The sequence below is a fragment of the Pseudomonas sp. EU05-FHT14B02 genome (assembly GCF_058791055.1).
The window spans coordinates 1-93,770 of the sequence record NZ_JBYTDD010000033.1 but is presented as its reverse complement, the minus strand read 5'-3'; the positions used below and the strand labels follow the sequence as shown (position 1 = coordinate 93,770).

The following is a 93,770-nucleotide window of genomic DNA, read 5'->3' as shown; positions in this document are numbered from 1 at the left end:
ATTTTTTAAAAGTTAATCAAGGTATGTGATTGATTATTAGAGATAAATGATATTCTTTTTTTTGATCGGGCATCACATCTGAGCTGTTCAAGCCACTCGTGAACCGCGTACGCTCCTCTGAGGCCGCTTGCATTCCGCTAGCTGCTGAAATGGAGATCGAGAAGATGATGATTGATGGCGTTGAGAAACGAATTGAAGCCGGCGTGAATACGGCCCTGGACATGGTTGAGGTATTGGTTGCAGCTGGCCAGCCCCTCAAAGCTGCGATTGCCACCTCGCGAATACTCACGATGGAAGTTGTCCGCGAGTCTCTGGCAAAGAACCTGGCAAACAAAAGCGGCTCGGTGATTACTCACACCTTGGCCACTACGCCAGGCCATTCTGGTCCGGTACCGGCCCAGCACACTGCAAAAACGAAACAGCATCAGACCGTTGATTGATCATCGAGGCCGGCCGGGAGATCTTTACGATACCCGGCCAGGCACGCAATACGCGCTCCCTCACCTCACGCTTCCCGTCAGCACGGGCTGTAACGACTGCACAGCGCCCTGGAGGCTCAGGGAGGGTTAACCTGGCCCTGAGGCCCTGCGATCGGCTACAAAACCGCATATCCCCTCCGAACGGCCCTTATCGGCAGTTTCCGGCCCGTTTGAACCCCGCAGCTTCGGCGTCCGCAGCGCTCGCAAACTCTACCCGGTTGCGCATTCCGACCTTTCCATAGCTCGGGCAGCCGAATGGCAGGTGGTAAACATTGCTGTTGCGGTTGCCAATCACCGGCGAAAGCACGCTGGAGGAGTATCCACCGGACACCTGGTGTTCAACTGGTTCGCTCCGAATGGCCTGTGCCATTGTGCCCGCTCCATTCCCCCGCATACCGAGATTCCAGGTTCTTTCACCTGTTACGAATGGGTTGCTATGCCCCATTACTCTGGCGATCCGCCGGTCACGCTCCTGTTCCCACGCGCTCACCGGGTATTGACGATCCCAGGCCATCAGCAACTGCTGTTGTGCTCTGGACATCGATAGCCCGTAACGGTCGTGCATGTAGAAGTAGATTCGGGCAACCGCGCCCTTCACCTGGTCGCGAGGTTCTGTCACGCGTTGCTGAAAATCTGTTCTGGTCGGGCAAGCCCCGTATTGCATCGGTGTTGAGGGTAAAACGCCATAGCGAAAATTGCTCCGGTCAGCATTGACCTCGCCCACACTCACCGCGAGGTTGTGCATGTCCGCTTCCATTTTGCGAAATACCGGATCGGTGTCGATGCAGTTCTTGCGCCCCCCGTTCTGCCAACACTGCCGCTGGCTGCCGAAGGCGTATGCCGGCAAGACGTGCTCCCATTCGATGCGCTGGGCGCGATTTTCCTGGGCGCGCACTTCGTACCCGCACGAGGCGAAGTCCACCCGGCCTCCCGATCGCCCTACCCACTTCCAACTGCACCCACAGTAAAGATCGCCGGCTCCGCTGGTGTTGCGGTCGTAGTAGACCTTCTGACGTAGTTCTACCTTGGCCTGCTCGAAGGTCGTAGGGGCTGAGGCAAGAGCGAGGTGAGACGTGGCCATCAGCATGGCCGTAAACATCATGAGGGTCGATTTCACGGTCTTTTCCTTAAAACAAGGGTGGTTCCAGGCTATTCAGGGGAAAAAAAACCCAAGCAAGGCTTGGGTTTGAGCGCTGCTCGCAGGAGCTACCGCAGCGGGGTAAGAAGCTCGCCAATGCGACGAACCCTGCGAAAGATAATTTGCGCGATCGATTCATGGCCCGTGGCAATGACCCCAAACAACCCTGCCAGGAGAAGTGCCCAGAAGCTGTTGCGCTTCCAGTCGCTTGCCTCGGCCAAGGCACTCTGGCGATGCTGTTCGGCTCGATCAGAAAGAGACGGGCTTTCTGGGCCAAGCGCAGTTGCCTCGATGGCGTAGGCAATGCCGGCCGGCACGGAAAAATCGCCCTTGATTTTTCCCTCTCGCAGGTTTTTCGCTGTCAGCACGACCCATTTTGAAGAGCTGCCGCCGGCAACAGATGCTTGGGCCAGCACATACGCCCTGGCCACCTCGTCCAGATCCTCTCTGGAGCTGAGCAGGCGCTGAAGCGTCGGTAGGTTCTTCGACTCAACCGCGGAATAAAACTCGCTGGGCTTACTTGCGGTGCTCGTCGTACCCGGATCGAGTATCCCCAGAAACGCTCCCATGACGTGCGGCATCATGCCAATCATTACAGCTGGAACGATGTTGAAAATGCGTCCGGTAATGACCGCAAGGCCTATGCCCGCAATCATTGCAACCGCACTGATCATTTTGAGCGCTGTGCTATTGAGGATCGAGTCGATGGCTGATTCGACCCCCATCAACCCGCCAATACCGCCGCCCTCGTGGCCCGATGCTTGGAAGGCCTTGGCGATCGCATCAGGAACCAGGATCTGGTCAATAGCCGTTGTTGGCTCTGCGGCGATACCCAGCGCGTAAAATACGCCCCCGAATACCGCTAAACCAAGGGCGGTACCACCGTAGATGAGCGTGCCTTTGCGTAGCTTCTTCGCCCGCGAGATCAGTTCCTGGAGGGGCGCGTCAAAAGGCGTCGGCGCTTTTGCCGGCAAAGCTGGTTCGGGTTGGGCTCGATGTGTCTTCGGCGCTGTCGGCTCTGCTTTCGCTTCGTTTGAAGCTTGTTCGTGCTTGGCGGTGACATGTACCGTCTGCCCAACCGGCTGCCGTAATAGCTTCAGATCCTGACCGAGCACACGCTGTGTCTTGCCTGCAACGAGACCACGAGATATTTCCTTTCTACGAGCACCGTAATTAGCGAGGAGCTTGTCGAGCTCTGCATCAGGAACGTCCTTCGCGGCGACTTTTCCATCAACAAGCAGCGTGTACAACTGCGGGTCAACCTCTGGAGTCTGCCTGGACAGTTCCAGCTCTTGACCGAGAACGCGCTCGGTCTGGCCAGCCATCAGCCTATTCAAGGTACTGTCCTCCACGACGCCATAGTCATTCAAGAGACTCGATAGCTGCGCTAAGGGAATGTTTTCCTTCGCAACGAGGCCGTCGACCCGCAACCGGAAAAGTTGGACTGGTTCGGTCATCAGTGAAGCTCCTTCACTTCATCAGCCCTGCCCAGGCGCTTCTGGAGATCGAGACGCATGCCCTGGATCTCTTTCTCTGCGGCCTTGCGTTGAGCTACGCCCTCACGCTGGATTTTGATTACGTCTTCGACGGTCTGGATCAGCGTGGCCTGGACCTTCTGCAAGGTGTCCACGTCGATTACCAACCGCTGGTTAGCTTTGGCCGTCTCTACGGAGTTGCGGTGCAGCAGCTCGGCGTTGCGTTTGAGGAGATCGTTGGTGGTGTCGTCGATTTTGGTGGCCAGCTGGACGGCGTTCCGCTGCTCGTTCAGCGTCAAAGCCAGCATGAATTGGCGCTTCCAGGCCGGCACAGTGATTTCCCGGATGGTGTGGAACTTGTCCACCAGCATCTGGTTATTCGCTTGAATCATCCGAATCGTCGGGAGGCTCTGCATCGCAGACTGCTGGAGCGCCGTGAGGTCGCCAATACGCTTGTCGAGGTTGGAGATCAGTGCATCCAGATCCGCAACTTGCTGCAAGCGGGCCGGGTCGTTCCCGATGTTCGCCCGAAGCTGAGAAACCTGCATCTGTAGCTCCGCAAGGCGCTGCTTACCGGCGGCAATGTGGATGCCAAGCAGGCGATGCTCCTCGCGTACCGCAACGAACATGGACTCGAGGCCGGTATTCCGAGCAGAAATGCCCGCTTGTGTTTGGTCGACTTCAGCAACGAGCTTTTCAATTTGCTCTCGCGTGGTGTCGAACTGACCCATGACGGACTTGCCGCGCAGGGTTACTTTGTCGATCAGCGGGCCGATGACAGGGATGCGCGAACGGCGATTGGAAAGCGCGCTGACATTGAGCGACTGCGCGACGGCAACCACCTCGCTCAGCTTTGCGCCGGCATCGTCCAGGTCGCTGTTACGAACCTGGTCGAGCAAGCTGTCGGCGTAGGAGGACGTGTGTTCTGCCACTTCCCTGCCGAACTGAGAAACCGAGAGCGGGTTTTCTGCCTGGATCAGTGCCGCTACAGCCTTGATCTGGGGGATGTCCTGTTCCTGGAGACCAAGAGCCTGAAGCCCAGCTGGAGTAAGCTCGGTGTTGGTAGTGGCGAGATCTGTCACGGTAATTTCCTGCTGCATGTTTTGCTCCTCAGTGCTTCACGCCATTCAGGCTTTCAGACAGGCTGGCCATCAGCGCCTGATGCGCCTTGCTGGCAGCCTCGACCATCGCCGGGCTCATGTGTTTGGTAGTGATCAGGGTAAGGGTGTGTTGCCGCCATACTGGAACCAGTACGGTGACTGTCTCTCGGAAGCGATCGAGCATGTCGAGGGCTTGAGCGCGGCTCAGCTTCATCTGGCTAACGCTCAGTTCGTGTGAAGCCAGAAGTGTTGCCAAGTTGGCGAGCTTTCGCGCCAGCCGCTCTCGCGGCCGATCAAACTCGATCTCCCCCTCCGCTACCGTCCCGATGAGAGGGTTCTCTTCGAGGAATTCGCGCCCGGCCTGGATGAACACTTTCAGTGCTTCCGCCTCTTCGGCGTGGGCAACGATCATTCTGCTGATGGCACTGACCGTATCGCGTACACCTTGGGCATGCCCTTCAGCTTCGGCCAGTAGCTGTTCCAGTGTTGACCGGGCGACTTGATAGCGAACCTGCTTTTCCACGGCTCCGCCCAGAACCTTCTCGAACCAGGTCGGCTTCCGGGTAATCTGCTCCGGCGAGGCGTCGGCCATTTTCGAGAGGATTTCTGCGATTTTCGCCGCAAGCGCTGCCGCCGACCCGCTCTCCATGAGATCTGATAGTTGATCGATTTTGGCAGAGCTATCCGCTACGCCCCCGTACTCGCCGAGGCGAGCCGGGAAAGCAAACAACTCAGGGAGTACCTGCTGTTTGAGGTGGTCGATGTTGACCACTGAATGAGTCATGGCGGAAAATTTCTCCTTGGATTTGTTGGAGATCGTACCTGCCGTATTCCTTGGCGGGTTGTTATTTCAGACGCTTTTACCGACTGAAAGCGCAGCTCGAAGTCGTTGTATCGCGATCTCGAAATAACCCAAACCTCCCCGAGTCGCTTCAAAATGGCGCGAATAATCGCCACATTTCCCTAGCTATGCGAGTTTCGACCTGAAGTCATTCAGGGGGTAGGTAGAGCGCAACCAGTGGCACGCATAGGCGAACGGCTCCCCGCATGTGCAGAGTGGTCGGCGAATGGACAATCCGGTCAAGCAGCCACGTCCACGATTTGACGAGCCGTTCTTCAGGAGGTGTTGAATCCTCCAGGTGCTGCTTGAATTCGGCGAACTTTGCGTGGCTATGCTCGAAAACGCCGGTCTGCCGGCAGATTTCGGCCAGGGCCCGGATGTCGTCACCGTTCTGAATCAGCGTCGAGCGCATGTCTGAGTTGTCTTGATCCATCGCGGAAAGCAGGTCGGTCATCATGCGGTCGATCAATCGCGACTCGTCTTGCTGGGGATCGTTGGTGTCTGGCATAGCTGTCTCCTTTGACTTGTTCGAAATCGGTTTTACCGGAGACTTCAAGAATCCCAAGCATGCGAGAAGACGAGACATCCCCACAAATGCCCTGCCGCGCGAGCACCCGCAAGCAACTGGCTGCGACCTGCGAGTTTTGCGGACAGATGAGTTTTGGTTTTGCGGCAGCGGACTGTGGGTGTGTCCTGAGCCAGCTCTTCCTGGAAGGGAAGAAGTCTGCATACCCCGGACGAGGCAGGCCGCGGGCCTCGAAATCAAGGGCTGCATCGTCAAAACGGTGACTTTCTCATCGCGGCAAGACAGCAAAAAGCCCAGCACTTCTGCTGGGCTTTTTGCTGTTCAGGGCGCTTGCTAGAACAACCTCGAATCAGGGGTGAAAAGCTCAACCTGAATAGTCGCGCTCTGTGCTTCTGGGTGCCGAGGGTTGAACAGGTAGTTCACCGTGCTCGGTATGATAGCGCTGGGCACTGGCAGTAGCAGTGCGTTGCACTCATCAAGGAACTGGTTACCAATGCCTCTGGTGAGCTCGGTCTCTGCCGACCAACCAGCCGGCAAAGTGGGCATCTGGGCTTGTGATACAGAGTCAGGCACTTCGATACGGAGAAGCTGCATCGTCGCCGGAAAATCCTCTGGATCAATTTCCAGATGAACAAGCACCTCGAGCATTGCTCCCGGCGGGCTGGTCGCGGTGTAGACGACCGGTCTGCCGGCCTGGTGCCAACGGCCGCTCACCCGCAAGCCGCCTGTCCCGCTCAAGTCAGCATATGAGCTGATCCGCCACAGAATCACAGAGCGAAGCCTTCGGCGATTTGCAGCAGCATCTCTTCAACCTGGCTTGTGCCTTGCTGAGTTGTGAGCAGTTGCATGGGCGTCAACCCAGAGAATCGTTCCTTGGGCTTGGAGAGCCATCGCTTGGCCTTGTCGGCGTCCCCAAAAATAGCCTCAGCCATCGCGGTGATGTGCGCCGATCGGAAGAGCCGGTCGCTTTCCTCGACAGTGAGGGGCTGATCGCGCTCGATCCGGTTTTTCAGGGTGCGCAGCGGGATAATCTGGTCTCGCTCCAGCGGGGTAACCACCCCCTCTTCAGTGAGCCTCATTAACCGCGCTGCGGAAAAGCCATGGCTGATTCTGGTGTGAATCTCGAAGTCGCTGGCAGACTCTGGGATCTCCAGCAGTATTTGTAAGCGAGCACGGTAAGCTGAATACCCGTGGTCGCGTAGGACTTCAGCAAGCATGATGGTTCTCCTGTCCGGCGTTTCCCGGTTAGTATGCGGGAAACGCCGGAGGATGCAAGCTTACCGTTTGGGTGGCCCGGCTGGCGGTCGCCTGGCGGTAGAGATGTGGCGGTCACTTTCAACCCATCCAGGATGATGCTCGAGGAGCGCCTTTGATGGGTCAGCCTACTGGCTGCGTTGGCCAAACATGTCTGTTTGTTGGTTCGCTGGATCTGTTTTCGGCGTGTTGAGCGGGTGGCCTAGCTGCCGGCGCACCTCGGCGAGCCACGCCTTGTAGGGAGTGTTTTTTCGTTCTCCCCACGGGTATGCCTCGGCCAGCGCCTTTCGGAGGGCCTGCTGGTCGCTTCGCCCTATGCGGCGAATTACCTCCCCAACAATCGGTGCTGCTCGATCTGCCCAGGACATGCCCTTTCCCTCAGCTGTCACGGCTGATGCGCCTCAGGCTGAAATTGAGCGACGTAGCCGAGCACGGCAGCAACCCGCAGGCCCGTCGCACTGCCCTTGTCGGTGCACTCGCGGTAGGCTTGGCCGCTCTGGACGATTTCGCCCAGCAGCTCGGCCGCGTTGTCCAGGTACTTCTCGGTTTCGTTGGTGTGCTCAATGAGCCGTTGGTGAGCCTGTTGCGACTCAACATGGCGCCGGGCCATGGCCTGGACGATTTCGAGCAAGCGATCGGTGCCAATTTCATCGGTATCGCCCAGGCAGTAGCGGTCGCCCACCTCCTGAGTACATTGGCAATCGTCGGTAAGTGCTTCCGAACTACCGACCCACCCGCAGAGAGTGCACTCGGAGGCATAGTAGCTCCCCACTAGCGGCTTCTGTCCGATGCAGGATGGTATGCGTTCCTTCTTCTCAACGTTGCTCATGGCTGATTTCCTCGTTCAATCTGGCGATGGCCTCAGCATCTCACGAGGCCTCGGAAACCCAAGTACATCCCTGTTCAGCGATGCGTTGTGATCAGGACTTGGCAGGGAAAGGAGGGATATTTTTTCCTTTCGGGTCAGCCGCGGCATTCCACGACCACCACCCTGCCCCGCCGTACTCCCGATTGTACCAAGCCGTTTTGACGGCCTTCCGTTCCAGGTAGGCAGGTGTGCTCATGCCGAACACTTCCAGGGGGTAGTCCTTGCCCGTGTCCAAAAGCCAGAAGTCAGGGAAAACCTCACTTTCATCAGCGTCGTAGCGAAGAGGTTTATCGAAGCTGCGGCCAGCGGCGTGGAGCTTGGCCTCAATCACCCCTTCGTAATCTGAGTCGACAGGAATCCAACGCTCACTGACCTGCATCAGGGCCAGCTCAACGACATCTGCTTGCGAAAACGACTCGCCCTTCCGCGGCGTAACCTGAGCTATGGCGATAACTCGACTTCCGCGCTTCCAGGCGGAAAGTTCTCTCTCGAATCTGCGGGCGGCGGTTACCCAGACTGCCGGGGGCAAATTCAGCATGGGCATCCCGAAGGGCCCGGCCAGAGGCAATCTGCTGATGTCTCCAGAATGGCGCTCAGGGTTGTAGCGTGCCAGCGGCGATATCGCGACGAGTCGCAGATCCCGCGTGATTGCAGACTTGACGATCGCCTGATTGCGAACCGCTCCCTTGCTGTCCTTTTGAGCAGCCAGCAGCAGCACTTCGCTCAACTTCATTCGGCTTGCGGCGACACGTTCCGCAGCCTGTAGAAGCGCGTAGTTCACAATGCCGCTATTGCGCTTGCCCTCCATTGCTGGATACCAGGTAGAGAGTCGGGACTCAGACCAAAGCAGGTGCAGAAGCCCAAGCAACGTCATAGCCGGCTTGCTCTTTCCAGGCGATCTTGTCACCGAGGTGCTTTCGCTTTCCTCGGATCGAGGAGCCTGGACTCGAATGCCTCGAGCCAGGCGCACGCGAATGCTGCCATCTTCGCCCTCCTCGACTACGCCAACGGCATACCCTTGCATACCGGAACGCTCCGGGGCCGGCGCGTAGTACCGACAATCGTTTGAGTGTTCATGACCTGTACCGGCGAACCGCGCCAGGTGAAAACCATCGCTATCTTCACGTCGCTTGATCGAGAGTTTTCGGGAACCGGGGCTTGGGCACTGGCAAATTGCATGAGTGCCGTAGGCCTTCTCCAAAACGATTTTCCAGTTTTTTGCGTACTGCAGATCGGTCTGGAACTCCGGCGAGTAACGTTTCCCAGAGATCAGTACGGGATATCGACGGTTGAGCATGATCTTTTCTCTCCTGATTCGGGTCAGGCAATCGCCCGCTGCCGGCGGGCATAGGCTGCTTCAGCCCGGTTTGCTTCGATCTGTATATGCAGCTTCACCAGCAACTCGTATCCAGACTTGGGGCTCATGAGCGCAATACCGAACAATTCGTCTGCTGGAATGCTCCCGCCCTCCCCATGGAACCGTCCCTTTCGCTCGATCATGGAAAATATCCCTTCGAGGTATCCGGTCTCAACGGCCTCAGCAGAAAGACTGGGGTTTTTCAGGTCGAAGATCTCTCCGGTTGGCCACTCCAGCCCATCAAGTGGGGGGAGGTTTTCCAGCGCCCAGTGACCAGTACGCATGACTGCACGCGCTATCTCGTAATGTTCCTGGTCAGTCTGATACCAGCTATCGACGGAAAGGAGCTGGTGGCGGGCCTGGTCAAGGCATTCGAGCTGCTTGGCGCGTGTAGCGCGCTCATCATCAGAAAGGCTGTCGAAGCCATCGACCCATACAGGGAGGATACGCAGCGCCTCCCAGCGCAGCAGGCAGCGCATCAGGGATGAGCGGGTACCGCTCATGACGACCTCGCCCGGTTCCAGTAGCTGGTTGTGGCTGTTGTGCAGGCCGACGATGCAGTTTGCATGGAGCCAGCGGTTTCTCTGGATGAAGTCGTGGATCGCTTCAGGCTCGTGCTCAAGCGGATCTACGCCGGCGGGGATGCTGAATGCCTTGGGCGAGAGAGTGACCATTTGTCGGTCAGCGGAGTACGCCCTCATTTTGCCGAGGGCGCAGAGACTGCGGATTTTCATGAGAGCGAATCCTCCTGGTGTATTCGATCAGGAGGCTATCGCGGGATGAGGAGTAGAAATTTCGTTTTCAGGACACTGGAGCGTCGGAATTACTTTTGATGGGGCTCAGGCGGGTCAGAGCCAGCGCAGGGGGGCCGGAACCTCAACCGTTTCGTCAGCCACCTGAATAGCGGTTGCCAGTGAAGGAGTGCCAATTTTTTCGGCGCACTCGGAGATGGTCAGCAGGCGCACAGGGGCTTGATTGGGCGGGATCTCGGACGGACCGCGCAAGCACTCCCGGTAACGAACCACTGCGTCAGCCGCGTCTGGATTCGATTTAGCCCAGGCCGAGATTGCAGACTCACGCGCCAGCGCTACGTCCTTGGACGTCATGACAAACTGAGTGCCTACAAGCGCTATAAGTCCGAACAATCCCACCGCTACGGTTCGAGTGATGTACTTCAATTTCATGCGAGGCTTTCCTTGATTTGCTGTTGCGTGGTCGGTGACATGGCGTGTGGTACACATTACGCACCGCCCTTAGGAGGCAGGCCCTCGTTGTACTCGGCGAGGGCGTCTGTTGCTATTTGGGCAAGCTCGGAGTCGCGATCCATGATGCCTGTGGAGCCAGTTGCGATTTTCCCCAGGGCCTCGAGCAGCCCGGCAATCGCAGGGTTGGTGCGCAGCTTCTCCACCTCCTCCAACGCCATAGTCACATTCATGAATCCCAACGCCTTGGCTTTGCTCCATACCTCGTCGTACAGCTCGGCTTTGTAGCTCAGGCCAGAAATTACGCGCTCGGCGTCGGATTTGAACACCAGGGCGTCATCGTTGACTGCATTGTCGAAGTTGATCCGATCGCTGCGGGTTTCGATGTAGGTCGTTTCTTCGTCGTAGCTCATCACTTCGAGGGTGGCTACGACTTCCAGCTCCGGTTGGGCTTCGGTGGTTTGCTTGCTCATTACGCTTCACCTTGATCAGTTGATGTGGCCAGCATCCCATGGGTTGAAAAACTCCCAACCACGGACGGCTGGTGGATGAGCCAGAACGCCACGTCCGGCTCAACTGAGCAGGGTGATCAGCTCCGGAATTTCACCGGCTGTGTTCTGAGCTCGCGTACCACCACTGTTCCGGCGAGCTTGTCGTGCCACCCCTGCTTACGGCGATCGAATGCCGCCCAGAAGAAGCCAAGCCCCAGCGGTAGGGTCGACACTACATAGCCGAGGTACCGGCCGATGCACTGTCGAACGCTTGCGGTGTTGCCGCTTTCAGCGTCGAGAACCCGCAATTTCAGCGCCATCTTCCCCGGCGTGGCCTGGAGACGACGCCACAGAACTACCGTCAGGATCGCTGGCAGGACAAAGTTGATTGCTAAATCCGCTGGCCCTTGGATCAGCTTGTCGCTGCTGAAATAGCCCGTGCCATAGATCATCATCAGGAGCGGCAGGGAAACCAGGGTGAAAAGGATGCCGTCAACAATGCACGCCCCTGTTCTCGCCCAGAAACCCGCGTATTCAAGTTGTTCGTTCTGCATGAAAAATATTCCCTGTGATTGGTTAGCAAGCCACTTTGGCTTGGCCTGATGCTATCGGGCTGGGAACTAGGCCGGGCGCGTTTTCACGCTGGTTTTGTGCCTGAAATGGAGGTCGTCCAACAGCCTGTTGGACAAATACGGCCCGGTTATTGGAGTTGGGTTTTCTGGGGACGCATTCACCCTGAAGGCTATCCAGTTCAATCGAGTCATTTGCATGAGCCAGAAAAACTCCAAAGAGCCACTGACCTTCACCGCTCGCTTGGTGAACTCCCATCACGGTTTTCAGGATTTCGATATCGACGGGCATCCTGTGGTGCGGCGTGCCTGTGTTCCGAATTCGATCAAGAAGGGCGAGCACTTCAACGTCTATCACGGGGAAAGCTCGAAGTCGGGGGCTGTATGGACAGGGACGCTCGGTGACTCCCTCCGCAAATTTGCGCTTATCTGAGGGGTGCCTATGTGTTTCCCTCGTAAACCCAGTCTTGGCCGGTACAGCGCGACCAGGGCTGATTGGAGTCGGTGCTACCGGCAAGCTCGCATTGCTGCTGGCCGCGGCTTAGCTCCCGACCCGAAGTCATCTGGTATCGCCTGGAAGGCCCAGCTCATCGTAGCTTTTGAACGCCGAGGCCACGATCCTCTGGCGTATCCCGTCCAGTGTCGGCTCAATGCTCATCGGATCATCAATGAAATTCGAGCCGAAGAAATCTCCCTGGAACATGTGAAGGACTGACCTATGACCCTGTATTTCGAGTGGATCGGAAGCCTCTGTGGCGTCCTCGGCGCGCTGATGATCTCCACCAATACCCGTGTTTCTCCGTGGGGATGGTGGCTATTCCTCGTGTCGAGCTTGAGCCTCTGCTGCTACGCCGTTCTCGCGCAGGCCTGGGGATTGTTGCTGCTGAATGGTTGTTTCGTTGCTACGAGCATTACCGGGTTGATCCGCTGGTGGTACCCCGCTGTGTCGACCATGCGTGCAACTTGCCATGCAGGCGTCAAGGGGTAAGCCGCTTGCGCGACCTTCGGCAGAGTGCGTGCTTGACGGCTTGGGTTTTGCGGAATGTTCGGCATGCTGGGGGCATTCGTCACTGGGAGCCACCACATGCAACTATTCAACCCGATCCAAAAGGCAGAGCTGATCTCTATCGTCGAAGAAGCGTCAGCAAAAGCAGCGAAGAATGCTGGTGTTGTCCAGGAGTTGGTTTTCCCGCACATCTACTTCGTTCTCAGCAAACGCCTCAGCGTAGTAGACGGGGCATCGGCTAATGCGGAGGCCAAAGATTCTGCTCTGTTGGCTGCTCTCACTGAGGCAAAAAAAGCGCTTCAGGATTGCGTGTCGGTGATGAGCAACGATCTGGGGGGCTTAAAGCTGATACAGCCAGAGCTTGAGGGGGCGCGCCAGGCCTTGGCGGCAGTTGAAGCGGTATTTGTTGGTCAGTGATTCTCTGTTTCTATGAAACCTAAAAGCCCAGCGATGACCTGGGCTTTTATCTAAACGTAATGGTCGATGGGCATTGGCTAGATTTCCAAGAACAACATCGCTAGCGGCTGCATCATCTGGAGTCCCCAGGCGAAAAGCTCGAATCGAAGCAAGCCCAGCAGGCAGGTGATAAAGAATCCCACCACGATCCCTACCAGGAAGACCGAGTACAAAGTTCCAACGCCTGGGCTACTGGATTCGCCCCCCTCTCTTTCCCCTCCCCAGTTCGGAACTTTGATGCGAAGCCGCTCGCGACGGAAATCTTTTGGGTTGTAGTAGGCATCCTTTACCGGATCGTTCTCTGAGCGGTCTGTCTGATTCCCTTCGCGGGCGCGTTGCCTCGCTCGCTCCTGCATGTACTCCCTATCGTCCAGTCCCACATACGTCTCCTACAGTTTTCCGAGAAACGAAAGCAACCCAACCACGGAGCCAGCCAACGTCGATACAGAAAAGGTCAAATCCCGCATTGCCCTGCGTTTCTTATCGATCCTTCGCGCCAGCAATGCTCCGAACAATGCGCCAGCGAGCGAGCACCCAACGAACATGAAGATTTTCGCGTGGAATTCGGCTATTGCTGCGGCCACATAGGGTGGGAGCGAAGATTGAGCCAGCGCTGACGCCGGTGCAGCCAGTATCAGCAAAACGGCAGAGAAAAATTTCATTGGCTTGAGCGTCCACCTGTCTCTGAATGTGGGGCCAATTTTCGCTCGGAGCGTGCGCTTATTTTGCTGTTTTCACGCAACGTTTTCGTCGGATTTAATGGGCCGCTACTACTTGGGTTTTCCAGAAAGTGGGGGAAGCTGAATTCATAGCAAACACGGAGTTTAGCCAAGTGAATCAGCAAGTAGCCCAAGTCCTCCCCCTAGACCGTATCCGCCGCAACCCGCAAATCGACCCGCGTAAAGGCCGGAAGAAGTCCGCTTATGAGCAACTGGTGCGTTCGATCAGTGCCAAGGGCATCATCCAGCCGATTCTGGTCAGGCCAGTAAGCGATGACCCGAACTACGACCATGAGGTGGTCGCAGGCAACCGGCGCTGGACAGCGGCCCACGATGCGGGCTTGATCGAGGTTCCCGCCCTGATCCGCGCTATGAGCGATCAGGAGGCGCGGTTGATCGCTGCGCTGGAGAACCAGGTGCGGGCTGACCTGACGCCAATCGAAGAAGCCCAGCATGCCGTAATTTTGCTGGAGGACATGGCCAACGACCACTTGGCGGTGATGAAGGCCTTGGATTGGTCTAGAACCAAGCTCGACAGCCGCCTGCTGCTCGCCCATGCCTGTGATGCGGTGGCCGATGCCCTGCTGGAGGAGCAGATCAAGATTGGCCACGCTGAATTGCTGTGTCGTCTCCCCGCCCCCGATCAGGCGGGCATTCTGTCGAAGATCATCGAGAAGAACTATTCCGTCGAGCAGACCAGGGCGCGCCTGCTGGAGTTGACTCGGGACGTCTCGACTGCACGTTTTGACACCACGGAATGCCGGAGCTGCATCCACAACTCGGGTGCGAATGCCGATTTGTTCGAGGCAAGCCTTGGGGCGTCTCGCTGCCAGAACTCTGTCTGCTGGAACCGGAAAACCGAGCAGCTAATTTCTGTTCGGTTGATCGAGGCGCAGGAGGAGCACGCGGTGGTTCATAGCGAGCTGAATCTCGCGAAGGACTCATACGTGAAGCTCGTCGCACGGGGCGAGGATGGTGTGGGAGAGCAACAGGCAGCGGCGTGCGCTACCTGTGCAAGCTTCGGCGCAGTGGTCATGGTGTCGAGGGGGCGCGAAGGCGACGTGATCGGCGGTATGTGCTTCAACAAGCCTTGCCACAAGGAGAAAACCGCCGCCTACAAAACAGCCCTGGCCACCGTAACGAACACAGCACCAGCCACCGTTGCCGGGGGCGCTGTTGGAGCAGCCCCGGCCAAGCCGAAGGCCGCAAGCGCAAAGCCCACCCAGGTGAAGAAGTCGCTACGCCGTGAAGCCTTCGACCTTTACGCCCGCATGAGCAAGCAAGTCGTGCTCAATGACCGCTCGCTAGCGTTGGCTGTGGCCATCGTCAGCATGTATTTCGAGATGCGCAGCGACCTCAAGAGCGAGCTGCGGGCACAGATGGAAAAGGCCATGGGTGTCACAAGCGCCCTGATGACCACGGCTCGCGCCGATGCCGAGATTCGGCTTGCGCAACTCGGGGAGGAAAAGCTCCTCACGTTCATGGGCAGCATGGCTGCTGCCTCGCTATTCCGCACGGATAGCGCTGACGCATTCGAGAAATCCGTGTCGGGTGCTCAGTCGCTCAAGTTCATGGAGTACGCGAACGTCGATCCGGCCAAAGGGTTCGTGATGAACGAGAGCTACCTCAAGGCCCAGGTTAAGGCGGGCATCATCGAAGATTGCAAGCGTTCAGGCTTTGCCGCCGCCTACAACGAGGCGAAGGGCGAAAAGGCTTTTGAAGGGCTGACCACCGGCAAGGCAAGCGCTCTTATCGACGCCATCTTGGCTTTCAAAGAGTTCAGCTGGTTGGGTTATTTGCCGCCTGCGTTACAACTATCGGCACAGGGCGGGAAGAACCCCGCTCCCCAGCAATCCGAATCGACCCAAGCCTGACAGGGAACATCATCATGCAATCCACGTTTTTTTCCGTAATGGCTGCTGCACTGGCGGGCACTCAACACCGCGTCAATGTGGCAATCGAAACCGCCTCCGCCGACGCGCTGAAAGTGATGATTACCGCTGACCTCGGCCCTACACCTGAGAAGGCATCCGAGCACGAAGTGCAGCTTCGCGCCGCCATGTGCCGCCCGCTGATCCTGGTAGGGAGTGCTGTTGAGATCGAGGAAGCGCTGATGAAGCGCCTGACACAGCACGTCCAGGCGCTGAATGAGGGGGTGAGCCTGCTGGATGAAATCCGCTCGATTGGTGCGACTGTGCAGGCGAAAGCCGCCACGCCAGCTACTGAGCAGGCTGCAACGTCTGACCTCGATGCCGATGCCGATGCCGATGCCGATGCCGAGGATGGCGACGCTGCGCAGGTAGGTGGCGGTTCTGGCGTGGACAGCCGCTCGGATGAACCCAATCTGAACCTCGCGGCCTCTTTCTAGGAATTGCACTCATGGCACTTGTTGAAATCTCTCTTGCCCGCGTTTTTCGCTACGCCGGTCGCGACCTCCCCGACCCGCAGCCCGAAATGTCCGTGACTGACGTGCTGAAACACTATGCCCGTCAGTTCCCAAAGCTCAACGGAGCGAAAATTATCGACCCCATTGTGGAGAATGACAGCTATGTCTACGAGTTCCGAGACGGCGGATTCGGCGCAAAAGGTTGACCCGCTTGAAGTCCTGAAAGCGTGGGAGCGTGGCGAACTGGATCGCCACCTCCCATCCGGTACCGAACCTGATTGTTTAGACCACCAGCAGAGACAAAGGCTATGGAAGTTGCTCTCCTCCCCCGCCAATCCCGGCACTATCGACTTCCAACTGCCGCGCTGACACCTCTTAGCTTGCCGAATGTTGGGCCTGTGATGCGTGAAGCACAGGCCCAACTGTTCAGCCGGGACTATGCAGGGGTGGTCGACCACCAAGCTCATAGCATGCTGTGCCGGGAGGCCTTGGAAGCTGGCCTGGTAGCTGAAAGCTCAATCGAATGGCTTCGGCAGTACCCAAATAGCTACGGGCTGCATCGCCTTACGGGCGAAGTGGTACAGCGCCTTGGTGCGTCCTTTGCCATCAGTGATGAAGGCCTTTTTCCACAGCGCACCAGCCTGCTGAATCGGCTGAATACCCCATACGTCGATCCAGTTGAGACGGCATCCTATGCAATAGCCGCTGTAGAGGCTGGGCTGGTCGGACTTGATGCGCTCGCCCCCCACATCGAGGCAGGCCCTGATGGGGCAGGCAGGATAATGGCGGAGCTGGAGCGCTCGTTGATTGGCCGGGTCAAGCTGCCCACATCCGTCGAGGACGCCTACGCCTTCGGAATCCAGGACGGTCATTTCATCCTGGAGTCGAGCTGCTTCGCTACTTTCACAGTTCAAGCGCCAGCGAGCCTGGAACTGCGGGTGCTTCTTTTCAAGACACTCGACGCGATGACACGCCATCTGCTGCCGTTCCATACGCCAATGACCTTCCTGGGGCCGCATAGCTACCACAACCACGGGCTTTCGGAAGCTTTCGAGGAGCTGTCTCCGCGCTTGGCCACGCACTCTAGAGAGGAACTGTGCGCCTTCCTGCTGGACGATTCGGTCGAGCATGATGATTACATCGCCGAATATCTCTACTGCCACGGCCAAGACGAGGATTCTGTAAACAGCTTGCTTGACGCCATCTATGAGATGGATGAACTAAAACAGATAGCTGGAGCCACCCTTGGCCAGGGAGATCGGTGCGAGATCGAGGAGCTGTCCGATCAGGCGCGGCAAATCTGTGAGCGTGATGATGCACACGCCCCGTTGGTTCAAGTGCTGGCGGAAGCCTTGCAGCACTGCCTGGAGCATGAGGCCAGTGGATCGCTCAAAGAGTTCAACCCCCATGATTTCCCAGGCACAGCCGGTGATGGGGTTTCTCTTTTCGAGAGCATTCTGGTGTGCCTGACTAGGGATTTTCCAAATCTAGAGCAGAGTAGCTATGACGGTTTTGACGGCATTGTCAGCGGCTCTGGCTTCCCTGCAATTGGGTTACCGCTGAGTCCTGATCAACTGCGCACCGTCACCCTGCCAGTTCTAGATGCGCTATCGCTGACGCTAGGTCTGTTGCAGCGAATCGCCGACGCTTTAGAGGAATGCGGTAATGCTGAGTGAAAAAGTTTCGAGCAAGGCCATGCTGATACATCACCACAGCCAGACCGGCGTGGTCACCGTCACCAGTCACAGCGTCATCGCGCTGGAAGATGGTAAGGCTGGCTTCACGCTGGGCGCTGGGAGGGCATTCAGTCCCTACGACAAATCCGAACTGGCTGCTCTGCTGTTGAATGAGGATGCCGGAGCAGAATTTCTCCCTGAGAGTTATTTGTTCAGCTCACGCACCGTCTTGGCATGGTACCGCCGCCCTGGTGTGCACGATATTCCGATCCTTGGCGAGCGCATACGCGCCCCGCTGCCGGGCTTGATCTTCATCGCTGCGGCCAACCAATCCTTCCGTTGCTTTGCGTTCAAGGGCAATCAGCGCCCGACGCCAGAGACAGAACTCTTCTATGCCCCGTTGGGGAACGTGTACCAAGGCGGAACCTTCTGTACTGGCAGCGGCAATGTTCCCCGCGATGTTCGACGTGAGAACATCCCGGCCTGGGAGAACTTCGTGCTGGAGAGCGACAACACCCACAGCGGCACGGTTGAGCCGGTGGCGGGTTGCCGCTCGTTTGAGGCCTTGAAGGAGTTCTATCGAGCACTGAGCGAGAAAGGATCGAAGCGGTTCCCAGCCTCGAAACTGGTTTCAGCAGGGTCATACAGTGGCCCGCTAACGCTAGCGCAAGCTATCAAAGGGGGTGCGCGATGAGCGTTCATCCGATCACAGCTCACCAATCGCCGATCTACAAGACGCCAGCCTCGTGGGTTGAACGCGCACCACGCATTGTGGTTATCGGGGCCGGTGGCAATGGCAGTGAGGTGGTTGATGCGCTGGCCAGCTTCCACCATGCGCTTCGCTCCCTCGGCCATCCAGAGGGTCTGGAGGTCACGGTCATTGACGATGCCATCGTGCGCGAGCCGAACCTCGTACGTCAGCGTTTCTGGCCGTGTGACTTGGGCCAATTCAAAGCAATCAGTTTGGTGAATCGTTACAATCTCATGCTGGGTACGTCCTGGGAGGCCCTGCCCTTCCGATTTCCAAGCCAAGAGACGATAGAGGCGATGCGCGCCGCCGACTTGATCATTTCCGCTGTTGACCTTTCTTCGGCCCGTCGCGCAATCGCCAGCAGCGCGCTGCTATCCCGACACTGCATGTGGCTTGACCTCGGCAACGAGGCCCGCCATGGACAGGTTGTGTTCGGCGCTGCGCATGTAGACAAGAGGGGCATCTACCCCAACGTGATGGACGCTTACCCTGAAATCGAAACGCTCGAAGATGACACCAAAAAATCCTGCTCGGTTGCGGAAGCCATTCGTTCGCAGGACTGCTTGGTCAACCGGGCAGTTACAACTGCCGGAATGAGCATTGTGTGGGAGTTGCTGCGGACGGGGGAAACCGATAAGCACTGGATCACAGTGGATCTGGCGTCCGGCTCTCAAAACGCTTTTCCGTTCCCTGCTGTTCCGCAATCCGCCTAACTCAACCGCTTCCGTCTTCGCATTGATCCAGCCGCTGCTCCATCTGCGATATCAGGTCAGCGGCTTTAACTTCGAGGGCTTTAGATAATCTCATAATCAAGGGAAGTGTGGGCAGACTCTCGCCCCGCTCGATTTTCCCCAGGTGCGCCCGCTCAACCCCAGCCAGGAGAGCAAGTTTCTCCTGAGCTAGGCCCGATTTTAGGCGTTCTTCGCGTACGACATTGCCAAAAGCTCCTGCCACCTGAGGGTCAAAGCTTGATGTTCCTGCCGGTCGCCCGCGTGTAGGTGGTCGCTTCTCCATAGACAGAAGCGTTATCGGCAGGAACAATTAAAACCACGTTTAAGAATACCCGTTTCGCTATTTACGCTATGCCCAGAGGGCCAGCGGAGCGGTTTTATGTGCACACTCCCCTGGTTAGGACTAGCAAATATGACTCACGTTGACCCCTCCGTACCTCAGCACTTGGCAGAGCTTTACCAGGAACTGAACGCATCGAGAGCGACCCTGCTGGCATTGATTGAGGCCGAGGGTTCCGGCATCCATCGGCGGACACTGGATCAGCTTGATCGCATGATTGCAGAGATATTTTTTCCACTGGAGTTCGTTGTTTACAGCGAAGAAGAGACGGTGCCCTCGGATGATCCGGCGTCTGCTCCCCCGACCGGGTATGCGTGGCGAGTGACTGGCCGTGAGGGCGAGATCAGGACGCTCCGGTGTGACGAAACCGGCCAGGAAATATCCATCTCGATTGGAAGAGCCATCACAGACTTCGCTTTGGTGCCCAATCACCTACCGGAAGCCTACTTTCCCGATCTCGATCTCACCCCGGCGCAACTGGAGGGGAAATATGCACAGCGTGGCAACGATCACCCTTTCTTGACCAATTACCAGTGGCTTCAAGCAGTGCGCAACAACCAGACCCAGTTTGGATACTGGCAGTGGGTTCTGGCTCAACTGCTGGCCCTGCACCGACGCTCGCTCCCCTAAAGCCCCGCACGAATACCGCGCCAGCCACTGATGCACCTCGGGGCTTGGCGCAGGCCACTCGAAAGCTTCCGCCCGCCCTGTACCTCTTACCCAGATAAATTCCTCTTCAATCGGTGTGGGAAAATGCCTGCCCCGACTTGGGATATCTGCGCCGGCCTTTATCCTAGTCGCAGGCAAATAGAGGAGACCGCGATGCGCACTTTCACCGGCACAATTAAGACTGATGTACAAGGATCTGAGGTGGACTTTGAATTCGAGGTCGATGACAACGCTACTGCTGAACAAATCGAAGCCGAGGCAAAGCAGGCGGCGTTTGAGCTTGTCCAGTGGCATTACGAAGAAGTGAAGTAGGAAAGTGCCCATGAGCGAGCAAGTAACGATGCAGTTCGGCCCCCTGGAGCTGCGCAAGACAGAGGAAGGCTGGCAGTACCTGAGCGAAGGCGTTGGCCATGAGCCTGATACCTGGTGCGATGCTACCAGTGTGCTTGGGCCGTTTGGCGGTTCAGGTGTGAACGATCTGCTTGATGAGTTGGCTGCAACAAAAGCCAACGCAGAAGCACGCGAATCCGAGCTTGTAGATGTTCTCCAGCACATTCGAGGAAAAAGTTGCTGCTCGGACGCTTGGGATGCCATTGACGAGGTTGTGCCGTATAACGACGCGCTATACAGCTGATACAAGAAAATCCCGCAGCAGACCACAGCCCCTTAATTGGGGCTAAGTCCGTGAGATGGTGCCAATTTTCGGTTACGCAACGATGTCTTGGTCATCAAAGGTATGACGCGCTGAAGGAGTGCTGAACATGTTGGGAGCTGCATTTATCGCCGATATAGCTGGTCTCTTCTACTGGCTGTTGATCCTACTGGCAATTGGCGCAGCCCTCACTTGGTTGTGGACGTTCGTCGATCACCTGGACATCCGCAAGGGTTGGCAAGCTCTGGTGGTGTGCGCCGTGACGATAGTTCTTGTGCGGGTCGTTGGGGCACAGGCCGACCACTATCGGGCGATGGCGACCGCTGCTGGCACCGGGCTACAGCCGGGCGATGGCCTGGGCATCTTCTTCATGTTCTTCATGGGGGTCGGGCTACTTGTAACCCCATTCGTGCTGCTTTTCTCGGGTAACGGCAGCAAGAAGGAAGGCAGTGGATAACCGAGTACGCACCCCTCGCATAAATCTCGATCTCTACCAACTCGGCGGTAAATCCACCGAAAAGCGCTAAAGGCGTCAATCATAATGCTCTACATCCTCCTATGCTCCGTTGTTCTGCTGATCGTGGTCATTGGTACCGTCGCTCGCGCTACGTTGGCCTTGGTTTCCCCCGGCCCTGGGCAGCGGCTACGTCAAATGGTTCTCGTGCTGGCTTCCTATGCTGTAGGCATGGCCTACTGCGCACCACTGCTTTACCTCTTCTTTGGCCCAGATGGTGCTCCGGGGGAAACTCTTGGCGTCGATACTGCGCGGCTAACCGTCTATCTGCTTTTGGCTGCCTCAGTGGCCCTACTCTTCTACATCCCCTCGTTGTGGAAAAGAGCTGCTGACTCCAAAGGCTTTTGGCCGATGGGCCAGCTGACACTCGTTGCTTTGGCATGCTTCGTAGGTGGTAAGTCCGCATATGACCACCTGACGTTCTTCAACAACGATCAAGCTGGCTGGGCAGATGTTGCTCTCATGAAGGAAATCGGAGAAATAACCGATATGCCGGGATGCACCAGCCCGGTTGCCTTTGTCCGGTTCCAATCCACTGGCCCATTTGAATACCGCTGCCCTGGTTTGATCGTTTTCAACCGGCTTTCATCGCAGCCTTTCGGCCCATGGCCACACAACGATAACGGCTCAAGCCAGCAGCTCGCAGATGTCATCCTGAAAATCAAAAGCGAAGCGAAAGTGGCGAAAGACTCTGAAGAGGAGTCCGCCCCGCTATGAGTGCGAAAGCCCGCAAGTCAAAGCCAGCACAGCCACCGGCTGAAATGCCTATTGAGTGGCCGCGCGCCGACCCGGCCGAGCTGGCCAAGTTCGACCCGGCGTCGAAGGTTTGCAACATGAATTGCGGCCCTCACAAGAACGACCCACGCAGCCATGCCGAGCGGCTGTTTCTGTGTGACGACTGCTAACCCAAGGAACCAGAAGCCCGACAGGAGCTGACCCAATGGAGAACGAAAAATGACTGATATGCCTACAGGAACATTCACTATCGGCGACCCGTTGCGCTCCAGTGGGAAGGGCAAAACGCCCATTGCTGACGCATGCGCTGAAGCAGAAAAGATGTTGGCCGAGTATCGCCACGCCCTCAGAGATGGTGTCGACGCGGACAGTGATCGCTATGAGTTGGTGTGCATGCATTCGCTCATCGGACACAAGAATGTCGGCCTCGCATATAGCGTCGAGCTTCAGCGGGCATACCTGCTGTTTGCTGATGCTGACCGCCCCCAGCCCGACTACGAGCCGCTGTGGCTGTTGGATGCAGCCAAAGAACTCACCCTGCTTATGCGAACGCTCGTGGTACCAGATAAGTCATCAACTGCAACGACGTACTGGGGTGGCGTCAAGCGAGGGCCGATCATTGCGTACCGCTTCAAACTCGCCTATGCGCCCACAAGCATCAAGTTCTAGGAACCCATCCATGGAAATGAAATTTCGCACCCAGTCCGGTGCCATCGTCACCGCCGATCCTATGGCTGAGAGGCAGACACCCCTGGAGCTTGCAGATCCTGCTGCTGAGCGTGGCGTAGGCCAAGTCGAGCCTGCACACCTGCTGCGCAAACAGATCGAGGGTGTGATTCGTGAATACGGTGCAGATCCTGCGGAAGCCGCTCTGGCGGTCTGCGTCATCCTCGACGGGAACTTGGGCCTGGCTGAAGACGGCTGGTTTGACGATGACGAAACCGTGCTGAACGCGATCATTGCCGGCAACCAGGCTGACGACTGATCTGTTTGACGAAAAGCGGAGGCGAAAACATTGGTCTGGATCAAGACAAAAGACCTCATGCCTGCTCCAGGGGTGCCCGTGCAGTGCAAACTCAGGCATTGCAGCAGTGGGACTGTCCAGCAGCATCGCCTAGTCCGCGTGGTCGAGGACGATTGTACCTGGCGAACTGCCGGCGACCTTTGCGAAGTGAGTTATGACTGGGACGTGATCGAGTGGGAGTCCGCCTAGGACAACGGAGAGGGAACAAAAATGATGAACGTACCTATCGGGTTGTTAATTCTGGCAGTGTCATTTTCTGTCAAGGCGGCAGGTCAAGGCGAACCGATGGAACCGTTCCTGGGCATCCTAAAACTGGTAATAGCTCTCGGTTGCTTAGTTGTGGTTTTGACTGCGGCACGTTGGCTGTATAGCTGGTACCAATGTCGAAAAGTAACCCGTGCCGCCACTGAATCTGTCAAAGAGCGTGTCGCTCGTGGTCAGAAGCCCTATTGCTAACTCCCATTCTTCAGTGGAGTTTTGCAGGGCGAACCCCGTTAATGCCCACGCCCCGCTTAGCGGGGCTGGGGTCATAGGAGAGGGCCACTTTCGGGCCTCACAATGAAGAAGGACACATCATGGCAACTGAATCTCCGTTTCTGAAGCACCGAGAGATCTTGCTCCACCAATCCTACAGTGCCGCTGGCGCGCTCCAAGATTTTGCCCTGAGCTGCTACAACGGCCAGCTAGGGCAGTTCCGGGGTGACACCCTGGCCAACTTCGACCAGCAGCACTTCGCAATTTTTGTCGAGATGGCCACCTACTACTACCAGCACCGCGAGAATGATCCACACTTGCTCGAGGTCGGCGCGGCCATCTGGGCGGATCGTCGTGATCGCGGGCGAAAGCACTTGGCCGAGCTAGCCGAGCACCGTGCGATCAACCCGAAAGAGTACCCGGACGGCTCGGAGCGAGATTATTTCGACCAGTTGGATTGGCTGAACCGGCAAACTGAACGCATGAAGGCGAAGGGCTGGATCGACGAATAAAACTGAATGGAGACCACGATGGCAAACGCACCCAGCGAGTTGATGCAGCAACAAGATGACCCTGTGTGGTTCGTGGAGGAGCGCCAGCTGAACGGCGACTGGATCGCCATCGACCGCGCGGACGATCAGGCCGAAGCCGAAGCGAAGTTGAGCCATGCCGAGAACTGCCTTCCAGGCACGTACCGTCTGAATCGGTCGGATTGGTGAGCCCGGCCACGCAAGAGCCATCCCAACCAGGAGAAGCGCTGTCAAGTAGCAGCCGATCGTGCTCTGTTTCCTGTAGATGATTTCTCCTCGGCTTCCTCCTGGCGCAGGGAGGAGCCGCCTCCACCGCCCATCAGTTGGGATTTCCCGTTGCCGCCGTAGGCTGAGTCTGTAGGCACCAGGTAGGTGCTCAGAGGACAGCCAATGCACCCGTCAATCTCCCGCGCACACCAGTTCGACGACCAGGTAGTTATCCCGGCACTGGGCCAGCAGCTCACCCTGCTTGGGTTCGAGCCTGAGCCTGCTGTGCTGGCAGAGGGAACCTATTTCGATGCGCCGACAGTGGATCTGGACAGCTATGACCACGTTGTAGTCTGTGTGTCTGGCAAGGACAGCATCGCTTGTCTGCTGGCACTGATCGAACAGGGTGTGGATCTGCGTCGTGTTGAGCTCTGGCACCATCGGGTGGACGGTGCAGAGGGGAGCACCCTCATGGACTGGGCTTTCAATGACAGTTTCATCGAGAAGTTCGCAGCTGCATTCAATCTGCCGCTCTATTTCTCCTGGTTGCAGGGTGGCATCGAGGGCGAAATGCTCAAGATGGACGCCTACTCCAAGCCTCACATGGTCGAAACTCCAGGCGGAATTATCTGCTTGGATCGTGATACCAGTCGGACTTCACCAGCGACCCGCCGCCGGTTCCCTCAGCAAAGCGCCAACTTGGCAACGCGCTGGTGTAGTTCCGCGGCCAAGATCGACGTGGGCCGCCGGGCCATCACCAACCAGGAGCGCTTCCTCGGTAGCAAGACCTTGTTCGTTACTGGCGAGCGCCGTGCTGAGTCGAGCAACCGCAGCAAATACAACCAGTTGGAGCCTCATGCAGTTGACCGACGCAAGGGTCGTCTCGGCCGGCACGTAGATGCTTGGCGACCGGTGCTGCACTACAGCGAAGAACAGGTGTGGGAGCTGCTTGCTCGCCACCGGGTAGAGGCACCTGTCCCCTACCGTTTGGGATGGGGGCGCTTCAGCTGCATGACGTGCATCTACAACTCACCGAAGGTATGGGCCACCATCCGAAAATACTTCCCTGAACGAGTCACCCCGATAGCAGGTTACGAGGACGAGTTCGGCTGCACCATCAGTCGGCAGAAAATCAACGTGGTGGATCTGTCGGCCACGGCCGAAGCGTTTGATATCACCGATCTGGACGCACTTGCCCAGGCGCGCCAGCGCGAGTACGTGCTGCCGATCTTCACGCCCGAGGGCAAAGCCTGGCAGTTGCCAGCAGGAGCATTCGTAACCGAAGGCTGCGGATCGGTTTAGAAAACTCCTCCGCGGACTCCTCCTGAACCGAGGCCGTCCTCATTCCCTTGGGATTTCCGATGCCTGCCGTACCTTGAACCCATCAGCTCCAGTGAGGAGCCGGATTCAAGCACGGAGCTTGTCATGCAGCTGTTCGATGTCGATCTGTTCTCTTCCGCTGGCGTCCAGGAGATGCCTGCCAATGTTGTTCGTGGGCCTGAGAAGACTCTGACCGAGAAGATTGCCGGTGCGGTCGAAGCTGTGAAGCGCGTCGTGCGGGCCGGCAAGCAGCCTGTTGTGGCGTGGAGTGGCGGCAAGGACTCAAGCGTTACGCTGAACATCGCGTTCACTGCAATTCGCGAGCTGGCCACCGAAGGTTTCGCGGTGCCAACCTTGAACGTCATGCACTCCGACACCCGCATGGAAAACCCGGTGATCCACTGCTACAACCAGAGCCAGATGCAGCAAATGCAGGCCTACGCGAAGGCTGCGGGCATCGAGTTGAAGGTGTGGGTAGCGAAGCCGGGTCTGAGCAATGACTACCTTGTTAGCCTGGTCGGTGGGCGCATCATCGCCAGCGTTGGCTCCAACGCCAAATGCCAGCAAATGACCAAAGCAGATCCACTGAAGCGAGTGAAGAAGGCAATCCTCAGGGATGTCGCGGCTCGCCTCGGCCGCAAGTGTGCTGATGACGATATCGTTTCGCTGATCGGTACCCGGTTCGATGAGTCCGTGCAGCGCGAGCGGAAAATGTCTGAGCGCGGCGAGAGCGCCTTTGAAGCTGTGAACCTCGCCGCCGGCGCTGGCGGGCACGACTGGGTACTCAGCCCAATCGCTGAAATGACCACCATGGACGTGTTCAGCTACATCGGCCAGGTGATAGCCGGCCGGATTGAGTGCTACGACCGCTTCAACCAGCTGGTTGAGATCTACCGCGACATGAATGGCGGTGACTGCATGGTGAACGTCTACCTGGCCGGGAAACAATCCGAGCGCCCAGCGTGTGGCCATCGGACAGGCTGCTGGTCATGTACCCGCGTCTCTCGAGACTCGTCGGCCGAGAGCATGATTGCCAAAGAAGGCGGCGAGTACGACTGGCTCAAGCCCCTGAACGACTTGCGGAACTACATCAAGGCCCGCCACTTCGATCCAAGCGCTCGATGCTGGCTGGCACGGACGGTTGATAAGGAAACGGGGACGATAAAAATCGCTCCGAATTCCTACTCGCCGACATTCACCAAAGAGCTGCTGGGAATCATGCTCACGATCCAGCTCGACGAGTTTGACGCCGCCGAGCAAGCCGGTATCAAGCCGCGCTTCACGCTCCTGGATATCCAGCAACTGCTGGCGGTCGAGGCGCTTTGGGGCCGGTATGGATACCAGAAGCCGTTTACCGCAATGAGGGTGTTCCTGGAGGTCTACGAGCAAGGTGTTCGCTATGAGATCCCAGATATCGCGGCGCTGCCAAAGTACACCGAGGCAGACCTGCGCTACCCCGAGGTCGAGGTGCCGTTCTGTGATGATCAGTACCAGGGAATGTTCAACGGCCTGCGCAGTATTTCCCATGCTGCTGCCGATGCTGAGTTCCTGACCACAACACGCAGTGGCATGGTGGTCATGGACGTGGTGACCAGCAGCGGATTCGAGATCGATCGCGAAGGTGCAGAGCTGTTCGTGAACTTCGAGCTGGATAACGCCCTGTCCCGCGTGACCTTCGACCAGTCTCCGACTGCGGGGCTGCATTACCTGATGGGGTTGGGAACCATCGCGATCTACAAGGGCGACCATGGCGACTGGGATCGGATGATGCGGATGTCCAACCAGATTTTCAGAAGCGATCTTCAGCCCATCCTGCATGACCGTGCTGCGCTGATAGCCCGGCTGGGTGGTAACTCACTGGGTCAGATCGATCTGTTCTGATTCGGTCCGTGTAAGCAACGACCATAATCCTGTGCGACTATACTGTCTTTACATACAGTGAGGCGTACTATGCCCTCTTCGGAACTGCCGCCATTCGAGCCGGTGACGCTCGACGAGCTGCGTCGCATTTGGTCAGCGCATGACGATCCTGACATACGCCGCCTGGCTCTCGAAGTAGCTCGATATCGGCGTGTGCTGGCAGAGGTCGACAAGCTCTATAAGACCGTCCACCAGTCTTGGCGCGCCCAGGTGGGCGGTGATCTAGTGGCCCTGCACCTCTTGAAACAGATCATGTATCACGAACGGATGCGCCTGCCATGATGACCGGCCCTGCCGTTTCTGAGCTATACCCAGTATCAAGAAGGGGTTGGAAACAGGGATCTGAGGATTTTCCAAACACCAACGCAGGCCGCCGCCCCCACAACAATCCCCAAAACTGCTCGTATGAGCATGGTGATGTCCTCTGGCCCATTCAGCCTCTCGCCCTCACGAAGGAGCCCTTGGATACCGAGCATCCTGTTGATCTCGGTCGGATAACCGAAGACGCACAGCCCAAAGACAGCGAGCAGCGTAGCCGTGCCGAGTGACTTCTTTACAGATTTCAAAAGCATGCGGTTACTTCCCTATTTCGATTGAGATGATTCTAACTGACCATTCAAGACTGCATCGCACCGCCGAGTCAGCAGGTCGTGCAGCAGCTCGGCGTCATTGGCCGCATCCACGCAATCGCGGTGGAGCGCATTCTCCAAACTGCTCTTCAGCCAGTAGCTGGTTTCAGGGCTGCTGAGTACCGCTTGAATTTCTTCGTTGATGGCCACTGTTCGATTCCTCTGTCCGGAAGGCGTTGTGTGCTCAGCGATTCACTGCCGGAGCACTGGGGAGGTTGCGGTTTTCCTGCGGAGCCATCGGTTGCCCCATCAGCTCAAACGCCGGCGAAATGAACTCGGCTGTCATGGCCTCGGAAAGCGCCTCCAGCTCGAAGTCGGTCACCTGAAAGCTCCCTGGCCAGATCCTAATGAGTGCCGATTTTCGTGCGACAAGGAATTTCTCCTGTTTGAGCATGGCCTCGTTGACGGCGATACCAACAGCCTCGACAAGAGCATCGCGGCTCCTGAAGAAATGAGTCATGGAGGAAAACGGGCAGTCGATCGGCACTCCGTCGACGATCACTTGATTCGGCTTCAGGTCGATGACGACGCGATTCGCCACCACTTTCCGCTCCGTCCACTCAAGAAACCAAGCCCCGAGAGCGCCAGCAGCAGCGACGATGCCGGCGACTACCCAGGTTCCTTGGCTGGGTGCGTCTACGTCAGGTAACGCAGCAAGCGAGCCCAGTAACGGGAGGGGCAGTATCGCCATCCCCAGTAGGGCTTTCGACAGATCATTCATTATGCGTCCTCGCTATAAATTGCATGTCGTCGTGTGCGCTTCAACTGCATAACCGCGGCTTGCAGTAATCAGTTGCACCTTACTTTCCAATAACTCGGCGATGATCTTGATCGCTGCCTGACCTCCCAAGCTGTACAGGTGTGCGTCTGCTTCTAGCTCGAACAGGCGTGTCGTACGATCCGGCGTTGTCATGATCAGCAGCAGTACCTGCTGCATGACATGCTCAAACGCCACCTCACAGAGTCGGCGACACAGACCAGTCTTACGGTGAACCGGCGCAAGATAAATGGCCTTGAGCATCAGATGAAAGCTGGTCTCGCCTTTGCTCTGGAGTGCTGTCAACTCAAGGGAACACAGCCCAGCCAAATTGTTGCCAACCCAGATCTCGTGGCACCCTTCGGCCGGGAAATTTGTAGGCGATAGAAGATCACCTTGTGGGCGATCTGATTCGTCGAAAATCCGCGCCCTTTGCGGTGGTGTTGAGAGGCGGTAAGTAACCATCACTGCTCTGCTCATAGGCTCCCCACCAGGATGGTCGTCGAGGTGCAGTACCGCTGGTTGGAGTTCCGGCAGTAGCTTGATCAGGTCAATATCTTTCATAAGGGAAACCGTTGGATCGCTGATGTCGGCCGATTATTCCACGCCGTCAGCGCCAGCAAGGCCGTAATCAGGTCGTAAAGCGGTCAGAAAACGTTCTCCCTACTCAGGGGGATAATTTCTATCTGGAGTGCTTGTATCTGGCCCTATCAGGCATTGCGCCGGCGGCCGTTGGGATTTCGGTAGGAAATGAGACGGTGGCCACCTCCTACCAGGAACCACCAGCATGGAAATCAACCGCCTCCCCGCTTGGCTTCAGGCTTACCGCGATGGCCATCGTCAAGGCAATGCCCAAGCGCTAGCAGCCTATGCCGATTACTACTGCATGGACGGGTCAGCCGACATGGAGCTGGATATTGAGGAGCGGCTTGGCTACATCCCTCCGCCGATGGTCTCGTATGCAAGCCGAACGGGCACACGCCGCAACCTCGCAGCAATGCGCGGGGCGGGTTGGCGTTTACTCGTTTCTGCGACCGGGGTTCTGCGCACGGAGGGGTTCGAGCATTACGCCTTGGACAACGGAGCGTGGAGCGCTTTCCAGCAGGGCACGCCGTTCGATGAGCGTGCTTTCGGCCGTGCCGTGGATCTTCTTGGCGAAGACGCTGACTGGGTTGTCCTACCTGACATCGTGGCAGGTGGGATGGAGTCGCTGGATTTCAGCCTGCGCTGGCTAGATCGGCTAAAGGGATTCCCTCAAAGGTTGCTCATTGCTGTGCAGGATGGAATGGAGCCAGACGATGTGCGTGAGTTCTTGAGCCCATCCGTAGGGATATTTCTCGGAGGGAGCACCCCTTGGAAGCTGCAAACCATGGCTGCCTGGGGTGTCCTTTCTCGTCGCCGCAACTGCTACTACCACGTTGGCCGGGTCAACAGCGCTCGACGGATCGGAATGTGCGCTGCCGCCAGTGCTAATTCCTTCGACGGTACCAGCGTGACACGCTTCGCCGACACGCTGCCTGCGCTCCATGCCGCGCTGTGCTATGCCGATTACCAGGGTGATCTTTTCTCTCTAGCCAAGGAGGACGTTGCAGCAACGCCATTCAATTGCTGTTGGCCGCTGCCTTCGAGACAGCACTGTTTTCATGGAGCCCACCATCATGAAGATGGGGTTATCTGAGCTTTCGCTGCCGTGGACATATCAGACGCCCAGTCGCGGAGATAACCAGGAACGATGAGCTTGTGACGAGCTCTCGATCCACCCGTGTAAAGGGCTGCAAAAGCCTTGCTCGCTGCAATGCGGTCACCAGGCCCTACTTGACTGAGCAAGTCTGGTGCGAGCATCACAGCGTCGATCTCTGAATTGCGTGCGTCCATGACCCGACCGAGCTGTAGTTGGGCTGTCCCTGATGCATCGAGGTTGAGTAACGATGCCTCGAACTCTGATGAGCTATAGCCCTTACTGAGCATCCGGTCGATGCGCTGAAAGCTACTGTTTTTGCTGCCCATGTCCGCCCGGAGATCATCCCAGTTGGTGTACCTGAAGAGCGCGCTGTGGGTTGGCCGTACCTGATCATGGAACAGGCCAATGCAATCGAGAATGAACCGGCGGAAGGTGTTGATTGCTCCAGGTAGCAAGCTGAAAGTCGCGCCAGCGCTCCCCAGGCGCTGAAACCATTCGAATAATCCCCACTCGGAATCAACCAGTATCGTCACGGCCCCGGAGGGAACCTCTGGCTTGTCGTAGTAGACAACCTTTGTCTCGATGCCGTTGTTGCCCTCGAGCGAAGCCAATTTCAGTATCGGGTGTTTGTCGATGAGGGGGTTTATGACTCCCTCGATCTGCCGGCCGGCGCGAATGGAGTGGGTGATCTCGTGCTTGCGGAGTGTGCTAGCCCGTTGATAGTAGCTCCCATCCAGGCGCTGGCAGGCGTCACCCAGGGTAATCACGGGCTGGGTACAGCGGTCGAGAAATACCGAGAGTGGCCAGCTCAGGTCGTGAGCTTCATCGACAATGATGTGGGTGAACTCCAGACCTATGACCGCCTCATGAAGAAGGGTCATGTGCTTGATTCGGTGATAGCCGCGAAGCGGGAGCTGAAGGCGCTGATCGGTTGGTTCTATGGTCTGGTCCCACAGCCTTTGCGCATACCCTACCAGCACCAACCGATCTACGGCATCGAGGGTAAGCCCTTTGGGGATGTGCTGCTCTGATAAGGCAAGGTCAGTGCTGTTGCAAAAGGAGGCAACCATCCTCGCGCAGGCCGTGGCTACTTGGGCTGGACTGAGCCTACTTATCGACCCGAAGCCTAACCGGGAAGCGATGTCTTCCGGGGTAACCTGGTGCCGAGCGGATGCCCGCTTGCCCGGCCTGTAATAACCGACACTTCGTTCAAGCACGTAGTTGGCGAGATCTCCGAACGTCATTCCTCTCACGTTCGCGGCTCCGATTCGCTGCATCAGGGCCTGGAGCTGCACCGCGGTGAACGCCAGCATGAGTGGTCGACATGATGAAAGCGAGTCCACCAAGCGTTCGATCATGTGGGTCTTGCCGGTACCAGCCAGGCCCTGGATATGGATGCTCTCATCGGGTTCGGCGTGAATAACGCGAAACGTCCGGCTCTGCTGATTCGACAGAGAAATTGTTTTCCCCGATGGGGTCTCGAACGAATGCTTGAGCGGGTTGAGCTTTTGGGTGTGCGCCGCACAGAAGTTGAAGTCCCAGTGGCCACCATTCAGGAATTGCTTCGCGTCCAGCGTCTCCTCATCCAGGAAGCGCAGCCGCAGCCGAGGCATAAGCGCCAGCCCTCGCTCAAACAACTCTCGCTTAAATCGGCCGGCAATCAGGCTAGAAAACGTACCAGGTGGATGCGTTTGGCTCAGTTCCGTTCCGACTGAGATCAACTCGGCCAGGGCCTTCTCAACGAGCATTTCGCTTTTCGGCTTTCCGTCCAGGGCCGGTAAGTTCTGGATGACAGCTACCGACGCCACTTGGGCCACGTCCCATTGCCCCAGCAGGACACGGGCAGAACCACTCGGATCAACCAAGGTATCGGCCTGTGAAGCCAGCAGTGGGATGTAAAGAACCGGGTCGCTCACGCTTTTATCTCGGTGAAATGAACATCGTCGACCGCAACCAGCACTATCGCCGGAGGCGGGCCCAGCTATCCAGTGTATGCCAGGCCAGCCGGAGGTCACACTATCTCAACGCCGGTACCAGTTGAGCTGGTAGCACCTGGCGTCCTCGGGGATCTGATCGGACGGCCAGCGCAGGCAGTTCAGATACAGACGCTCAGGTTTGCTCGGGCTGGGCCGAGTAGCCTGCACCAGGTAGGCCGACCCACCGGAAGTGAGGATGTAGTCGCCAGCGCTTAGGTCGTCGGCGCCATCGATGTACAGCTTGCATGGGGTGAAGGGCTGGCGTCGGCTGGCCATATCCGCTTTCCTTGATCAGTTTTCGATTTCACAGCTATCAAGTAAGGATTTGATCCGGTCTTGAAACTCCGGGTGCTCAGCAGATATCTCCTGAAGCTCAGGTAGTCGCTCAGTCACAATATCGGCCGCATTTACCCCGAACTCGGAAACCAGCCTTTCGAGGCTGTTGATGACCTCTTCTGGTGCAATATTCTCTCGGACAGTGTTGCAAATAAGGGCTACTGCGGCCTTGGAATGATCATCGAGCTCCACGACACGGATAGGGACTATATCCATAGCCAGTTTCTTAGCTGCCAGCCAGCGAACCTGGCCACCGCCAGGGGTGATCTCATAGCGGTCACCAAGACGGGTAACCAAAAGGGGCTCCATGATTCCGTAACTGAGAATGCTCTCAGCCATAGCATCGACTTGGGCCTGACTGGGAGTTTTTGGGCTGAGCTTGCTTCGCACCAGCTTGTTCGTTTGAACCGCCGTGGGTTTTTTCAAGTCTGGTTTCCTCAACCTTTCGGGTTAGTGCTCTGCGGTTCGCCACTCGCAGCCTTCTTCGGCAATTTAGATGGAATATTTCTGCTGCGTCATTGCGCTTTTGCCACTTCCGCAATGACATGGCCATCGGCGAAGGCCAGATCCAGCTTGCCTGCATCGCGAGCCTGCTGGGCACTGCTGATTATCTCCCCACCAGGGCCACGGACTAAGGCAAAGCCTCTCCCGAGCAGTGCAAGCGGATTTGTCTTGTCGTAGACCGTGCATGCAAGCTCCAGGCGCGAAATTTCCTTGGCGATCAGCGCCCTACTCAGGGAAGCCACCCTCGAGGCGGCAAACAGCCCCCTTTGGCGCTCAGCTACACACAGACCAGCCCCGAGCCTTGAAAATCGATCCTGCGCGAGCTGGAGGGCCATGCGCTGTTGACTGAGGAGGCGGTCTCGGCCTTTGTCGAGGCTGCTTTGCTGTTGCAACAGTTGCCGATGCTCCCCATGGAGCGTTTCCGTCACCCGCCGGCTGAAGGTGCTCCAAGCGCGATCCAGATGCGGGGCTTGCCCAGACACCAGGCGCAAGATCATGCCGTTGGCCCGCTCGACCTGAGCCCGAGCAGTTGAGGCCTCAGACATGAGCGCTGTTTTGATGAACCCGATGACCTTCGATGGTGTGTCGAACCGGCGGTGTGCCACGAGGTCAAGCACGCATTCGTCGATCTCGTGCCCAATGCCGGTGAATACCGGCACAGGCAACCGGCACACCCAAGCCGCAAGGTTCGCGTCGTTGAGCCAGGCCAGATCGCTTTTCGCCCCACCCCCGCGGATGATGCATACGGCGTCGAATGGCTGCTGTTGATGTTGCTCATGAACCGTCCGCAACGCAGAGCGGATGCTGTCTGATGCATCACGCCCCTGGAACGTCGCTGAGAAATACTCGAAGCCGCACACCTCGGCCGCAGCCAACTGCTCTGCATCACGCCGAAAATCGGCCAGCCCAGCAGCCTCGTGCGGAGCCACAACCGCAACGCGCCAGAACCCCCCTGGAGAGGGAAGTCCCCGCTGTAGGTCGAACCACTGCCGCTCCTTCAGGGAGGCAATGATCTTCTGCATCTTGGCCTGCATGTCACCCAGCGTGTAGCTCGGGTCGATGCCGGTGACCATCAGGGAGAAGCCAAACTGAGGGGAAAAATCTGCCCTCACTTTCAGCAGGACGTTCATTCCTGCTTGGGGCAGGCCTCCGGTTGCCTGCTGCCACTCACCAAGTACCTTGCCGGCGACGTTCGCAAACATGGTGCACCGTGCCTTCGCGACCTCGGCTCCATCACGCGACTCCAAGATGTCCATGTAGCAGTGGCCGTTCGGGCGGCGCTTGAAGTCACTGAGTTCTGCAACAACCCAGCAGCTGTCTGGCACCGCAGCACGGATGGCCTTCTGGATCTGGGTAAGGTATGCGCTGAGAGTGAGGTGCTGCTCAATCGGATCAGGTGCGCTCACCGGCCTGTCCCTCTTCAGCGCCCAAGGTCGCTTGAACAACGCCCTCGATGCGGGTAAGCCGGTCGGCGCAGAACTTACGGGCATCCGCAAATTCGCGAGCAAGGGTCTCCAACTCGTCGATGCTCACTTCATTGCGTTCCAGGCGCTTTACCGTCTGGTCGATGAAGGCGATGTTGGCTTCGTAGGTATCTCGGCTCATGTGGGAAGTCCTGGGGAAGATGGGATCAATCAACGTGCCGATTGTCGCAGCTTCCCCAAAAGACCCAACCCTATCAGCCTTCAGGCTGAACCCACGTTGTCTGACCCTCTGGGATCACGCCTCGATTGCAGCCGTATTTGGACAGGTACAACACCCTGCTCTGCCGCAACCAGGCCTCAACGGTTGGAACGATCATCGCGGCATACTCGGCAAGGCTCGGGTGTTTCTTCCAGTCGCCATTGCCGATCGCGGATTCCAGCGAACGGTCATACCAGGCGTTGACCAGCTGCTCGACTCCAGCCAGTTCCTCGCCGGCGGACGGTGCGGAATGGATCAGGTTATGCGCCTCGCGTTTCCTTTGCTCTCGGGTGGCATGTGCAGCTGGTAACGCTCCGAGGGAGAAAAGAGCGTCCTCAAAATTGAGGTGACGCTTCTCGTGAGTAGTCGAGTCCTCGGCTACATCGGGGACGAAAGAAAAGCGGCAGAGCTTGCAGTAGACCACGCCACCGTCCTTCCGCTCGTAGTGCTGCTCTAACGAGCGAGCGACCCACTTACGAACTTCGTGATAGCTGCGTGCTTGAAGATGATGCTGCGCCATCAGGTTGAGGCGCTGCGCATGGCTCAGTCCTGGGTGAAGGGCCTTTGCCTGTTTGGCGAGCTTTTTGAGGTTTTCGATATCGCGGAGTGTGATTGGGTTTTGCATACGGCAGCCTCCAAAGGCTGATGCTCTGTGTCCACTTCGGAGCACCCATAAGGGTTCCGTTGGTTTGTCGGTAGTGCTTTCGCTTTGCCAATGTGGACGGCAGGCACCTACCCGTGTGCCGAGGGGAATATCTCTGTCTCGATTGCGAACGTCAAGTGTGATGTCGAATTTCGCCCGGCTGGTTGAAATTTGAGCATCGCCGGGGGAGCGTTTCCAGACCGCCACGCCAGGACTTTATCCACAGGCTTACCCCCACTTTCAGGGGACAAACCTCGGGCGAAAAAAATCCCGCTCGAGCGGGACTTATTCCTGGGCCCTGCGTCATTCCAACTCCAACTGCCTGTGCTCGTCACGCCCCATGGGTTTGTGCAGAGAAACGCTTTCACCATCCATTTTGCCCTGAATGTACGCTCGGTACGCATCCATATCCAGTTTTCGGCGTTTCATCTTTGTGATCGGAACACCAGGATAATGTCTTTGGGTATAAGCGTGGATTGCCCGCTCCCCTTCTTCCGTAATGCCGGCAAATTCCTCTACTCGTTTATGTACGCCGATGATCCACGCTTCTGCATACAGCACTCCCGCTCTGCGCCTTTGCACTGTGCCCTGAATGCTGACCCCTGAGAGGTATTTTCTCTTGGAGTCTTTCAGTTGCCGGATAAGCACCTCATACGCATAGGCCGACATTTCAGCGCTACCGATTTCTCCAATAAAAATCAGCGACTGCCCGTCAGGCCCATAGCTGTAGAAACTCACACAGCCAAACGCCTTAGAGACAGTCATCGACAACATGCGAATCCATTGTGGCGGAACGCTTTTGGCTTTACCGATCCGCAGGGAGAATTCTTCCGCCTGGGTAGCACGCACATCGCCTACTTCCAGCTTGAACTTGTCCATAAGTTTGCGGGCTTGCCGCATTGCTGCTTCGGCCTCATGCGGGTTGCTGGATTTTGCGAGCGCAAAACATTTCTTGATTCTGCCTAGTGCGCGAGCGCGCTTATCCATGTCTGCAATTGCGCACTCACTCACCAGCCAATCCTCCGCTTCGCGACACGTTATTAAGCATGACGTTTCAGCGACAACCAATATCTCCCCGTATTCGGGTTGCTCAGCAAGTATACTTGCTCCATCCCCTCAAAAGAGGTGTCCAACTTTTGGACGCCAGCCCCGAAATACTCCCCCAAACGCGACAACACTTTTTCCTGTTCTGCTTGCGGCTGGTCTTTAAGTTCATCGAGAACCATCTTCAGCTCTGTGATAGCGGCGGCAAAAAACGTTCTTGCTCGCAACGCATCCGCTTGCCCGAGCGTTGACTCGTATTCACTAAGCACTACCGCCATCGCCATAGAACTCCGCTCACGCAACCCTGCGCACTCCTGAGTGAGTACGATTGCAATTAGGAGATCATGACTGCCCGGAATGTCTGCATGCAGCACCTCCAATATTTCCTCAGACCACTCCTTATCCGCAGGGAGGTTGTATCCTTCAAGAGAAAAACTACCGCTGGCCCCGATCAACTCATTAACGCCGTACATAAAATCCCCTTGTCCCTAAATTTGTGGTTCACCTTAACAACATGCATCCATCCGCTTCGCGACACGTTTAAAAGCGCACGCACGCAGCATCAAACTAGATCTTCCTGTTTGATTCGTAACTAATTCGGTTCATCAGGCAGTAGTCGACAGTGTATCCATCTATCCGGGTAACGATTTCCCCAGTCAAATCGAGCAGAGCAGATGCCCCTGCGTAAAATCCAATTCCGCCGCTGGCATATTTTCCGCTCCGAATCTGGAATCCTTTGGCGTCAGTGATGGATACGCCGGATATTTCGTGCCATAGGAGAAATACACCCTCCCCGTACAGGCCGTCATCCCGCACTGAAAAAAGAACCTGCCGGAGTTGGCTCCCATGGGCAACGCCTATGAAATCGCCGTTTGGTAGCACCGGCGGGAATAACCTGCCGTCATCTCTTTTTCTAAACTCCAAATGTCACCGCCTGTTCATTGCCGTGTTTCGCCGGCTCTTTAGGTTCGATATCACGCTGGTGACAACCAATGCTGACTTGATCGACAAGCTTACGCAGCAAGCGATGCCGGTAATGCACATGCCAGTGAAAATCATCCCGTGGATTGCTGATGTCCATGCTCCGAGGTATGGCAGGTTCGCGAAGATCATTCGCTAGGCCCTCCCCTTACGCTCGCAGATTTGCCAGCCAAGGCTTTCATCGCCGCCCGCAGTTTCGCGCAGTCGGTTTTCGCATCGCTGAGTACATACCTCGATCCGTAGTAGGTCAGCCAGGCGGTTGCTAACCCGGCACTCAACGCGCCGATTGATCCAAGCAGTAGTTCCAGTTGTTCGCTCCCGAGCATGAGATTTACTCCCTCTCAATCCTGGCTGCTTACTCCAGCCCGCAAATTTGCGCTGTGCCAATGCTCCCACCATCGCAATCAATCCCAAGGATTTAGTGCGCTCCGAATCCGCTGCCCGCCCTCTACCTGCCCGCAGGTGCTTGCTCACTTCCGTTACACCCCCTTCACCCGCTTCGCGACACAGGTTCAGGAAAACCACCCTCACACCACCTCGCTTGCTTATGGGAGTCTGACGGTTCACCTCACATAGAGAGAAAATCGCATTGGGGCTAGTTTCATGCGCGCCGCTCTGAAAGGCCCGCGCAACGGGGCGTGTAGCGATATCCACGTCAGATGGTTGCCGTGAAGGGGTGTCGTCATCGCCAAAGGGGTGTCGTGAAGGGGTGTTGTGAAGGGGTGTTGCTGGACTGAAACGCCCGCCCGCTAAGGCGTCGCGGCTATTCAGCCGGGTCAGTTTGCAGCAAACGGTACTGTGAAGAGGTGTCGTCATCGTCGAAGGGTGTCGTGAAGGGGTGTCGTGAAGAGGTGTTGTAGGTCGGAGCCCTTGATTTTGTTGGGCTCCACCATTTTTCGGCACAGTTCCCAGGCGACTCGCTTAGTCGGACGTTGCGGGGTAATCATGAGTGATGAACGCAGAAATCGAGCCGTCAACCACGCCAGCTTTCTTCACCGCAGGGACAAGCTGACGGCGGACTCGCTGAATGACCGAGCACGTTTCCCGGATCTCGGCGAGCTGGATTTCGTAGGCCCGAACGATGTTCTTCAAGGGCTCCTTGACGAATGAGAACGACGAGACCGGGTACTTGCTTCCCTGACCCTTATTGATTGTCCGGATGACCCGCGGTTTCTTGGCTTCGCCTTCCTTGAGCCTCGGCAAAATGACTTTCGCCCATTCGATGGTGACGGCATTCGGGCTGGATTGCCGGATACGGATCACGATCGGTATGTGCCCTGGCTTACCTGCGTGCAGTGAAAGGGCTGTCTGGAAGAAAGAGTCGCGCAGCTCCTCCGCTCGGCCGACAAGGCTGGAATAGACGCGATCAAGCTCCGCTACTGCTGGGTGCTTGGGGGCTTCAGAGGGTGAGTTCATATGTTGCTCCTTTGTGGATGGGAGCATTTTGCGGGTCGACAGAGAAGGCGTGGATCGTTTTCAGACGCTAAAACGTCCTGAAAACGAAGCCCAAAGCTTTCAGGAAGGCTGATTATTACGGTGCGTCGTCATCTGGTGACCGGGTGATGCAGATATAGCGCTTGGGATTCTTTGGATGTGGGGTTTCATGTGCTGCGGGGTCATTCGCGTCGTCATCTGACGCACTTCTTTTGTCATTTTTTGCTGGGAGCGGCATTCGAATGGGTAACGCCTTAGGTCTGGATATTGGTTACAGCAACGTGATTGGCGTTTTTGGCAGTGGGGATGGGCATCCGGAGTCGATTATTCGCCCCTCGCAGGCCGCTCCCTTGAGCGTTCTGCCTGGGGATTCTGGGTTACGCGCTGGTGAAGTAATCGTGGAGGTTGATGGAGCGCCCTGGGTGGCATTTGCCGCGCCCGGCCGTGTTCAGGATGGACGAGAACTGCACGAGGATTACACGTCTTCGCACGCCTATGAGGCCCTGTTTAAGGGAGCTCTGCTGCATGCTGCGGGTGATAAAGACGTGATTGACTGCTTAGTAACTGGCCTTCCTGTCTCGCAGGCTCGCGATAAGGCCTATGTGGAAGCCCTAGTAAAGCGTATGACTGGGACGCATCGCATTACGCCAAAGCGAGAGGTTACCGTTAAGCGAGTAGAGGTTGTTGCTCAGCCGATCGGGACTCTGACAGAGATCTACTGCAACTCAGATGCATCGGAAGTTATTGAGGAGTCAGTTTCGATCATTATCGATCCGGGATTTTTCAGTGTTGATTGGGTCGTATTTGACCATCGCGAGCTGGTAGTCAACTCCAGCAGCAGCAGCCTCAAGGCTATGTCTGTTGTACTTGAAGCGTGCAATGAAGAGATTGCGAAGGATCATGGCGGTATTCCTGGCGTAGAAAAGATTGAACATGCGCTCCAGTCGGGTAAGTCATACATCCTGATTTATGGCCGCAAGGTTGAACTTGCAGAATATCTAGAGCGTGCTGCCGAACGTGTTATCCCATCCGTTTTCACTGAGATTAAGCAAGGACTTCGATTCCTGAAGGGCCGTGCTATCGACTGTGTGATCCTCGGCGGCGGGGGAGCCTCATTGTATGAGCCATTTGCCAGAAAAGAATTTCCCGATGCATTGGTAGTCAAGCCCGTGAACAGCGTAAAAAGCAATGCCGAAGGTTTCTGGCATATCGCACGCTCTTAATTTAACGGGTGCGCAAGGACGCGCTAAGGAGGGAATGTGGATAAAACGATGAGACTACAATGTCGAGTCACGCCAGCGACACAAGAATTGCACGCGCATCTTGAAACTATTGACCCCGATTATCGGGGTAAAAGACTTGTTGCAATGGCAGCGCTATATCTAAGCATGATTAGTGCGACCGAAGATGCTAAAAGCAAGCAAGCAGATACTCAGCAAGATAATATTGTTGCTGATGACAAAAAGGAACAGGTCAGTAATGAGCCAGCCTCTCGTCCAGTTGCCAGCTGGATAAGGGGGGCAAATGTTTAATATCCGTATCAGTTCTTTTATTGCAGTATCTGCATGCATTGCCATAGGTACTTCAGTGAGCGCTAAAGCTAATGGCTTTTCATTAAAAGGAACGATGTGGGAGCGAGCGTCAATGGCCTCCGCATGCAAGCCGGACCCTCTGCTTCTATATTCACTAGCTCTAAAGGAATCTAAAACATCTGCCGGAAAAGGGATGATTGCACCACACCCGTTTGCGCTTCGCAATGAACCTAGTGGCGCTCTGTACCCTAATACCTACATGGATGCCAAGGCTGTACTCGGCAAATATATTGCCGAAGACATCCTCACCGACATAGGGATTATGCAAATAAACTATCGTTGGAACGGCAATAGAGTAGCGCGCCCGGAGTTTCTTCTTGACCCCGAGGTGAACATCCGCGTTGGTGCTCAGATACTTTGCGAGTCGATTGCTCAATATCCTGTCGATATGCAACTTGCTATTGGTGGGTACCATACACGAAACCCAAAGCGTGAACTTGACGCACGCGAGTATGCGAGTAATGTGCTCAGCATTTGGCGTTCACTACAGCGTTTAAAGTAAGGGCAGGGACATGCGAGTTAAGATCAACGCATCGATGATACAAATGGGCCTGCGCTGGCTGACATCTGGCTTGCGGGATTTCAATGTCATTCTCGCCGAGCAGCGCTTGACTCAAAGCGATATGGTTTGGCTTTCGTCTTTGAGCGCGAACCAGCGTCAGTTGAACGCTGTAGATGCCCTTCCCGTTTCTCTCTACCGTGTTCACTACAACACCCTGAAAGTCGGCAGGGGCTACCTGGACGATGAGGAGTTCAGGGAGATTGGCAACAAGATGGTCATGTTCATGGAGTTTTGTCATTTCTCCCGCGTCAACGAAACAAGCCCTATTCTGGCTGTAGGCCTCGACGATGTTGGGTATCGGGTGTTCGAGGCAGGATCTTTCGACTCTCGCATGATGCTGGTGAGCCGCGGCGGGTTCTCGATTGGCACCAGGTGCAACCTCAGGAAGCTGAGGATGAACTTATCATCGCCAGATGATCAACTGAGAGACGTGACCACCGTATTGCTTGGCGACCTTCGGTACTTCCTGAAGCCTGGCGTAAGTGGCATAGGCCGGGTTAAAGACTATCCGTCTACGATGCCCCTCGATGTGGTTGCGACCGAGTTGCTTCAGCAGAAGCTACAGCCGAAGCTGGTCGCGCAATGGACAGGATTGAATGCAGACGAGGTAGTTCGGATGAAGCGCTCCTTGCTACGGGATACCCCCCTTGTCCAGTCCCAAAGCGGGCGCATACAGGCACCGAATAAGACACTGGCTGAAAGCCCTCTTCACAGCCTGCTCTACCTCACTGTGTACAGGCTGCTCGCCGACAATCCTCTTCGGCGGACGAATGCTCGCGCGGTGGTTGCGGCTCATCGTGAGTATGTGGAGCTGTGTAAAGCGGTTGGCGTCGAGGCCAGCGATATGATCTCCCCTTCCAATGGCTACCAGCTCAGCAACGCAATGAAGACCGGAGACATCACTCTCACCCCATGCAGCAAGTGCAAGGAGATCAATGCTCGTTACGCGCTCAAGCCCGGCCGATGCATCTGGTGCAACCACTGAACATCCTCTGCCAGGCCCGTAGCCAGGCGGCATGCCAAGCGGACGACTTGGGTTATGGGTGAGATGCTGTAGGGTCGGAAGCATGCAAAGGCGAAAAGTGACCTTTAGGCTTTACCCCAATGTCAGCCAGCAAGAACGGCTGGACGGCTGGGTGCGCCTGCACGCCGAACTGTACAACGCTGCGCTTCAGGAGCGCATCGAGGCGTACCGCAAAGCTGGTATCAGTATCAGCTACTACGACCAACAGAACACGTTACCCGTCATAAAACAGTTTCGGCCGGAGCTGGTCGAGCTGGGTAGTCATGCCCTGCAAGAGACCCTGCGCCGACTGGATCGAGCCTTTCAGGCGTTCTTTCGCCGGGTCAAAGCTGGCCAGTCACCGGGATTTCCCCGCTTCAAATCCAGCGCCCGCTACTCGGGCTTCTCCTACCCCGATCCAGCCGGCTGGAAGCTCCAGCAGCTCGGCCAGCGCGGCGGCACGTTGCGGCTGGGCAGCGGCAAGGGCGCGATGATGATTCGTCTGCGGGGCCGCCACCGTTTCGCCGATTTCACGCCGAATGACCTGACCCTCAGCCGCCGCCGCAATCACGCCACCGGCCAAGATCAGTGGTATGCCTCGATCACCCTACGGGTGCCCGAGTCCGCCTGTCGGCGTGAGCGAACAGGCGACGATGCAATTGGTATCGACCTGGGCGTCAGTCACTGGGCCAACTTTGATGATGGCAGCCAGATCGAAAACCCCCGCTGGCTGCGCGAGGCGCTGCCCCAGTTGGCCAACCTGCAACGACAACGCGCCAGAAGGAAGCGGGGTTCGCACCGCTATCGGCTGCTAAGCCAGGAAATCATCCGTCTGCACCAGCGCATTGCAGATGGACGGCGCGACTTCCTGCATAAACAAACGACTTCCCTGGTGCAGCGCTGCGCCCTGATCGCCACGGAAGAACTGCAACCCCAGAACATGAGCCGCAGCGCTAAGGGCACGGTTGAGAAACCGGGCCGTCGCGTGCGGCAAAAGGCTGGACTGAACCGGGAAATTCTCTCGGCCGGCTTCAGCATGGCGCATCAGATGCTCACCTACAAAGCGCACGAAGCTGGTTCCGTTTTGCATCTGTCCGATACGCGCCGATTAAAACCCTCGCAGCGCTGTTCAGCCTGCTGGGCCATCGTGCCCAAACTGCTCAGTGAGCGCATGCACCGCTGTGCCTGTGGCTGCGTGCTGCCGAGGGATCAGAACAGCGCCAGGGTCGTACTGCTCGACGCCTGGATACTGCAAGACACGCCTGGGACGGGCGTGACGGCGAGACTCAAGCCGCTGTCCGCGCAAGCGGTCAAGCCCAAGTCAACGACCCGCGAAATTCCGACGACAACCGCACATGCGGTTTAGTGGCGGAAGAGTTCATTGGTGAACGAGATGCGAAACGACAAAGTTGAGTGCCAGTGCTGCAAGAAAATGATGGTCCCGAAGGTGGTCACTAGCGCCCCCTTCTACATCAGCGGCGTCCCCGTTGGTGGCCGGGACCCGGAGTCTTCGGTTTGTCCGTTTTGCCTGTCGCCCAAGTGGATGCTGACTGAGCAGCAGGTTCTCACTGGAGCAAAAGCGAATGCTGAGTTTTTTGGCATCATGGTGTTGCTTCTGATCAACATCGTCGTGTTCGCCCGCTTGGGTGCCGAGGCGTTGGGCGTGAGCCTTGGCCTGTCTGTTTTGATGTTCCTGTTGCGGGAGCGAATTGCCATCGCGGTGAAGGGTTGGCTGGCCGAACTCTTCAAGGGATGAATTGGGCAGTCGATAGAGAGAAAGGTTTCGTTGTGCGCCAGGCTCGCCCGCAGTCGCGAAGGTGAGGTGTCTACCCATCCAGGGAGAGGCCTGCCCTAGCCAGTTCCTGCCATTACGTAGATTCGCTTGGGTTTACAGCGCGCTGTGAGATTCTTAGGGTAAGAACTTTCGAGGGGTGAACGAGATGCGAAACGACAAGGCTGAGTGCCAATGCTGCAAGAAAATGATGGTTCCACGTGTGGTTATGGAGCGATCGATTTATGTCGATGGTGTGCAGGTCGGGGGTGAGAAGCCTCTCAAAAGCATCTGCCCCTTCTGTTTGAGCGAGGAGTGGAATGGGATGCCTCGGAAAAGCGGGCTTGCTCGCTTGCGTCGTGATGCCATTCTTGGGCTTCGAGCGATTTCTTTGGAGCTGACTATCATTGGTGGAATCGCCCTCTTTTTCGCTGTCATGGCGATCTACCGATTTGTCTTTGTCGGCTTCAACTAAAAAGGGGCTATAAAGCCCCTTTTTTACTCATTCGATTGACGGTCTCCTCGGTCCGCTGGCCTGTTTGGGTTGTTCAGCATTTTCAATTGCCGCAGGTCTAAAGTTTTTGGGCAGGGGATTGTGACGATTGCCCGCAGCGACAGTTTCCACAACCGGCCGGTCAGCAGATGTTCCATCACTTCCTGCTGCCTGGTACGTCAATGAAGCATGGACGCCCTTCGCATAGTCTTCATCCCCGCCAGACGCGATCATGGCTTCCGAGTAGGTGTGGTAGGAGGACCACTGATAAATATCAGAGTCCGTTGGCATGCCTGCCCGGCTAGCTGCTCGAAGTGCGGCTTGGCTATCTGTCAGCCCCAGTTGCTGCCCTTCAGAAACGTCATTGCTGAATTGTGTGTTCTCGTTGCCAGCCAGGAAGTTCGTAAGCGTTTTGCCGCCCGACTGGATGCTCTGAACCGCCGATGCGGCCTTGATCATCAAGCCCTTATCATCGTAGTTCTTACCGAAGGTCGATAGTTGCTGCGCGGCCTCTGAATCTGCCGCCCCTCTAACATCCTCACTGTTGCGAGCATGCGCGAGTTGTGGGGCTAGGCTGTTCTCCGCATGACGGTTTCCGACAAGCTCAGCACCTTGGTCTTCAGCCGCTTCCTTAGCAGAAATGTTCATGTCCTGAGCACCTGCATATGCGTCACTGTTACCCTGCCATCTTGAATTGAACTCGCCTTGCAAACCTGAGTTCCCGGCCGTTGCTGCGCCGGCTTTGTCTGCTATGTTTGCAAACTCTCCCGCATTACCCTGAGCTACGTTGAAGTCGAATGGATTGAATTGGCTCATGACCAATTCGCCGAGCCTGCCTTGCTGGTTAATCGCCCGGATTGCCGCCATCGCCCTCTGCTCGTCCGTATTCGACGACATATCTTTGATGCTTTGGCTATTAAATGCTTCAGCGAAGAGCTTTTTCCCTTCATCAGTTGCACCAGCCATGCGCTGAAGTTCTAAGCCAGACTCTGCTCGAGATACCCCGCCTCTCGATAGCGACTTGATCGCTGCATCGCGAAGATTGAGGCCTTGACTTGCCCTGATGGTGTCTTGCTGAGAAGCCGCTTGGCTGTACGTATTCTGTGCCTGTAGAGCTTCAGTGCGGCTTTGATTTATCTGATCAGTGTTGCTAACACTACTTTGGGCCATCGACGAGTCACGGAAGGCATCACCGGTGGCAAATGTCAGGTCACGGGTGTTAGCGCTCTCCACGGAAGAACTTAACTGCGAGAGAGATTTTTCGGCAGTTCGACGCTCTGTGCCGCTCATTTCGGAAAGCGACTTGCCATCACTGGTTTTGAGGTTGGCCATGATGCCTTTCAGGCCGGCTTGCCCACCAAGCGCTGAGGCTGCGGTTGCCATGTTTATCGACGACTCAGAGAAACCACTGCTTCGAAGATTCTCAACTGCCTGGTTATAGGAAGAGCTTTGCTTGAGAGCATCGCTAGCTTTGATGCTTTCGCCCATTTGCGTCATCGCTTCGCGCCCCGTACTCGTCGAGGCTAGTTGCTGGCCTGCCGCTGAGAGGTTGCTCTGGTACTGGCTCGTGGCCGTTTGCGAGGCGGTTTGGGCGCTCTGAAGGACTGCACTCGCAGCTTGGTCGCCGGTTATCGTCTCAGCAAGCTGCGGCGATCCCGTTCTGCTCACCCCGGAGCTTACCTGGTCGGAAGTAAACGAGGCATTTTGACTGAGAACAGGTGCGCTATCCTGGGCCCGAGGATTCACGTCTTCGGACTTGAATTTGTCGCCTGCCGTCATTTGGCTCATGACGCTGTTGGCAACCATGGCAGAGCCGGAAACGATGAACAGTGCCAATGGAGGCACGGACGCCGCAAGCAGACCGCCAATACCCAGTGCCTTGCCGATGGCTTTGTCTATGTCCATGAGTTGGAGCATTGCGAAACCAGAACCTGTGGGGTCGTAGCCGTTGAATACGGCTTCCATCTGGGAGCCTGCATACCAGAGGGTAAAAGCATTCACGATACTCAACAGCGGCATCCACAAACCCACCGCCAGCGGCAACACGAGATACTTGCCGAGGATAGAAAGGCCAGGCCCACCCAGGAGCAAAGCAAAGGCCATGAACGGCGTCATCGCATAGAGCATGCCCTCGAAGAAGGCGATCATCGGTCTCATGTAGTGTTTGAAGCTGTCGCCCTTCCCCGCCCATTGAATTTCTTGCTGGTTGAGCGATTCGCGAAGAGCCATTGCGGCTCTTTGCTCTTGCCAATGGTTCATGGCATCGACACGGGAATCGTTGAAAATCGGCGCAATTAGCGAAGTCAAAACGTAGTCCTGAGCCGACTTGCTACTCAGTGCGAGGCTCTGAATAGCTTGGTCAGTAGCGGCTTGAACCTGGATACCGCTGGTCATGCGGTTGGTCTTGGCCTCTTCGCTGAACCCTTTCTGGAGAATGTCCTCTAGCACGTCTGTATAGACGTTCTGCAAATGGGCGTTGAGAAACGACCGCGCCTCTGCACAGCTTTTCATGGTGCCGGCGGTACCGTCATAGACGTAGATGAACATCGATGAGTTCTGGTTTGACAGCACCTCCGCCCAGCCAGGCGATCGGTACAGGTCGGTCAAGGTCTTATCCGTTCTCAGCGCCACGGGGTTCAGTGAACAGAATGTCATGTACTCGTTCACCGATCGGGGCAGATCCCACCCGTCCGCTTTTCGGTAGTTTTGGAAGCCGTCCAGTGCCATCGGGTTCCGAAGAGCGTCGCGCACTTTCGACAATGTGCTCAGACTCGAGAACAGCCCGTAGTCGGTCATGCTTGGAGTAGAAAATGCCTGCTCCGCGGTTTTTGTAATGCCGTAGGCCACCGTTGAGATGACTGAGCCGACAAAGGCAGGGCCAAGAGGCACGTTGTCCACCACCCGCACCTGCGACGACACCGTATCCTCGATAACAGTGGTGGCTGTAGGGCCGTAGAACATCATGTAAAGGACGAGCACAAGGCCCGCCTTTCCGAAGGTAATGGCCTGGTTATTGAAAACAGCTTGGAACGCCAACAGAAATAAGCCTATCAGCGCGCCAATACGGGCAAGGTCTTCTGCGTCACCGCTGCCTGTGATCATTGCGCAGGCATTGAGCATGATCTCAAGGAACTCGGCGCTGCCTGTCGTGTAGATAGTGAAGTCCATGGATATCTCCGTTACGCGCCTGCGTTATCGTTGATGGTTCCCTGTGGCAGGGTTCCATTATCAAACACAGGGGCCATCTGGAGCATTTTCTCGGCTTGGCCATCGGCATCTTTGCCTTGCATTGCTTCCTCGATGTACGAGCGGTATTCATCCATGAGCTCACCCTTGGTAGCCCGCAGGTCCTCAATCACCTTCCCTGCATCCGCCATATTCAGGCTGGTCAGGCCTTTCTCTGTATGCCCAAGCAGCTGATAAATCAGGCTCATCGAAGCATCAGCAGCAATTTTCTTGGCGAACTGGTTCAGATAGTCATAACCGGATTGAGCCCCTGCCTTCTGGGTGATCTTCATCAAATTCACCCCTACTCGGCTTGATGCGAGGTATGCAATCCGGTTTCCGTCAGCAGCGGTTGCAGTGCCGTTCGCAAAACGCTCAAGGATTCCGTTGTTTTGAAGATCCTCTAGGATTCGAGTCTCGAGGCCCTTGAAGCTGGTGAGAGTTCGGATGTTCGGGTCTGAGCAGTCCGGGTCATCCTGGTCGCACTGGTAGACCTTGACATCAAGGTTGGCCGAGCCCTCAACAAGAATCTTCAGACCTTCGCCGGTGATCAGCTTCGGCATGGGATGCGCAGCGAAGTTTTTCCCCCCGCTGGCGTCGTTGGTGAGCGACACGTTGTAGCTGCCGACCATCGACATGATGAATTCCGCGTTTTCGTCGCTGCCGAATAGGATCTGCGACTGGAGGCCAGACTTCATCATGGCGCACCACAGAACATTCCCTGTGTTCTCACATTGAACGGCCTTACCAGAGGCAGCAATCCGGTTGGCTGGTGAGTCTTCTTTGGTGGATTTCGCGGTAAAGAAGTCAGATGAGACGTTCGACCCGAAGGCCGTCATCGCGGATTTGAAGTCGGTGCTTTCTTCGTATGCCTTTTTGGCATTCGTAACCAACCCACTCGCCAGCTGGCAGCTGTTGGAAAACATTTGATTGAGCGCCTGGATCTTGTTGGCCAGGTTGCGGATCACACCACCTGTCTGAGCGTCCATCGCATCGAGGGCCAACTCAAAGGCAAAGCCCGAAACAATGCCAGCCGCGTTCGACGCCACATTCCTCATGAGCGCTACAAACTCTTCGCCGTTGATAAAGGAGAACGAGCCGCTGTAAAGGTTGATCCCCCCGCATCCACCCTTTGCGCTTGGCGGGGTAATGCTGATGAGGTTGGCGGTGGATATCCGATTCCGAAGGACAACGGACCCGCCGGTAATAACGCCGCGTGTGGCTGTTTTATATGCCCCTGGACTGGTGACGTTGATCATGCCGCTGAACATTTCATTGACCTGCTGTTGAATGTTCGCGTGAGCCCCGAAGGGCACCATCAGCGCTACAGCAAGGGCGATCGGTTTGATTTTCACTGGGCACCTCCGTTGTCTTTTTGAAAGGCACGACGAGCTTCATCGCGCATCCGATTCACGAATTCGTTAGGGTTTTTGGTTGCATCGGGCGGGGCGTCAGCCAATTTTGTGGCGTCGATCAAACCCATGGTGTTAAGGCGGGATGTGGCGTTGTATTCCTGATCGGAAATAAGCCCCGCTTCATTCGCCGCCATTAGAATCCGAGTGGTTGCCGTCTCCATTGAAACGGTGCTGAAGCTGACGATCTTCACGTCATTCGGAGGGATGACCAGGGCCAGCGCCGGCGAGGTGATGATGCCAAGCTGCTCTGCGAGCCCAGTGTCGTACTGCGTGTTTGGGTATTTGCCGCCAGGAAGGGGTGCCCCATCCATAGAGACGGGCATGACAGTAAACCCGTACCTGAACTCGAGTGCAGAGACCGCTGCCAGGGCCTGTTCGCAAAGAATGCAGTCGTTACCGTTGTAGAAGAACATCAGCGCAGAGCTGCCAGCGATGAGCTTCAGCAGGGTTTCTTTCTGCTTGCCGGCCGCCGTCGCTAGAGCGTCGGAGGCGGCGTTGGAGGCGGGATAACGCATATCCTCGTCGAGGAAGGGGTCATTACGGATTACCTCGACGGAGTGACGCGAGAATCGCTCGGCCTTGTCGAGCATGATTCGCTGAGCCCAGAAGTACGCACTCACATTCTCCTTCGTGGGGTTATCCATGGCTGCATCACGCAGCTTCGGAAGCATTTCCCGAATCCACGCCACGCTGCCAGTCGGTGGCAACTCGGGCGCGGGCGGCTCGGAGGCTTCCGTTTCGGCAGGTGGTGGGGCCGCTGGAACCGGCGCGGGCTCAGTTTTCTGGGGTTCCTGTTCAGGAGGCGGATCTTCGTACCAGAACCAGCCGCGTTCTTTGTCCTGATAGAACGAAGAACCAGCAACCTGGGGCGTTTTTGACTCGGCGGGCTTGGTCTCTCCCGCAAGAGAAATGCTGCTTATAGCGGCAGCAAGCAACAAGATGGGGAATTTTAGGGGCGTCATGAGTCCGTCTGGCCAAGATGGGGATGCTCGAATTGTGAGCGTTGGCCAACAGGAGGGGGCGCGTTTTCAGGCGCTTTTACGGTCGGAAAAAGAGAGGAGAGTCGAGAAGGCCAGAGGCCTATCGCTGTGCGCGATAGACCTCGTGGCCGAGGAAGCCGAGAGAACCACGTTCACGAAGAACATCATTCCAATCGACACCTTTGGAGCCGTCAGGGATGGGCATGTCCGGCAACATTATTTGCGCCTTGATCCCCATTTCCCACAGACGTTTTTTTAAAGCGAATGCCGCTTTCTGGCCGCCCTCCTTGCGGTCCTTGTCAGCCCAGATTCGGACTGCTTTGGTGCAGGCTGGTGGTACGAAGCTCTCCAAAAGGTAGGAATTCACCAAGGGCCATACGGGTATACCCATGGCTGTTTCCACCGACAGAGCTGTTTCCAATCCTTCACATACATCCAAGACTTCTCCTGGATGCGATGTTGGCACCGCACAACCGGGAAGCTTGCGGTTGCTGGGGATTGGAAACATTTTTTTCGGCTCAGCGAGATCAGCTTTCTCACCCTTCATTGTCAGATAGTGACGGTTGATGGTCACAGCCTGGCCTTCAGGATCGATAAGCGTACACACTATCCCTGGATGCTTAGAACGCTTGCCGGCTTTGTCCTTGTAGGTCAATTCCGGATGAAAGCGAACGTAGCGGCTCAGCTCTGGTCGGTCCCAAGCAAGAATGCCTCGGGAGCGAAGATAGAGCCTTGCTGGTTCCGCTGATGGGTCTGTGAGAGGAACGGTTCCCTTCCACAGGTTGCGCATAGCTTCACGCAGCCAATCGTCTGAAACCTCTGGTTTTGCTGGGGCTCGCTCCTTACGGATTACAACGCTTGGGATAAATCCATCAGCGGTGCGTCCATACGGGTCTTTGACCCGGAGCAATGCTCCAACCTCCTGTAAAGCATGGTGAAAGCTCCAGCGGTTGACCCACATCAGCAAGGCTATGCCATCAGCCTTGACCCCGCAGGTACGGCAGATCCCGCCGCTCGACGAGCCTGCCGTCTTACGGAAAATCTTAAAACCGTCTTCCCCACCATGCACCGGACATGGAACCCCACGCCCTGCTTTTTTGTGAGCCGGCACCAATGAAGATGCGAGGCTTGCGTATATGTCATGCCAGCGGCCATCAGCGGCTACCAGCACATCTTGCTTCTCTGGGGCGTAATTGCCTTCTGAGTCTTTGGACATGGGTACCTCCGTTTGGTTGAGATGCGCCCCGAAGGGCGCATTTGCTGGCTATTACACGATCTTGATTTCCCAGGAGTTGCGGTAGGTATCAACCCAGTCCTGTTCTTTCTTGCCGTTGACATCGACCTCTTTGAGCACTTTCACGGGGGTTTTCCCGAGGAAGGTCAGCGAGATAACGTCACCTTGTTGCGCGCCGGACTGGCGGAGCTGAGCGCTAAGCTCAATCCCCCAAACCAGGTGCTCACCGATCCGAAGAAAGAACGAGTTTCCGTTCTTCTTGCGGAACCGATACGGCGCAAATCCAGACCCGCGGTATTCACCGGTCACGGACTTGCCAGCCACACCCTGAAAGTTGATCTCAGTAGCACGCGCGCCATGGTCATCACCGCCTTCGGCGGATTCGACTGCTGACGCTTTTTCTTGGCGCTCGGGTTGTGAATCGCGAGGGATGAACTCTCCCTTGATCTCGTCCGGCTGTTGATTCTCGATCGGTGCAACCTGTTTGCGATCTTGCGGCCGATACAGCTTGTTGATCACAACAGTTTCGAGAGGCTGCGTCGTTTCCTGATGCTCCGGCTCGGGCAGCTTGTGCGCGAGGCGGTCAGAGACAATGCAAAGGCCTTGTTGCAGTCGGAGGTAGCTAGGAACATCGAAGTCAACACGGATCATTGCTCTTCTCCCTGGCGACGCAGGTAGGAGGGAATGTAGTAGTTGTCATAATCGATGCTGTCACACCAACTGGCGTTGGCTGCGACTTGAGAGGTCTTAGTTGCCTGAGGGTACGAGGCCTTCAGGCAGCTGCGCAGATACCGAGAAACACCCAGCAGGATCTGCTCAGCGTTCAGAAGTACCACAGCGAGGAACACACAGAATGCGAAGGGCAAAATCTGCTCTGCAAACTGCGGTGCGTATACAGCTCCCAACATCGCAACGAGGAAGCCAAACGCGGTCAGCACTTTAACTTTGAGGGTTGTAGATGCCATTTTTCAGTTCTCCATTTTTTAAGAACGGAGAACGCCCTAACGGGAGTTCCCCGTCAGGGTTTTTTTGACACAAAAAAAGGAAGCCCTATGGCTTCCTTTTTTGATCGGCACTACGCGAACGCAGGCTTGGTTTTTTAGCTGATAAGCTCAGCTTGGCTTTCTCCCAGACGCATACACGTCTTGGGTACCAGTGGCAGCAGCATGCTGTCACTTAGGGTCAATGGCCTCCAGGAGGCAAATTCTTAATCGACCTTGGCCGATGAGTGCCGCAATTCTCGCCGCCATTTCACTCTGTCGTCAACCAGAAAAACGCACCTCAAATTCCGACGCTATTCGTGCGTGAAATCGAAATCCAGAGGCTCCGCAAGCTGGTGCAATAGGCTGGCCACCAACATCCGGAGAAACCGCTAATGGCGACCGCTCAACCACAACCTACGAAATACCAATACTCCAAGCCATCCCTCAAAGGAAAAATGGTACTGAACACGGAGCAGGCCAAGTTCTTCGCCGGCAACCGTTTCGATAGCCTCATGACGGCCCTTTTTATCATCGACGTTACGTCCCGCAAGCTGGCGAAAAACCTCAAGACCTTTGATCACAAAGCGGTGGTTGATGCGGTCTCGAAGAAAATCGAGCGCATGGAAGTAGCCGTGCGTGACGAGTCTGAGCGGATGGACACGCTTTTGAAGAGCTTGGGAATCAAAGAGCTTGCAGGGTACAGCTCCCCACTGACTCGTGAATTCGAAATCACCAGCCCAGAAATCAAGCGGATGAGCAGCCTGCTTCAGGCATTTGACCATCTGATTATCCAGGTCGATACCGCCTGGCTGCATGAGAAAATCGATAGCTCGGAAGCTGAGGAATTTCGTGCAAACAAGAGCAACCAAATGGCCCGGCTGATCCGCTCACTCGTTGGCCTCGGTCAGAGCGCGCGAGCAAAGGCATACGCCAGCAAGGTTGCAGAGCTCCAGGAAGATATTGAGAAGGCTGAAGCCAAAGTGAGCGCTGAGAAGGAGGAGCGCGAGGCTGCGGGTCACATTGAGCCTGATGGCAATGCCGACGCTCTCGACTCGCTTCCTGAAGAAGCCGTTGCTTGATCGCGCCAGTAATGAAAACGCCCCGCATTGCGGGGCGTTTTACTTAGGAGAGTCATTATGCTTGATGATCTTACGTCAACACCGGCAAGAACCAGTAGAAGACGCATACAAGCGACGGATCAGCCTCCTCCCCGCGAAGCCATCCCACTGTGGGCAGAAGAGCTGGCCACCCACGAATCGCTTGAAGCGCCACCAGAGGCAGTATTTTGGGATACGGTCGCAATCATCTCTGTCACTGCTGCTGTTCTTGTTGGGGTGGCGATAGGTGTTCCTCTCGGGGTCTATCTTCATGGCACGTTGTAGATCCATCCTCGCCTCGGCGCTTCAGCTTTTCGACATGCCGTCTTGCAGCCCAATACCCTCCCTTGATTCTGCGCTCGCTCAGCGCCCGGCAAATTGACACCACATGGCCCCGAGTAAAAACCGGGGCTTTGTAGGACTGGATTTTACGAATCACGCCCCAAATGCTGTAGACCCGCTCAGGCATTCCATAAGTGAAGCTGGCCTGCCCTGCCATCACTGCGTAGCTGTGGATTTTCTGAGAGTGGACTCCGGTGACCTTCTGAACTGCCTTCACGTGTGCATAGTTCTGCATCAGCGGGTTTTGCACGCGATATTTCCTTCGGCCGACGATCTGCAACCAGCTCTCGGGGGCTTCTGGGTAGGTAATGATCTTTCCCTTGAAACACTTCGTTTCCAGGACAAAGATCCCGTAGCGCGACACGATAATGTGGTCAACCTGTGTCGACTCTCCCCTTGTCTTGCCGCGATAGATCGCGTTGGCGAACACTTTGTATTCGCCACTGAGGCATAGGCGGAGCATGAAGTTCACCTTGTACTCACCCCACCACCCTCGGTAGGCCGGGAATTCAAGTAGACGAACGTGGGCGATGCCCGCGAGAATCCCCAGAATAAAAACCGGGGGTAGGTACAGCATTAGAAAGTCATTCATACCATCGCAAATCCGCCCTTACGGGCGGATTCTCCATTAGAGCTTCGAGCAGCAATCTGTCCATCGCCAGAACATGTACATGGCATCGTTCCCTGTACCTGGAACATGCCGACTAGGCCCACCCTCCCAAGTCTGCGGCGGTTCTCCGAGCCACATTGCTCTGCTGTTCTGCGACTTTGGCCAAAACTGGGTCACTTTGTACTGGCTTTTCGGAATCGTCGGGTAGATACCCGCCTTGCACACGTTTTCATCGCCCATAGTGCGACGAGCGAGGCCCCTGCGGTGTTGCTGAGCGATCACTCGCGCAGCCAGCAATGCTGTCGTCCGGTTTGCATCTTGCGCCACTGTTACGCCGGCAAACGGATAGATGCTCCCCCACGTCCCGGTACACCACCAAAGCGACTCCAGAGGCTCCTTCCGGGCGGTTACCAGGGCGGATTCGGCAGCACAGGCCGCAATGGCAATTGGATTTGCTACGGCCGCGGACTCAGGGTGCTGGAAGAAAGCCAACGTGCCGTTGTTCCAAGTCGGGTCGATCTCAGTGAAAGAGATGATATCGAGGTCGAGATAACCGTCCGGGTTGCATTTGGTAGGCGTGTAGAGATCGAGGATCTGAAGTAGCGGGAATGCATACAGATGGGCGTGGTAGAACGAACCGGCAGCCTGACCTGTCTGGGTGCTGTTGTCCTGCCGAAGCCGGCCATAGCTGCGCTTGTTGCCAAGCGGCAGCGTTACACCACCTAGGGTTGGCGAGCAGCCGGGCTTACGGACAGTTTCAACCATCCGTGCTGGCTCCCACATTGCCGTGATGATTCCGGGCTTGTAGATCGAGGACGAGCCTTGCTGGCAGATGCAGAAGACCATTTTTGTAGCCTTCGCGGGGGCTGTGCCGGGGGTTATTTGCACACCAGAAACACGAATTGGGAAAAGGCACGCCCAGCAGATGTCGGTGAACAGCTTCGGACCAAAAAGGCCAGAGTCCTCACACATCACCTCTCCGGAAGAGGACGCCTCAGCCGCTACCCCTGGCAGGGAAAACATGCCTGCAATCACCAGAATTGCGGCGGTTATTACCTTATTGATGCTCATGATTGGCCTCCTCGAAGGCTGTTTGAGCAACCTCGCGGACGATAAAGTTTTTGGTGTCGGCTGTTACGACAGATGGGGCTCGAAGGATTTGGAAGCGCTCCGCCATGTCAGGCGGCAGCAGGTACAAGGGCGCATCCAGGCTGTCTTGAACGCTGTTGAACAGATCCCAACCAGAGGCAGTGGGAATCTGAGTCGCCATCACCGTGACGGTCAGATTTGCCCCATGGTCTGCATATTCACGCCTGGCCAGGGCAACCTGCCAAGGCTGCGTCGGATCAATCACGACCAGTTTCTGGTCAAACGGCATCATGTCGAGTGGATTGATCCTCCCCGCCTTCTGAACAACCCTTCCTTGGCTGTCGAGGATGTCATTAGGAACGATGACAGATGCGTCGACGAGACGTGTCGCACTCTCCGTTACCGGCGGCAATGGGTGCCCTTTGTGGTTATCCCAAAATCGAGCGATCGCTCGCTTCTTCATGGCGTCGGTGTCCAGCTCTGCGATGCGCTGTTTCGCAACCTCCATGAGGTCTGGCTCGATGATTTCCTGTGTAGTGCCAATAGTGCCTAGATCCCCACGCTTACCATCCTTAACGGCCCCCTCGATATAGCTGACAGAGGACGAACCAGCAGCTTTAGCGATCAATGCATCATTCGGTGCTTCGAGAGCGACGGTGGGGACGGCTGAAACGCTATGACGCTGGAATGCGAGAGGATCGAGCAGAACACTCACAGTGCTTTGCGTCTCTTGCGTGAGGAGGTGCATTTTGGTCACAGCATCGCTCATCGACATACCATCAGGGATGCCTCGAAAAACGATGCCAACACCAGGCAGTCCGTCAAAGGACAGCAGTATGTCTTTGAGGGCAGTGGCTCCCATCGACCACGACACGAATATTAGAGTGCGGTTTCCATCGCCCAGGGGATGTTTTTTCTCGCGATCTGAGCCATCTGCGCTGGCGAGTGCTGACTCGTTCTGCAGGGACTCCTCATCACTGCCTTGAGCGATCGCCTTTTCGGCCATCTCACCCACCCAACTCATGTCATCGCGGCCGCTTACTTCATCGCGTGCCGCTTTCGCATTTCGGCTGATTTCCCTGACCTGCTCGAGGAGCGCCGGATCGAATTCATTGATGTCGTACTTGCGAATGCCAAGGTCATCGCCGGCGATGGCCATCGTGCAGCCGAAGGCCAGCCCAATGCACATGGCTAGTTGCTTTTTCACCATATTGGATACGCCTTCCCGATGATTTGGTCCGTCGACGCTGAGCCCCAGTAGCGGGAGTCGAAAGAATCTGGCGTGCGGCCGAAGAACCAGTAACGGCCCTCGCCTATTTCCCCTTCCCGAACGTATTTCTGGGGATCAATCCCGTGCTGGTTGGCTACCTGAAGCCCTTTGCCCACGGACACGCCATTGATGGTTGTCTCATCAAGCGTGACCTTGGCGCGATCGCCAGGCATCCCCTCGAGCACCTTCACGATGATCGTGCCGTCAGCAAAAATCGGACTCAGACCTTTGGAGTGAAAGGCATAGATTTCCCCTCGCACCAGGTCATCCTGCTTTTTATCGATGATCCATAGCCTGTAAGGGGGCAGGCATAGGGAGTCCTGGCTAGCGATAGCGATCGAATAACGGGATGCCAGCAGCACAACGCTGCCGGCAACCACTGCGGAAAAGAGTAGGCCTTTGCCGAGAAAGGCTGCCGAGAGTCGCTTTGGAGCTCGATCTCGCTCAACCTTCGCCATTGCCCTTCGCACCTTGGCCTCAATGCTGAAGGGGTTCGACAACGCCATTACGCGACTTCCGCCGGATTAGAGCTGTACTCGACACCTCGGTCACGGAGCACGCGCAGAATTGCCTCATCCTGCGGAACGCCAGTGAGCGTGTAATTTCGGATCGCCTGCACATCTTCAGGTGCGGTCGAGTAGAGGAGGATCGAATATGGGTCCACCGTGAGGCGCACGATACCGGCCCCGCGGGGGGTGAGCATGAAGATCTCGGAGTAATGCCCCTTGTACGACTTAACAGTCTTCAGGATTCGATAGCCACCCTCTCCCAGCGGCAGACGCTTGTTTTCCTGGATAGCATCAATAGCTTCGGCCTTTTGACCGAGTAGGAGGGTGAACGCGGAGTTTTCAGCAATGGCCTGTCCGACTTTGTTCTGATAGAGGTCGTTGACCCCCTGGGTAATGACGATGGCACTACCCCCATATTTCCGGAATCGCCGGTAACCGTGCTCAATGAATTCACCAACGTTGCCCTGGGAGAGCAGCGACCAGGCTTCATCGATGATCACAATTTTCGGGCGGTCACGCTCACCGAGGTACATGTCCTGCTGGATTTGGTAGATCAGCTGAAGGAGCACCACTTGCTGAAGGTGTTGGCGGCCCTTCAGTTCCTCAAGCTCGAGTACGGTGAAGGGATTCTTGAAGTTGAGATTGTTCTTCCCGTTAAAGAAACGGCCGTACTGCCCCTTCGAGGTGAATGCGAAGAGCTGATGGCCAATGTCTTGAATACGCGGATCTGGGTCGCCAAGTAGAGAATCGGCGATGTTGTCGACGATCATCGTCTTGCCCAGCTCTTCCCAGCATTGTGTGAGGTGCCTTTTTAGCCCGGCAGTTTGGAAGTCGATCAGGGGCACGGTTGGGGCAGCCATGGCAGAGAGCAGCCCAACCAGGACATCCTCCTCCTCGCTGTAGTCCTCAATCAGCTCGAAGGGGTTGAGACAGAGATTCGACTCCTGGTCAAAGCGTGCAAAGTCGCCCTTGTACGCCTCAGATAGCTTTAGGTAGGACAGGCCCACGTCGATGACCCACACCTTCGCTCCAATGCTCAGATACGACGTGATGAGATAGTTGGTCGCAAACGACTTACCGGAGCCCGACTGGGCCGCGATCATCGCGTTGTAATTGGTGTCGGAGTCAAAGAGGTTGAAGCTAACCGGCTGACCGTTTCGGGAAATGAACGGGGCCACCTGGGTTCCAGTGCCCTTCCAATCGCCATAAATCGGCAGCAAAGGTAATGCCTGGGTGAGGCTCAATGTCTTGAACCGGAACAGCTCCCTCATCGCATCCGGGTCGGCACACATAGGCAGGGAGTTCACGAACACGGGCAGCACACAGAACTTGTCCTCCATGAGGCTGAAGCCCTGCGTGGCAAAATGGCTCTTCGCATTCGACGCTGCCTGAATGAGGTCTTCCCGGTTCCGGCCGAATACCACGAGGGTCATTGTCGCCTGTACGTTGGGAAGCCCTTTGTCGAGATCTTCAAACAGCGTGTCATAGGCTTCCTTCGTCTTCCGTAGAACGGGTACGAAATGCACCATCGGGCCGAAGCTCTGGTTGATGGCCCATTGGCGGCGCTTCGACAGCTTGTCCTTTGTTTCCAGCTGGGGAGGGAAATACAGGGTCATGTTGATGATGCAGTTACCCCGGATTCCGCCGCGCTGGGACAGAATGTCAGCGAGGTACTGAGAGGCATCGCCCTGCCACATGACATCAGGGAAGCGCTTGGCCGACAGCGTTTTTACAAAGCAGTCATCTCCGATCTGAAGGTGGTCTTTCTTCACGTCGAGGCTGCGGTTGTAGTCGAGGATCTGCTCATTCAGGGGCTTGTCTGTGTCCGCCTTCATGTCCGGATCTTCGCGCCACGATGCCGATGGCCCTTGGTTCAGGATGGAGGAGAAAATTTCACGGTAGGAATCGTTGGTGAGCGGCACGGCTGCCAGGTTGCAGCTGTCCAGCGAGGTTCGCAGTCCGTCGAAAAGCTCCTTCGCCGCGTTCGCTTCTGTCTGGGTAGGCAACGCATTGGCGATCGGAATTGTTACGGATACGACCAGGCTCTGTTCACGAATGCGTACACCTGAGATTGAATCAACTGGGCGCATGGTTCGGTCACTGAAATACTCGGCCCGCGCGTTCGTCACTTTCTCCAGCAAGGCTTGGGTTTCCACGGGAAGGTCAGTGCGGCCAGATTCACGGAAGGCCCGACGCAGGCGAAGGAATCCCGTCTTCATCTCATTGATATTTTCAGTGCAAATCAGGCTGAACTGGATTGTTGTCTTCTCAGGCCAGTCGACCGTCAAACCAGCCTTCAGGCGGTCGCCTTCATCCCCGTTTGAGCCTGAGAGCGGGGAACACAGGAATGCGAATCCTAGGCGGTTCCCTTCCAGCTGGAACAGGTAAAGATTCGGCTCGTAGGCGAGGCCGTTGATCAGCTTCGAGAGCCGCGGTGTTGAGCGGATAAGCGCTTTGAGCATTTCTGAATTCCTTAGAGGGTGCGATTCGATTCAATCCAGGCGCGCAGGCCTTCTTCAGGCTTGCCTTCTCGGGTCAAACCGTCATCACGAATGAGGAAAGGGACATTTCGAGCTCCAAGAAACTGAGCTGTCATCCGGCGCTTCGAGATCACATCGAGATCACACTGCGCGGTTGGGAGCTGTTCGAGAGGAGTTTTCATGTCGCCGGAAGCGCCGGCTTTCCACGCAGCAACCTTGTCTTTCGCGCAGAGGAGTTCTTTGGTGCGAATCGCGCTCTCTTGGCTGAGCAGCGGCAACATCAGCACGTCGAGTCGATACCCCTCGGGAAGGGATGAGCGGGCTTGTTGAATGATCTCTTTGCAGAAACCACAAGCAGGGTCGGAGAACATGGTGATTGCTTTCTCACCGTTGCCGACTGTGAGGGGGGCGAGATCCTTGAAACCGAGGTTGGTCTTATCCACTGGGATGTAGTGGGCGGCGATCCGAGCATCCTCGATGGTTTTTAACTCTTTCTTCGCCCACACGTCATAAACCGTTCCCTGGATGATGAATCGGCCGGTATCGCTGATGATGGCGAATTTGCCGTTCTTCTCGATCGCCAGCATTGCAGACGCAGGAAGCATCACTACCTTGTCTGCGTTCTTGTCCGCAGGGCTCGCTGCTACTGCGGTGCCAGCCAATGCAAGCAGCGTCATCGCAAGAATGGTTCGGGTTGGTTTGAACATGGGCTTACCTCCTGAGTCGATTCACCCAGAGTATTTGGCCCGGAAAAGAAAAGGCCTCTTTTTCAGGACGTTTTAGCGTCGGAAAAAGAGGCCTTTCAGAGAGGCGTTCTGACTGAGATCAGAAGCCTACAGGCAGGGCTTGGAGAGCGTTGGTGACTACAGCTGCTGCTGGGATAGTTGCCGACATTACCGACTCGATAACATCCGGCGCAGCATAGAGGCCAACACCGCCGCCAACGCCAGTAACGAACGGCATAAGCGATTGGCGGAGAACGCCCGCGCCGATGCCGGTGAGGATCATCAGACCGATCAGAATGCGGCCGAGGGTACCTTGCATCCACTCAGTCAAGGTAATCCACACGCTATCGAACGTATCGCCGCCGGTACCCGCGAGCGCGGTACCGGCGACCACCATTGCCGCTGCGATGGCCATCGTTTGGAGGGTTGCTTTGTTGACGTGCATTGGTCTTGCTCCTAGAGGTTGACATGCGCAGGGGCTGCGCTCAGGAGACATTTTTCGTGCTTTCCGTAAGCCTGTGTTTCGCTTTCAGGCGCATTTGTCGACGGAAATTAAAAAGGGCCGCTTTATGCGGCCCTTCTCTTTTACTTGTTGGAGACTGGAGGCGATTCCGCGCCGGAGTTATCGATACCTACCAGCGTAATTACCGGCTCGCCATCTGGATAACGCCACATTGGCACAGAGATGCTGTTTGAGCTGAGAGCCTGCTGCTCACCATTGATGAACCAAAGGTTTTTGGCCATGCGGCCATCTTCATCAGTACAAACGGCTTTTGCCAGCCAGGAGGTTCGACCTACCACAAGCTCCAGCTTGCAGACCGGGGGCTTATTCCTTGCCACCGAGATATCAACCTGGCCTGTTGCTGTGTGCCCCATTGCGCTGGCAACATCCAGTTTCACCGTATACACGCCCTCCTCTTCAAGGGTCGCTCGCCCATAGTCCCCTGAGCTTGATAGCGTCTCCCCGTTGAGACTGAACGTTTTGCTGAGTATCTGGTCCTTGGGATGCCCGCCGGTGATTGATGGTCGGATCAGAACGCCCAGCGGGGCACGATTCGCGTCGTTATCCCCACTCCAGGACAATTTCACATCCCACGGAATTGGCTCCAAAAACTCCATCTCTGTTTCGGCATAGCTGTAGTTGCCCCGCGAGTCGGTGATATGAGCACCGAATGTGTAGATCCCCGGCTCAGTCAGTCGAACGATGCGACTGGTCTGGCTGGAGTCCTTGATCATTTCGAGGCCGGCGTAAGGTGGGATATCCCACTCGATGGTCAAGCCCTCGAACTCTCGGAACAAGCCAAGAGAGCGAGCCGTCATGGTCAAGTCTGCCGGCGCATACTTGGCTGAGTATTTGGTGTTGATCTTCCACTCAGGCCAGTCGTACGACCAGAAAATAAGACGGTGCTGAGTTAGGCCCAAACCGCCTCGATCCTCATACCCATTGATCCAAGATCGGACGCTGATGTAGCTCTCTTCTTTCTCCATGTCCTCCCGAGTTGGGGTGTACTTCACCTCAGTGGAGTCGACGACTGTGCCGTCAGGCAGGATGAACTCACCATCCATTGTCATATCCATTTTCGGGTACGGCATCATCAAGTTGGCGACCCAGGTAGCTTCCTTTCCTACCTCAGGACGGCGCGGCCCGATGATCTGGACACGAGGCGGCCGGACGGGTCTAAACGCAACGCCTGCGCGGAGGGTTTTGTAGACGCGCTTATCCTCTGGTGAGTCTGAGTATTTCAGCCTGGCCGTGAGGTACACACGATCAGCAGAGTTGCGGCTCAGCCGGTAGGAGCCCTCCCCAGCGGCCCAGGTTTTACCGCGATCCTCCGACCATTCCACAACCATTCCGGTCGTATCGAGCGCATTACCTTTGAGGTCAGTGAGCGTGAACGTACCGCTATCACCAATAAACACGTTTGCTGGGCCTTTAAGGCGGGCAACGGGCACGACATAGGCAATAACTTCAACGGTAGGGGTCATGGATTTCGCGCCGCTATGGCGGTTCGTCAACTCTGCCCTCAGCAGATATGTACCCCGCTGAAAGACCATGCTGAGCCGTTGCGGCAGCTTCGCATTGGCTTCAACGTCCTCCCACGTCACGCCGCCGTCCTTGCTCATTTCCCAGCGCACGTCACCAAGGTCTCCTGACTGGTAGCGATCGTTGGTGACGGCGTAGAAGCTGCTGCGAAGAGGAGCTGGGCCGATAACCCGCAATGCCTGGATTGAACCATCGAGAGATTCGCCGTTGAGAACGGAGAGCACCATTGGCGAACCCGACTCCCGAGTCAGCTCGTATTCCGGCACAGGGGAGCGAACACGCGCTTCAGCAATGATGCGAACCGCTTTGTTCGTCAACGATTGTAGATCGATCTCAAACTCAACCTCCCCGTTCTCGTCGATGGGCTCCCAGTTTGTCATCGGCTCATAATTCACTCCGGCAGTTGTCGAAAGCAGGCGAATATCCCAGTCGCCCATGCTGCTCAGCCGATATGCATCCTCCATGTAGCGGGTGTCTTTGATGGCCACGCGGATTGGAAGGCTGACCGTATCCAGGACAGTTCTCTCGTCGTTGAGAATGACAGGGAGAATTTTGTCGTGAGGGACCGCCAGGAGTGACGCGGTTTTGGTCGACCTCATCTCTGGCAACGCGGTGTATCCAACGTCAACGGAGTATGGCGTTACGCTCCACAGGGGAGCCTCGACCCCCTCGATGTAGCGCGTAAACCGCTGGGCACGACCGTAACTCGGAATCGTAGACCGTTCGATCACTGCATCCGCCCGATTGATCGCCACGTCCAAGGAAGCTGCGATTGCAGTCACTGATGCGCTACCAACATAGCCGCCGAGTTGTGAGACCGAATACAGCCCTTCTTTCACCAGGTTGCTTGCCGGCATATCGATTTCGATTGCCGGCGGCTCGATCACGTTTACGGTGTGCTCTCCGTAGCCAATATCGATTTCCTGACCACTCGGCGTAAACATGGATGCCTTCCAGGAGATGTTGTTCGCGCCAAGCAGGGTCATTGTTCCTTCCGCGAGTGGCGTGACGGTGTTGCGTTGCTGGGCCATGCCTTCTGGCATCTGCATCCAACGGATAAGGCACGATGGGCGGCTCGACCATTGCTGAGCCGTCTTTTTCGCAACGCCTTCGTTCGCCGTTGCATCACACACAGGGCCATCCGTGTGACGGAGCAACAAGGAAAGTTGCTGCACCTTCTGATAGGCCTCTGCCGGTGCTGGCTTCAGGCCAAAGCGGATCTGATCTGCAACCGGAAGGATCTTCAAGTCACGAGTGAAGCTCGCAATCTTGTGCTTCACGCCGCTAGGGTCAAACACATAGGCGGTAGCCTCGATAGTCTGGTTTCCCAAAGAACTCCCGCCGGCATCCATCATCAGATTGGCCAAGGTACTAGCGTTGCGCCATTCATCGGGGGTTTTCGTCCAAGTGACGTAGCAAGCACGATCTTGAAGTGCATTTTTCGGCTTCGCGACAGCTTCGCTGGTCAAGATGCTGCATGCCCCATTGCTCGGGCTGAAGCTGATTTGAGCACGGCCGGACGCTTGCAGAATCTCCCATGCATCAGCCGTCAGTACGCCCTCCGGAGCCCATACGGTTACCGGCACGGAATAGACAGGGCCGGTCATATCGGCGCGACTGAGATAGACCAGCGCCTGGCCATCGACCCCAACATCCAGGCCACCTAAACGGGCCTCCAGCAGATCGGCAGTCATTTTCGTAGGTACCAGACGCATACCAGTGCCTTGAGAAAGCTCACGATGCTCCAGTGTCACCCCAACTTTCGAGTCAGGCGTGACGATGGCGATGATCTCGCCGCCGAGAGCCTGAATCACTTCCTGGTCGGGAATTCGGAGCGCATAGGCACCCAAACGAGTCGTCATTTGGTGCTTCACGGCCGGGATGCTCGGGGCCACCGAGGTAGGCTGAACTTCGCGGTCTTTGAACATCTCCCAGGCCGGCAAAAGCTTCAGGACAACATCTTGATCGACATAGAGGCCATCCTGGTCAATGGCACGAATCTGTACTGAGGTTTCAGCCTGGCCATCGGTCTTATAGGTGATGCTCATTCCCTTCACCGTCACGTGGCCATGTGCTGGCTGTTTGACGACTTGCAAGGTGTGCGAGCCCCAGTTGTTCGGATCGATCACTTTCAGATCGGCCGTTCCACCGATTCCTGCGTACATCTTCACTGTCGAAGGGGTGATACCCGTTGGTGCAAAATTGAACTGAGTAACAGTGACCTTCCCCTCTCCTTCTACACTGAGCCCTTCCTGATCCGTGGCGCTGAAAGTGAACGAATCTTCCCCATAGAAACCCGGATTAGGGGTGTACTCCATACGGCCATAGAACACACGGACAGTCCCGTGCGTCGGGTTCGTGAGGATCTTGAACGTATGGCTGTCCCAGAGATTGATGTCATGCACCTCAGGATCAACTTGGTCACTAACTTGCCCTTCACGGGCCTGAATGATTACTCCCGTCCAGGTAGGGGCGTAATTGAACTTCGCGACATTCACAACCGCGGTGGCTTCAGCCTTCATCCCAGACACGTCCTGCACGCGGTACCTGAACTCATCGGGGCCAACGTATCCAGTGTTCGGGGTGTAGGTGAACCCGGTAGGGGTCGCTACTACAGAGCCCTGGGACGGGCTCGACAGAACTGAATAGGTTTTCTTCTCCCACGCCGCCGGGAAATCCTCTACGGGAGTTGCGTCCACCGATGAGCTTTCGTTGACGCTGACCGTCAGTTTCGTTGTTACAGGCGGCTCTATTACCTGAATGACCGATTGCCCCTCTTCGAGGGTGATCTTTTTCCCGGTTGTGTCGTAGACGCTAGCCGTCCAGCGGATCGGATGCAGCCCGGAACGGGTGAAAACTCCTGTCAACTCAAGAGGATCGAGCGCTTTGATGCTCAGGTCTTTCGGGATGACCGAGAACTCAATCAAGCACTTCAAGGCACCGCCGCTCATGCCAGCACTCTTTGCCGCTGCGTCATCACCAGTGATCGAACACGTTGGGCCCGAGCGCTGCGTCATGGTGACGGATGCAGTCTCAATCGCACGAGTAACACTTTTCTCATGCAGCGATTGGATGAAGGTTGTTGAGCCGGTCGCAGCTTTGACGCTCAGTATTTCCTCACCGCTGCTCAGCAGTACCTTTTCCGTACCCTTGTTGAATACATAGAGGGAATAAGCGACCTTCTGCTGGCCTGCGTCGAGGACTCGCCCTGTCAGCTGAGTGACCGGGTGCGGTGCACCAGAAACCTCTACTTGCTGAAGGCCTCGGGGAATGCTCGTCCACTCAAGCAAGCAGATGGGCGACTTGATGGGATCGGCAGACCTTGCCACCGCGGAAGATGTCGTTAGAGGGCAAATGCTGCTAGCCGAAGCGGACAACTTTACCGTGGTGTCAGTCATTGCCTGTACAGGATTTTTATTGTTGATGCCAAGCGTGACCTTGGGCATCCAGGTATTGATATCGGCGTACACCACAGGAGCATTCGGCGCGGAGGTAGAAATGATCACACCATTACTTCCGGTAGCTCCCTGAGTTACCGGAACAACAGGTAGCGATATCTTACCGCCGGTACTAGTGAAGTTGAGTTGGCTAATCGTTACTGTTGCCCCCGGATTGACGAGAACACCGCCAATCTTTAGGGGTGTTGCTGCGTCAGACCTGAGCGTTGCCAGCAGATCATAAACACCAGAAACTGGCGTACCGTCCGCAAGCTTTAGCTGTTCGCTGTTTATCACCACAGAGCCATCGTTACGATTGAACTCTTTTGGCACCGCAGGGATATTAACGAGACCATTTACATGACCAACGATCCCAGCCATCTTAGGGCTGTAGAGGAACGTGGTTGAGCCAACACCCTTGTTCTGTTGTGAGTCCTGCGCATTGACTCTGAGCGTATAACTCTCTCCAGCCGTTAAGGACGGGAATAGGATCGGGTACTCAAGGCCATAGGTAGTAGCATTGAGCTTGCGGAACGAAAGAGCAATAGATTCGTTAGCCGGCCCCCCAGTCAAGCTAATCGATGTAATCTTTGGTGCGGGGTCTTTATTGTCAGTTACCGTAAAGGTGATTTTGTCGAGTGTATCAATAGAATCACTCACACCCTTGCTTACCGTAACAACTGGCTTTGTCCGATCGCTCTGAAACTTGAAAAGTGGTAGCTTTGTTATTGCGCCTAGATTTTCGCTAGCAACACCAACCAGATCATGGGAGCCTTCAGGCAGGGTTTTCAGATCGAACTCGTATTCAAAATATTCACCAGATGACGATGTGAGTTTTTTGGTAACGCTCAGTGCTGTTCCGCTAGTGTTTTCAAGCCATGACGTATTGTGACGAAGATAGTTTTGATACGCGCCTTGCTGCGGTTGCCTGACGTTGAGGGTCAGTATCATCTCCGAAGAGTTATAGGTATAAGACAGGACTGGCAGATACAGGTCGTTCCACCAGACGTCCGCCCATTGGCCAGTTGCATTCAACGTGCCGTCTGCACTTTTCAGCACGCCTTGATCATGAAGATATCCAGATGTGCCTTTGCTCAGCTGGCGGGTGACTGCGATTTCGCATTGGGTCTGCCCGGCAGGAATAGTACATGTGCCCATGTGAGTAGCCACTTGATCAAAAGGGCGTGCCTCGACGGTATACCGAACTTTCGTGATCGTGACAGGCAATTCCTGAGGCGAGACTACCCTGCTCGAATAGCTCATCCAGCCTTTGTCGCTAAAGTAATATTCGATACGGCTTATGACGGGCGTTTTCGGGGCAGACGGGTGCAATACTAAATCGTAACGGATAGTTCCTTGTGAGCCCCACTCGCCATAGTTAGAGAACTTGATGTAGTTAGTGTCCTCTGCTCGATATGGAAGCGACCCGACAAGGTAAACATAGGCCGAATCCTCGCCAACAATCTGGTTCTCTCCAAAACTGTTTGTGAAGCGTATACCTCCTTGCCGGTAGGTGTGCCAGTTGCTCTTTGGGATTCTCCATGCAAGCCGTATCGGATTAGTTTTGACATAAGATCCGGCGACATAGGGAACAAACCCCTTTAGTCCTGGCGCGAGAGTAGTTGATACACTTGGATCATACACACCAAACGGTTCAGTTGGCGCGTTGGCAATGTTGTCAAACATTACCTTCTGACGCTTGGTGGCCGTAGAGTTACCTGCTTTGTCAGTGACAACAAACTCCAGTCCAAATACCTCATCCAAATCTGAATCAGGAAAGAAATCTGTTCTGTACTGAATTGAAGCCGTTTTGCTCTCTTCCGAAAAAAGAACATTGTGAGCCTTATAAAGAGCACCGGACTCCCGATATACGTTAGCGGTGACCTTGCTAATTCCCGATGGGTCAGATAACCCATCCAGGACGAAGCTCGAATATGTCAAAGCATCGATTGCTGCAAGGCCGAGCTTCCAAACATCGCCAGTAAGAACGGGATCACCCCATGTATATGGGCGCGGGGCAAATGTCCCTGTTACTGGGCCAGCAGTATCAATGACGAGAGGCACATTCTCAGTCTGAACAACAGCACCAGCACTGGACAGGATTTCTGTTTTTACGGTATATCGTCCATCAGGTAGTTTTGGACTAACAAACTCTTCCGCGTAGTAGTTCTCGCCGTTGTATGAAATAACGTCGCTCGCACCAAGAACCTTTGAACTTTCCTTAGTGAACACAGGTGTGGCGGCACCGTTAGCAGTCACCGCTATGCGCAGTTTTCGGTCAATACCACCGCTTACCATGAACGATATGCCAGTGGAGGGGTTGATAAACCCTGTGCCTGGCTCCGTATTGGTTTGAACCCCTGCAATGTTCGTATAGCCGTATTTAACAAGATCGGCATACGCACCATTGATTGGCACAATGGCCAAAGCGATAGCGCCCAGAAGCGCACCACTCACTTTATTGAGGAACGATGGCCCTCGGGTCTTTGTCGTACCCATCGTGGAACTCCTTTAACTCGCGTTGGCAAGCGAAACCTTAGAGTATGTTTTGTTAGGTCTTGAAACGACCAAATGCGCCTGCTTTCGCAAGGCGCATTTCTGCTCAACCGCCGGCACTTCGTTTAATGTTCTACTTGGCAGAATTAGCCTGTGGCGGTTGAACGATTGTGAGGGGACGCAAGGTTGGTGTTGCCTGGGGGGTTCGTGCACCGATCTCCCAACGACGCGCTTCTACCTCGGTATAAATGAAGCCTGGAACATACAAATCGCCTTTCTCATCCTCCCACGGATCAACTGCAATACGCATGACTACAGCCTGCGAGCGGATCGGAAGAGGATTTCTTGCTCTCATCGGCATTGGAGCGTTGTCCGACCCCTCAGCGATAAGCACGCGAGTTGCGCCGGTTCCTGTTGATTTACCACTGTCGGCCTCAACGCCTTCTTGCTCTTGCTTCAGTTGGGTTTTGTAGTCATCACCTTCAGTTGCCGAATACACATCTTTCGCGGACATACAAGTAACGCCATTTGGCATGCCTTTACAGGCGTACTCACTTGAGCCTACGTTAAGAAGATTTGTGCAGCCAGTAGTCAATGCAGTAATTGCACATACAAGGATAATTTGCTTAATCATCATGATTCCCTTAATTGTTTACGTCATTGACTTTGAGAGTTGCTGCATTGAACTTAACGGTCATGCCTTTGTTGACGATAAAGTCAACATCGCGCATTGCGTCGATTTCAATAACAGGGAAGATGCTTTCAGCCATTTCGAGATAGAAGTCGGCGATTCGCTCAAGAGCCGTGCCAGCCCCGCTGAAACCGGCCGACTGAAGTGCGTTGCTATCGAATGCCTGCTCGTAAACAGGAGCAACGGTGTCGCCGTTATCGCCTGCGCGAGTGACGTTGATTGTCGGTACCTTTTGAACGTTGAACGCGCTTGCGACCCCCTGCATGAAACCAGCCATAAGGCTTCTTGCGAGGATTTGGCCCTGCTTGCTGACTAGACGGCCGCGGATGCCTGCCTTCCCATCCTCGCCTGTTGCGTAAGCCTCCAGGCTGGACTCCAGCACCGAACCATCATTGCGTACGCACGACAGGCGCTCCGCTCGCAAATAGGCTCTTTCCGAGCTGAGGTCACCCCAGCCGCCAGCGATCAGAAAGCATTCGCGAAAGTCAGCCCTGAAGCGGTTAGGAAGGATTGCTTCGTTCTTGATGCGGATCAGGCTCGGGAAGGGGTCGCGCTGTGCCTGCTTTCCAGTTGGCGCGTCCATACCTGTGACCAAAACGCCAGACAGGATCGATCCAGCGGGCAGGGTCACAGAAAGCTCCTCAGGCTTGTCGCTCTTCCCCTCGTCTTCCTTGCCCTTTATCACCCGGATCTTAGGCGTTTCCTTTTTCTCGCTTGATCGTGATTTGGGGTCTTCCGGTTGCTCAGGTGGAAGGTTCGAATAAACGTCAGTCAGATCTGCTGGCGAGCTTGTTGCTTTGTTGATGAATGCTGATTCGCGAGGGGGGATAGGGGATCTCGCCTGGGTGGCTGTCGAACTACTCGACGAGGTATCACCACCCTCACCAGTGCCTTTCTTTTCGCGTCCAACCCGCGCCAGCTCCTGCTGAAGCAGCTGGAGTTCTTGCTCCAGACCGCTCACTTTTTCTTGCGTATTTTTGAGCTGAACGTCCTTTTCTTTCTGTCCCATCACTCGCTCAAGGCGGTTTTGCTGCGCCTGTAGCTGTCGCAATTGGCTGGCGATGGAGTCCAAGCCCAACGCGCGTGGGTCTTCATCGGTGAGGATGGCCTCTACCTGTGGTTTTGCCGCTGCGCGCGCTTTGCGCTCGGGGCTCGCCGCGTTCATGGCGACGCCAACGATAGTACCGACGACCAGAACCGTCCCACCGATGGCAAGCATCAGCTTGCCTCTGGGCGTGAGTTTTTCGAGGAATTGCTGAATCGCTTTCACTGATGGTTCCCCTTACTGCAACAGGCTTGGACGAGTGGAGCTTTGCGGTACTTCAGTCGGAACCCGCGTGACTACAAACACTTCTGTTTTCTGACCAGGTTCAAGCACCTCATCTGGCCATGCGCTTACAGCTGCTCGGTGAGGGTGCGTGCAGGAGCCGTGATCGAACTCAACGGTTCTGGCCGACACGTTCTCGGCGGTGGCCACGAAGACTCGGAAGTCATGGCCCTCGATCAACTGCGACTTGCTGAAATCGAAGCTGAGGCTTGGCTGCGCACAGGCGGGGATCTTGTTGCCGCTGGTAAGCGCACCGAAGCTGTATCCACGCGGCAACTTGCCTAGCGCCATCTCGCGCATCAGGGAGCGAAGAGTGTCCATATAGGGCTGAGAGCGCTCCCACTTCCGCGCCTGGCCGCTGTAGTTCGTCGACGAGGTGATTGGCATTCCGCTCGCCAGCCCTTGTACGTTTTTTGCCAAGATCAGGTTCGCCTGGATGGGAGGCACGCCTTGAGGCAGCAACGTCAGGGAGATGGCGACAGACTCATCGTCCTCAGGGGTGACAAACATGGTCACCGGCTTCTCATCCTGAGTCGTGACGTAGATGACGTTTCCGCTTGTAGAAATTTCAGCCTCACTTACCGTCTGGATATGAGGGTTATCGAACGGCGTAACCAGACGGTTGATTTGGCCTCTGCTGATCGGAATCAGGGTGTTTGTGCCGCTTGCAACGACCACATCCTGACGAGACTCGACGGGCTGAACAGGTGTTGGCTTCTTCACAACGCTGGCAGGCACGCTGGGGTTTTCAGCAGAGCCGGGAGTAATGGCAACCAAACGTGGTTTCTTTTCCTCCTGAGGATCTTCCTGTCGTTCAGGAACGCTCTCAGGAGAAGGTGTAGGCTTGGCAAACGCTTGAGGCTGCGTGCTGGCTGCAACTGGCATGTTCATGCCTGGAATCTGGATCTGCTCCTGCGCAATAGCAGGCATTACGGCAGCCATAGCCATTACGAGCGCAGCTGGCTTGAAGAAATGGAGGGAAACTGGAAGTGACATCGAGACGACCTCTGCTCTGAGATGTCGTCAATTCTGGAGGCCATTCAGCCGCTTGAGTTGCGTTTTCAAGCAGCTTTTGCGTCTGAAAACGGAGGGGTATTTTTTGTAGCCGCGGACTCGCGATACCAACAAAAAACCCATGCCAAAGACATTGACATGGGCTTCTTTCGCCTCAGCTTAGCGCTACTGATTCTTTCTCTTCTCGCGCTCTGCTTGTTTCTCAGCCTTGCTGTTCTCGCGATCAACCACATCCTGGGTTCGAGCATCCCCAGAGTTCGTACTAACCCAACTCAGTACAGGCTTGTAGTCTTTGATCATAAGCTCGAACTCATAGGTTCGGTTGCTACGCTTTTTGTCGCCCGCCGGCCCTTCGCTTACGGAGCGACCAGTAACGTAGAACTTGTTCTCGTTGAGGTTATCGCGGAGCACTTTCTGCGGCTCGAAGCTCAGGGTCACTCGATCCTGGCGGATCTGATGAATCTGAGTATCGAGAACCTTCATCGTATCTTGATAGATCGACTTGTCGAGGATAGGCCCCAGGGCGTCTTTTACGACAGAGGCATTATGCGGGGTAACGTTGCCTAGCATCATTGCGATGTAAAGAGCCCATGCGTCGGCGTACTCCCCGGAACTTTGCGTTTTACTGACCCAGGCGGTCTCAGTCAGGGTAGGCGGTATCACAGTGACCACTTCATCCTTGTTGAGAGCAGAGCAAGACACCAGCAGATTGCTCAATACAAGGCCTGCAACGGCAATGCGCAAGAACTGATTTTCTCCCCGCATGCCATCGAACGAATTGCTAAGCGACTTAAAAAGCATCAGACGAACTCTCTCTCGTAGGAATTGGGCATGGATCGCACACTCTTCCGGCCAATAGCTCCCCAGTGCCAGTAAATAGCGTGAAGCAGATAGCCGTCAGGGCGGTTGTCGCAGAAGCGCCGATAGAAGCGGGCGAGCAGAAGACCTACCACTGTGCAAAGAATCAGCTGTGCCAGAAGAACGCCTGCGACCAAACCGATCCCTATCGGCATGACCTCATCCAAACGCCAAAACATCACGTGCGGCGGCTGGTCGATGTATGCCGGGATTTTGATTGGCTCACTCACTTGCCACCCCCTGCTTTGCTGAGGCTGGCTATCGCTTTGAGGATGCCTTCATGACTAGCGTTAGCACCTTGGAGGACCATCGACATACCTGTCTGGTTGTCCAGGAGCAGGGTCGAAGGGGTCTGTTGGATGCCCAGCTTAATGGCTTGATCGAGATCGCCAGTTACTCGCTCGATGGCCTGCTTCGAGTCTGTGCAGGCTGCAAAGCGCTTCCCATCCAGGCCAAGATCGGTCGCAAGAGACACGAGCGATTCCGAAACTCCCTTGCCGTTGCCACCGGTTTTATCGAACACCGTCTGGGTGTACTTCCAGGCAGCATCTGAGCCACCTTGCTCACCAGCACACTCGATGGCCAGGGCTTGTCGCCGGGAGGCCTCTCCAAGGGCTGGGACATGGAGAATCGCGGCATTGATTTGTCCAGCCGAAGACTCGATAAGCGCTTTCAGCAGGGGGAAGTGATCGCGGCAGTAAGGGCATTCCGTATCCGTCATCTCGACGAGCGTGTACCGAGCAGATGAAGAGCCATAGATCCAGTTGTCCGGAGCTGCGGGGATATCATCTTCTGGAAGCTGTTTGAGGTTATCGACAATCTCTTGGATCGCGGCGGGGTCAACTGCCTGTGCTTTCGCAACAGACAATTCACCCTCGAGGCTTTTGACTTGGCCTTGTAGCTGGCTCATGGTGGTGAAGTGGTAGTACGAGCCAACTACCAGAGCGGTGGCAAGGGCTGTGATAGCAATAGCAAAAGGGATCGTTTTCGAGGGTGTTGTTTTCGTTGCCATAAGGGTCAGCCTGTCGTGGTGTTAGGGGCATTCTGCGGATAAACGCAGCCTGAAAGTTCCGTTTTCAGGCGGTTTTATGGTCAGAATTCAAATGCGCTTTGGCAGGTTGCTGATCAGCACGGAAAGCACGACAGGCAGCATGATGACGATGAAGGTTGAGATAACGAGCGGCGGTAAAGGTAGAGGCATCAACACGCTGAGCACGATGAGCATTCCGCCCCATGACAGGACGATCGCGGCGTTGTTATTCAAGAACGGTGATGAGTAGTCGAATCCATGCCGCTTGGCATTCCAGCGCATCCAGCCGGCGTAAATGGCCGGCACCAGAACCGCGATCAGCAGTGGCAGCCAGTAAAGCGTTAAAACGATCCGGTAAACCATCTGGTAGATGATTTTCTGGACGGCCTCACCTCGGGACTCAAGATACCGAAACCACCAATCCACGTTCTTTTCGAAGGCATCCACGGTGCCGCCTCGAGGCATCAGCATGTCGGAGACAACCTTTTTTGCCCCGGAGTCGATGACAAGTGCCGAGTAGTAGCGATTGGTCTTTTCAAGCACCTTATCCATGTCGGAATCGCCAAGCAGTTCGATGCCCCATTTCCGCTCTTTCAGCATTACCGTATCCACCAGCTTGTTCGGCGCAACGGTTGCCAGCATCAGGATCAGGACGAAGAAGAACGCTATAGAGGCCATAACGCCCTTTGGCCACTTTTCTTCAAGCATCTCAGCCATTGATCAGGAACTCCCGGATAGGTTGCGGGACATTGGTTGTTTCGCACCACAAGACAACATCATCCGGTGCAGGGGCGTTGCCGTAGCTCGTGAGGATCTGGAGGATGTGGCCGAGCACCACCCGGAGCCGAATGAAGTCGCTGATGCCCTCGCGACACATACGCTGGTAGGCCACCAGCACATCAATCAGGGCCGCACCAATTACCTCGGGTTTATGGCCCGCCTCAAGCATCTTGAAGATGAATTGCGTGCCACAACGCCATTCCAGGTCAAACGTGCGCAGTCGAGTTGTTGAGGCCTCATCCAGGCCAGTGAGCCGCTGAATTTCTAGTGGAATCGAGACAGTCATTTTTTGCTCCGGAATCAGTTGGCAGTCGGGCCGGTGAGGATGGGCAGTCGCCCCTTACGGATATCGCCGCCCGCAAACACTGCGAGATATTCGAGGTCTGGTAGCTCGCCGAGGAGCGCTGTTGGGAAGCGCTCACCCTCCTCTTGCATAAGGCGCTCCCCAACATTCCCGCCCTGCACCACACCGCCTTCACCTGCCGAGTTGCCCTGAGTACGCATGACGTATTTGTAGCGAGTTGGCGTCATCTTTTTCGCCACGAACTCCTGCGTATCGGTATCAAGGATGCGGAGGCAGATGATGTTGTTCGCGTTCCCCAGAACCTGCATGGCTTTGGCTTCGTCACCCATGCGGGCCTTGAAGTCGGCGATGGTCTGGGTTGCGATGTAGAGATTTATTCCTGCGCCGCGGCCCTTGTTCAGCAGCTGGATGAGCTGGTCATTGATAACCTCAGCAGCCTCGTCGACAAAGATGTTCACCGGCTTGGGCAACCTGTGGTTGTAGATCTCGCCTGCGGTCGATGCCAGATCGGCCAGCGCCAGCGAGCCGATAGTTGAGCCCACCATTGAGTCAGCGAGCGAGTCGAGGCCCAGGTAAAGAACCTGGTCGGCGTTGATGACAGAGTTCAGGTCACTGATTCGGCGCGGGTCTTCATCGTCGGTGTGCGGGGAAAGCAGTGGCCCCATTTCACCGGAGGTAAGCATCACCAGGATTGGAAGAAGGCCAGCAATCATCTTGCTGAAGTGCGATCGCTCGTGCTCGAGCATGGTGAGCAGGCCTTCCAGATCGGTATTGGCTTCCACCTTCGCGATGTCGTTGTAATAGACCTTCCGCAATACCTTCGCCTTTTCTTCGATGTTCCGAACCTTGGCCGAAAGAATTGCTGATTCGGCCATCCTCGCGAATTCATCTTCACCGAAGACCTTTGAACCGAAGGCCATGACCACCTTGATAGTCAGCCCAGGGACATCCCCCTCAAGGGTTCTCCTGAGGCCGACAAGGGTGGGCAGGATGTTGCAGATCAACATGGCTTGAATCACGCTGTTCAAGGACATCTGCGCAAAGGCTTGGAACGGATCGCCGGCTTCGCTTTTCATCAGCACTGCGACACGGGAGGCAACTTCAGTTGCGCGGCCGTAGTTCTTGGTCAAAGACAGACGAACCGACTTGTCGGGGTGCGCAGGATGGAAATATTTGAACAGGCTGGCCTTTCCCATCGCCTTGCATGTCCGCTCACATGTTTCGGCTAGGCCTTTATCGCCTTTCGGATCGATCACGATCACCGGTTCACCACGAGCGATACACTGGGATATGGCCAGGTCGAACCAGCGGGTCTTGCCGGCCCCTGTTGTGCCCAGTACGAGGTGGTGAATCGAACGCTGATCTGCTGGCCGGAGACATGGCTCCTCCTCATCCATGCCGATCCCGTGTATCCATTTCGTACCCTTAACCTCAGCGTTGCGGCGGCCACGCTTGCCGATAATGGCCTCGATATCCATCGCCTGGAGCTCAAATGCGTACTGGCCGTGCCGCTGTCGCCAAGGGAAAGCCTCGCCGAAATAGAACTCGTGTGGGTGTCTCTTCACCAGCTCCATCACCTCCTCCAAGGTGATGAAGGAGAGATCTGCTCCAACGAGACAGGCTTTTGCCCGATGAACGCGGAGGGCCCTTGGTATGGCCGCTAACGCAAATCCAGCCTGCACGCCAAGCGTTATCAGGTATGGGGTTACCGGCATCTCCGTCATCAATTGAACGGCGGTGCCGGCGAGCATGGACGAACCCCACGCAACTGCTTCCCGCGCCTCGTAGTTTTTCCGCCAGTAACTGGTGTAGTCCCATTCACTCATTTTTTGGGAAGCTCCTCGTAAAGGGGGCGAACGAAGATTTTTCTGCGCTTGGCGACCTTGACGGCATCGCGGAAGCAGAACACCGCGTTCTCTAGAGATGTTGGCGTGATGCCGAACTGCTCAGCGACATTCGTGAGCATGTAGGTTGTGAGGCTGAGCACAGGTGATCCGCCTATTTCCTCAAGTACGGCCTTCTCGATCAGCGACTTCACAGCCTGCTCGAGGCTTGGGATGTCGGCCTCGCGAAGCCGGGATATGTGAGGAATAACCCAGTCCAGCTCCGCTAACTTGCAGTAAATAACGCTGTAGTCGGACGTGAGCATGAAGCCTTCACGGGACTGTAGGGTTCGGGTCAGGGCTGGCCCCTCGACGGTAATGTCCTGCCACAGCCAGCCCGCATGGACGAGCGGGTGGATGTCCTCAGCAAGGAAGGAGGATTTCCCCAGTCGAACGAATACCTTGTTTCTCGCTAATGCCGCGTTCTCGGGGTCTTGAGTAGCGGTGATGAGCTTTTGGGCAAGATCAGGTTGTTGTTCCAGCAGGTAGCATTCGTGCGCTGTAAGCTTCGAGACGACACCGGCTGGCAAGATGCTGGAAGCGCCTGGCACCTCCTCCGCCACGCGGCAGACCTCTCCGTCTTTCTGCTTCTTCGATTCCACCGGAGGCGTAGTTTTAGGCGTGCGTTTGCCTTGCCCCATGATGGAGTTGAGGGAGATCTTTTCCTGACGAGGCAACAGCTCCTGCGCCCCCTGCCCTGATCCAGCCTGCGTATCAGCATCAGAGGGATCGGAGCTAATTTCAGCCTCAGCTGGCGGGAGTGATTCTTCTTGCTGAGGCTCAGCCGCCGGCGAGTGAGGACTCAAGAAAAGCAGCATTTCCTCAAGGCTGGCAGGAGGCTCCTGAGGTGCTTCTTCCTCCTCCTCAGCATCCACAGCTTCCTCTGGTTGGGAGGAAGCAATTACAGCCGTATCGTCACCTGCCGGCTCTGACTCCACACCCACAGGGGCGTCTTCGGCGGGGTTCTGCGCTTGTTTGAGGCTAACCCCTGAAGAGGCGGTTGTTGGTACCGGAGCTGCTTGCCTTGGAGCCGCTTTTTTCTTTCTTGCTGGTTTCGACGATGCGGATTCTTTTGGAGGTGTAGGCCCCGAATCAGCGTCAGTATCCCCGCTCGAGTCCCCAGTCAGATCAGCCCCAAACAGGTCTTCCTGATGCTCACTCAGCGCGTTCGCTGCTGCGCCAGCCGTATCGTTAGGAGCAATGACATCCTTCTGCTTTCCCTCCTTCCCAAGGCTGATGGAAACTGGCGGCGGAATCGGTGTGGTTGGAAAAAGGATGTCCGGATTCACAAGCTTCATGCAGCGCAGCGCCGGGCCTTTGCCGTTCTTGCGCAGAAGGTGAGGCGTAACCAGCCAGTACAGGTCGCCGTTTGGGGCTCTCTCTGCTATCCCGTGCTCTACCAAGGTACCAATTAGCGTGTCAGGTGATCGCGGGATGGCCACAACCCCATCACCGACCAGCATGCTCACAATCTCCTCGGCACCCTGGTTCCAAGCGATGTAGACGCCATCAGTTGCAACCCATACGCGGCCGGCAGGCGTGTTGATCTTCCAGGTTCCGTCACTCAGCAACCGCAGCATTGCATCCGACACCAACCGCGGTACCGGGACACCTGTTGCATTGCCCCCGCCATTATTCGAGCCTCGATTGAGGTCACGCTTGGTGGATGCAGAGTCGGCCCACTTGACCAACTCGGTCAGAGGCGAGCTTCCGCTCCCGGAAATTGCATCGAGGAGCGCTTCATAGATGTCGTGGCCACCTTCAATCAGCCACGCCTGTACGGCTGGCGGAATGATCCGTGTTGCTTGCGCTACAGAGACCTGAACGTGATTCCCATGCCTATTGGAATTCCAATGCAGGAAATAGCGGGTCAACTTGTTGCGCACAGACCAGTCATGAAGCGTTTCCTGCGCGTAGATCCACTGGTTGTTGCCTTCAAAATCGGTGGCGCGAATATCCGTGAGAGGCTTCCCTGCGTCGTGTAGCAGCCCTGACGCGATGCCCGCGACGTACCACCGACGCAGGCGCATGCTTCGCCGTGCCGGGGTCTCGTTTGTATCAAAGGCTGTCGTAAGGCACCCATCCAGGGTGAGCGAGGCGACCTCAAGGCTATGTCGGAGCAACCCCCCTGGGCCGGAGTGATGGTGGTTCTCCGACGCCGGCAGCATGTGCGCCAATTCGGCGAAATTCACCAGGATCGGCTCAACGTAGAGCTTGAGGTCACTGGCAGGCATTCCGACTGAATGAATAATCCGATCGAACAGCTCGTGCTGATAATTGCGCATGAACCACTGCCCGCTAACCAGCCCTGGATAACCCTCTTGGTAAGGTGGGTACCGAAGGTTTCGCCAGTTATGGTTCTCCAGGTACCGCTTGATTTCAGGAGTAATCATCTGCTCGGCCGGGTGCGCGAAGCTGTCCGTAAGGGCACGCTCGCTTCGAGGCCACAGGCGTTTCAGGAATGAAAATGGAGGCATACGCTTCTCGGCCATGTTGTGTGCTGAGAATGATGCGTGAGGGATACCGCCTTGAGTTTCGTTTTCAGGCAGTTTTATGGTCGAAAAAAAGCCCGGCAAGTGCCGGGCTGAGGGGTTAGAACCAGAAGGTTCCGAAAAACTGTGACGGCTCTTCGACCGTCTCATTTATTGCGTCCACCTTTTGCCGTATGCGGGGCAACGGCTCAGGTTTGGCCTTACTTTCATCGTAGGAGGCATCCACAGAGACCCGCGTAGCCATTGACGAACCGGTCTGGTGTCTCGCGATCACATCGGGCGGAATAACCGCCTCCAGCTCGTGCGCAACACCTTTCCAATCCACAGTGCCAGCCACTTCGTAGCTCGTGACTTTCACACCCAGAGCATCGGCCCGGCGGAACTCCCCCAGCAACGGCAGGATCTCGGCCTCAAGGTCTTTTGCTTCCTTGGTGAGCACTTTCAACTGGGCCTTCAGCTCAGCAATCTTGCTCTCCTTCGCTCTCCTGGCATTTGCTAGCGGACGCCATGCAGCCAGGTCCAGCCTATCCAGCGGAATAACGTCCCGCTTTGGATCGGCCTCAGGCGGCACACCGCGCATCACCAGCCCCCAGAAGATTTCTTCTGCCTGAATGATTCGTCTCACCAGAAGGTCATCCCAGTCAACGATCAAACAGCAGGGTTCATGCTTCGGCGACCAAAACCACAGGTAACCGCGCCGTGCTCCACTGACGATCATCTGGTGCATCACTTGCCAGCGGTACAGCTTAAATGCCTTGCTATGCTCCCTGAGTTGCAGCACCTCCAGATGGTTGGTTTCGGAGAGATTCTTGATCTCTACCGGAGACTTGTCATCCAGAACCCCATCGAACGATGCCCGAATAAAAGGGTATGCGGTCGACTCTGCACAGAACGGCAAAGCCATCTTGCCGTACTTATCCTCAAAGGCTTGTAGCGCTAGCGGTTCGAATTTGACTCCCCTCCTAACCTGCGGGATTACCGACAAGTCAGCTGGCTCGACAATTCCAACCAATTCCTTCCACAGCTCCAGGGGCGTTTTATCAGGGTTTTCACCCATGATGACAGCGCAACTGGTTGCACTGATGCCTTCCCTTCGCCACTCGTGCCAATCAGGAGTCCGCTGCGCGATGTCAACGATTTTCATTGTCGACACCCTCATGGAACCCCAGCCTGGCCATTACCTCATACGCATGCAGAACACCGTTGTTACGGAACTCAGCACAGAGCTTCAGGTCGTGGAACAGCTCGGTTTTCTTCAACTTTGTGGTGCTGTAGAAGCCCTTCGCAAAGTTTGTTTCTGGATCAAGCACATCGACATAGCCGAGCCCGTCAAGCAGCGTCTTGCGTAGCAAGTCAGCATGGCTCAGCACATTCGCTATGCGCTCATCTAGTGGGCCTGATGTGAAGAAGTTGAACTGCAAGCCAATTTCTTCTCCGAGCAGCCGTAACGCCCTACAGACGGCGTTATACCGCTCCTTTCTCAGCTCTTCGGCCTTCGCATGGAAGTCCTGGAGCCGCTTACTGTAAACAACACCCCATTCGCGCAGCTGCTTTTCGTCTGCTTCCGTCAATCCCTGAAGGTCAGGGTTCTCAGGCCAGTTATCCAGATCCATGAACATGCTGAGTTTCCCCAACATGGTTTTTTCTTGGATCTCGACTCCTAACTCCGAATTGCGGTGAGCGACGATTGCGGCTTCTACGGCATGGAATGCCTTGCAGCATGACTCAAAGGTCTTCATTGATTTCTCCTTTTCTCAAGTTCACCACCCTGGCTCGAAAACCCAAGTGGCACCCCCGGAAAGGCGAAACCCCAGAGGGCTTTCGCCCCCTGGGGGATATTCTTTCTCTGGTGTTCCAGTGATGCTCACGATTACGCAACCTTCGCGTAGCGGGAGTAGATTTCTTCTCGCTTGCGCATGGCATCCTCGAAGCTCAACTGACCTGCATTGCAAGCCTGAATCACTGCGACGATCTCCATGCCGCGCTGCCATTCAGCGGTACCCGACAATCGATCAAGCGCCCCCATATCTAGAAGTGCGTATCCATCGTCAAGCATGTCGCCAATGCACAGCTCCGGCGTGTCATGCGTGCAATGGCCGGTGAAGCCATCACGTTGAAACGCCTGCCACCGAAAGCGCCCTTGCTGAGATGCGTCTGGGATAAGAACACCCCAGGCATCCCGGCTCCGATGCTTCAGCGTCAAGCCAAGTCCGTGGATAGTGAACTGACAAAGCAGGTACTCCAGGAGAATGAGCTTCACCTGAAATTGCTCGATCATTTCGTCAGCGTATTCCGCGAACGCACCACCCTCTTCTTTCATCTCCCCCCAGCTAGCAAGGGAGTCCTTCAGCCCCTCAACGGTTGACGGTCGCATTGTTCTGCTCTCCTGGAAGGGAGTGGGTCAGAACGGCAAAAAAACCCGGATGGGCCTTCTCTGCTTTGTCGATCGCTTCGCCGAAGGTGGTTGCTTCACAACGGAAGGTAGCCTTCTGCTGTGTATGCAGGATGGTCATCGATAGGATGTAAGTCCGCATGGTGTATCTCCTTCTCAGATTTTTAGCCCTGAAAAAGAGGCACCTTCCCTGAGGGGCGGTGCCCCTCAGGGATAGCGATTACTCAGTTGATTCGCTGGTATTGCCCAGCTTCAACCAGCTGCTTTGCTTGGCCTGCAAGATGCTCTACTACGCCGTTAGAAAGCGGATCGCTGCCATAGAAACCCCAGCAGCTATCTGTCTCCTCGCCGTCTTCAATCACCTTGAAGCCCCACACATCGCCGGTTAGGTACTGGTCATAAACCTCGACCTCCCCAACCAGCATGGCGGTTACTTTTTCGGTGCGTGACTTGTTCAGCCGTTTCCAGCCCTGCTCAGCACACACTTTCGCCTTGCTCACGAAAATAAAGCCCACTTGCCCACTGTCCCAGGGGCAGGCGAACGGCTTGGTTCTCATCGTGATGCCGCTGTGATCGTAGAGATACAGCGGCAGAATGATCGCCTTGCCTGTCATTTTGAGAGCTTGTTGGATGTCAGGTACATGAGTTGAGTCGAAGCCCATCTCGTTGAGCTGCCTTTCGGACAGGTGCTCGTAGATCAGGTCAAGCGCCTCAGTAGCTCCATCCTCATCACCCAGAATGTAGCGGCGATGAGCGCAGACCATCATTGCAAGGTTGTCCCACTTGCGCGGGTTTTCTGCGTCGGTGTCATGCATGAGCTGTACGGTGACTTTCGGTTGTGCAGTTGCCATATCGTTTTCCTTTCTCAAAAAACGACGAGGGCAATGCGCCCCTGGGGGCGATATGCCCCGTCAGGGAGTTTTTTGCAGATGCCTTACGGCAGCAGCAGGGTCAGGATGAAGACGATCAAGTCAGCCATCTGATTGATTCCTTTTGAACTGACGGAGCACTCCCCTTACGGGAAAGCCCCGCAGGGTTGTGGTCAGTTCGAAGCGCCCTATGCAACAAGGCCCCCCAAAGCGTTTTTTTGCGTCACTCGCCTTGCGACTGAGCAACGTACTGCGCAGATTTCAACTGGGTTACAGCGTAATCCCGAGCGTCTACAGGCCACGTCGAAACGTACTCGAACGCCGGCTCCCAACTATTGGCATCACGAGCACGCCGAACAACTTCCGCAACCTTCTTGATCACCTTTGCAGGTAAATCAGCAGGTGGCGGAACTTGGCTTCCATCACGGACAACTTCACCTTCAATCACATCGTCTGCCGGGGCAGGATCTGCAACCTCTGGTTTAGCGGCCTGTTCGGGGTCTACGGTGGGTTCTGGCTGCTGATTAACCTGGTTAGAGGTCGGCAACGGCTCAGTTTCCACCACATCAGCAGCGCCCATATATCGCTCAACAACTTCAACTGGTACATCGTTGGAAGAGAACCCTTCCCCAGCGTCTGTATTGAGGTACTGAATCACTCCGTCCAGCTTTGAGCCGGTCTGAGGCCAGTATTTCCTTGCAATCTTGATGGCCGACTTCTTGCGCATGGAATCTTCGAAGTCGACCCAAGGGCCTTTCTTCTTGCGTTTCCACAGCTCTGAAGCATCGCGAGCAGCATTGATTTCATCAGCGGTAACCGCCTCAACGTGAACGCGGCCATCAGGCAGAAGAGCTTCGACGTAGCAACCTACAAACTCCCCACGATCAGCCTTCTTGTCGAAAGGGTTGAACGTGTGGGTCGGGCTTTGTCGCTTCCCTCTGTACTCGAATTTGTCTTTCGAGTAGACCAATTCAACGATGCAATCACGGATCGCACCGTCGTTCACAGCGACCTTGACCATGCCCCTCCAGGACACGTCCAAAACCACCTGCCCGTCTCGGGGCACCAAGTACGCGAGCTGTCGGGATTGATTAAGAGTCAATCCGTAAGCCGCAACCTGGCTAAAGGCATTTCTAAGGCTTAGCGGGTTAGTCGTAGCGCACTTGCACAGATAGTCGTTGTTCATCATGGCCTGCGATGCAAACAGCAGCTCATTTTTGAACATCACGTCAGTCTTCGACGACTCCACTAGCTTGATGAACTTTTCTTCTTGCTTCGCAATAATTGCAACTGCGTTTTGGAAGTTATCGCTCATTTCATTTTCCTTTCTAAAAAGAAAACGCACCCGAAGGTGCGTTAATTCTTGACTGACTTCTGCCTGATTAGATGATGTTTAGAAGCAAACGGCTAATTGGGGCAAAAGGGATGTCGTCGTCGAAGCTGTCATAATGCGGATCATGCTGTGGAGCAGGATCGCGTGGTGACTGACTAGGACGTTGTTGTTGCTGTTGCGGACGCTGCTCACGGGGTTGCCCTTGAGAGTTGTCGCGCTCTGGCCTACCACCCAGGAGCTGCATTCTGCCCTGCATGTCGACGATAATTTCGGTGGTGTACCGTTTGATACCGTCTTTTTCCCACTCTCGTGTTTGAAGCTTACCTTCGATGTATACCTGCGATCCTTTCCGCAGATACTCACCAGCGATTTCAGCGACTTTCCCAAACAAAGAAACACGGTGCCATTCGGTCTTTTCGACTTTCTGTCCCGTTTGCTTGTCAGTCCACTGCTCACTTGTTGCAAGGCTGAGATTGGTTACTGCATTACCGTTCGGTAAGTAGCGAGTTTCTGGATCTTGACCACAGGTGCCAACCAAGATCACTTTATTTACGCCGCGAGCCATAGTATTTCTCCATTTAGATAGAACTACGGGGCGGCATTACCCCAATACGGGGGCAATAGCAGCCCCGTTGGGGTTTGGTTTTTCATGGGTTTTTGGTTGTACTTTTGAGACGGCCAACAAGCCGACCATGCGACGAAGCGCATGACTAAATCAGTCCACACATGTGGGCTGACTTAATCTGGGAATTCATGATGGTTGAGATTCAACCATGAGGCGCTGGGCCTGCTAGATGGACTGCAAGGCATGCAATCCGGATTTATAACGCCGAGCTACTCGACGTGATAGGAAGTCTGCAACAAGCAGAATCCAATGGCAAGCGGGTTTTTTGTCGGCGTTTTTTCAGTCGCTTTTTCGTCCTGAAAACGGGCCATCTCCTTTTCTGTACAGAGGAAAATGATCCTTACCAGCCTCAGAGGATCAACCATGCACCACCTTAAATCTCTCCTGCCGCTAGGCCTGGCCATTGGCTTGGCGCTCACAGCGGGTTGTGCCAACAAGCCAGAACCACCTGCCTCAGGCACGCCATTCGAGGTAGCAAGCTACGAGCCCGACATGCGCGAATACCACACCAGTTGGGGGCATACGGGCCGAGGCGGTGCAGCATTGCGAAAACCCACCTATCAACCCGTTCTTGGCAGCCTCGATGTTCTCGAGACCCCGGCCGGGAAGCTTCACCCAGAGCTGCAAGCACGCCTTACAACGAACGATAGCGTTGCAGTCCCCTCATCCATGTTCCAGGCCAACTGTGCTGACTCTGCAAATGTGGCGCAGGCCTTTGCTCTTGGCCAACCCGCGGCAAGCGAGCGCATCGTCACCTTGGCCAACGCGGCCGGTTCGGTCGATGACTACATTGCCGTCCGGAACAAGCTCTGCAAAGGGGCTCAACGGTTGAGCTACGAGGAGTGGGTCATTCTCGTCGAAGGCACCCCGAAGGATGTCCCTCTTCACCTGAAACCGTCTTTTTCCCCCTCCTATAAGTGATCAGTCATGCCTAAATTCAATCCCACTCTCGCTACAGCCATTGGCGTTTCCATCGTGACCTCTGCCGTTGCTATCGGTGTCTCCGTCCACATGGGTCAGAGCTACACCGACATCGCGGTACAAAATGCCCTTGTGGAGCAGTTGCCAGGCGCGGTCGACAAAACCCTGAAGGATCGTGAAGTTGAGAAGATCAACGCAGCGAAAGCGAAAATCCTCTCGAAGTGGAGCGGCGCAGCTGACACCACCATTGAAGGTCGGCACATCTACGGCAGCAAGGACGCCCAGTTCACCTTGGTCGAGTTCGTTGACCTGGAATGCCCTTATTGCAAGCGCTTCCATGACACGCCAAAGCAGATGGCTGACAAGTCCGAAGGGCGCATTAACTGGGAATGGCAGCATTACCCCCTGGCCTTCCACAACCCCGCAGCGGAAGTGGCAGCTCACGCCTCTGAGTGCGTGGGCGAGGTTGCCGGCAACAAAGCCTTCTGGGCCTTTACTGGCGAATGGTTCGCTCGCACTCAACTCAATGGCCAAGGTGTCGAGGACGTAGAGCGTCTTGCGCAGGAGGTTGGTGCTCCCCTTGATGCCTATCGTCAGTGCATGGAAAGCGGCAAGTACCGGGCCTTGATCGAAGGCCAGGTGAAGAAAGGCACGAACATGGGTGTCACCGGCACGCCAGCAACGGTCGTAGTCGACAACCTGACAGGCAACAAACTGCTGGTGAAGGGTGCCCAAAGCACGCAGGTGCTACTCCAAACCATGCAGCAGCTGGTCAAAATGCGCGACGAGGCTCCCAACCAGGACAAGCTGGATACCCCTGCTGAGGGCGCGGCCAATGAGATCGGTGCTCAATAGGCTGGATGAATGGGCCGACCGGCTAGACGCCGGCGGCACTCGTGCGCTTTGGGGCGCTCGTGACGCCATGACCCAGCAGCTAGAAGGTCGGGTGGGCCTTTTCCGTGCGCTACGCAGGGCCAGTAGCTGGGATGAGGTTTTCGATCTCATCTCAGCCAACGGATACACCCTCATTCCAAACGGAGAGGATTTTATCGCCGCTGACATGAGCACAGGGCTGATGTTCTCTCTCTGGGATTGTGGTCATAGCCGGCTCGTATTTGAGGAGCGGCTTGGTCACTTCCCGGATTCACCTCCTACGAGTCGATGACTCCAACCCCGCTCCGGCGGGGTTTTTCTTGTGCTTGGGATATTCCAGAGCAGTGATGTACTGAGCACACCTCAATAAACGTATCAGGGAGATACGCCATGAACGATCTACCACGCATTGCATCGTTTCGCCAGTTGGACGAACACCTGAAGAAAACTGGTGTTCCACGCGACGAACAGATGATTCGCAACAACATCTACATTGCACCGCTTGACTGGTTTGCAATTGAAGAAGGCTTCAATCTGAGGCCCATCGATCCTGACCATGCCGAAGGCTTCGCCAAGTCTTATGAGCAGGGCCTGTATGTGCCTCCAGTCGTCGCAGAACTGAAGATCATCGACGGCAACCCTCGCCTCGTGATCCGAGAAGGCCACCATCGCCTCACTGGCGCTCGCATCGCAGATGGGCGCGGTGCAAATCTTCCAGGCCTGATGGTCAACGAGTTCAAAGGAAATCAGTCCGACGCTGTTGTGATGATGATCAAGACCAGCGAAGGCAAAGAGCTGCTGCCGCTGGAGCGAGGAGAAGGCTACAAGCGCCTGGCCGGGCAAAACTGGATTCCAGCCCAAATCGCCGATCGCATGAACAGGAGCGTCACTCATGTTGAGCGACTGCTGCTTCTCGCCAACGCCGAGGAGAACGTCAAACAGCTCGTTCGCGACGGCGCAATTAAAGCGTCGCCTGTCATTGATGTTCTGGTGGAGCTGCGAGGAACTGGGCAAGACCCATATCCAAAGCTGCTGGGGATGATCGAAGGAGCAAAGGCCTCCGGTCGTACCCGCGCAACGGGCTCAGACGCCAACAAGGCGCTTGGCAAGTTCAAGGTGACACCCAAGGAAGCCATGAGTGCGTTCAGCGCACTGAGCGGCCTTACAGGAAGCCTGCGCGATCAACTCAAGTCCGGGGGCGATGCGCAGCATGAGTTGCGGCTTGACTCGAAGGCGGCGGAATCGTTGCTGAAGATCCTGGAGAAGTATGAGGCCAGCCAGAACACGGCTGAAGCCTGAGGAGGCAGTAATGCTGCACATTGAGCGCAAGGTAGGGGAGTCGATTCGGCTCGGCAACGACATACAGGTGATCGTCACAAAGGCTGCGAACGGTACGGTCAGGTTGGCGTTTGAAGCGCCGAAAGAGGTGAAGATCTACCGCGAAGAGATCTACCAGCGCATCCAGAACGAAAAAACACCCTGATCACATAGTCGGTCGTTCGACTTCGCTTGGGATCGCCGCCGAAGACGGTAACCTATGGCTATCGAAAAAAGGAGTTTCACCATGAAGAACCGCAGTATAACGATTCGCACCGGGCTTCTCGCCGCAGCTATTGCTCTCCTGGTCGGGTGCTCTTCCTCGCCGAAGGCACCCACCGTACAACTGCCTGACCCGCAGAATGTGCCGAAGGAAAAATGGTCTGATGCGATGCACGTTCTGACTGCCATGAACATTTCTGGTCAGCGTGATGTTCCCCGAGAATTCGTTGTATCCGACCCGACCACGGCGACTCCTAGTACAGGAGGCTCGAGTGTGGCGGACGCTGCTGTTGCCGCAGGCGGCTATGCGTCGCCTCCTCCTGGTGTCAGCAGCAATGCAGCTCTTGGCCTAGGGGTAGGCCTCTTCCTCCTCGGCGGCTCGAGCGATCCAGCTCGCACCTACCAGACTGCCGCTTGGGTACCCAGCACGCTGGCAAAATCGCCCGAAGAAGCGTCTGCCCTGGTCTTGAAGCTAATTGAGGAGGCGCGAGTCAAAGCCTTTCCTCATAACCGCTCAAAACTCAAATCGCTGGTAGGTAAGTATCCGTCAGGTCACGGGAAGGCCTACGATAGTCCCGCAGCTTTCGTGAAAGAAACTCCCGTGCAATTTGCCGACAGAGCCACGCCCCCACCGAGCTTTATTAATGCCGCCGAGGCATATGGGCCAATCTTCATTCTCAATGAGCAGTACACAGTTGATGGAATAAAGAACGACATAACGACCTTGGAAGCCATGACTAAAATTTCCGAAATTCTGCCGGAGTGGTTCTACATGTATCACCCAGGCCAGAAGCTGCGAAAGAACTCTGTACCCGCGCGCATCATCAATAAAGGCCAGGCGATGTATTTCATTGGGAAATAGCAAACGCCGCCATTAATACAAGAAGCCCCGCACTTGGCGGGGCTTCTTTTTATCTCATATCTTCCTCAGCTTTTCTCTTCACCGCGTCAACATCGAAACCCTCTAGCCTCTGCAAGTTCCGGTCTAGCGTGTTGAGCCGCGTCTCACCCTGCGTTATCTGAAGTCTACTTCCACTTCCTGTCACGTCCTCAAGCGATACGGTGTTCGCGGTTGGCAGCCGCCCTGCAAGATTCAGCATACCGATCCACTCAGACAGATCCACACGGGACCAATCCATTTGCGCCATCTGAGCTGGCGTAATTCCTTCGCACGTAGGTGACTTCACGTCACCCCATCCCAAACCCAGTTGCTCACGGGCTGACTCTTGAATGATCCGGGCCACAACCGAGCCGAAGCAGCAATAGGCTTCTCGTTTTTCGACGCAAGAGCCAAGAGCTTCGGATGCGCAATAGCTGCCAACGAAGTGGCATTGCCGCGTTTCTTTTTTTGCACCCAGCTCGAATTCCTTCTGTTCGCATTCCCAGATGATGTTGATCAGCAGATCCACGATCACGTAAACCATGTACACCCAGCCGATGATGTTCACAACCATCGCAGCTTGCGACCCCAGACCGGTAACCGCGCCATCTGCTCCGGTGGCAAATACCGCGTCGGCCGCAGCCGTCGCCCCCATCTCAACCATCGCGTCATAAGCCTGCTGCATGAGCCATTGCTGAAGTTCGCTCATCAGGGTTTCCTGTACCGCGCCCTCAAAGCCCTTCTGGAACGCAGCAGTGGCGCTATCCACAATGGTGCCCCACTGGCCCTTGATAACCGAGGAGCCAACAGACATCGCCGCTTCAGTACCCGCAGCCCAGTACCCCGGAGCAAAGAGATTTCCTGTCCTGCTCAATGCCTCGAGCGAGCTGGTCATCTTCAGTGTATTCATCGTCAGATTCACATAGTCGAAGATGGACACGCTTTCTGGGGCTTCACAGCAGTCGACGTAGCCACCCAGCGCCTTCTTGCACTCCATAGCCTCGCCTTTGAACACCTTGCAGTCATTGGCCTGGTTGATATCGGTACCATCACCACCGCAGTCCAAGTCGTGCTCAGCAAACTGAGCAACCTGAAGCATGGCCACCGCATAGGCAAAATCGCCGCTTTTCGTGTTCGACGAGTCGAAACACTCACTGCCCATACAGCGCGCCCCACCAGGGCATTCGATTTGTGCCCCAGTGTTCACGATGGTTTCGTAGCTGGTGTCATAACCGCAGTCCCAGACCTCCTCGAAGGCATAGCACGAGCCTGTCTCGCCTTTTGCGCCATCAATACAGCCTTGAGAGATAAAACCACAGCTGGGATTCTGCTCGTATTGGGTGCAGGTATTCAGGTTACCGCCATCATTTGAGGGGCACCGCTGCACACCCTGGGCGTCCGTGTAGCAATCCATATTCCCCTTGTAGTAGGAGCACTCGGCGCTTACCTGGGCCTTCTTGCAAAGAGGATCAATGCTCGGGTGCGGGGATGGTGGCATGTCAGAACGGCAGATCTGAACGCCATTGGTTTCGGTACACCCGTTAGCATCAACTGCCGGCATAGAGGTGCACGACATCTGTGCGTTGGTGCAGAACCCATCCTTGATCATGTCGAACATTGGCAGGCGCTCTTCTGGGCCCCAGCCTTTATCAACGAACGCCTTTGCCGGGTCATAGATGATCTTGATGCGGGCGTAACCCTCACCACCACCGGTAACCGAGGTGCGGGTTTTGAACGTGATCACGTCATCATCGCTGCCGAACTTGTCAGTGATCACCTTGTTCGGAGCTACGTTCCAGCTTGTTCCGCGTTCGCAGCTTCCAGCTGTTTCCGGCGGGAAGACACCAGGTGTGTGCGTCCAAAGCATTTCGTCATTGAAAAGGATTTGGAAATAATCGTCGAAAACAGCTCTGTCGACGGTAGCTGAAATAATGGCGTCCTTGGCTATCACGCGGAATCGGGTGTACTCCTCATAGATTTTGCAGTTCCCGCTCCAGTAGTTGTCTCCTACCGTGCCGACCCAGATGTACAAGCAACCTGGTCCGCACGACTGAAAGTTTGGCTGCCCGGAAACGTATTCGATTACACCTACCTTGTAGTCATGCAGGAACTCAACGTTTCCGCCTTGATCCACGACGCGCTCACATGTTTTGTAATTGGCAACATGGGCGTTTTTCGTCACGTTCTCAAAAACTTCGGTAGAGGTGCAGTCCGCGAAGTTCTGCTTAAACCCATCCATGAAGTCAGGGGAACGAACTTGATCAGCCTGATTGAGCATAGGGTCGTTGGAGAGATCTACCGACATGCGGTTGCCGCTGTCGATCAGGGTTCGGTATGCCTCTCCCTCAGAGGACGATTCCGATTGGAGGCGGGTATTTGCTCGCAACCCGAGATCGATCGTCTTCACATCGTCGCCGTAGACGTTCTCGAGCGAGGCAGTGTCTCCAGTTTCAGGGAAAAGATCCTGAAGCGTGACGGAGGCGTCCCCACCATCGAATACCTGAAGTGCCTGCTGGCCTACCGATTGACCGGCCGCAGATCCTGCTGTCACAGCGTCGGCCCAGGCTGTGAAGGTCATGCTGTTGAGATACAGGCCGATCACGGTCACGTTGACCAGCCGTCTCAGCGTTGTTTTGAGTGGTTGTCGCATCGATCGCATGTCCAAAAATGGGGATGCTTCGATGCTAGGGGAAGGGTGAGAAATGATGGCGCGGTTTCAGGCAACAAAATCGCCTGAAAAAGCAAAGCCCCGGCTGGTGGGGTCACCGGCCGGGGCTCGCTGTGTTTTTGATCATGCCTCAGGCACTACTAAGACCTGGCCATCACTCGGGATCAAGCGATGAATCACCGCCCATGATTTAACGAACCGGGTATCCGGATCGGAGGACGAAACAGTTCTGGCGATCTGCTCGGGGACTTTGAACACCCGTCCAGACTCGACCATCAGTTCTTTGAGTTCTTGGCAGAATAGTGCGTTTGCTGCGGTCATGTTCAACTCTCCAGGTGTGGGTGATCCCCAGAGCCCTTCACACGGAAGGGCTCTGGTGGATCACCCACGGAGGGTGACCACGCAGCGGTCTAGCCGAAGCTAGACTTGAATCCGTTCACTGGGCCAACCCCTGAGGGAAGGCTCAGTGGGCCTTGATGTTCGTGCCGTGCTTCTTGTCGAGACGGTCAGCGACCACATAACCGATCACGCCGGTTAGGGCCAAAGCACCGACAACGCCTACGATTGCGTAAACAAGCATCTGCATCGAGTCCATTTCATTCTCCTTTCGGATTGCTCATCGCTGTAATCAAGGATACCACCAAATCGGCGATCATCATTACCACGCCAAGCACCAGACAGAACGATACGACAAGCGGATGCGTTCCTGGTGTAACGATGGAAACAAAAGCGGCTGCCAACAAGCTACAGCCAACGCCCATAAGTGAAGCCTTAATCCAGTCGAATAGTATTTTCTTGTACATCTTTTTTACTCCTCAAAAAGACGAGGAGTCCCAACGGGATTCCCCGTCAGGGTTTAATTATTTCCAACTCCGAGCCGTTCGGCTGAGTTAGAAGAACAACAATAAAGCCATTTGCCTGCGAATAAATCGCATAGGCAAAGTTCGATTTTTCTGCCAACGATGATGCGCTGCGAACAGCGTCAATTGCGTTTACATGAAACATCGGGACGACCTCTTACGAAGCAAAGACTTCCAGTAAAACCGAAAGCTTTTTGCCAAGAGCCTTATTGAATCAAAGCGCGTGACGTGCCTTGATCATTTCTGCGGTGTGAGACTGCTGAGCAGTTTCAACGCCTGCATCGAACGCCTTGAAGCCAAGTTGAATGCCACCAACAACAAGAGCGGTAAGGACGATGAGAGTTTTCATGGTGTTCTCCGTTAGCAAAAGATGCAGACGGAGAACCACCCTGGCGGGAAGTAATCTCCCCGCTGCGGGTTTTTTATGCACGCAGAAAAACCAATATCCAGTTGCCTGGATGTCGATAATTTGAGTGCTATTTTTAAGCCGGTTTGAAAGCGTGGCTCTGCTTTTTGTGACTCATCACATACATGATGAGAACACTGCCTGAACGCATACACGTTTCAGGCCTTGGCGGACATGCTCATGCATGGCGCTAAGTTCTAAGCACAGAGGGCTCTGTGCTGGAGGGGTTCTTGAGAGCTCGACCTGAGGCCCGCTCTATGCCTGCGATGATACCAAACCGATGCCCTTTAACAAGATGGCGAACCAAAAAAAAGGGTGACCCGAAGGCCACCCTTTCACACTCATAGCCCATTAGGTGAGAACACCTTGTGGCCGCATTTATTCCGGAAACGGTCAACAACCATCTCCATTGGCTCCTCCAGCTTTATCGGCTGGAAAAAACCTTCTCCCCGCGAGTGCTTCAGGAGGATGACGCCCCCTGATGACAGCTCCCATAGGTGAACCTTTGTGCCCCCTTTGGTTACCCAAGCCTTACGGCTTATCGAGGCCTGGCCTTGCAAACGAGCAGCTTCGAGGATCGCGTTCATCGACTTCTCCATACATCCATGCAGGGAGAAGCCCCGCGGGGGATTTCTCCCCCTTGGGTTGTGTTTTTTAGAGTCCTGAATATCTGCTTTCGAGCTTCAATTTATCCGGTGATACCGGGAACCAGTAGCAATCCCAGTCCAGAAAAATGAAAGCTTCGGGACGAAACTCAGGATCGATCTCTCGGACGAATCCCAGGATTTTCTTTCCCTGGATTTCGACTCCGTATCCATTTGTCACCGTCACGGTATCGCCAAGGATGAAGTCGCATGGAACAGGCGCGACTTTTGCCATCTTTTCTTCAACAAACCGGTGCATTTTCATCTCCATTTTCATGGAGAACCCCGCCGGGGTTCCCCGGTAGGGTTATTTGCAGATTGCGTTGGCCAGCTCTTCAGCGTGCAGCAGAGCGTACGCTCTTCGCTCCTGGCTCATGTATGGCCAGCAAGAGCCAACTGCGTCCGAATAGCTCCCGAATGCGTCAATCCAGTCCCAGTAAATGTTCGTGCTGTCCACACGTCGCATCTGGTCAGCAGCTGGACGAACAAGGCTGAAAACCTTGTACAGCTCGCCACGCTCAACCGCCTGCTTTACAACCTGAAGCTCGCCTTCCGTCATAGCCTTGCGGCAAACCTTCTCGACGAGAACGCCGGCAGCGCGTTTCAGCAGCCTTTCAACTAGCTTGACCACCTGATCGTTACGAGTAACGAACGTCCTGGCTTCGCCGGCCTGGGCATCCTTATAAGCATTCATCTGATTCTCCATTTCTACGAAACGCAGAAAGGGAGAAAGCCCGTAGGGGCTTTCCCCCCTATCGGGCTTCTATTTACTTAAACAGTTCTTTGGCTGCGATTTTCAATGTGGTAGCGCGAACATCTTCGAAGTCGCACATCATTGCTTCACAACAGACTCGGAAGCTAAACGGATGGGTAATCCCCCCTGAAATCAGTACTCGTCAGAAGTAGAATTTTCTCCTAATCGGATCAAGGAAATTTTGCGTGAAGA

The 93,770-nt window shown here is 55.8% G+C and carries 107 protein-coding genes; 39 read left to right on the top strand and 68 right to left on the bottom strand.

Annotated elements, in window-relative coordinates; all coding sequences use genetic code 11:
- Positions 1-149 precede the first annotated feature (149 nt).
- Positions 150-440, top strand: coding sequence for a hypothetical protein (locus AC3WTM_RS25340; protein WP_023663039.1), 291 nt, complete (start codon positions 150-152; stop codon positions 438-440).
- Positions 441-627: 187 nt separating this feature from the next.
- Here AC3WTM_RS25340 and AC3WTM_RS25335 read toward each other — a convergent pair whose 3' ends face one another.
- The 13 genes from AC3WTM_RS25335 to AC3WTM_RS25275 form a co-directional block, all read right to left on the bottom strand.
- Entirely contained in the window at positions 628-1,581 is a 954-nt protein-coding gene (locus AC3WTM_RS25335) for an endonuclease (RefSeq protein ID WP_173677897.1), read from the bottom strand.
- A 104-nt stretch (positions 1,582-1,685) separates the two neighbouring features.
- Positions 1,686-3,074, bottom strand: coding sequence for a hypothetical protein (locus AC3WTM_RS25330; RefSeq protein ID WP_023663041.1), 1,389 nt, complete (start codon positions 3,072-3,074; stop codon positions 1,686-1,688).
- A complete protein-coding gene (locus tag AC3WTM_RS25325; protein WP_023663042.1) occupies positions 3,074-4,192 on the bottom strand; it encodes a toxic anion resistance protein in 1,119 nt (372 codons plus the stop codon). The genes AC3WTM_RS25330 and AC3WTM_RS25325 overlap by 1 nt, the downstream gene beginning before the upstream one ends.
- A gap of 10 nt (positions 4,193-4,202) precedes the next feature.
- Positions 4,203-4,976, bottom strand: a complete 774-nt coding sequence (locus tag AC3WTM_RS25320) for a tellurite resistance protein (RefSeq protein WP_011600753.1) — start codon at positions 4,974-4,976, stop codon at positions 4,203-4,205.
- A 205-nt stretch (positions 4,977-5,181) separates the two neighbouring features.
- Complete coding sequence (locus tag AC3WTM_RS25315; RefSeq protein WP_023663043.1) at positions 5,182-5,541, bottom strand: hypothetical protein; 360 nt, start codon at positions 5,539-5,541, stop codon at positions 5,182-5,184.
- A gap of 351 nt (positions 5,542-5,892) precedes the next feature.
- Positions 5,893-6,330, bottom strand: a complete 438-nt coding sequence (locus AC3WTM_RS25310; RefSeq protein ID WP_011078034.1) for an RES family NAD+ phosphorylase — start codon at positions 6,328-6,330, stop codon at positions 5,893-5,895.
- The gene (locus tag AC3WTM_RS25305) at positions 6,327-6,776 is read right to left on the bottom strand and encodes an Xre family toxin-antitoxin system antitoxin (protein ID WP_011078033.1); all 450 of its coding nucleotides are present in this window, start codon (positions 6,774-6,776) and stop codon (positions 6,327-6,329) included. Before AC3WTM_RS25305 ends, AC3WTM_RS25310 begins: the two co-directional genes overlap by 4 nt.
- A gap of 422 nt (positions 6,777-7,198) precedes the next feature.
- Positions 7,199-7,642, bottom strand: a complete 444-nt coding sequence (locus AC3WTM_RS25300; RefSeq protein ID WP_031325712.1) for a hypothetical protein — start codon at positions 7,640-7,642, stop codon at positions 7,199-7,201.
- Between the two features lie 91 nt (positions 7,643-7,733).
- Positions 7,734-8,978, bottom strand: coding sequence for a DUF1173 family protein (locus AC3WTM_RS25295; RefSeq protein WP_096069758.1), 1,245 nt, complete (start codon positions 8,976-8,978; stop codon positions 7,734-7,736).
- Between the two features lie 23 nt (positions 8,979-9,001).
- Positions 9,002-9,772: a hypothetical protein gene (locus AC3WTM_RS25290; RefSeq protein ID WP_096069757.1), complete on the bottom strand. Its 771-nt coding sequence runs from the start codon at positions 9,770-9,772 to the stop codon at positions 9,002-9,004.
- A 114-nt stretch (positions 9,773-9,886) separates the two neighbouring features.
- Positions 9,887-10,222 (bottom strand): hypothetical protein, encoded by a 336-nt coding sequence (locus tag AC3WTM_RS25285; RefSeq protein ID WP_096069756.1) that lies wholly within the window; start codon positions 10,220-10,222, stop codon positions 9,887-9,889.
- Positions 10,223-10,278: 56 nt separating this feature from the next.
- Positions 10,279-10,713 carry a hypothetical protein gene (locus AC3WTM_RS25280; RefSeq protein ID WP_096069755.1) on the bottom strand — a complete coding sequence of 145 codons (435 nt, stop codon included), beginning with the start codon at positions 10,711-10,713 and terminating at the stop codon, positions 10,279-10,281.
- A 116-nt stretch (positions 10,714-10,829) separates the two neighbouring features.
- A complete protein-coding gene (locus AC3WTM_RS25275; protein WP_083377966.1) occupies positions 10,830-11,285 on the bottom strand; it encodes an RDD family protein in 456 nt (151 codons plus the stop codon).
- Positions 11,286-11,499: 214 nt separating this feature from the next.
- Here AC3WTM_RS25275 and AC3WTM_RS25270 point away from each other — a divergent pair, with 214 nt between their 5' ends.
- The 3 genes from AC3WTM_RS25270 to AC3WTM_RS25260 all read left to right on the top strand — a co-directional run bounded on the left by AC3WTM_RS25270 (position 11,500) and on the right by AC3WTM_RS25260 (position 12,723).
- Positions 11,500-11,733, top strand: a complete 234-nt coding sequence (locus AC3WTM_RS25270; protein WP_096079078.1) for a hypothetical protein — start codon at positions 11,500-11,502, stop codon at positions 11,731-11,733.
- A gap of 285 nt (positions 11,734-12,018) precedes the next feature.
- Entirely contained in the window at positions 12,019-12,288 is a 270-nt protein-coding gene (locus AC3WTM_RS25265; RefSeq protein ID WP_096069752.1) for a nicotinamide mononucleotide transporter, read from the top strand.
- A 96-nt stretch (positions 12,289-12,384) separates the two neighbouring features.
- On the top strand, positions 12,385-12,723 hold the full coding sequence (locus AC3WTM_RS25260) for a hypothetical protein (protein WP_143484432.1): 339 nt from the start codon (positions 12,385-12,387) through the stop codon (positions 12,721-12,723).
- A 77-nt stretch (positions 12,724-12,800) separates the two neighbouring features.
- Here AC3WTM_RS25260 and AC3WTM_RS25255 read toward each other — a convergent pair whose 3' ends face one another.
- Together AC3WTM_RS25255 and AC3WTM_RS25250 are read right to left on the bottom strand one after the other, a co-directional pair.
- Entirely contained in the window at positions 12,801-13,142 is a 342-nt protein-coding gene (locus AC3WTM_RS25255; RefSeq protein ID WP_011600745.1) for a hypothetical protein, read from the bottom strand.
- Positions 13,143-13,151: 9 nt separating this feature from the next.
- A complete protein-coding gene (locus AC3WTM_RS25250) occupies positions 13,152-13,424 on the bottom strand; it encodes a hypothetical protein (protein ID WP_033039663.1) in 273 nt (90 codons plus the stop codon).
- A gap of 170 nt (positions 13,425-13,594) precedes the next feature.
- On the opposite strand from AC3WTM_RS25250, the gene AC3WTM_RS25245 reads away from it, so the two are divergent.
- From AC3WTM_RS25245 to AC3WTM_RS25220, 6 genes are all read left to right on the top strand, one after another.
- Positions 13,595-15,355: a PRTRC system ParB family protein gene (locus tag AC3WTM_RS25245; RefSeq protein WP_096069750.1), complete on the top strand. Its 1,761-nt coding sequence runs from the start codon at positions 13,595-13,597 to the stop codon at positions 15,353-15,355.
- 14 nt (positions 15,356-15,369) lie between these two features.
- Positions 15,370-15,849, top strand: a complete 480-nt coding sequence (locus AC3WTM_RS25240; RefSeq protein WP_096069749.1) for a hypothetical protein — start codon at positions 15,370-15,372, stop codon at positions 15,847-15,849.
- A gap of 11 nt (positions 15,850-15,860) precedes the next feature.
- Complete coding sequence (locus tag AC3WTM_RS25235) at positions 15,861-16,073, top strand: PRTRC system protein C (RefSeq protein ID WP_011600742.1); 213 nt, start codon at positions 15,861-15,863, stop codon at positions 16,071-16,073.
- Between the two features lie 195 nt (positions 16,074-16,268).
- Positions 16,269-17,543: a hypothetical protein gene (locus tag AC3WTM_RS25230; protein WP_173677895.1), complete on the top strand. Its 1,275-nt coding sequence runs from the start codon at positions 16,269-16,271 to the stop codon at positions 17,541-17,543.
- On the top strand, positions 17,533-18,237 hold the full coding sequence (locus tag AC3WTM_RS25225; RefSeq protein ID WP_096069747.1) for a PRTRC system protein B: 705 nt from the start codon (positions 17,533-17,535) through the stop codon (positions 18,235-18,237). The genes AC3WTM_RS25230 and AC3WTM_RS25225 overlap by 11 nt, the downstream gene beginning before the upstream one ends.
- On the top strand, positions 18,234-19,007 hold the full coding sequence (locus AC3WTM_RS25220; RefSeq protein ID WP_084341307.1) for a PRTRC system ThiF family protein: 774 nt from the start codon (positions 18,234-18,236) through the stop codon (positions 19,005-19,007). Before AC3WTM_RS25225 ends, AC3WTM_RS25220 begins: the two co-directional genes overlap by 4 nt.
- Position 19,008: 1 nt before the next feature.
- Here AC3WTM_RS25220 and AC3WTM_RS25215 read toward each other — a convergent pair whose 3' ends face one another.
- Positions 19,009-19,308, bottom strand: coding sequence for a helix-turn-helix domain-containing protein (locus tag AC3WTM_RS25215; RefSeq protein WP_011600738.1), 300 nt, complete (start codon positions 19,306-19,308; stop codon positions 19,009-19,011).
- Positions 19,309-19,437: 129 nt separating this feature from the next.
- On the opposite strand from AC3WTM_RS25215, the gene AC3WTM_RS25210 reads away from it, so the two are divergent.
- The 14 genes from AC3WTM_RS25210 to AC3WTM_RS25145 all read left to right on the top strand — a co-directional run bounded on the left by AC3WTM_RS25210 (position 19,438) and on the right by AC3WTM_RS25145 (position 27,692).
- Positions 19,438-19,995 carry a hypothetical protein gene (locus AC3WTM_RS25210; protein ID WP_102685539.1) on the top strand — a complete coding sequence of 186 codons (558 nt, stop codon included), beginning with the start codon at positions 19,438-19,440 and terminating at the stop codon, positions 19,993-19,995.
- Between the two features lie 192 nt (positions 19,996-20,187).
- Entirely contained in the window at positions 20,188-20,346 is a 159-nt protein-coding gene (locus AC3WTM_RS25205; protein WP_158247789.1) for a hypothetical protein, read from the top strand.
- Between the two features lie 10 nt (positions 20,347-20,356).
- Complete coding sequence (locus AC3WTM_RS25200) at positions 20,357-20,668, top strand: hypothetical protein (protein WP_033039648.1); 312 nt, start codon at positions 20,357-20,359, stop codon at positions 20,666-20,668.
- Positions 20,669-20,795: 127 nt separating this feature from the next.
- Complete coding sequence (locus AC3WTM_RS25195) at positions 20,796-21,143, top strand: hypothetical protein (protein ID WP_047883084.1); 348 nt, start codon at positions 20,796-20,798, stop codon at positions 21,141-21,143.
- A gap of 84 nt (positions 21,144-21,227) precedes the next feature.
- Positions 21,228-21,917, top strand: coding sequence for a hypothetical protein (locus AC3WTM_RS25190; protein WP_047883083.1), 690 nt, complete (start codon positions 21,228-21,230; stop codon positions 21,915-21,917).
- Positions 21,914-22,105, top strand: coding sequence for a hypothetical protein (locus AC3WTM_RS25185; RefSeq protein ID WP_102685538.1), 192 nt, complete (start codon positions 21,914-21,916; stop codon positions 22,103-22,105). The genes AC3WTM_RS25190 and AC3WTM_RS25185 overlap by 4 nt, the downstream gene beginning before the upstream one ends.
- A 49-nt stretch (positions 22,106-22,154) precedes the next feature.
- Entirely contained in the window at positions 22,155-22,604 is a 450-nt protein-coding gene (locus tag AC3WTM_RS25180) for a hypothetical protein (protein WP_102685537.1), read from the top strand.
- Positions 22,605-22,614: 10 nt separating this feature from the next.
- Positions 22,615-22,920 (top strand): hypothetical protein, encoded by a 306-nt coding sequence (locus AC3WTM_RS25175; RefSeq protein WP_102685536.1) that lies wholly within the window; start codon positions 22,615-22,617, stop codon positions 22,918-22,920.
- Between the two features lie 249 nt (positions 22,921-23,169).
- Entirely contained in the window at positions 23,170-23,415 is a 246-nt protein-coding gene (locus tag AC3WTM_RS25170) for a hypothetical protein (protein WP_146024421.1), read from the top strand.
- A 119-nt stretch (positions 23,416-23,534) separates the two neighbouring features.
- Complete coding sequence (locus AC3WTM_RS25165) at positions 23,535-23,945, top strand: hypothetical protein (RefSeq protein ID WP_102685535.1); 411 nt, start codon at positions 23,535-23,537, stop codon at positions 23,943-23,945.
- 18 nt (positions 23,946-23,963) lie between these two features.
- A complete protein-coding gene (locus AC3WTM_RS25160; RefSeq protein ID WP_033039631.1) occupies positions 23,964-24,152 on the top strand; it encodes a hypothetical protein in 189 nt (62 codons plus the stop codon).
- A 201-nt stretch (positions 24,153-24,353) separates the two neighbouring features.
- Entirely contained in the window at positions 24,354-25,472 is a 1,119-nt protein-coding gene (locus tag AC3WTM_RS25155) for a phosphoadenosine phosphosulfate reductase domain-containing protein (RefSeq protein WP_102685534.1), read from the top strand.
- Between the two features lie 123 nt (positions 25,473-25,595).
- Positions 25,596-27,371: a phosphoadenosine phosphosulfate reductase domain-containing protein gene (locus AC3WTM_RS25150; protein WP_102685533.1), complete on the top strand. Its 1,776-nt coding sequence runs from the start codon at positions 25,596-25,598 to the stop codon at positions 27,369-27,371.
- A 69-nt stretch (positions 27,372-27,440) separates the two neighbouring features.
- A complete protein-coding gene (locus AC3WTM_RS25145; protein WP_102685532.1) occupies positions 27,441-27,692 on the top strand; it encodes a hypothetical protein in 252 nt (83 codons plus the stop codon).
- A gap of 35 nt (positions 27,693-27,727) precedes the next feature.
- Here the strand turns inward: AC3WTM_RS25145 and AC3WTM_RS25140 are convergent, their stop codons facing one another.
- Genes AC3WTM_RS25140 through AC3WTM_RS25125 form a run of 4 tightly spaced genes read right to left on the bottom strand, consistent with a single transcriptional unit; the run spans position 27,728 to position 29,360 of the window.
- A complete protein-coding gene (locus tag AC3WTM_RS25140) occupies positions 27,728-27,982 on the bottom strand; it encodes a hypothetical protein (RefSeq protein ID WP_102685531.1) in 255 nt (84 codons plus the stop codon).
- A 12-nt stretch (positions 27,983-27,994) separates the two neighbouring features.
- Entirely contained in the window at positions 27,995-28,189 is a 195-nt protein-coding gene (locus AC3WTM_RS25135) for a hypothetical protein (RefSeq protein WP_102685530.1), read from the bottom strand.
- A gap of 34 nt (positions 28,190-28,223) precedes the next feature.
- Entirely contained in the window at positions 28,224-28,760 is a 537-nt protein-coding gene (locus AC3WTM_RS25130) for a hypothetical protein (RefSeq protein ID WP_102685529.1), read from the bottom strand.
- A gap of 12 nt (positions 28,761-28,772) precedes the next feature.
- Complete coding sequence (locus AC3WTM_RS25125; protein ID WP_102685528.1) at positions 28,773-29,360, bottom strand: hypothetical protein; 588 nt, start codon at positions 29,358-29,360, stop codon at positions 28,773-28,775.
- Positions 29,361-29,583: 223 nt separating this feature from the next.
- On the opposite strand from AC3WTM_RS25125, the gene AC3WTM_RS25120 reads away from it, so the two are divergent.
- Positions 29,584-30,474 carry a hypothetical protein gene (locus tag AC3WTM_RS25120; RefSeq protein WP_102685527.1) on the top strand — a complete coding sequence of 297 codons (891 nt, stop codon included), beginning with the start codon at positions 29,584-29,586 and terminating at the stop codon, positions 30,472-30,474.
- Here AC3WTM_RS25120 and AC3WTM_RS25115 read toward each other — a convergent pair.
- The 8 genes from AC3WTM_RS25115 to AC3WTM_RS25080 form a co-directional block, all read right to left on the bottom strand.
- Positions 30,453-32,393 (bottom strand): DEAD/DEAH box helicase family protein, encoded by a 1,941-nt coding sequence (locus tag AC3WTM_RS25115; protein ID WP_102685526.1) that lies wholly within the window; start codon positions 32,391-32,393, stop codon positions 30,453-30,455. The two genes, AC3WTM_RS25120 and AC3WTM_RS25115, sit on opposite strands and share 22 nt — an antisense overlap.
- Before the next feature lie 105 nt (positions 32,394-32,498).
- Positions 32,499-32,729 carry a hypothetical protein gene (locus AC3WTM_RS25110; RefSeq protein WP_028619968.1) on the bottom strand — a complete coding sequence of 77 codons (231 nt, stop codon included), beginning with the start codon at positions 32,727-32,729 and terminating at the stop codon, positions 32,499-32,501.
- A 15-nt stretch (positions 32,730-32,744) separates the two neighbouring features.
- On the bottom strand, positions 32,745-33,215 hold the full coding sequence (locus AC3WTM_RS25105; RefSeq protein ID WP_102685525.1) for a ParB/RepB/Spo0J family partition protein: 471 nt from the start codon (positions 33,213-33,215) through the stop codon (positions 32,745-32,747).
- Between the two features lie 89 nt (positions 33,216-33,304).
- Complete coding sequence (gene xseA / locus AC3WTM_RS25100; RefSeq protein ID WP_013100932.1) at positions 33,305-34,699, bottom strand: exodeoxyribonuclease VII large subunit; 1,395 nt, start codon at positions 34,697-34,699, stop codon at positions 33,305-33,307.
- Positions 34,686-34,898: an exodeoxyribonuclease VII small subunit gene (locus tag AC3WTM_RS25095; RefSeq protein WP_013100931.1), complete on the bottom strand. Its 213-nt coding sequence runs from the start codon at positions 34,896-34,898 to the stop codon at positions 34,686-34,688. Before AC3WTM_RS25095 ends, xseA begins: the two co-directional genes overlap by 14 nt.
- 73 nt (positions 34,899-34,971) lie before the next feature.
- The gene (locus AC3WTM_RS25090) at positions 34,972-35,601 is read right to left on the bottom strand and encodes a hypothetical protein (RefSeq protein ID WP_013100930.1); all 630 of its coding nucleotides are present in this window, start codon (positions 35,599-35,601) and stop codon (positions 34,972-34,974) included.
- A 321-nt stretch (positions 35,602-35,922) separates the two neighbouring features.
- Positions 35,923-36,630 carry a DUF2786 domain-containing protein gene (locus tag AC3WTM_RS25085; RefSeq protein ID WP_256585968.1) on the bottom strand — a complete coding sequence of 236 codons (708 nt, stop codon included), beginning with the start codon at positions 36,628-36,630 and terminating at the stop codon, positions 35,923-35,925.
- Positions 36,631-36,659: 29 nt separating this feature from the next.
- Positions 36,660-37,136, bottom strand: a complete 477-nt coding sequence (locus AC3WTM_RS25080) for a hypothetical protein (protein ID WP_011154398.1) — start codon at positions 37,134-37,136, stop codon at positions 36,660-36,662.
- 386 nt (positions 37,137-37,522) lie between these two features.
- Here AC3WTM_RS25080 and AC3WTM_RS25075 point away from each other — a divergent pair, with 386 nt between their 5' ends.
- Entirely contained in the window at positions 37,523-37,783 is a 261-nt protein-coding gene (locus AC3WTM_RS25075; RefSeq protein WP_158247788.1) for a hypothetical protein, read from the top strand.
- A gap of 782 nt (positions 37,784-38,565) precedes the next feature.
- Here AC3WTM_RS25075 and mobI read toward each other — a convergent pair.
- Positions 38,566-39,060 (bottom strand): conjugative transfer protein MobI(A/C), encoded by a 495-nt coding sequence (mobI, locus tag AC3WTM_RS25070; protein ID WP_013100926.1) that lies wholly within the window; start codon positions 39,058-39,060, stop codon positions 38,566-38,568.
- A gap of 260 nt (positions 39,061-39,320) precedes the next feature.
- Between mobI and AC3WTM_RS25065 the strand changes: the two genes are divergently transcribed.
- The 7 genes from AC3WTM_RS25065 to AC3WTM_RS25035 all read left to right on the top strand — a co-directional run bounded on the left by AC3WTM_RS25065 (position 39,321) and on the right by AC3WTM_RS25035 (position 44,481).
- Positions 39,321-40,301, top strand: coding sequence for a ParM/StbA family protein (locus tag AC3WTM_RS25065; RefSeq protein WP_028621613.1), 981 nt, complete (start codon positions 39,321-39,323; stop codon positions 40,299-40,301).
- A 36-nt stretch (positions 40,302-40,337) separates the two neighbouring features.
- Positions 40,338-40,610 (top strand): hypothetical protein, encoded by a 273-nt coding sequence (locus AC3WTM_RS25060; RefSeq protein ID WP_080922816.1) that lies wholly within the window; start codon positions 40,338-40,340, stop codon positions 40,608-40,610.
- Positions 40,603-41,172: a transglycosylase SLT domain-containing protein gene (locus AC3WTM_RS25055; RefSeq protein WP_013100924.1), complete on the top strand. Its 570-nt coding sequence runs from the start codon at positions 40,603-40,605 to the stop codon at positions 41,170-41,172. Before AC3WTM_RS25060 ends, AC3WTM_RS25055 begins: the two co-directional genes overlap by 8 nt.
- A 10-nt stretch (positions 41,173-41,182) precedes the next feature.
- Positions 41,183-42,217 (top strand): hypothetical protein, encoded by a 1,035-nt coding sequence (locus AC3WTM_RS25050; protein ID WP_013100922.1) that lies wholly within the window; start codon positions 41,183-41,185, stop codon positions 42,215-42,217.
- 82 nt (positions 42,218-42,299) lie between these two features.
- Positions 42,300-43,601 carry an RNA-guided endonuclease InsQ/TnpB family protein gene (locus AC3WTM_RS25045; protein WP_028621615.1) on the top strand — a complete coding sequence of 434 codons (1,302 nt, stop codon included), beginning with the start codon at positions 42,300-42,302 and terminating at the stop codon, positions 43,599-43,601.
- Between the two features lie 18 nt (positions 43,602-43,619).
- Positions 43,620-43,991: a hypothetical protein gene (locus tag AC3WTM_RS25040; RefSeq protein ID WP_169715582.1), complete on the top strand. Its 372-nt coding sequence runs from the start codon at positions 43,620-43,622 to the stop codon at positions 43,989-43,991.
- 184 nt (positions 43,992-44,175) lie between these two features.
- Positions 44,176-44,481, top strand: a complete 306-nt coding sequence (locus tag AC3WTM_RS25035) for a hypothetical protein (RefSeq protein WP_043859881.1) — start codon at positions 44,176-44,178, stop codon at positions 44,479-44,481.
- Positions 44,482-44,508: 27 nt separating this feature from the next.
- On the opposite strand, the gene AC3WTM_RS25030 is transcribed toward AC3WTM_RS25035, so the two are convergent.
- The 6 genes from AC3WTM_RS25030 to AC3WTM_RS25005 form a co-directional block, all read right to left on the bottom strand.
- Entirely contained in the window at positions 44,509-47,667 is a 3,159-nt protein-coding gene (locus AC3WTM_RS25030; protein ID WP_047297001.1) for a conjugal transfer protein TraG N-terminal domain-containing protein, read from the bottom strand.
- Positions 47,668-47,678: 11 nt separating this feature from the next.
- Positions 47,679-49,079 (bottom strand): conjugal transfer protein TraH, encoded by a 1,401-nt coding sequence (locus tag AC3WTM_RS25025; RefSeq protein ID WP_047297003.1) that lies wholly within the window; start codon positions 49,077-49,079, stop codon positions 47,679-47,681.
- Positions 49,076-50,101 (bottom strand): thioredoxin family protein, encoded by a 1,026-nt coding sequence (locus AC3WTM_RS25020; RefSeq protein WP_102685523.1) that lies wholly within the window; start codon positions 50,099-50,101, stop codon positions 49,076-49,078. Before AC3WTM_RS25020 ends, AC3WTM_RS25025 begins: the two co-directional genes overlap by 4 nt.
- 118 nt (positions 50,102-50,219) lie before the next feature.
- The gene (locus AC3WTM_RS25015; protein ID WP_102685522.1) at positions 50,220-51,335 is read right to left on the bottom strand and encodes a DUF7146 domain-containing protein; all 1,116 of its coding nucleotides are present in this window, start codon (positions 51,333-51,335) and stop codon (positions 50,220-50,222) included.
- A gap of 51 nt (positions 51,336-51,386) precedes the next feature.
- Complete coding sequence (locus tag AC3WTM_RS25010; protein ID WP_102685521.1) at positions 51,387-52,004, bottom strand: DNA primase; 618 nt, start codon at positions 52,002-52,004, stop codon at positions 51,387-51,389.
- Complete coding sequence (locus AC3WTM_RS25005; RefSeq protein ID WP_102685520.1) at positions 52,001-52,318, bottom strand: hypothetical protein; 318 nt, start codon at positions 52,316-52,318, stop codon at positions 52,001-52,003. The genes AC3WTM_RS25010 and AC3WTM_RS25005 overlap by 4 nt, the downstream gene beginning before the upstream one ends.
- Before the next feature lie 410 nt (positions 52,319-52,728).
- Here AC3WTM_RS25005 and AC3WTM_RS25000 point away from each other — a divergent pair, with 410 nt between their 5' ends.
- The gene (locus AC3WTM_RS25000) at positions 52,729-53,415 is read left to right on the top strand and encodes a hypothetical protein (RefSeq protein WP_102685519.1); all 687 of its coding nucleotides are present in this window, start codon (positions 52,729-52,731) and stop codon (positions 53,413-53,415) included.
- A 232-nt stretch (positions 53,416-53,647) separates the two neighbouring features.
- On the opposite strand, the gene AC3WTM_RS24995 is transcribed toward AC3WTM_RS25000, so the two are convergent.
- The 25 genes from AC3WTM_RS24995 to AC3WTM_RS24875 form a co-directional block, all read right to left on the bottom strand.
- Positions 53,648-54,367 (bottom strand): nuclease-related domain-containing protein, encoded by a 720-nt coding sequence (locus AC3WTM_RS24995; protein ID WP_256585967.1) that lies wholly within the window; start codon positions 54,365-54,367, stop codon positions 53,648-53,650.
- 36 nt (positions 54,368-54,403) lie between these two features.
- Complete coding sequence (locus AC3WTM_RS24990) at positions 54,404-55,456, bottom strand: TraU family protein (RefSeq protein ID WP_102685517.1); 1,053 nt, start codon at positions 55,454-55,456, stop codon at positions 54,404-54,406.
- Positions 55,443-56,684: a TrbC family F-type conjugative pilus assembly protein gene (locus tag AC3WTM_RS24985; protein ID WP_102685516.1), complete on the bottom strand. Its 1,242-nt coding sequence runs from the start codon at positions 56,682-56,684 to the stop codon at positions 55,443-55,445. Before AC3WTM_RS24985 ends, AC3WTM_RS24990 begins: the two co-directional genes overlap by 14 nt.
- On the bottom strand, positions 56,678-57,250 hold the full coding sequence (locus tag AC3WTM_RS24980; protein WP_102685515.1) for a S26 family signal peptidase: 573 nt from the start codon (positions 57,248-57,250) through the stop codon (positions 56,678-56,680). Before AC3WTM_RS24980 ends, AC3WTM_RS24985 begins: the two co-directional genes overlap by 7 nt.
- Entirely contained in the window at positions 57,250-59,715 is a 2,466-nt protein-coding gene (traC, locus tag AC3WTM_RS24975; RefSeq protein ID WP_013100910.1) for a type IV secretion system protein TraC, read from the bottom strand. The genes AC3WTM_RS24980 and traC overlap by 1 nt, the downstream gene beginning before the upstream one ends.
- 11 nt (positions 59,716-59,726) lie before the next feature.
- Positions 59,727-60,440, bottom strand: coding sequence for a DsbC family protein (locus AC3WTM_RS24970; protein WP_102685514.1), 714 nt, complete (start codon positions 60,438-60,440; stop codon positions 59,727-59,729).
- A gap of 118 nt (positions 60,441-60,558) precedes the next feature.
- Positions 60,559-60,903 carry a TraA family conjugative transfer protein gene (gene traA / locus AC3WTM_RS24965; protein WP_013100908.1) on the bottom strand — a complete coding sequence of 115 codons (345 nt, stop codon included), beginning with the start codon at positions 60,901-60,903 and terminating at the stop codon, positions 60,559-60,561.
- A gap of 140 nt (positions 60,904-61,043) precedes the next feature.
- On the bottom strand, positions 61,044-68,438 hold the full coding sequence (locus AC3WTM_RS24960) for a DUF4165 domain-containing protein (RefSeq protein WP_102685512.1): 7,395 nt from the start codon (positions 68,436-68,438) through the stop codon (positions 61,044-61,046).
- 130 nt (positions 68,439-68,568) lie between these two features.
- The gene (gene traV / locus AC3WTM_RS24955) at positions 68,569-69,069 is read right to left on the bottom strand and encodes a type IV conjugative transfer system lipoprotein TraV (RefSeq protein ID WP_102685511.1); all 501 of its coding nucleotides are present in this window, start codon (positions 69,067-69,069) and stop codon (positions 68,569-68,571) included.
- A gap of 10 nt (positions 69,070-69,079) precedes the next feature.
- Positions 69,080-70,396 (bottom strand): TraB/VirB10 family protein, encoded by a 1,317-nt coding sequence (locus tag AC3WTM_RS24950; RefSeq protein ID WP_102685510.1) that lies wholly within the window; start codon positions 70,394-70,396, stop codon positions 69,080-69,082.
- Between the two features lie 12 nt (positions 70,397-70,408).
- Positions 70,409-71,449, bottom strand: coding sequence for a type-F conjugative transfer system secretin TraK (locus tag AC3WTM_RS24945; protein ID WP_102685509.1), 1,041 nt, complete (start codon positions 71,447-71,449; stop codon positions 70,409-70,411).
- A gap of 183 nt (positions 71,450-71,632) precedes the next feature.
- Positions 71,633-72,268 carry a TraE/TraK family type IV conjugative transfer system protein gene (locus AC3WTM_RS24940; RefSeq protein WP_102685508.1) on the bottom strand — a complete coding sequence of 212 codons (636 nt, stop codon included), beginning with the start codon at positions 72,266-72,268 and terminating at the stop codon, positions 71,633-71,635.
- The gene (gene traL / locus AC3WTM_RS24935) at positions 72,268-72,555 is read right to left on the bottom strand and encodes a type IV conjugative transfer system protein TraL (protein ID WP_013100901.1); all 288 of its coding nucleotides are present in this window, start codon (positions 72,553-72,555) and stop codon (positions 72,268-72,270) included. The genes AC3WTM_RS24940 and traL overlap by 1 nt, the downstream gene beginning before the upstream one ends.
- Complete coding sequence (locus AC3WTM_RS24930; RefSeq protein WP_102685507.1) at positions 72,552-73,337, bottom strand: DsbA family protein; 786 nt, start codon at positions 73,335-73,337, stop codon at positions 72,552-72,554. The genes traL and AC3WTM_RS24930 overlap by 4 nt, the downstream gene beginning before the upstream one ends.
- A gap of 87 nt (positions 73,338-73,424) precedes the next feature.
- Entirely contained in the window at positions 73,425-74,072 is a 648-nt protein-coding gene (locus tag AC3WTM_RS24925; RefSeq protein ID WP_102685506.1) for a DUF4400 domain-containing protein, read from the bottom strand.
- Positions 74,065-74,421 carry a hypothetical protein gene (locus AC3WTM_RS24920; protein WP_013100898.1) on the bottom strand — a complete coding sequence of 119 codons (357 nt, stop codon included), beginning with the start codon at positions 74,419-74,421 and terminating at the stop codon, positions 74,065-74,067. Before AC3WTM_RS24920 ends, AC3WTM_RS24925 begins: the two co-directional genes overlap by 8 nt.
- A gap of 14 nt (positions 74,422-74,435) precedes the next feature.
- Entirely contained in the window at positions 74,436-76,265 is a 1,830-nt protein-coding gene (gene traD / locus AC3WTM_RS24915) for a conjugative transfer system coupling protein TraD (protein ID WP_102685505.1), read from the bottom strand.
- Complete coding sequence (gene mobH / locus AC3WTM_RS24910; RefSeq protein ID WP_173677894.1) at positions 76,262-78,964, bottom strand: MobH family relaxase; 2,703 nt, start codon at positions 78,962-78,964, stop codon at positions 76,262-76,264. Before mobH ends, traD begins: the two co-directional genes overlap by 4 nt.
- Positions 78,915-79,958 carry a YqaJ viral recombinase family protein gene (locus tag AC3WTM_RS24905; protein WP_013100895.1) on the bottom strand — a complete coding sequence of 348 codons (1,044 nt, stop codon included), beginning with the start codon at positions 79,956-79,958 and terminating at the stop codon, positions 78,915-78,917. The genes mobH and AC3WTM_RS24905 overlap by 50 nt, the downstream gene beginning before the upstream one ends.
- Positions 79,945-80,553 (bottom strand): hypothetical protein, encoded by a 609-nt coding sequence (locus tag AC3WTM_RS24900; RefSeq protein WP_013100894.1) that lies wholly within the window; start codon positions 80,551-80,553, stop codon positions 79,945-79,947. Before AC3WTM_RS24900 ends, AC3WTM_RS24905 begins: the two co-directional genes overlap by 14 nt.
- Positions 80,554-80,684: 131 nt before the next feature.
- Positions 80,685-81,188, bottom strand: coding sequence for a hypothetical protein (locus tag AC3WTM_RS24895; protein ID WP_013100893.1), 504 nt, complete (start codon positions 81,186-81,188; stop codon positions 80,685-80,687).
- Positions 81,169-81,348, bottom strand: coding sequence for a ubiquitin family protein (locus AC3WTM_RS24890; protein ID WP_033040792.1), 180 nt, complete (start codon positions 81,346-81,348; stop codon positions 81,169-81,171). Before AC3WTM_RS24890 ends, AC3WTM_RS24895 begins: the two co-directional genes overlap by 20 nt.
- An 82-nt stretch (positions 81,349-81,430) precedes the next feature.
- Positions 81,431-82,057 carry a hypothetical protein gene (locus AC3WTM_RS24885; RefSeq protein WP_013100892.1) on the bottom strand — a complete coding sequence of 209 codons (627 nt, stop codon included), beginning with the start codon at positions 82,055-82,057 and terminating at the stop codon, positions 81,431-81,433.
- Between the two features lie 241 nt (positions 82,058-82,298).
- Positions 82,299-83,390, bottom strand: a complete 1,092-nt coding sequence (locus AC3WTM_RS24880; RefSeq protein WP_013100891.1) for a RecT family recombinase — start codon at positions 83,388-83,390, stop codon at positions 82,299-82,301.
- 67 nt (positions 83,391-83,457) lie between these two features.
- A complete protein-coding gene (locus tag AC3WTM_RS24875; protein ID WP_013100890.1) occupies positions 83,458-83,973 on the bottom strand; it encodes a single-stranded DNA-binding protein in 516 nt (171 codons plus the stop codon).
- A gap of 423 nt (positions 83,974-84,396) precedes the next feature.
- Here AC3WTM_RS24875 and AC3WTM_RS24870 point away from each other — a divergent pair, with 423 nt between their 5' ends.
- From AC3WTM_RS24870 to AC3WTM_RS24850, 5 genes are all read left to right on the top strand, one after another.
- Positions 84,397-84,954, top strand: coding sequence for a hypothetical protein (locus tag AC3WTM_RS24870; RefSeq protein WP_033041159.1), 558 nt, complete (start codon positions 84,397-84,399; stop codon positions 84,952-84,954).
- Between the two features lie 6 nt (positions 84,955-84,960).
- Positions 84,961-85,809 (top strand): DsbA family protein, encoded by an 849-nt coding sequence (locus tag AC3WTM_RS24865; RefSeq protein ID WP_084342119.1) that lies wholly within the window; start codon positions 84,961-84,963, stop codon positions 85,807-85,809.
- 408 nt (positions 85,810-86,217) lie between these two features.
- Positions 86,218-87,126, top strand: coding sequence for a ParB/RepB/Spo0J family partition protein (locus tag AC3WTM_RS24860; protein ID WP_102685503.1), 909 nt, complete (start codon positions 86,218-86,220; stop codon positions 87,124-87,126).
- A 10-nt stretch (positions 87,127-87,136) separates the two neighbouring features.
- Complete coding sequence (gene csrA / locus AC3WTM_RS24855) at positions 87,137-87,310, top strand: carbon storage regulator CsrA (RefSeq protein WP_102685502.1); 174 nt, start codon at positions 87,137-87,139, stop codon at positions 87,308-87,310.
- A gap of 81 nt (positions 87,311-87,391) precedes the next feature.
- Positions 87,392-88,228, top strand: coding sequence for a hypothetical protein (locus AC3WTM_RS24850; protein WP_102685501.1), 837 nt, complete (start codon positions 87,392-87,394; stop codon positions 88,226-88,228).
- 49 nt (positions 88,229-88,277) lie between these two features.
- Here AC3WTM_RS24850 and traN read toward each other — a convergent pair whose 3' ends face one another.
- The 8 genes from traN to AC3WTM_RS24810 form a co-directional block, all read right to left on the bottom strand.
- The gene (gene traN, locus AC3WTM_RS24845) at positions 88,278-90,896 is read right to left on the bottom strand and encodes a conjugal transfer mating pair stabilization protein TraN (protein WP_102685500.1); all 2,619 of its coding nucleotides are present in this window, start codon (positions 90,894-90,896) and stop codon (positions 88,278-88,280) included.
- A gap of 141 nt (positions 90,897-91,037) precedes the next feature.
- Positions 91,038-91,235 (bottom strand): hypothetical protein, encoded by a 198-nt coding sequence (locus AC3WTM_RS24840; RefSeq protein ID WP_013100883.1) that lies wholly within the window; start codon positions 91,233-91,235, stop codon positions 91,038-91,040.
- A gap of 142 nt (positions 91,236-91,377) precedes the next feature.
- A complete protein-coding gene (locus AC3WTM_RS24835) occupies positions 91,378-91,509 on the bottom strand; it encodes a hypothetical protein (RefSeq protein ID WP_255311629.1) in 132 nt (43 codons plus the stop codon).
- Position 91,510: 1 nt separating this feature from the next.
- Positions 91,511-91,717: a hypothetical protein gene (locus tag AC3WTM_RS24830; RefSeq protein ID WP_011077965.1), complete on the bottom strand. Its 207-nt coding sequence runs from the start codon at positions 91,715-91,717 to the stop codon at positions 91,511-91,513.
- Positions 91,718-91,988: 271 nt separating this feature from the next.
- On the bottom strand, positions 91,989-92,123 hold the full coding sequence (locus AC3WTM_RS24825; RefSeq protein ID WP_013100880.1) for a hypothetical protein: 135 nt from the start codon (positions 92,121-92,123) through the stop codon (positions 91,989-91,991).
- A gap of 398 nt (positions 92,124-92,521) precedes the next feature.
- On the bottom strand, positions 92,522-92,767 hold the full coding sequence (locus tag AC3WTM_RS24820; protein WP_013100879.1) for a hypothetical protein: 246 nt from the start codon (positions 92,765-92,767) through the stop codon (positions 92,522-92,524).
- Between the two features lie 67 nt (positions 92,768-92,834).
- Positions 92,835-93,083: a hypothetical protein gene (locus tag AC3WTM_RS24815; protein ID WP_060763786.1), complete on the bottom strand. Its 249-nt coding sequence runs from the start codon at positions 93,081-93,083 to the stop codon at positions 92,835-92,837.
- A gap of 48 nt (positions 93,084-93,131) precedes the next feature.
- Positions 93,132-93,518, bottom strand: coding sequence for a hypothetical protein (locus tag AC3WTM_RS24810; RefSeq protein ID WP_023049102.1), 387 nt, complete (start codon positions 93,516-93,518; stop codon positions 93,132-93,134).
- Positions 93,519-93,770 lie beyond the last annotated feature (252 nt).

What these genes read in the sequence shown, in the direction of transcription:
- AC3WTM_RS24925 (WP_102685506.1), bottom strand. Translation starts at nt 74,072, where the DNA reads ATGGCTGAGATGCTTGAAGAAAAGTGGCCAAAGGGCGTTATGGCCTCT.
- AC3WTM_RS25205 (WP_158247789.1), top strand. Translation starts at nt 20,188, where the DNA reads ATGCGCACTTTCACCGGCACAATTAAGACTGATGTACAAGGATCTGAG.
- AC3WTM_RS24990 (WP_102685517.1), bottom strand. Translation starts at nt 55,456, where the DNA reads ATGAGCATCAATAAGGTAATAACCGCCGCAATTCTGGTGATTGCAGGC.
- AC3WTM_RS25030 (WP_047297001.1), bottom strand. Translation starts at nt 47,667, where the DNA reads ATGGACTTCACTATCTACACGACAGGCAGCGCCGAGTTCCTTGAGATC.
- traD (WP_102685505.1), bottom strand. Translation starts at nt 76,265, where the DNA reads ATGAGTGAATGGGACTACACCAGTTACTGGCGGAAAAACTACGAGGCG.
- AC3WTM_RS25315 (WP_023663043.1), bottom strand. Translation starts at nt 5,541, where the DNA reads ATGCCAGACACCAACGATCCCCAGCAAGACGAGTCGCGATTGATCGAC.
- AC3WTM_RS25180 (WP_102685537.1), top strand. Translation starts at nt 22,155, where the DNA reads ATGACTGATATGCCTACAGGAACATTCACTATCGGCGACCCGTTGCGC.
- AC3WTM_RS25170 (WP_146024421.1), top strand. Translation starts at nt 23,170, where the DNA reads ATGATGAACGTACCTATCGGGTTGTTAATTCTGGCAGTGTCATTTTCT.
- mobI (WP_013100926.1), bottom strand. Translation starts at nt 39,060, where the DNA reads ATGAACTCACCCTCTGAAGCCCCCAAGCACCCAGCAGTAGCGGAGCTT.
- AC3WTM_RS25050 (WP_013100922.1), top strand. Translation starts at nt 41,183, where the DNA reads ATGCGAGTTAAGATCAACGCATCGATGATACAAATGGGCCTGCGCTGG.
- AC3WTM_RS24920 (WP_013100898.1), bottom strand. Translation starts at nt 74,421, where the DNA reads ATGACTGTCTCGATTCCACTAGAAATTCAGCGGCTCACTGGCCTGGAT.
- AC3WTM_RS24980 (WP_102685515.1), bottom strand. Translation starts at nt 57,250, where the DNA reads ATGGCGTTGTCGAACCCCTTCAGCATTGAGGCCAAGGTGCGAAGGGCA.
- AC3WTM_RS24930 (WP_102685507.1), bottom strand. Translation starts at nt 73,337, where the DNA reads ATGGCAACGAAAACAACACCCTCGAAAACGATCCCTTTTGCTATTGCT.
- AC3WTM_RS25285 (WP_096069756.1), bottom strand. Translation starts at nt 10,222, where the DNA reads ATGAAATTGAAGTACATCACTCGAACCGTAGCGGTGGGATTGTTCGGA.
- AC3WTM_RS25325 (WP_023663042.1), bottom strand. Translation starts at nt 4,192, where the DNA reads ATGCAGCAGGAAATTACCGTGACAGATCTCGCCACTACCAACACCGAG.
- AC3WTM_RS24890 (WP_033040792.1), bottom strand. Translation starts at nt 81,348, where the DNA reads ATGCGGACTTACATCCTATCGATGACCATCCTGCATACACAGCAGAAG.
- AC3WTM_RS25000 (WP_102685519.1), top strand. Translation starts at nt 52,729, where the DNA reads ATGGCGACCGCTCAACCACAACCTACGAAATACCAATACTCCAAGCCA.
- AC3WTM_RS24945 (WP_102685509.1), bottom strand. Translation starts at nt 71,449, where the DNA reads ATGTCACTTCCAGTTTCCCTCCATTTCTTCAAGCCAGCTGCGCTCGTA.
- AC3WTM_RS25110 (WP_028619968.1), bottom strand. Translation starts at nt 32,729, where the DNA reads ATGGCCAGCCGACGCCAGCCCTTCACCCCATGCAAGCTGTACATCGAT.
- AC3WTM_RS24880 (WP_013100891.1), bottom strand. Translation starts at nt 83,390, where the DNA reads ATGAGCGATAACTTCCAAAACGCAGTTGCAATTATTGCGAAGCAAGAA.
- AC3WTM_RS25130 (WP_102685529.1), bottom strand. Translation starts at nt 28,760, where the DNA reads ATGAATGATCTGTCGAAAGCCCTACTGGGGATGGCGATACTGCCCCTC.
- AC3WTM_RS25330 (WP_023663041.1), bottom strand. Translation starts at nt 3,074, where the DNA reads ATGACCGAACCAGTCCAACTTTTCCGGTTGCGGGTCGACGGCCTCGTT.
- AC3WTM_RS25210 (WP_102685539.1), top strand. Translation starts at nt 19,438, where the DNA reads ATGACTCACGTTGACCCCTCCGTACCTCAGCACTTGGCAGAGCTTTAC.
- AC3WTM_RS25265 (WP_096069752.1), top strand. Translation starts at nt 12,019, where the DNA reads ATGACCCTGTATTTCGAGTGGATCGGAAGCCTCTGTGGCGTCCTCGGC.
- mobH (WP_173677894.1), bottom strand. Translation starts at nt 78,964, where the DNA reads ATGAGACGGTCGAAGAGCCGTCACAGTTTTTCGGAACCTTCTGGTTCT.
- AC3WTM_RS24815 (WP_060763786.1), bottom strand. Translation starts at nt 93,083, where the DNA reads ATGCACCGGTTTGTTGAAGAAAAGATGGCAAAAGTCGCGCCTGTTCCA.
- AC3WTM_RS24875 (WP_013100890.1), bottom strand. Translation starts at nt 83,973, where the DNA reads ATGGCTCGCGGCGTAAATAAAGTGATCTTGGTTGGCACCTGTGGTCAA.
- AC3WTM_RS25150 (WP_102685533.1), top strand. Translation starts at nt 25,596, where the DNA reads ATGCAGCTGTTCGATGTCGATCTGTTCTCTTCCGCTGGCGTCCAGGAG.
- AC3WTM_RS25125 (WP_102685528.1), bottom strand. Translation starts at nt 29,360, where the DNA reads ATGAAAGATATTGACCTGATCAAGCTACTGCCGGAACTCCAACCAGCG.
- AC3WTM_RS24995 (WP_256585967.1), bottom strand. Translation starts at nt 54,367, where the DNA reads ATGAATGACTTTCTAATGCTGTACCTACCCCCGGTTTTTATTCTGGGG.
- AC3WTM_RS25270 (WP_096079078.1), top strand. Translation starts at nt 11,500, where the DNA reads ATGAGCCAGAAAAACTCCAAAGAGCCACTGACCTTCACCGCTCGCTTG.
- AC3WTM_RS24825 (WP_013100880.1), bottom strand. Translation starts at nt 92,123, where the DNA reads ATGAAAACTCTCATCGTCCTTACCGCTCTTGTTGTTGGTGGCATTCAA.
- csrA (WP_102685502.1), top strand. Translation starts at nt 87,137, where the DNA reads ATGCTGCACATTGAGCGCAAGGTAGGGGAGTCGATTCGGCTCGGCAAC.
- AC3WTM_RS25080 (WP_011154398.1), bottom strand. Translation starts at nt 37,136, where the DNA reads ATGTACGGCGTTAATGAGTTGATCGGGGCCAGCGGTAGTTTTTCTCTT.
- AC3WTM_RS25165 (WP_102685535.1), top strand. Translation starts at nt 23,535, where the DNA reads ATGGCAACTGAATCTCCGTTTCTGAAGCACCGAGAGATCTTGCTCCAC.
- AC3WTM_RS25020 (WP_102685523.1), bottom strand. Translation starts at nt 50,101, where the DNA reads ATGACGCCCCTAAAATTCCCCATCTTGTTGCTTGCTGCCGCTATAAGC.
- AC3WTM_RS25120 (WP_102685527.1), top strand. Translation starts at nt 29,584, where the DNA reads ATGGAAATCAACCGCCTCCCCGCTTGGCTTCAGGCTTACCGCGATGGC.
- AC3WTM_RS25065 (WP_028621613.1), top strand. Translation starts at nt 39,321, where the DNA reads ATGGGTAACGCCTTAGGTCTGGATATTGGTTACAGCAACGTGATTGGC.
- AC3WTM_RS25275 (WP_083377966.1), bottom strand. Translation starts at nt 11,285, where the DNA reads ATGCAGAACGAACAACTTGAATACGCGGGTTTCTGGGCGAGAACAGGG.
- AC3WTM_RS25190 (WP_047883083.1), top strand. Translation starts at nt 21,228, where the DNA reads ATGCTCTACATCCTCCTATGCTCCGTTGTTCTGCTGATCGTGGTCATT.
- AC3WTM_RS24860 (WP_102685503.1), top strand. Translation starts at nt 86,218, where the DNA reads ATGAACGATCTACCACGCATTGCATCGTTTCGCCAGTTGGACGAACAC.
- AC3WTM_RS25095 (WP_013100931.1), bottom strand. Translation starts at nt 34,898, where the DNA reads ATGAGCCGAGATACCTACGAAGCCAACATCGCCTTCATCGACCAGACG.
- AC3WTM_RS24835 (WP_255311629.1), bottom strand. Translation starts at nt 91,509, where the DNA reads ATGGACTCGATGCAGATGCTTGTTTACGCAATCGTAGGCGTTGTCGGT.
- AC3WTM_RS25015 (WP_102685522.1), bottom strand. Translation starts at nt 51,335, where the DNA reads ATGTCCAAAGACTCAGAAGGCAATTACGCCCCAGAGAAGCAAGATGTG.
- AC3WTM_RS25175 (WP_102685536.1), top strand. Translation starts at nt 22,615, where the DNA reads ATGGAAATGAAATTTCGCACCCAGTCCGGTGCCATCGTCACCGCCGAT.
- AC3WTM_RS24940 (WP_102685508.1), bottom strand. Translation starts at nt 72,268, where the DNA reads ATGCTTTTTAAGTCGCTTAGCAATTCGTTCGATGGCATGCGGGGAGAA.
- AC3WTM_RS25280 (WP_096069755.1), bottom strand. Translation starts at nt 10,713, where the DNA reads ATGAGCAAGCAAACCACCGAAGCCCAACCGGAGCTGGAAGTCGTAGCC.
- AC3WTM_RS25220 (WP_084341307.1), top strand. Translation starts at nt 18,234, where the DNA reads ATGAGCGTTCATCCGATCACAGCTCACCAATCGCCGATCTACAAGACG.
- AC3WTM_RS25290 (WP_096069757.1), bottom strand. Translation starts at nt 9,772, where the DNA reads ATGAAAATCCGCAGTCTCTGCGCCCTCGGCAAAATGAGGGCGTACTCC.
- AC3WTM_RS25305 (WP_011078033.1), bottom strand. Translation starts at nt 6,776, where the DNA reads ATGCTTGCTGAAGTCCTACGCGACCACGGGTATTCAGCTTACCGTGCT.
- AC3WTM_RS25005 (WP_102685520.1), bottom strand. Translation starts at nt 52,318, where the DNA reads ATGGCATCTACAACCCTCAAAGTTAAAGTGCTGACCGCGTTTGGCTTC.
- AC3WTM_RS25185 (WP_102685538.1), top strand. Translation starts at nt 21,914, where the DNA reads ATGAGTGCGAAAGCCCGCAAGTCAAAGCCAGCACAGCCACCGGCTGAA.
- AC3WTM_RS25155 (WP_102685534.1), top strand. Translation starts at nt 24,354, where the DNA reads ATGCACCCGTCAATCTCCCGCGCACACCAGTTCGACGACCAGGTAGTT.
- AC3WTM_RS25145 (WP_102685532.1), top strand. Translation starts at nt 27,441, where the DNA reads ATGCCCTCTTCGGAACTGCCGCCATTCGAGCCGGTGACGCTCGACGAG.
- AC3WTM_RS25240 (WP_096069749.1), top strand. Translation starts at nt 15,370, where the DNA reads ATGCAATCCACGTTTTTTTCCGTAATGGCTGCTGCACTGGCGGGCACT.
- AC3WTM_RS24900 (WP_013100894.1), bottom strand. Translation starts at nt 80,553, where the DNA reads ATGAAGACCTTTGAGTCATGCTGCAAGGCATTCCATGCCGTAGAAGCC.
- AC3WTM_RS25090 (WP_013100930.1), bottom strand. Translation starts at nt 35,601, where the DNA reads ATGCAAAACCCAATCACACTCCGCGATATCGAAAACCTCAAAAAGCTC.
- AC3WTM_RS25230 (WP_173677895.1), top strand. Translation starts at nt 16,269, where the DNA reads ATGCGTGAAGCACAGGCCCAACTGTTCAGCCGGGACTATGCAGGGGTG.
- AC3WTM_RS25140 (WP_102685531.1), bottom strand. Translation starts at nt 27,982, where the DNA reads ATGCTTTTGAAATCTGTAAAGAAGTCACTCGGCACGGCTACGCTGCTC.
- AC3WTM_RS25295 (WP_096069758.1), bottom strand. Translation starts at nt 8,978, where the DNA reads ATGCTCAACCGTCGATATCCCGTACTGATCTCTGGGAAACGTTACTCG.
- AC3WTM_RS25320 (WP_011600753.1), bottom strand. Translation starts at nt 4,976, where the DNA reads ATGACTCATTCAGTGGTCAACATCGACCACCTCAAACAGCAGGTACTC.
- AC3WTM_RS24895 (WP_013100893.1), bottom strand. Translation starts at nt 81,188, where the DNA reads ATGCGACCGTCAACCGTTGAGGGGCTGAAGGACTCCCTTGCTAGCTGG.
- traN (WP_102685500.1), bottom strand. Translation starts at nt 90,896, where the DNA reads ATGCGACAACCACTCAAAACAACGCTGAGACGGCTGGTCAACGTGACC.
- AC3WTM_RS25260 (WP_143484432.1), top strand. Translation starts at nt 12,385, where the DNA reads ATGCAACTATTCAACCCGATCCAAAAGGCAGAGCTGATCTCTATCGTC.
- AC3WTM_RS24985 (WP_102685516.1), bottom strand. Translation starts at nt 56,684, where the DNA reads ATGGTGAAAAAGCAACTAGCCATGTGCATTGGGCTGGCCTTCGGCTGC.
- AC3WTM_RS25225 (WP_096069747.1), top strand. Translation starts at nt 17,533, where the DNA reads ATGCTGAGTGAAAAAGTTTCGAGCAAGGCCATGCTGATACATCACCAC.
- AC3WTM_RS24885 (WP_013100892.1), bottom strand. Translation starts at nt 82,057, where the DNA reads ATGGCAACTGCACAACCGAAAGTCACCGTACAGCTCATGCATGACACC.
- AC3WTM_RS25010 (WP_102685521.1), bottom strand. Translation starts at nt 52,004, where the DNA reads ATGATCCGTGTTGACTTCGATGTTCCTAGCTACCTCCGACTGCAACAA.
- AC3WTM_RS24970 (WP_102685514.1), bottom strand. Translation starts at nt 60,440, where the DNA reads ATGTTCAAACCAACCCGAACCATTCTTGCGATGACGCTGCTTGCATTG.
- traA (WP_013100908.1), bottom strand. Translation starts at nt 60,903, where the DNA reads ATGCACGTCAACAAAGCAACCCTCCAAACGATGGCCATCGCAGCGGCA.
- AC3WTM_RS25195 (WP_047883084.1), top strand. Translation starts at nt 20,796, where the DNA reads ATGTTGGGAGCTGCATTTATCGCCGATATAGCTGGTCTCTTCTACTGG.
- AC3WTM_RS25250 (WP_033039663.1), bottom strand. Translation starts at nt 13,424, where the DNA reads ATGAAATTTTTCTCTGCCGTTTTGCTGATACTGGCTGCACCGGCGTCA.
- AC3WTM_RS25075 (WP_158247788.1), top strand. Translation starts at nt 37,523, where the DNA reads ATGAAATCGCCGTTTGGTAGCACCGGCGGGAATAACCTGCCGTCATCT.
- traV (WP_102685511.1), bottom strand. Translation starts at nt 69,069, where the DNA reads ATGATTAAGCAAATTATCCTTGTATGTGCAATTACTGCATTGACTACT.
- AC3WTM_RS25055 (WP_013100924.1), top strand. Translation starts at nt 40,603, where the DNA reads ATGTTTAATATCCGTATCAGTTCTTTTATTGCAGTATCTGCATGCATT.
- AC3WTM_RS24870 (WP_033041159.1), top strand. Translation starts at nt 84,397, where the DNA reads ATGCACCACCTTAAATCTCTCCTGCCGCTAGGCCTGGCCATTGGCTTG.
- AC3WTM_RS24905 (WP_013100895.1), bottom strand. Translation starts at nt 79,958, where the DNA reads ATGAAAATCGTTGACATCGCGCAGCGGACTCCTGATTGGCACGAGTGG.
- AC3WTM_RS25045 (WP_028621615.1), top strand. Translation starts at nt 42,300, where the DNA reads ATGCAAAGGCGAAAAGTGACCTTTAGGCTTTACCCCAATGTCAGCCAG.
- AC3WTM_RS24960 (WP_102685512.1), bottom strand. Translation starts at nt 68,438, where the DNA reads ATGGGTACGACAAAGACCCGAGGGCCATCGTTCCTCAATAAAGTGAGT.
- traC (WP_013100910.1), bottom strand. Translation starts at nt 59,715, where the DNA reads ATGCTCAAAGCGCTTATCCGCTCAACACCGCGGCTCTCGAAGCTGATC.
- AC3WTM_RS25335 (WP_173677897.1), bottom strand. Translation starts at nt 1,581, where the DNA reads ATGATGTTTACGGCCATGCTGATGGCCACGTCTCACCTCGCTCTTGCC.
- AC3WTM_RS25200 (WP_033039648.1), top strand. Translation starts at nt 20,357, where the DNA reads ATGAGCGAGCAAGTAACGATGCAGTTCGGCCCCCTGGAGCTGCGCAAG.
- AC3WTM_RS24865 (WP_084342119.1), top strand. Translation starts at nt 84,961, where the DNA reads ATGCCTAAATTCAATCCCACTCTCGCTACAGCCATTGGCGTTTCCATC.
- AC3WTM_RS25340 (WP_023663039.1), top strand. Translation starts at nt 150, where the DNA reads ATGGAGATCGAGAAGATGATGATTGATGGCGTTGAGAAACGAATTGAA.
- AC3WTM_RS25235 (WP_011600742.1), top strand. Translation starts at nt 15,861, where the DNA reads ATGGCACTTGTTGAAATCTCTCTTGCCCGCGTTTTTCGCTACGCCGGT.
- AC3WTM_RS25035 (WP_043859881.1), top strand. Translation starts at nt 44,176, where the DNA reads ATGCGAAACGACAAGGCTGAGTGCCAATGCTGCAAGAAAATGATGGTT.
- AC3WTM_RS25160 (WP_033039631.1), top strand. Translation starts at nt 23,964, where the DNA reads ATGGCAAACGCACCCAGCGAGTTGATGCAGCAACAAGATGACCCTGTG.
- AC3WTM_RS24830 (WP_011077965.1), bottom strand. Translation starts at nt 91,717, where the DNA reads ATGTACAAGAAAATACTATTCGACTGGATTAAGGCTTCACTTATGGGC.
- AC3WTM_RS24810 (WP_023049102.1), bottom strand. Translation starts at nt 93,518, where the DNA reads ATGAATGCTTATAAGGATGCCCAGGCCGGCGAAGCCAGGACGTTCGTT.
- AC3WTM_RS24840 (WP_013100883.1), bottom strand. Translation starts at nt 91,235, where the DNA reads ATGACCGCAGCAAACGCACTATTCTGCCAAGAACTCAAAGAACTGATG.
- AC3WTM_RS25300 (WP_031325712.1), bottom strand. Translation starts at nt 7,642, where the DNA reads ATGAGCAACGTTGAGAAGAAGGAACGCATACCATCCTGCATCGGACAG.
- AC3WTM_RS25215 (WP_011600738.1), bottom strand. Translation starts at nt 19,308, where the DNA reads ATGGAGAAGCGACCACCTACACGCGGGCGACCGGCAGGAACATCAAGC.
- AC3WTM_RS24820 (WP_013100879.1), bottom strand. Translation starts at nt 92,767, where the DNA reads ATGAACGCGATCCTCGAAGCTGCTCGTTTGCAAGGCCAGGCCTCGATA.
- AC3WTM_RS24850 (WP_102685501.1), top strand. Translation starts at nt 87,392, where the DNA reads ATGAAGAACCGCAGTATAACGATTCGCACCGGGCTTCTCGCCGCAGCT.